The sequence below is a fragment of the Cupriavidus basilensis OR16 genome (assembly GCF_000243095.1).
Classification (GTDB): Bacteria; Pseudomonadota; Gammaproteobacteria; order Burkholderiales; family Burkholderiaceae; genus Cupriavidus; species Cupriavidus basilensis_D.
In genome coordinates this window covers 1-89,382 of the sequence record NZ_AHJE01000061.1, presented here as the reverse complement: position 1 = coordinate 89,382, position 89,382 = coordinate 1, and the positions used below count along the sequence as shown (strand labels likewise).

The following is an 89,382-nucleotide window of genomic DNA, read 5'->3' as shown; positions in this document are numbered from 1 at the left end:
GCCGGCGCGAAGATGGCTTGCCAGGATTCCAGCTCATAGCCGCTGACGCCGGCCTCGGCCATCGTCGGTACATTCGGCATGCTCTTGATGCGCTGGGCGGAAGTCACCGCCAGCGCCCGCAGCTTGCCCGAGTCGATATGCTGGGCCGCTACCACCGTGGTGTCGAACATCATCGGCACCTGCCCCGCCATCACGTCCTGGATCGCCGGACCGCTGCCCTTGTAGGGAATGTGCGTGATCTTGATGCCGGCCAGGCTCTTGAACAATTCGCCGGCCAGGTGCTGCGAGGTGCCGTTGCCCGCGGATGCGAAGGCGAGCGTATCCGGCTTGGCCTTGGCTTCGGTCACGATGTCCTTCACCGTCTTGAACGGGCTGCTGGCGCTGACCACCAGCACATTGGCATTGGTGCCGATCAGCGTGATGGGGGCGTAGTCGGAGCCGATATTGCCGCCGGCGCCGGGGCGGTTCTCCACCACCACGGTGGTGCCGAGCGCCTGGCCCAGGCGCTGGCCGATCAGCCGAGCCAGGGTATCGGTGGTGCCCCCGGGCGGGAACGGCACCACGTAGGTGATGGGCTTGCCGGGCCAGTTGGCCTGGGCGGATGCGCTCAGCGGGAGGGCGGCGGCAGCTACCGCCGTCGCGGCGGCCAGCAGCGCAAGGGCTTGGCGTTTCATGGGGTTGGGTCTCCTCGGGTCTGATTGGGATGGTGAAGCGATGGTCAAGCGTTAGTGGATCTCCGGCTCGCCGTCCTCCGGGGCATCGACAGGTTCCAGGAAGTCAAAGTCGCAGCCCTTGTCCGCCTGGCTGACATGGCGCAGGTAGAGCTTGCCGTAGCCGCGCTCGAACTTGGGCACGGGCGCGACCCAGGCTGCGCGGCGGCGCGCCATCTCTTCGGCGCCGATCAGCAGGTTGAGCTTGCGGGCAGGCACGTCCAGCTCGATCAGGTCGCCGTCGCGCACAAAGGCGAGCGGGCCGCCCACATACGATTCCGGCGCCACGTGCAGCACGCATGCACCGTAGCTGGTGCCGCTCATGCGCGCATCCGAGATGCGCACCATGTCGCGCACGCCTTGCTTGAGCAGCTTTTGCGGGATTGGCAACTGGCCCCATTCCGGCATGCCGGGCGCGCCTTGCGGGCCGGCGTTCTGCAACACGATCACGCAGCTGGCATCGATGTCCAGCCCCGGGTCGTCGATGCGCGCCGCCATGTCGTTGTAGTCGCGGAACACCACGGCGCGGCCGGTATGGCGCAACAGGTCCTGCTGCGCGGCGGGGGCTTGATCACCGCGCCGTCCGGGGCGAGGTTGCCGCGCAGCACGGCCAGGCCGTCGCGTGCCACCAGCGGCTTGTCGCGCGGGCGGATCACGTCGTCGTTGAAGACACGGGCGCCTGCCAGGTTCTCGCCCAGCGTACGGCCATCGACGGTGAGCGTGCTGGTATCGAGCAGGTCGCCCATCTGCGCGAGCATCGCGCGCAGGCCACCGGCGTAGTAGAAGTCTTCCATCAGGTACTGGCCCGACGGACGGATATTGGCCAGCACCGGCGTGCTGCGCGCCAGTTCGTCGTAGCGGTCCAGCGAAAGCGCATGGCCGGCGCGGCGCGCCAGCGCGATCAGGTGGACGATGGCGTTGGTGGAGCCGGACAGCGCCAGCGCGGTGCGCACGCCGTTGTCGATGGCGGCGGGCGTGACGATCTCCGAGGGCTTCAGGTCCTGCCACACCATCTCGACGATGCGCCGGCCCGACAGCGAGGCCATCTGCGCATGCCGCGAATCCGGCGCGGGAATCGACGAGGCGCCGGACAGGCACATGCCGATGGCCTCCACCACGGCCGTCATGGTCGATGCCGTGCCCATCGTCATGCAGTGCCCTGGCGAGCGCGCGATGCCGTCTTCGATGCCCTGCCAGTCCTGCTCGGTGATGTTGCCAGCGCGCAGCTCGGCCCAATATTTCCACGTATCCGAGCCGGAGCCCAGCGTAACGCCATTCCAGTTGCCGCGCAGCATCGGCCCGGCCGGCACGAAGAGCGTGGGCAGGTCCATCGCCAGCGCGCCCATCAGCAGGGCGGGCGTGGTCTTGTCGCAGCCGCCCAGCAGCACGCAGCCATCGGCGGGATAGGAGCGCAGCAGTTCCTCCGTCTCCATCGCCAGCAGATTGCGGTAGAGCATGGTGGTGGGCTTCTGGAACGGCTCGGACAGGCTCATCGCCGGCATTTCCACCGGGAAGCCGCCCGCTTGCCAGATGCCACGCTTGACCTCTTCGGCGCGCTGGCGAAAGTGGCTGTGGCAGGGGTTGATGTCGCTCCAGGTATTGATGATGGCGATCACCGGCTTGCCGGCGTAGTCGGCGCGGCTGTAGCCCATCTGCGCGGTGCGCGAGCGATGGCCGAAGGCGCGCAGGTCGTTGGCGCCGTACCAGCGATGGCTGCGCAGTGCCTCGGGCTGCTTGCGGGGATGATAGCGCTGTCATTTGGCGCCCACAACGCGTGCGTGCTCGGGGTTAACCCGTCGCGCGCGCCCGCATCGCAGCCCGCGGCGCGGCGCGGGCGCTATCATGGCGGCCGTGCCGACCCTGCGCTCAGCCGGTTTCCTTCGTTTCCATCGCTTCCTTCATCACATTCATGGCCTCATCCCGCAAGCCGACCGCTCCTCGCACCGCGCCCGCGCCAGCCCCCGCCGGCCGCGCCACCGGCAGCGTCACGCTGGCTGACGTGGCCAAGATCGCGGGCGTCTCGCCGATCACCGTGTCGCGCGTGGTCAACCAGCCCGGGCTGGTTTCGGCGGGCACCGTGGCGCGCGTGCAGGAGGCCATCCAGCGCACCGGCTATGTGCCCAACCTGCTGGCCGGCGGCCTGGCCTCGCGGCGCAGCCGGCTGATCGCGGCCATCGTGCCGACCATCGCCAACTCGATCTTCGCCGACACCATCCAGGCACTGACGGATCGCTTCTCGCAAGCGGGCTACCAGATGATGCTGGGCTTGTCCGGCTATGCCGCCACGCGCGAACAGGACCTGCTGGCCGCCATCCTTTCGCGCCGCCCCGACGGCATCGTGCTGACCGGCATCGCGCACACCGCCGACACGCGCCGGCGCCTGCTGGCCGCGCGCGTGCCGGTGGTGGAAACCTGGGACATCACGCCCACGCCAATCGATATGCTCGTGGGTTTTTCGCACGAGAAGGTGGGCCAGACGGTGGCTGAGTTCCTGCATGCGCGCGGTTATCGCAAGCCGGCCATCCTGTCGGCCAGCGACCAGCGCGCCGAGTCGCGCCGGCTCGGCTTTCTCGACGCCTTCGGCCGCCACGGCATCACGGAAGTGCCGAGCAGCATCGTGCCAGCGCCTTCCAGCCTGGGGCTCGGCCGTGAAGGGCTGGCGCGGCTGCTCGACGGCGGCGCGCGGCCGGACGTGGTGTTCTGCAGCTCGGACACGCTGGCGCAGGGCGCGCTGTCGGAGGCCCGCGCGCGCGGGCTGAAGGTGCCGGAGCAACTCGCGGTGATGGGCTTCGGCGATGGGCTTGGGTGCGGCCCTGCGGCGCGGTGCCGGACGCGCTATGATTGCGCTACCATCCAACGCTTTATTCTTTCCTCGCCTCGCATCCATGTCCCAAGCCACGCTTATCCAGATCGGCCCGCTCGCGCCGCAGATCAATTCCCGCCTGCGCGAGCAGTACCAGGCCGTTCCGCTTTGGGAGCAGGCCGAGCCGCTGGCGTGGCTGCGCGAGCACGCGCAGCAGGCGCGCGTGGCGGTCACATCCGCCCGTCACGGCATCACCGCCGAGGCCATCGCGGCCATGCCGAAGCTCACAGCCATCGTGAGCTTCGGCGTGGGCTATGACGCGATTGCGCTGGACGCGGCCCGCGCGCGCGGCATCCAGGTCAGCAACACGCCCGACGTGCTCAACGACTGTGTGGCCGACCTCGCCTTTGGCCTGCTGCTCGATGCCGCCCGCGGCATCGCCCATGGCGACCGCTTCGTGCGCGCCGGCAAGTGGGGCAAGGACAACTTCCCGCTGACCACCCGCGTCTCCGGCAAGAAGCTCGGCATCCTGGGCCTGGGCCGCATCGGCGAGAAAGTGGCGCAGCGCGCCACCGGCTTCGGCATGGACATCGCGTACCACAACCGCCGGGTGCGCGACGGCGCGCCGTGGCGCCACGAGCCTGACCTGAAGGCGCTGGCCGGCTGGGCGGATTTCCTGGCCGTGACCTGTGTGGGCGGCCCCGAGACCGAAGGGCTGGTGTCGGCCGAAATCATCGAGGCGCTGGGCCCCAAGGGCATCCTGGTCAATGTGTCGCGCGGCAGCGTGGTGGACGAAGACGCACTGGTGGCGGCCTTGCGCGATGGCCGCCTGGGCGGCGCCGGGCTGGACGTGTTCCGCGCCGAGCCGGAAGTGCCCGAGGCGCTGTTCGCGCTGGACAACGCGGTATTGGCCCCGCACGTAGCCAGCGGCACGCATGAAACCCGCGCGGCCATGGCCGCGCTGGTATTCGACAACCTCGATGCGTTCCTTGGCACCGGCAAGGTGATCACGCCGGTACTCTGACGCGCTGGCAGGTCCCCGCGCACGGCGCCGGTCCTATACTGGATCAGGCGCCCGCCGCCCCGGCGGCGCCATCTCACCCTCACGCTTCAGGAGGCCATGATGGGACGCAAATATATCGATTGCCGCGAGTTTCCGAGCGAGTCGAAGTGCACGGTGGCATTGAGCGCCGACACCGAAGACGAACTGCTCGAAGTCGCGGTCCAGCATGCCGTGCAGGTGCACCAGCACCAGGATGGCCCCGAACTGCGGCAGATGCTCAAGGGAGCATTCAAGGATGGCTCGCCGCCCGCGTGAGCACGGGTAGGCAGGAACGCAGGCCGCCGCCTGGCGAGGGCGGTGACCCGCGGTTCAGGCGGGCGCTGGGTTTGAGGTGCAAGCTGTAGCCATAACTTCAAACACATGGGCTATCCTCACCAGCGTCAACGTCCGCCACCCAGCCACGCTCAATGAAAACCATCTACCTCGCCGGCTTCGACGTATTCCGCAAAGACGCCATCGCCTACGGCGAGGCCCTCAAGGCCCGCTGCGCCCATTACGGCTTCCTCGGCCTCTATCCCCTGGACAAAGCCGCTCCGGCCGGGCTTTGTGGCCCCGACACCGCGCGCTGGATCTACGAAGCGAACCTCAACCTGCTGCGCCGCGCCGACATGGTGATGGCCAACCTTGACGATTTCCGCGGGCCGGGCGAGCCGGACTCGGGCACGGCATTCGAGGTGGGATTCGCGATTGCGCTGCAAAAGCCGGTATGGGGCTACAGCAGCGACAGCGGCACGTTGCTGGAGCGCGTGGCGGTTGCCACCGACGGAACCCACGGCAAGGGCGAGCGGCTCGATGCGCGCGGCTTCGTGGTGGAGGATTTCGGCCTGGGCAAGAACCTGATGCTGGCCTGCTCGGCCAAGCTGGTGGCGGGAGGTGCCGAGGCATGCCTGGCGGCCATGGCCGAGTCGGAGCGGCGGCGCAGTTGCCGGGGCGCGTCGGCGCCGGCGGAGGATTGATTGCGGGGCGGGCGGGACCTGCGTCCCGCCGCGCCGCTACTTCGCCGCGTCCCGGCGCAGTGATTCCACGCTGGCCGCGATGTCGTCGGCGGTGCTTGCCACGATCTGCCGGTAAGCCGCCACGACACCGTCCACCGCGCCCGGCGCGGGCAGCTCGGCCTGCGTGCGGCCGGCCTTGACCTTGCCGTCGGGCAGCCGGCGCACGGTCCAGTTGATGACGGCGCCGGCGCGCTGGCCCACGTCCGCGTCCAGCCGCACCACTTCGGTGGTGATGCGGAACACGGGCGCCGCTTCCGACAAGCCTTGCTGGTAGGTATCGATCGCGCCTAGCCTGGCCTGCAGTTGCTGGGACAGCGCGTCGCGCAGCTCATCCGGCAGCGGCGCGGACCAGCGCGACAGGTCCAGCAGCTTGAGTTCGTTGCCATCCTTGCCATCACGCACCACCAGCTGCGGCCGGTTGAGGCGTTCAGGCACGCGCACCGGCGCAACCTCGATCCACAGCGGTTGCGCCTGCGCGGCGGATTGTCCTTCGGCGCCGGTGGCGGCAGCGGGGCCCTGGGCCAGCGTGTAATAGCGCGGATCGGGCGAGGCGCAGCCCGCCAGTAGCGCGGCGGCGAGGGAGAGCGGCAGCAACAGGCGGTGGCGGGTCATCGCTATGCGGGTCATCATCATTTCTCCGGCTTGCCGCGCACCAGCGCTTCGGGGTGGCGTTCCAGGTATTCGGTCAGCGTGCGCAGCGACACCGCGGTGCGCGTGAGCTCCTGCATCATGCGGCGCGTGTCTTGCTGCAGCGGCGCATCCGAGGAGAGCGTGCCGTTGGCCGCACCCAAGGTCTTGCGCGCGTCCTGCAGCGCGGCCAGCACCTGGGGCGCCACGTCGCCGTTGAGCTGGGCGACCAGCTTGTCGGCGCTGGTCATCATGGTGTTGAGCGTGGCCATCGAAGTGCGCAGGTCCTGGCCGATCTGGTCGAACGGCACCTTGCCGATCTTGTTGACGATATCGCCCAGCTTGGCCTGCAGCTCGTCGAACGCGCCCGGCGTGGTGGCCAGTTCAGGCATGGCGCCATCCGTGTTGACGCTGGCCGGCGGCGCCTTGGGGAAGAAATCCAGCGCCACATAGAGCTGGCCGGTCAGCAGGTTGCCGGTGCGCAACTGCGCGCGCATGCCGCGCTTGATCAGCGTCTGGACGATATCGCGGGCACGATTGACGTCCTCCACGTCGCGCGCCCGGAAGCCCATGCGCGAGGGGTACAGTTCCACCACCACGGGCAGGCGGAAGGCCTTCTTCTCGCTCAGGTATTCGATGCCGATCGAGCGCACCTGACCCACGATCACGCCGCGGAAATCCACCGGCGCGCCGGGCGAGAGCCCGCGCACCGACTGGTCGAAGTTCAGCACGGCGAGCGAAGGCGCGAGTTCTTCCGGCTCCTTCATCGCCTCGGTCTGGTCGCTGGCCAGCAGGAACTGGGTGTTCTCGTTGGCGGCATCCGTTGCCTTGGAGTCATCCGGGGCCTGGAAGGCCACGCCGCCGAGCAGCACCGTCACCAGCGATTGCGTGTTGAGCTTGAAGCCGCCGGCATCGAGCTTGATGTCGACGCCGCTGGCGTGCCAGAAACGCGAGTCGGCCGTCACCAGCTTGTCGTAGGGCTTGTTGATGAACACGCGCAGCGACAGGTCGCGCCCGTTGGGCTCCAGCTGGTAAGCCACCACCTGGCCGACCTGCACGCGGCGGTAGTAGACCGGCGAGCCGATATCGAGCGAGCCGAGATCGGCGGCGCGCAGCACGAACTGCTTGCCGGAGGCATCGGTGGTGACGGCGGGCGGCACTTCCAGCCCGGTGAAGTCGCGCACGCGCTCATCCGACTTGCCGGCGTCAACGCCGATATAGGCGCCTGACAGCAGCGTGCTCAGCCCCGAGATGCCGCTGGTGGCAAAAAGCGCGGGCGCACCACCCAGAAGCGCGTGTCCTTGGTGGCGAAGCTGGCCGCGTCCTGGGTCAGGTCGATCTTGGCAATCACGTGCGAGTGGTCGCCGGCCAGCCGCACGGACTTGACCAGGCCGATGTCCACGTCCTTGTAGCGTACCGGCGTCTTGCCCGGGACCAGGCCCTCGGCGGTGCGGAACCTGACCGTGATCTCGGGGCCGCGCTCGGTGAGCGTGTGGATCAGCAGCGACAGGCCAACCACGGCCGCCACGATCGGGATCAGCCAGACCAGCGAGGGCAGCCAGCGCGCTCGGTGGCGGCGCTCGGGCGCCGGTGGCGGCGAGGAAGGAGAGGGCGGGGAATGGTCTAGGTCAGGCATCGTTTGCATCCATCGAATCCCACAGCAGGCGCGGGTCGAAACTGAGTGAAGCCAGCATGGTGAGCACCACCACGGAGCCGAACGCCATGGCGCCGGCACCCGGGATGATGGTGGCGAGTGCCCCGGCCCGCACCAGCGAAGCCAGCAGCGCCACCACGAAAATATCCAGCATCGACCAGCGGCCGATGAGTTCCACCAGCCCATACAGCTTGGTCTGCTGGCGAATCCGCCAGCGCGAGCGGAAGTGCACGGACAGCAGCAGCAGCGTGAGGATCATCATCTTCAGCAGCGGCACCACGATGCTGGCGATCAGCACCACGATGGCCAGCAGGTCGGAGCCGGACAGCCACAGGTAGACCACGCCGGAGAAGATGGTGTCGCGCTGCGTGCCCAGGATGGACTGCGTCACCATCACCGGCAGCAGGTTGGCGGGAATATAGAGGATGAGGGCGGACAGCAGGAACGCCCAGGTGCGGGTGAGGCTGTTCGGCTTGCGGCGATGCAGCGTGGCGCCGCAGCGCGGGCAGGGCTGGCCTTCCATCGTGCGCGGGCTGAGCGTATCGCAGGCGTGGCAGGACACCAGGCCCATCGAGGTGGCGGTGGGCACCTGTGGCAGCGGCTTGGTTTCGTCGTCGGTCAGTCCCGCCACCACATCGGCGGCCAGGCGCCGCGAGCGCGCCAGCGCGGCGGCGCCCGCCCGGGGCTTGGGGGTAGGGGCGCTCATCGGGGCGGCTCCTCGTCCAGGTGCTGCCAGAGATCGCGCGGATTGAACGACAGCATCGCGGCCAGCACGATCACCAGCGCGGCGAACGACCACAGCGCCACGCCCGGCAGTACCTGCGCCATGGTCGAGAGCTTGACCAGCGTGACCAGCACGCCAATCATGAAGACTTCGATCATGCCCCACGGCCGCGTTTGCTGGATGCCGCGCACGATGCGCTCGAAGCCCGGCGGCATCCGGTGGCGCGCCATCGGCACCAGCAGGTAAAGCATCATCAGCATCTCGGACAGGGGAAACAGGATGGTGGTGGCGAACACCAGCACGGCCACCAGCGTCATGTTGTCCGCGTAGAGCGCCTGCACCGCGCCCCAAAGCGTGGTTTCGGTGCGCACGCCCTTGAGATCCATCTCGACGATGGGATAGGCGTTGGACACCATGAACAGGATCAGTGCGGCAATGACCAACGGCAGCAGCCGGGCATAGGCCCGCGAGCTATCGCGGTAGAGCTGGCCGCCGCAGCGCAGGCACAGCGCGCGCTCGCCCTGCGCCAGCTCGGCGCGCTGGTAGATCGCATCGCAATACTCGCAGGCCACCAGCCCGGCCAGCCCAGCCTGGGCGGGCACGGGCGGTGCCACCGGCTGCGGTTCGTGATGGCTCGGTTCGCTCATGCCTTGCCGGAACCCGCCACGTCTTCGGCGGTGGTGATGGGCTTGCCTTGCGCCAGCGCGGGCGGCGGGTCGGCCAGGTGCTGCGAGCCGATGGTCCAGTCGCGCAGCAGCGCGTAGGCCACCGCCAGCAGGGTCGGGCCGATAAAGACACCGAGAAAGCCGAAGGCCAGCGCGCCGCCGAACACGCCCAGCATCACCCAGATCAGCGGCATGTCGGTGCCCTTGCTGATGAGGAGCGGCTTGATGACGTTGTCGGCCATGCTGACCACGCCCACGCCCCACACCACCATGAAGATGGCCCAGCCGAGCGAGCCTGTGTGGTAGAGCCAGAGCGCGGCGGGAATCCACACCAGCGGCGGGCCGACCGGAATCACCGACAGGAAGAAGGTGACGAAGCCGAGGATGGCGGCGCCGGGCACGCCAGCGATCCAGAAACCGATGCCGGCCAGCAAGGCCTGCACGAAGGCCGTGCCCAGCACGCCGTAGACCACGCCCTTGACGGTATTGCCGGCCAGCGCCAGCAGGTGGTCGGCGCGCTCGCCGGCAATGCGGCGCATGCCCGCACGCAGCCACGCCACCGCGAACTCGCCGCCGGTATAGAAGAAGAACGCCAGCACGATCGACAGCGCCAGCTGGCCCAGCCCGGCGCCGATCGAGAGCCCGGCGCCCAGCACCACATGGCCCACGGGCGCGATCAGCTTGCGCAGGCTGGCGACCATCTCCGAGTCGGCATGGATCACCTTGTCCCAGGAGCTTTGCAGGTAGCCGCCCACGTAGGGCAGGCCGGTCAGCCACGCGGGCAGCGCGGGCGCGCCGTGATCGAAGAACTGGTCGACCAGGCCGGACAGCTCGTCGATGTGCGCGGAGATGCTGGCGCCGGCATAGACAAAGGGGCCCAGCACGATGATCGCGGCCAGCAGCACGCAGATCAACGCCGCCAGGCTGCGCCGGTCGCCCATCCAGCGCGACAACACCGTATAGGGGTACCACGAGCTGAAGGCGAGGATGGCGCCCCACAACAACGCCGTGGTGAAAGGCGCGAGCACCAGCAGCGAGCCGCCGATCAGCACGATCAGTGCAAAGATGGCAGCGAGTTTTTCAATCAGTTGGCCGGAATTCATCGGGTGCATCTCCTGGACCGCCGATGTGACGTGAACGGCGACAATATATAGGAAAACCCGTAGCCCGCCGAAGGCGGGCCGCATCTGGAGCCCGGCTCGTCCAGCGTGACGAAGGCCACGTCCTCCCGCGGCGCGCCCGAAAGCGAGCGCGGCAGCGCGCTCACCCCCACGCCGGCGCCCACCAGGCTCAGCACCGTTTGCGGATCCACCGACTCGTGCAGCACGCGCGGGTGGAAGCCATTGCGCACGCAGGCGGCCAGCAAGCTGCGGATCACCGGACTTTGCGTATTCAGCAGCACAAATGGCTCCGCCGCCAGCGCCTTCAGCTGGATCCGGCCGCTGGCCGCCAAGGGATGGCCGGCCGGTAGCGCAGCCATCAGCGGCTGCGGATAGACCCGGATCGAGCGCAGTTCCTCCCGCCCGGTGGCGCTGGAGGCAAAGCCCACGTCGATCTGGCCACGCACCAGCGCCTCGCCCTGCTGGTCGGGCAGCATCTCGTGCAGGGTCCACTCCACCGCCGGGTTGCGCTCCTGGAATAGCCGCATGGTGCGTGGCAGGGGGCCATACATCACGGAGTTGATGATGCCGATGCGCAGGTAGCCCTCCAGCCCGTCGGCCACGCGCAGCACCATGTTCCGGGTCGAGTCCAGGTCGGCCACGATGTCGCGCGCCCGGGTCAGCAGCGCCTCGCCCGCCCGGGTCAGGCGCGCGCCAAGGCGGCCACGCTCGAACAGGATGACTCCGAGGGACGCCTCCAGCGACTTGATCTGCTGGCTCAGCGGTGGCTGGGAAATATGCAGGCGCTCGGCGGCACGGCTGAAATTGCCTTCTTCGGCAACGGCGATGAAATAGCGGAGTTGGCGGATATCCATATGATTTTCGTATGGAAAAGATTCTCAAATCATATTTCACATATGGATTTGGCGCAGCTAGTCTTTGCCTCAAGACGGCCCGCCGGGCCCCCAGGACACCCACAGACGGCGGAGCAAGGAGAACAAATGACCCCCATCAAAGTCAACGGCGCCTTGCGCGCCGTGCAAGCCCCCGGCGATACGCCCCTGTTGTGGGTGCTGCGCGACGAGCTCGATCTCACCGGCACCAAGTACGGCTGCGGCATGGGCTTGTGCGGCGCCTGCACGGTACATGTGGAGGGCGCCCCGGTGCGGGCCTGCCAGACGCCGGTATCCGCCGTGGCCGGCAAGCGGGTCACCACCATCGAAGGCCTGGGCCAGCCCGATGCGCTGCACGCGGTGCAGAAAGCCTGGCAAGCCGAGGACGTGCCGCAATGCGGCTACTGCCAGTCGGGCCAGCTGATGTCGGCCGCCGCGCTGCTGGCCGGCAAGCGCAACCCCACAGACAGCGATATCGACACCGCCATGGCCGGCAACATCTGCCGCTGCGGCACCTACGACCGCATCCGCCGCGCCATCCATCGCGCGGCCGCCGAACTGCGCGGAGGCCAGGCAGCATGACGCGCGAGCTCAACCTCATCGATGCCATCGGGCGCCGCCGCTTCCTGCAAGCCGGCGCCGCGCTCGCCGGCGGCTTGCTGCTGGAGATCGGCAGCGGCGGGCAGCTTATCCGCAACGCAGCCGCCGCGCCCATCACCGACAGCGCGGCCGGCAACTTCGCCCCCAATGCCTGGGTGCGCATCACCCCCGACAACCGCGTGCTGCTGGTGGTCCACAAGTACGACAGCGGCACCGGCGTGAAGAACGCGCTCGGCTTGATGCTGGCCGAGGAACTGGATGCCGATTGGGCCACCGTGCAGGTGATCCAGCCGGACGATCCCCTCGCCAAGGCCTACCTGCATCCGCTGTGGGGCATGCACGCGACCGGCGGCAGCACCAGCGTGCCGCTGGAGTGGAACACGCTGCGCCGCGCAGGCGCCACCGCACGCGCCATGCTGGTCGCGCAAGCGGCGCGGCACTGGGCGGTCGAGCCGGCGGCCTGCAGGACGGCCGCTGGCGCCGTGATCCACGTGGCCAGCGGACAGCGCCTCAGCTACGGCGAGCTGGCCGAAGGCGCGGCACGCCTGCCGGTGCCGGCCGAGGTCACACTCAAGCGGCCAGACGAGTTCGTGCTGATCGGCAAGGAGCGCAGCAGCTACCGCGTGGCCGACAAGCTCACAGGCCGCGCGCGCTACGCCAGCTGCGCGCCCCATCAACGGCGCCAGCCAGCCCGGCGTGGCCATCGTGGCCGACCATTTCTGGGCTGCGCAGCGGGCGCGCCAGGCGCTCAAGGTGGAGTGGGGCGACAGCGCGATGAAGGACTTCAGCGCCCAGGCCGCCATCCATGCCATGGCCGCGCGCGTGGACGAGCCGGGCAAGAAGTCCAAGGTCAAGGGCGATGCCGGCGCCGCCTTCCAGGATGCCGCCAAGGTGGTGGAGGCGGTCTACACCATGCCCTACAAGGCGCACGCGCAGATGGAGCCGCTCAGCATCGTGGCGTGGGTCAGGCCGGACGCGGTGGAGTACTGGGGCGGCGTGCAGGTGCCCTCGCGCTGCGCGCAGGCGGCCGAGACCATTGCCGGCATCCCCCGCGACAAGGTGAAGATCCATCTCACTGAAGCCGGCGGCAGCTTCGGCGCCCGCGAAGGGCTGCATATCATCCTGGAGGCCACCTACATCGCCAAGCGCATGGGCCGCCCCATCAAGCTGCTCTATAGCCGCGAAGACGACATGCAGGCGTTCTACTACCAGAGCGCCAGCGTGCACAAGGCGCGCGCCGCGCTGGACGCGCACGGCAATGTGCAGGCCTTCAGCCTGCGCGCCGTGGTGCCGTCGATCAAGGAGCCCGACGACCCCGGCTTCCTGGCCAAGGTGCCGGTGGACCCGAGCTGCACGGAAGGCATGCGCGACGATTTCTACTATCAGGTACCCGCGCTCGACCTGGCCTGGGTGCGCCACGAGCCGGGCTTGCCGGTGTGGTGGTGGCGCGCGGTGAGCTACGTGCCGAACATTTTCGCCATCGAGAGCCTGATCGACGAAGCCGCGCATGCCGGCGGGCAGGACCCGGTGGCGCTGCGCAGGAAGCTGCTGCAAGGCAAGCCCGAGCACATTGCGGTGCTCGATCGTGCCGCCACGCTCTCGGGTTGGAGGAGCCATCAGCGCGGCCACGGCCGCGGCCTCGGCGTGGCGACCTACGAGGGCTACAAGAGCTATATCGCCGTCGTGGCCGACGTCAGCGTCAAGGACAACGCAATCACCGTGCACAAGATCACCTGCGTGGTCGACTGCGGCCTCGCCGTCGATCCCAGCTCGGTGCGCCAGCAACTGGCCGGCGGCATCTACTGGGGCGTGTCCACCGCGCTGATGAACGCGGTGCATATCGAGAACGGCGGCGTGAAGCAAAGCAACTTCCACGACTACCCGGTGGTGCGCATGAGCGACGCGCCAGCGCTGGACATCGTGGTGATGCCACCCTCGGGCAGGCAGCCTGGCGGCGTTGGCGAATTGTCCAATCCACCGGTGGTGCCGGCGATCGGCAACGCCATCTTTGCGGCCACCGGCAAGCGCTTGCGCGCCACGCCCTTTGCGCTGGCGTAGGCCGGCCATCCGACCGGACAGCACACACGTAACAACCCGAACCCGACGAGAGGCTTCGCAATGACAACAACCACGATAGCGACGATGGCTACGATAGCGACGAAATGGCAATGCATGGTGTGCGGCTTTGAATACGACGAAGCGCTCGGCATGCCCGAACACGGGTTTCCCGCCGGCACGCGCTGGGAAGAAATTCCCGATGAATGGCTGTGCCCGGACTGCGGCGTGAGCAAGGCCGAGTTCGAGATGGAAGTGGTGGCCTGAGCCATGGCGAACGATGCGAACGATGCGAACGACGGGAACGACGCCATCACTGTTGAAACGCGGCCAGCGCTGCCGCTGGTCATCCTCGGCACCGGCCTGGCCGGCTACACGCTGGCGCGCGAGTTCCGCAAGCTCGACAGCGCGACGCCGCTGGTCATGGTCACGCGCGACGGCGGCGAGTCGTACTCCAAGCCGATGCTGTCCAATGCGCTGGCCGGCAACAAGGCGCCCGCCGCACTGGCTATCGCCAGCGCCCAGAAGATGGCCGCGCAGCTCAACGCACGCGTGATGACGCATGCCGATGCATCGGCCATCGATACGGCCGCCGGCACCGTGCTGGTCGACGGGCAAGCGCTGCGCTACGGCCAACTGGTACTGGCGCTGGGTGCGCAAGCGCGTGCACCGGGCTTGCAAGGCAATGGCGCCGATGCCGTGCAGACCGTCAACGACCTGGCCGACTACACGCGCTTCCATGCGTCGCTGCAAGGCAAGCGGCGCGTGGCCATCCTCGGCGCCGGCCTGATCGGCTGCGAGTTCGCCAACGACCTGCACGCGGGCGGCTTCGGCGTCGAGCTGGTCGATCCCGCCATCGCCGCGGCGGCGCGCTCGCGGTGCAGCTCGCCAGCGGCGCGCAGATCGCCGCCGACGTGGTGCTGTCCGCCACCGGGTTGCTGCCGCGCGTGGCGCTGGCGCAAGCCGCCGGCATTGCCACCGCGCGCGGCATCGTGGTGGACCGCCTGCTGCGCACCAGCGCGGCCTCGGTCTACGCGCTGGGCGATTGCGCGGAGGTCGATGGTCTGGTGTTGCCTTACGTGATGCCGCTGATGCAGGCCGCGCGCGCGCTGGCCCGCACGCTGGCCGGCGCGCCTACGCCGCTGCGCTATCCGGCCATGCCGGTGGTGGTGAAGACGCCCGTATTGCCCGCGGTGGTGTCGCCGGCGCTGGCCGGCGCCGGCAGCTGGGAGATCGAGTCCCAGGCGGCGGCCGAGGAGGCCGGCGCGGGCCTGCGCGCGTTGTTCCGCGATACGCAGGGCGGCCTGACCGGATTCGCGCTGCTGGGCAAGGCCGTGGCGGAGAAGGGCGCGCTTGCCAAACAGATTTGCGACTGGCTGCCGGCGCCCGCCGCGCCCGCCTGAAAGACCCACAACACGAGCTGCACTCCCGCACAACCCACACTCGACAATACGAGAGGAGACATTGCCAATGCTTGTCACTCAACAACCGGTCCTGCGGCGCTTCTGGTACGCGGTCATCCCTGAATCCATGCTCGACAACGGCCCGCAGCCGTTCACGCTGCTGGGCGAGGACATCGTCATCTGGCGCGGCGCCGATGGCACCCCCGCGGCCGTGCGCGACCGCTGCTGCCACCGTACCGCCAAGCTCTCCAAGGGCTATGTCGATTCGGACGGTCTGCTGTGCTGCGGTTATCACGGCTGGTCCTATGACTGCAGCGGCAAGTGCGTGCGCATTCCGCAGATGCCGCAGGGCATGATCCCCGCCAACGCACGCGTGGCGAACTACCACTGCAAGCTGCGCTACGGCTACGTGTGGGTGGCGCTGGAAGACCCGCTCACCGATATCCCGGACCTCCCCGAGGGCAGCGATCCTTCGTTGCGCCGCATCCCGCAGTTCTATGAGCGTTGGCAATGCAGCGGCCTGCGCTTCATGGAGAATTCGTTCGACAACGCGCACTTCAGCTTCGTGCACAAGAACACCTTCGGCAAGTTCACCAGCCCCAGGCCGGCAGACATCGAGATCATCGAGAACGAGTGGGGCTTCGAGTCGCGCCGCTCGGTGCCGATCATGAACCCGCCGGACAGCTGGCTGCTCACCGGCAGCAAGGAGCCGGAGACCATCCGCCACCTGCATGACAACTGGTACATGCCGTTCTCGCGCCGCTTCGGCTGCACCTATCCCAATGGCCTGGTGCATACCATCGTCAACTGCGCCACGCCCATCGACGACAAAAGCACGATGATGGTCCAGTGGCTGTACCGCAACGATACCGAGCAGCAGGCGCCGGCCGAGGAACTGGTCAAGTTCGATCATGCGGTCACGCGCGAGGACAAGGAGATCCTGGAAGCGACGGATTACGACGCGCCCATCGATACCACGCGGCGCATGGAGTTCCACATGCCGTCCGACAAGCCCGGGCTGGTGATGCGCAAGAAGCTGATGGCGCTGCTGCAGGCGCACGGCGAGAAGGAGGTGCACCTGTAACGCTGGCTTGATTTTGCCCCGGCGCCTGCTGGGCGCTAGCCAGGTGCCGGGGCTTTCTTATTCCCGTAGATGTCGCGTGAGCTCACGTAACGGCACAAGAGGAGACAACCCCATGAACACCCAAGACCTGACCGGCGACCGGCCGGCCGCAGTCGACCAGGTGCCCGCCCCCGGGCCGCTGGTGATGCTGGGCTTCCAGCACGTGCTGGTGATGTATGTCGGCGCCATCGCGGTGCCGATGATCATCGCCGGCGCGCTCAAGCTGCCGAAGGAGGCGGTGGCGGTGCTGATCAATGCCGATCTCTTCACCTGCGGCATCGCCACCATCCTGCAGGCCGCGGGCATCTGGCGCTTTGGCGTGCGCATGCCGGTGATGCAGGGCGTGGCCTTCAGCGCCATTCCGCCGATCCTCGTCATCGCCACCAACCCGGCGCTTGGCCTGCCGGCGGTGATCGGTGCGGTGATGGCGGGGGGCGTCATTACCATGCTGCTGGCGCCGGTGTTCGGCAAGCTGCTGCGCTTCTTTCCGCCCATCGTGGGCGGGTCCATCGTGATGGTGGTCGGGCTGTCGCTGTTTCCGGTCGGCGTGAACTGGGTCGGCGGCGGGCGCGGCGCGGCGGACTTCGGCGCGCCGCACAACCTGGCGCTGGCGGGTTTCGTGTTCGCGCTGATCCTGGTCATCAACAAGTGGCTCAAGGGTTTCTGGTCCAACGTCTCCGTGCTGCTGGCGCTGGCGGCCGGCATGCTGGTGGCGATCCCCTTTGGCATGGTGGATTTCCATGGCGTGGCCGAGGCGCCGCTGGTCGACGTGATCCATCCCTTCTATTTCGGCTGGCCGGTGTTCGACGTGGTGGCCACGCTGACGATCGTGGTGGTGATGATCATCATCATGATCGAGTCGATGGGTTTGTTCCTGGCGATTGGCGATGTCGTGAACAAGCCGCTGAGCGCGGGCGAGATGACGGATGGCTTGCGGGCCAACGGGCTGGCCAGCTTGATCGGCGGGGCGCTCAATGGCTTCCCCTACACCATCTACAGCCAGAACATCGGCCTGCTGGTGGTGACGGGCGTCAAGAGCCGCTGGGTCGTGGTGGCGGCGGGCGTGATCCTGTGCGCGCTGGGGCTGTTTCCCAAGCTGGCCACGGTCGTCGCCTCCATCCCTCTCCCGGCGCTCGGCGGGGCGGGGTTGTTCATGTTCGGGGTGGTGACCGCGGCGGGGGTGCGCACGCTGGCGCGGGTGGATTTCGAGGGCACGCGGCACAATGTGTACATCGTTGCCGCCACCCTGGCCATCTCGCTGCTGCCCACGTTCTCGGCCACGCTGTTCAATCAATTACCGGGCTGGCTGCAGCCCATCATGCACAGCAGCATCCTACTGGCGTGCGTGATGTCGGTGGCATTGAACCTGTTGTTCAATGGCATGGTGTGTGCCGATGCCCACGCCATGCCGGCGGCGGGCGGATGGCAGGCGAGCCGCTAGCGCCCGCGCGGGTCAGCCTGCCGGCTGCGCATCCGTTTCCACCTTTGCCGGCGGGCCCTGTGCGAGCAGCGCGGCGATCAGGTCCGATTGCGTGACGATGCCCAGCAGCCGCTGCTGGGCGTCCACCACCGGCACCTGATGCAGGCCGCCATCGGAAAACGCCCGCGCCAGTTCCACCATGGGTTGCTCAGCCCGGGCCGTAGCCATGCCGGTGTGCATCAGGTCCTTGGCGGTCCCGGCCCGGACCTGGCCCTCGGCGCCGCTCCGCGCGGCGAGAAGATCCGCCATGCCAAGCATGCCAAGCAACCGCCGCTGCCCATCCACCACCGGCAGCGCCTGGATCCCGTGCCTGAGCAACAGGGCGCGCGCCTCCAGGCCACTCTGCCCGGGCTGCGCCGTCACCACGTCCCGCGACATGATGTCCACGCACCGCACATCGCCAAAGTGCCGGCGATACGCCCGCAACTGCGCGGCCACCAGGATGTCTTCCAGGTCGTCTTCCTCGATGTCCAGGAACTCGCCGCGTGCCTTGAGCACTTCGTCCAGATCGCCGCGGTTGAATCCCACCCGCCCGCTCGGCAGAGGATCGGCGGTGCGGTGCGGGTTGGCGTGTTCGACGGGGCGGTGCGGATAGCGCCGGCGCATCAGGTTGTTGAACAGCAGCGCCACCAGCAGCAGCAACATCGAGTTGACCGCGACCGGCATCACCACGAAGCCAAAGCCAAGCTGGGTCACGGCGTGGCCGCCGAACACCGCGGTAATCGCCACCGCGCCGCTGGGCGGATGCACGCAGCGCAGCTGGAACATGGCGGCGATGGCCAGCGCCACGGCCACCGAGGCGGCCAGTCCAGGCTCGGGGATCCAGCGCGCGCAGGCCACGCCGATCAGCGCCGCGACCAGGTTGCCGCCGATGATGGACCACGGCTGCGCCAGCGGGCTCGCCGGCACGGCAAACAACAGCACCGCGGAGGCGCCCATCGGCGCGATGAACCAGGGGTTGAAGCCGCCCAGCAGGTGACGGCTGATCCATTCGGTGAGCAGCAGGCCGACCAGCGCGCCCAGGCAGCTCTTGATGCGCTCGCGGCGGCCGGCGGCGATCGGCGTGGGGGCAAACGCGCGCAGCCACGCTTGAGCCCGGCCTGGCGGGAAGTCGGCTACGGAGGGGGCCTGGGATGGCGGCATGGGTCTCGTTTTCTTGGGGTTGTGCGGGCGAATGCGCGTAATAGCGCACCTGGATCGCCTTGGCATCGTGCTCCGGAAATCCAGCGCGCAAATATATCATGGCGTGATACATTCCGCTTTCCGCGGACCGTGTTCCTCCTGTGCTCCGCGCCACGTCCTTCGCTTCATTCGCCAGAGCCTCACCATGCACTTTGAGAAACGCGACTACGCCGTCGACCGCCGCCTGCTTTTGCTGGCAGCCCTGGCGCCCCTCATCGGGGCGATCAGCACGGCGGCTGCCGTGCTGCTGCTGAACCTGATCCGGTTCTTCACCAATCTGTTTTTCTATCAGACGCTGTCGCTGGCGGAGCGCACGCCGGCGCAGCATGCGCTGGGGGCATGGGTCATCGCGGTGCCGGCAGTCGGTGGCCTGCTCGTGGGCCTGATGGCGCGCTACGGCAGCGACAAGATCCGTGGCCATGGCATCCCGGAAGCCATCGAGGCCGTGCTGTTCGGCAAGAGCAAGATGTCGCCCCGGGTGGCCGTGCTCAAGCCGCTGTCATCCGGCATCGTGATCGGCAGCGGCGGGCCGTTCGGCGCGGAAGGCCCGATCATCATGACTGGCGGCTCGATCGCCTCGCTGCTCGCGCAGTACCTGCATCTCACCGCGGCCGAGCGCAAGACGCTGCTGGTGGCGGGCGCCTGCGCCGGCATGACCGCGATCTTCGGCACGCCGGTGGCGGCGGTGCTGCTGGCCGTCGAGCTGCTGCTGTTCGAGCTGCGCCCGCGCAGCTTGCTGCCGGTGGCACTGGCTTGCGCGGTAGCCGGCTTCCTGCGCACGATGGTGTTTGAGCCGGGCCCCTTGTTTGCGCTGCATACCGCGTCGGCAACCACCGTGGCGCTGGGCTCGTGCATTGTTGCCGGGCTGCTTTGCGGCGTGCTGGGCGCCGCGCTGACGCTGGCGCTCTATCGCACCGAGGACCAGTTCTCCAAACTCAAGCTGCACTGGATGTGGTGGCCTGCGATCGGCGGGCTGGTGGTCGGCATCGGCGGCTATTTCGAGCCACGCGCGCTGGGCGTGGGCTATGACGTGATTGCCGACCTGCTGCACAACCGCATGGCGATTGGCGTGGTGGTGGCGCTGCTGACGGTCAAGGCCATCATCTGGGTGGCAGCGCTGGGCTCCGGCACGTCGGGCGGCGTGCTGGCGCCTCTGATGATGCTGGGCGCGGGCCTTGGCGTGGCACTGGCGCCGTGGCTGCCCGGCGGGCCTCGCCGCAGTTGTGGGCGCTGGTATGCATGGCGGGCGTGCTGGGCAGCGTGCTTGGCGCGCCGCTGACCGCCATCGTTTTTGCTTTTGGCCTGACGCATGACAGCAACGCATTGCTGCCGCTGCTGCTGACCGTCGCGGTGGCGCATGGCTTCACGGTGCTGACCATGAAGCGCTCGATCATGACCGAGAAGATCGCGCGCCGCGGCCTGCATATCTATCGCGAATATAGCGTGGATCCGCTTGAGCGCCAGCACGTGGCGGATTTGATGACCACGGCTGTGGTGAGCGTGGATGGCGAGCTGCCGGTCTGCACGCTATGGGCGCGGCATTTCGGCGAGCATGCGCCGCACCGCGGCTATCCCGTGGTGTGCGCGCAGCGCGTGGTCGGCATGCTGGAGCGCAATGCGCTGCGCGGGCGGGAGGCATCGATGGAGGCCGGCCGCGCGCTGATGGCGCCGTTGCAACCGCACCAGGTGCTGCTGCCGGCGCAGACCGCGCGCATCGCCGCGGGGCGCATGGCGGAGCTCGGCGTCAGCCGGCTGCCGGTGGTGGCAGACCTGGTTTCCATGCGCCTGGTCGGGGTGGTCTCGTTGCGCGACCTGCTGCGCCCCAGCGGCCAGGTGCTGCACGAGGAAACCCGGCGGGAACGGCTGCGCGGCGCTGCCGCGGCGTAGGCGCGCCGCGTGCCGACCTAAAGCTTGTAGCTCGACAGCAGGATGCTCGTTTCCGTGGCGGCAATGCCATCGATCAGGCGGATGCGGTCCAGCGTGCGGTCGAACGCCTCCAGCGAATCCGCGCGCAGCTCGGCAATGATGTCCCAGCGCCCGTTGGTGGTGTGCATGGCCTGCACATTGGGCTCGCCGCGCAGTGCCTGCAGCACGGCGCGGGCCTTGTTGCCTTCGACCGCGATGGTCATCCAGGCGCGGATGCGGTGCGCCTCGGCTTCCGGCTTCAGCCGCACCGTGTAGCCAACGATCAGTCCTTCCTTTTCCAGTTTGTCGATGCGGTTCTGCACGGTGGCGCGCGAGACGCGTAGCGCCTTGGCGAGGGCGGTGGCCGGCGTGCGCGCGTTGTCGCGCAGGAGGGCGAGCAGTTGACGGTCGGTGTCGTCCATGGCGGGTTGTGGAGGGGGGGCTGAGGATGGGCCTTTACCTGCATTTTCGATGCGGCTGGCGATTCGCTAATTCTAGCTGGCGTTTTGCAATAAGGCACAGGCAAATTGCGCAACTTGCTGTCTTTTAGTTAGCGCGGCATGGCACCAGAATGCAGGCATTCACTGACCTTCACAGACCGTCACTGACCCCCGCCACCCACCACCCAAAGGAGCCAGCGTGATCAACCAGCCCACCATCCTGCTTGTCGAGCCCACCCACTACGACGTGTCGTACAGCATCAACCCGTGGATGGACCCCGGCCTCTGGGCTAGCGACCCGCGCGGCATGCATCGCAATGCGGTGGCCTCCTTCGAATCCCTGCACGCGGCCCTGCGGGCGGCCGGCTTCGCGGTGGAAACGGCGCCCGGCGCACCCGGCCTGCCCGACATGGTGTTCCCCGCCAATGCCGCCGTGGTACTGGACGGCCACGCCGTGCTGGCGCGCTTTCGCTATCCCCAACGGGCCGGCGAGGAAGCGCCCTTTGCGCGGATCTTCGAGGGCCTGCGCGAGCGCGGCCTGATCGACTCCGTCAGCCTGCTGCCCGAAGGCTGCTACCAGGAAGGGGCAGGCGATTGCATCTGGGATGCGGTGCGCGGCCACTTCTGGGCCGGCTTCGGCCCGCGCTCCTCGCGTGCCGCGGCCGATGCCATGGCCAGCCATTTCGGCCGCGAGGTGGTGGCGCTGGAACTGGCCACCGAGCAGAGCTATCACCTCGACGTGTGCTTCTGCCCGCTGTCCGGCGGCGAGATCCTCTACTACCCGCCCGCCTTTACGCAGGACGCCCTGCGCACGCTGCGCGAGCGCGTGCCGGCCAGCCTGCGCATCGAGGCAAGCGAGGACGACCTGCGCCACTTCAGCGTCAATGCGGTCAACCTGCATGACCAGGTGGTGATGACACGCACCACACCGCATCTGCGCGCCGAACTGGGCCAGCGCGGCTACCAGTTGCGCGAGGTGGACCTGTCGCCGTACATGCTGTCCGGCGGCGGCGCCTACTGCATGACGCTGCGCCTGGACCGCAACAGCGGCCCGGCCCAGGCGATCGCCGCGGCCGAGGGCGCCGCCGTGGCGGCGTGAGCTGCGCGCGCAGGACAAAAAACTCAGGCCGAGCCAGGCAAAGCCAACCAGGGAGAACACCATGAAGGAGATCGCCATGACCCGCTTTCTGGATGCCGCCGATGTGGCGGCGCTGGTGCGCGCCACGGGCGTCGCCACCGCCATCACGCAGATGGCGCATCACATTCGCCAGGATTTTGCGCGCTGGGACGCGTTCGATAAATCCGCGCGGCTGGCTACGCACTCCATCGACGGCGTGATCGAGCTGATGCCGGTGAGCGACGGCGTGCAATACGCGTTCAAGTACGTCAACGGCCATCCGCGCAACGCGCAGAACGCCATGCCGACCGTGATGGCCTTTGGCGTGCTGGCGGAAGTGGCGAGCGGCTTCCCGTTGCTACTGTGCGACCTCACGCTCGCCACCGCGCTGCGCACCGCCGCCACGTCGGCGCTGGCCGCGCAGGCAATGGCGCGGCCCGGCGCCACCACGTTGGCGCTGATCGGCAACGGTGCGCAGGCGGAGTTCCAGGCGCTGGCCTTCCATGCCATGGTCGGCATCCGGGAGATCCGCGCCTATGACATCGATCCCGCCGCGACGGCGCGGCTCGCGCGCAACCTGGCAGGCGTGCAGGGGCTGAAGGTGGTGGCGGTGGATTCCGTGCGTGCAGCAGTGGAGGGTGCCGACATCATCAGCACCGTCACCGCCGACAAGACGCGGGCCACCATCCTCACGCCCGACCTGGTCCGGCCCGGCGTGCATATCAATGCGGTAGGCGGCGATTGTCCGGGCAAGACCGAACTGCACCCGCAGATCCTGCGCCAGGCGCGCATCGTGGTCGAGTACGCGCCGCAGACCCGCATCGAAGGCGAGATCCAGCAATTGCCGCCTGATACGCCAGTAACGGAGTTGTGGGAGATTTTTTCCGGCCGGGCGGCCGGGCGCACCGAAACGGGGCAAGTCACGGTGTTCGACTCGGTGGGGTTCGCGCTGGAAGATTATTCCGCGCTGCGCTGGCTCCATGCCGCGGCCCACGCGCAGCATCGCGGCAGCCACGTGGAACTGGTGGCGACGCCGCCGGACCCCCGCAATCTCTACGGCTGGATGATGGACGCTGGGGTGCCACAGCCAGTGCGCGAGCCGCTGGCGGCGCTGGCCTGAAGCGGCGGCTCATGCAACAACGCCGCAGTCGTGGAGTCACGAGACTGCGGCGTTGTGGTGTGCGGTTTATAGCGGGTGCCACGCCCACGGGTAACGGGCAAGGCAAGCCGGACGGCCGGGTAACGACCGGGCAGATAGCTGCCGGTGAAACTGCTTGATGTTCTGGATGTTGCCTTGGCGGCACGCGCCCGGATCAGCCCGCCGCGCCGCGGGTCATCATCAGTTGCGCGCGCAGGAAGCCTTTGACCTCTTCCAGCGAGGGCGTCTTCAGGAACACCATGATGCCCCATTGCTGCAGCGCATCGGCCACGCCGTCATAGGCCTGGCGGTTGGTGATCACGGCGAAGATGACGTTCTGGCGCGCAAAGAAGTTTTGCAGCTTCTCGATCGTGGCTGACTCGGCATCGGTGAGTTCTTCCACGTAGTACAGCACCACTCGCGGATGCGAGCTGACCGAAGTAATGATGGTATCCACCACGTCCTCCACCACCACGCTTTTCAGGGGCAAGCCCCATTTGCCCAGTTGCGCGTGAATGCGCTGGGCTTCCTGGTGGTTCGGGTGAAACACCACCAGGTCGAGTTCATGCACAGACGGAAGCTCCTGCCCCACACGCGTGGCCAGCAGGCGATGCACGGTCTCCTTATGTATGCGCCGGTGGCCGCCGTTGGTCTTCCAGGCCCCGAGTTCGCCACGCTCCACCATCTTCTGCACCGTGCCCAATGACACATTGAGCAGCTTCGCCGCGGTACGCGTGCTGTAGTAAGGCTTCTCAGCCAGTTCTGAATCCAGTTTCATCCGTTCACCCGTTAACTAAACACACCGCACTGCGAGAGAAACAGCAGTGACAGCGCGAGCCTTCCGCGCTGGTTTGGGCCCGGCAACACACGACAACGCGCGCAATGAAGACGGTTGCATGCTGGCACCGTTAAGCCTCTTGTACGACCTTCCCTCGCTTTATGGGGGCGCGAGAGCGAAGGTGCTCCCGTGGTCGTGCAACGGCGCGATCTATGTCACTGGTGCCTTCTTCTCCCAACAGAAGAATGCCAGCCTCGAATCATATGCGGTATCGAACATAAGCAACCAGACGGCGTGCCAAATATTTCGAAATCGAATCGAACCGTCCCACTTCTGGGTTTAAACGCACATTGCCTCGTTTTGGCAGACACGAGCGACCGCGAATTTGTAGCAAACAATGCAGACATCTGAAGCGTTTGTGCCGGACAGGCAGCCCCGTCGGAGCGTATGGCGCACATGGGGCGCACATGGCCGCGCGGCCACCCGCTGCGGGAATGACAAATATGACGTAGGCAGCAATTTCGCCACCGTCAAGGATTTCGTCTGCTTGCCGCCGCCACGGTTTGCCTGGCCGATGCGACTGGCATATTGCCGAATTCACTGTCGCCATCGGGTGTCAATCCCGGTATCGGGAGGGACGGGCGCACAGGCGCCGGCACGCTTTCGGGGCATACGGATGCCGGATCCGGCGCGGGCAGCGCCATGGACTGCTCCAGCTCGCGCGTCTTGATCACGATGAAATACTCATAGATCGACTGCAACACGGCGTAGGTGAGCCCCGCCCGTCCGTCGAGGAAGCCGCGTTTGCCCAGGTACAGGATCGCGAACTTGACGAGCGGGCGCATCGGCAGGCGGAAGAACAGTTCCTTCTGGTGCGCGCGGCGCTGGTGGAAATCCGTCGCAAACAGCGCTTCGGTCACGCTGAACGCTGCCTTGCCGCGCCGGTTCTCGATGATCTGCATCGCTTCCAGCCCGCTGTAATTGTTGTGGCGGCTGATCCAGTGGGTCACGCCTTTGCTGAACGGGTAGTGATCGAGGTAGCCCGTCAGTTCGCCGGCCGGGCCGTCAGGAATCGACACCGGATTGACCAGGCGCTCGTAGCGCATGTGGTTGGGGGGGGAACACGCGGGTGTAGAAGGGCGATGCCTGTACATGGCGCAGCCACGTGTCGAGGAAAAAATCGCGCCGCTGCACCCGGAACGCGACCTCGTCGCGCGCCGCGCGCACCGCGGCCCGGGCTTGCTCCACAAGCTCGGGCGTCATGCGCTCGTCGGCATCGATGTAGAACACCCAGGGATGGCGGAAGCCGATGTGCCGCAGGCCCCAGTTCTGGTGGCTGGCCCAGTTGTCGAACACACGCTGCGTGACGTGCGCGCCAAAGCGCTTCGCGATGGCCACCGTGGCGTCGCTGCTCATCGAGTCGTACACGTGGATGTCGTCGGACCACGCCACGCTTTGCAGGCAGCCCGGCAGGTCCTGCTCCTCGTTGCGGGTCAGGATCAGCACGGAGATGCCCGGCGCTTGCATGAGCTGGCTAGGCTGAGGACTTGGCATGTCTTACCCTCGTGCTGATGGCGCGGGCCGGGATGCCCGCGTAGACGGTCCATGGCGTGCGCAGGCTTTTGCTCACCACCGCGCGTGGCGCGATCACCGCGCCCTCGGCCAGCGTCACACCAGGCGAGACGAAGGCCTCGGCGCAGATCCACACGTGCGCCGCGAGCACGATGGGATGGGCTACCAGCTGGAAGTTGGCGCTGTTGTAGTCGTGCGTGCCGGTGCACAGGTGCGCGCCCTGCGAGACCACGCAGAAATCGCCGATCTCGATCGGCGCCATGTTGTACAGCGTGACCCCATTGGCCACGCCGACATGGCTGCCAACGCGCAGGTTCCACGGCGCCCAGATCTTCACGCCTGGGTAGATATGCACATGCTGGCCCAGCCGCGCCCCGAACAGCTTCAACAGCGCCGAGCGCCACACATGCAGCGGGCGCGGGCTGGGCCGGAACAGGCACAGCCAGACGCATTGCCAGAGCTGGCGCTGAATCCGGTTGCCCAGCGAAAACGAAGCCCCGGTAGTCGGGTCGTTTCCTTGAAGGATCATCGTCGGTCCGCTCCCACTTGTTGGCGGCTCGCTCATGCACGGCAGCGCCGGGCGGCAACGGTGCGACCGCTGTACGGGCCTGCACCACAGTCGCCGGTCCCGGTTGCAGGCCGGGCTTTGCCCCGCACCGGCCGCGCCAGGCACCGCAAGATGCAAAGCGCGCGGGAAGGGGTGAAGCCATAGTGGCGCGGCGTGCCCGCCGCTTCGGTGCGGCACCTCACACAACGAAAAGACGGACCGCAACGAAGGCGGAGGACGGAAGAGGGACGGAAGGGGAGGGACGAATGAGGGGAGCGCGCCGCCGCGGGAGGCGCGACGGCAGCCAGGTGGCCGCCGTTGAACAAGCGGCAGCCCGGGCCGCCACTAGGCGATTTTCAAAGCCGGTACTTCCTGACCTTATCGAACAATGTCGTCTTGGCAATCCCCAGCGCTTCGCTGGCCCGGCTGAGATTCCCCTCGTGCCTGCGCATGGCATCGGCAATCATGGCCCGCTCAAACTGCTCGACCGCCTGCGCCAGCGGCAAGGCTGCCGGTTCGGCCGTGCCTTGGCCCGGATTGCACCCCAGCCCCAGCACATGGCGCTCGGCCAGGTTGCGCAACTCGCGCACATTGCCCGGCCAGGGGTAGGCCATCAGCACGGCCAGCTCCGCCGGCGTGGCGGGCTGCGCCTCGCGCTCGAAGCGCAACGCCGCCTGCGCGACAAAATGCTCGAACAACGGTGGCACGTCGTCGCGCCGCTCGCGCAGCGGCGGCAGCTCCAGCGTGACCACATTGAGCCGGTAGTAGAGGTCGGCACGGAACTGGCCGGCCTGCGAGAGCGCCTTCAGGTCCGCCTTGGTGGCCGCCACCACGCGGGTGTTCACCGGCACCGGGGTATTCGAGCCAAGCCGCTCCACCACGCGTTCCTGCAGCACCCGCAGCAGCTTGATCTGCATCTGCATCGGCATGCTCTCGATCTCGTCGAGAAACAGCGTGCCGCCCTCGGCGTGCTCGATCTTGCCGATGCGCCGCCGTGCCGCGCCGGTGAACGAGCCGGCCTCGTGGCCGAAGATCTCGCTTTCAAACAGTTGCTCGGGCAGGCCGCCGCAGTTGATCGGCACGAAGTGCCGCGCGCGGCGCGAGCTGGCTTCGTGCAGGCAGCGGGCGACCAGTTCCTTGCCGGTGCCGGTTTCGCCGTGGATGAGCACGTTGGCGGCGGTGTCGGCCAGGTCGGCGATCAGCTTGCGCAGCCGTTCGATCGATGGTGAATGGCCGATCAGGCGCGCCTGCAAGGTGTCGCGCCCGGCCAGCTTCCTGCGCAGCTCGGCGACTTCCAGCACCAGCCGGCGCTTTTCCAGCGCGCGCTGCGTGACCTCGACCAGGCGCTCCGGCGAGAACGGTTTTTCCAGGAAGTGGTAGGCGCCGGCCTTCATGGCTTGCACCGCCAGGCTGACGTCGCCGTGGCCGGTGATCATCACCACCGGCAGCGCGTCGTCGCGGCCCCGCAGCTCATGCAGCAGCGCCATGCCGTCGATGCCGGGCAGGCGGATATCGCTGACCACCACGCCGGGGAAATGACTGCCGACTTCGCGCAGCGCGGCCTCGGCGCTGGCCACGGCGCGCGTGGCAATGCCTTCCAGCCGCAACGCCTGCTCGCAACCCAGGCGCACGTCGGGGTCGTCTTCGACGATCAGCACGGTTAGCCGCGCTGGGTCGATCGCGCCCAGGGAATCGTTCGGGTCAACTGCCATGACGGCTCTCCTGCTCCGGCCTTGCCAGTGGCAGCACCAGCGTGAAGCACGCGCCACCGTCCGGGTGGTTGCTGGCCTCCAGGCTGCCGCCGACCTCGCCCAGGATGCCGGCCGACAGCGTCAGGCCGAGGCCCAGTCCCTGTCCCGCCGGCTTGGTGGTGAAAAACGGCTCGAACAGCCGCGCGAAGGCTTCCTCGGACAGCCCGGGACCGTTGTCGCGGATGGTCAGGCGCAACTTGCTGCCCGCCAGGTGGCTGCGCAACTCCAGCCGGGGCGCGGGGCTGCCGGCCAGCGCGTCGAGCGCATTGCCGATCAGGTTGACCAGCACCTGCTCGAGCCGGTTGGGGTCGCATGTGACCATCAGCCCCGGCTCGATCTGCCGGGCCAGTTCCGGGCGTACGGCCTGCAGGCGCGTGTCGAGCAGGAACAGGGCGTTGTCGATGGCATCGTCCAGCGGCGCCAGGCGGCCGGCGAGGGCGCCATTGCCGGGCTTGCGCGCGAACGACTTGAGCGCGCCGGTGATGCGCCCCATGCGCTCCACCAGCCCGATGATGGTGCCCAGGTTGGCCTGCGCGGTGGCGTTGTCGCCGCGCTCGAGGAATTTCTGGGTATTGCCCGAGAGCGTGCGCAGGGCCGCCAGGGGCTGGTTGAGCTCGTGGGCGATGCCGGTGGACATCTGCCCCACCGCGGCCAGCTTGCCGGCCTGCAGCAGGCCATCCTGGGCCTGGCGCAGCGTGGCTTCCGCGCGGGTGCGTTCGGCGACTTCCGCCTGCAGGTGCTGATTGGCGGCGGACAGGTCGGCGGTGCGCTCCGCGACCTTGCGCTCCAGCTCGCCGTTGGCGGCCTCCAGCGCCGCGCGCGCGGCCATGCGTTCGCTGGCGATGCGCCGGCGCACGTTCCAGGCCGCCGCCAGCAGCAGCAGGAAGGCGGTCAGCACGCCGGCCAGGGCGGCGGTGCTGAGCGCGGCAACGCGGGCCTGCGAGGTGTTGGTGAGCAGCGTCAGGTGCCAGTCGGTGCCGACCAGCTCGGCCTCCTGCGCCAGCATGGGCGGGCCGCGCCGCAGGCGGACCAGGGCGTCGCTGTCGGACAGCTTGCGCACTGGCGTGAGCTCCAGCTGCGGCAGCGCGGCGCGGTTGTATTGCAGGTTGCGCTGCAGCCGCTCGCGCAGCTCGGGCGCGATTGGCTTGAGCGCGGCCAGTTTCAGGGACGGGTCGGAAGCCAGGATCACCACGCCGTTCTCGTCCGTCAGCAGCATCTGGGCATCGGCGCCCTGCCAGCGGTTCTCCAGGGGCTCCAGGCCGACCTTGACGACCGCCACGCCGCTTGGCTTGTGGCGATCGCCCAGCGGCGCGGAAAGATAATAGCCGGGCTCGCTGCGGGTGGTGCCCACCCCATAGAAGCGGCCCAGCTGGCCGTCGGCGGCATCGCTGAAGTAGGGGCGGAAGCTCAGGTCTTCGCCCAGGTAGCTGTCGGGGCGCTGCCAGTTGCTGGTGGCGAGCACGTGGCCGCGGGCATCGAGCACGAACACCACGCGGGTGCCGGCGCGGCCATTGACGGCGCCCAGATACTGGTTGGCGGCCTCAACGCGCGCCGGATCGTCCGGGTGCGCCAGGAGGGCGGCAATCTTGTCATCCAGCGAGAGCAGGCTGGGCACGTAGTCATAGCGCGCCAGCTCGCTTGACAGGGCCTGGCCATACAGGCGCAGCTGCACCTGGCCGCGCTCGCCCTGGCGCGCCAGCGCGTTGTCGTAGCTATACCGGTAGCCCACGGCGCCAGCCAGCCCGATCAGTGTCGCCAGTGCCAGCATGGCCACGAGGGGCACCCACGGGCGCAGGCGGCCGGCGCGAGCGGAGGTGCCGTGCGGGGCACCTTGCGGGGTTGCGTGTGATGGGAGCTGGCCGGTCATGGGGGCGGGCAAAATGCGCAAAGGGCGAAGGCGAAGGAACTCGGTCGCGGGCAGTGGGCCCGACTGGTTAAGACTGGGGGCGCGGGCAAAAGTGCATCGTGCGAAGGGGTAAGGGTGGGGGTCGGAGTGCCAATGCGCATATTGTGCGATGGCGGCGCCCGCAGCGAACCCGTCTTTTACCATATCGCGCAATGCGCGCCACCGGAAAGAAAAAAGGCCCGGCCACCTGATCGGTGGCCGGGCCTTGGCGCGCTGGCAGTGTTACTTGCCGGCCAGGACCTGAACGGGTGTCAGGCCGCGGTTGCCGTCGGCAGCGGGGTCATCCGCTTCTTCGGGCACCGGCGCGCCGATGGCGCCTTCGCTTTTGGCGACGACGGTTGTGGCAATGGCGTTGCCAAGCACATTGGTCACGGTACGGCCCATGTCGAGCACGTGGTCGATGCCCAGCACCAGCAGGATGCCCGCCTCGGGCAGGCCGAACATCGGCAGCACCGCGGCCACCACCACCAGCGAGGCACGCGGCACGCCGGCAATGCCCTTGCTGGTGACCAGCAGCACCAGCAGCATGGTGACCTGCTGCGAGAGCGACAGGTGGATGCCGTACACCTGCGCCACGAACAACGCGGCGAAGGACGTGTACATGATCGAGCCGTCCAGGTTGAACGAGTAGCCCAGCGGCAGCACGAAGCCGGTGATGCGTTCCTTGACGCCAAAGCGGCCGAGCTGCTCGATCACCTTGGGGTAGGCCGATTCGCTGCTGGCGGTGGCGAAACCGATCATCAGCGGCGCGCGCACCATCTTGAGCAGGCGGAACACGTCGCGGCCGAGGAAGAAGTAGCCACCGGCGATCAGCGCCACCCACAGCAGCGCCAGCGACAGGTAGACCGCGCCCAGCAGCTTTGCGTACACGACCAGCACGCCCAGGCCTTCGGCGGTGATCACCGCGGCGACTGCGCCGAACACGCCGACCGGCGCAAAGGCCATCACGTAGTTGGTGATCTTCAGCATCACGTGCGAGAGGCCCTCGATGCCAGCCAGCACGGGCTTGCCGATGCCGTCCTTGAGCGTGCCGAGGGCAAAGCCGAAGAATAGCGAGAACACCACGATCTGCAGGATCTCATTGGTGGCCATGGCCTCGACGAAGCTCTTGGGGAACATGTGCGCGATGAAGTCGCGCAGGTTCAATGCCCCGGTCTTCAGGTTCGAGGCCGCGTCCGCCGCCGGCAGCGCCAGGTTCATGCCTTCGCCCGGGCGCAGCAGGTTGGCCATCAGCAGGCCCAGCAGCAGCGAGGTAATGGACGCGGCGATGAACCATGCCATCGCCTTCATGCCGATGCGGCCGACGGCCTTGCCGTCGCCCATGCTGGCGATGCCGCTGACCAGGGTGGCGAACACCAGCGGCCCGATGATCATCTTGATCATGCGCAGGAACACGTCGGTCAGGATGGACAGGTGGTCGGCGATGGACTTGGCGGCGGCGGGGTCCGGCGCATAGTGGTGGGCTGCCGTGCCGGCCAGCACGCCAAGCAGCATCGCAATGAAAATCAGGGTGGGCAGTCGGTTCAGTTTCATCAGAAGTCGGGCCGATGCGCCCGGCCAGTGGCCGGACGGCTGTTTTGCGGGGGGCTGGCAGCCTTTTGGCGTGGCGCCGCGGTCTGGGGGACAGCGCCATGCGGCCTTAGCCGGAAATTTCAGTGCCTGGTCAGTGCCGAATCGAGGCCTGACGTGCGAGGCGCGGCATGCGCCCGGCGCCCACCGCAGTGGCGGGCAAGGTCGGCAAGGCGGGGTCAATCATTTGTTTCCTCCTTTGTTTTTTGGTCCGGGCCGGCGCGGGAGCCGACCGTCGACCTCTATAGCGGCTTGGAGCCGGCGCATACATTGCACGAGGCGTGCCAGGTCCGGGGTCATGCCGGAGCTGCCTAAGCCACTGAAAAACAAGGGGAAATTAATGTGCGCCCCCGGTCACGGTTCGGATTTCCGTGCAGCCGGGGCCGTGGGGCGTTCGGATTTCCGAACGGTCGGCGGGGGCGGAAGCGGCGCCGGCGCCCGGAGGGGCGCCAGCGAGTGATTTGGGGGACATTTTCGCGGCTGGCGCGTACCTGCCGCGCCGACGCTTGAGCCAGGTGGCTTAAACGTTATCCGCGGGCAGCGTCGGGCAGCTTTCCAGGAACTGTTCCAGTGGCATCGGCCGCCCGATCACATAGCCCTGGGCATAGTCCACGCCGAGCGAGCGCAAGGCCTGCAGCGTTTCCTCGTCCTCCACGGATTCGGCCACGGTCAGCATGCCCAGGCGATGGCCGATATCGTTGATCGAGCTAACGATCTCGCGGTCCACCGCGCTGCCGGCCAGGTGGCGGATGAAGCTCCCGTCGATCTTGAGATAGTCCACCGGGAACTGCTTGAGATAGGAGAACGACGACAATCCTGCCCCGAAATCGTCCAGCGCCACGGTGCAGCCAGCGCTGCGCATTTCGGTCACCAGGCGATTGGCCGCTGCCATGTTGTTGATCAGCGCGGTCTCGGTGATCTCCAGCTGGATGCGGCTGGCGGGCAGCACGGAATCGTGCAGTTCGGCGTGCAGGAACGGCAGCAGGAACGGCTCGCCCAGCGAGTTGGCCGACAGGTTGATGGCCACCGTCAGGTTGGGCATCGCCGTCAGGCGCGCGCCGAATTCGTGCAGCACGTGGTGGATCACCCAGCGGTCCACGTGGCCCATCAGGTCATAGCGCTCGGCAGCCGGGATGAACGCGCCCGGCATCACCAGCTTGCCTTGCTCGTCGACCATGCGCACCAGGATCTCGATATGGCGGCCGGCCTGGTTGTGCGCCTGCAGCGCGCGGATCTCCTGGGCGAACAGCCGGAAGCGGTTCGCATCCAGCGCCGAGTGGATGCCGGCGGCAACCTGCAGTTCCTGGTGGTGGCGCTGGGCGTCGCTTTCATCGCGCCGGTACACCGAGACGCGGCTGCGCCCGGCCGCCTTGGCGGCGTAGCAAGCGACATCGGCGCGGCTCATCAGCTCGCCCATCGGCGGCGTCTCGTGGTCGATGGCGGTAATGCCGATGCTCGCGCCCACATCGTAGACGCGCCCTTCCCACGGGAAGCGCTGGCCGCGGATGGCGTCGATGATCTTCTGGCACACGCGCTCGGCCTGGTCCACCGTGCAGTCCTTGAGCAGCAGCGCGAATTCGTCGCCGCCAAGGCGGGCGAGCAGGTCGTCCGGCCGCACGTGGTAGCGGATCACGTGGCCGAGTTCGCGCAGCAGTACGTCGCCCGCAGCATGTCCGGCCGTGTCGTTGACGATCTTGAAGCGGTCCAGGTCGATAAAGCACAGCGCGTGATGCTGCTGCTGCGCAGCCGCTTCTCGAACCAGATGCGGTTGGGCAGGCCGGTGAGCGCGTCGTGCGAAGCCGAGTGGGCCAGCTCGCGCTGCAGCGCGCGGGCGCTGGTGATGTCCTGGAACACCAGCACCGCGCCAATGACCTCGCCGGTGGCCGTGCGCACCGGCGCGGCGGAATCCTGCACGTCATGGCGGTCGCCGGTCAGGCTTTGCAGCACCGCGCCGTCCTGCAGGTAGACCGGGCGCAGGGTCTGCAGGCACTGTTCCACCGGGCTGGGGATCGGCGCGTCGGTATGCTCGTCGACGATGCGGAAGATGGATTCGAGCGGCTGGCCGGCGGCCGACTGCATGGTCCAGCCGGTGAGCTGCTCGGCGATCGGGTTCATGAAGGTCACGCCCATGGTGGCGTCGGTGCAGATCACCGCGTCGCCGATGGAGCGCAGCGTGATATGCAGGCGTTCCTTTTCCTCGAACAGCGCCTCGGTGAGGCGGCGCTGCTCCGTGATGTCCCAGTTGGTGCCGATCATGGACAGCGCGGTGCCATCGTCCTGGCGCAGCACCATCGCCATGGCGCGGATGTGGCGCACCTCGCCGCCGGGGCGCTGGATGCGGTATTCGGTATCGAAGGCGCGCATGCCGCGCACCGCCTCGCGCATCTCGCGCGACGCCTGCTCGACATCCTCGGGATGCACCATGGCCGTCCAGCGCTTGATGTCCGGCGTGCCCAGGGCGGGATCGACGCCGTGCAGCGCATGCATGCGCGCGTCCCATTCGATCGCGCCGCTGGCAATGTCCCACTCCCAGATGCCCACGCCGCCGGCTTCCACCGCCAGCTGGGTGCGGCGCGACAGCGCCTCGAGCTTTTCCAGCGCGGTCTTGCGCTCGTCGATGTCCTCCACCTGGGAGATGAAATGCAATGGCTTGCCCGTGTTCTCATCGTGCACCAGGGAGACGGCCAGCAAGGCCCAGCGATAGCTGCCGTCCTTGTGGCGGAAGCGCTTTTCTATCCGGTACGACTCGATCTCGCCAGCCAGCAGGCGTTCGACCTGGTGCAGGTCGGGGGCGAGATCGTCCGGGTGGGTGATGGTCGGGAAGGGCAGCGTCGCCAGCTCGGCGGCGTCATAGCCGAACAGGTCGCAGATGGCGCGGTTGACCTGTAGCCAGTTGCCATCCAGCCCCACCAGCGCCATGCCGATGGCCGAGTGCTCCATGGCCTGGCGAAAGCGCCGCTCGCTGGCGCGCAGTTCGCTGCGGTCGCGCCGGTTCTGCTCGAGCAGGAAGGCGATGCAGATCGGGAACACCATGATCAGCGCGGTCGACAACTGCACCGACTGCAGCAGGAACGGCTCGTTCGCGCCCAGGCCGAGCGATGCGGTGATCAGCCCCAGCGCCACCGTGCCGCAGATGGCCAGCAGCGTCAGCAGGGCAGTGGCAAAGGGGTTGGTCAGCAGCGCCGCCAGCACCAGCGGCAGCGCCATCACCACGAACGGCTCGTTGCTCTTGTATAGCGCCACGCCGCCCACCGCCAGGCTTAGCAAGAGCAGGCCGGCAAAACGGGGCAACTGCGCGCGCAGGAAGGTATCCGCGAAACGCTCGCGCGTGATTGATACCATCAGCGGCAGCAACATGACGATGCCCATCGAGTCCGCTGTCCACCAGGTCCACCAGACCGAGCTAAAGCCGCTGCGGTATGCCGTGCTGATGGTGGCCGCGCCGACGGTGGCGCCTACCGCCGGCCCCAGCGTGCTGGCCGCGCCCAGCGTCAGCGCGAAGCGCGCCAGCGGGCCCGGGCGGGAGAGCGTCGCGCCGCCGGTCATGACGCGCGCCAGCCACGCCGAGAAGGCAATCTCGGCGACGTTGCCCAGCGCCAGCGCCAATGCAATGGCGGGGCTATCGCCCATGGCCGCGTTGGCCGCCGCGCCTGCCACCAGCATCCCGGCCAGCTGCCACGGCGCGTCGCCGCGGCGCCGGTGTAGCAAGATGCCGAGGCCGAATGCATTAGCCAGCCAGAGCATGGCCACGTTGCCCGGGTAGCGCGACACGGCCAGCCCGGCCAGGGCCAGCAGGAAGAAGGCAAAGGCGGATAGCGACACGCGCTGCCAGCGCGGGTAGTTGATGGGCAAGGGGCGGACATCCAAATCTGGCGTCATGTGGCGTCGGCCTGAAGCTGCGTTTTCAAAATTGGGGCAATGGGCTTATGGGTTTACGAGCGGTTTACGAGCTTATGGGCTTATGGGCGGGCGTTGGGGCAAGTTGCACGCACGGCCCAGCCTAGTGGATCAATATAGCGACGATATGCCGGAAGCACGAGGCGATAAACCGCGGTGTGTTCCCGCTGTTCGGGCTGGCGCCGGACGCCGTTTTGGGGTAGGAGCGCGGCCGGCAGCAGCCCGGAACCGGCCCCGGCGGCCAGTCCGGGGCCATGGCGCGTGGCTTCCTGCCGTCCAGGGCTTACAGGCGTTTCAGGCTTTGCCCCGCTGAGGAGGGGTAACGGCGCAAATGCCGTCAAGGCCTTGGCCTTCGCCCGGCTTCTGGACGGGCGGTGACGACGCTGCGCGCGCCGATGATTTGGCCAGCTTGGCGGCAACCTGCGCTTTACCCGGGAACTGGCGCCTGCGGGCGCGGCAGCCGTAGTGGTCGGTACCGACTTCGCGACTGTGGCGGCGGACGGCCGGCCGCAATGCATGACGGGCTTTATCGACCGCGCGCCAGAAGGCGTGGCCTGATGCCACCCGGGCGCGGCGCGCTGCCACGCGCCTGCCCGCGGCCATGACCGGCGCCTCCACCCAGCGATGCAGCAGCATGGCGAGGCCAGGCGCCAAGTTCGCCGGTCTGGTGGTGCTGCACGCGACTGACCTTTTTGCTCTATGCTCAGAAGGTTTTACGGCGTGCGCACCGCAGCTGGGCTGCACGCCGCTGACCGGCCGCCGGCGGCGGCGCGGCGGATCGAACCGCTGCGCCATGCCGGAGGCGGACCAGGGCAAACAGACCCAAGGAGCTTCCCCCATGACCACGCTAGACATCAACGGCAAGCCGTTGCAGGTAGACGTTGATCCTTCCACGCCCCTGCTGTGGGCGTTACGCGACAGCCTTGGCATGACCGGCACCAAGTTCGGCTGCGGCATGGCCGCATGCGGCGCGTGCACCGTGCATGTGAACGGCCAGGCCACGCGAAGTTGCGTGACGCCGGTCTCGGCGGCGCAAGGCGCGCGCGTCACCACCATCGAAGGCGTCAATGGCGACAAGGTTGGCCGCGCGGTGCTCGACGCCTGGATCAAGCACGATGTGGCGCAGTGCGGCTATTGCCAGAACGGCCAGGTAATGAGCGCCGTCGGGCTGTTGCGCAGCAAGAAGCACCCAAGCGATGCCGACATCGACCAGGCCATGGCCGGCAATATCTGCCGCTGCGGCACCTACCAGCGCATCCGCGCGGCCATCAAGGACGCGGCGCGCGCGCTGGCTTAAGGGGACGACACCATGCGAATCAGATACCTCGAAGCGCTGGCCGGCGGCAACCACCGGCACGCGGACTCCGGCGTCGGCGCCGCCATGCTGGACCGCCGCGCTTTTCTCAAATTGACCGGCTTTGCCGGCGGCGGCCTGGCGCTCGGCATCCTGCCGGCACAGGCGGCGCTGGCGCAGGAAGGCGCGGCGCCCAAGGCCCCGCCTTCACCGCCGCAGGCATTCCTGCTGATCGCGCCGGACAACACCGTCACCGTAGCGGTCAACCGGCTCGAGTTTGGCCAGGGCGTGCATACGGCGCTGCCTATGGCGCTAGCGGAAGAGCTCGACGTGGACTGGCGCAACGTGCGCGCCACGCTCGCGCCCGCCGGCGACGCGTACAAGGATCCCGCCTTCGGCATGCAGATGACGGGAGGCTCCAGCGCGCTCAACCACTCTTTCCAGCAATACCGCGAGCTGGGCGCGCGCGCCCGCGCCATGCTGGTTTCCGCCGCGGCCACCCAGTGGTGGCAGGTCGATCCGTCGAGCTGCCAGGTGGCGCTGGGCGTGGTCACCTCCGGCAGCCATCGCGCCACTTTTGGCGAGCTGGCCCAGGCCGCCATGGCGTTGCCGGTGCCGCAGCAGGTAACGCTCAAGAACCCGGCGCAGTTCAAGCTCATCGGCAAGCCGACGCGCCGGCTGGACGCGCGCGGCAAGCTGGATGCCACCACCGCCTTCGGCATCGACGTGCGTCTCAATGACATGGTAGTGGCCGTGGTGGCACGCCCGCCGCGCTTTGGCGGCAAGGTGAAATCCTTTAACGCCGACAAGGCGCGCGCCATCAAGGGCGTGGCCGACGTGATGCTGGTCCCGGTCGATCGCGGCGGCACCGGCGTGGCGGTGGTGGCCGATGGCTACTGGCCGGCCAAGCAGGCGCGCGACGCGTTGGAGATCCAATGGGAAGACAGCGGCTCCAGCGTCTCCACCAAGGACCTGTTCGCGCAGTACAAGACGCTGGCCGCGCAACCCGGCACGGTCGCGGTGCAGGCCGACCTGGGCGCCATGTCCGCCGCTGCGCGCACCATTTCGGCGGACTACGAGTTCCCCTACCTGGCGCATGCGCCGATGGAGCCGCTGAACTGTACCTTGCAGGCCGAGGTGTCGGGCAAGGCGGTGCAGAGCGTGAAGGTATGGGTGGGCTCGCAGTTCCAGACCGTGGACCAGGCCGCCATCGGGCGCGTGCTTGGGCTGCCGCCGGCCAAGGTCACGCTCAATACCATGATGGCGGGCGGCGGGTTTGGCCGGCGCGCCGTGCCCACTTCCGACTACCTGGTCGAAGCGGCCAACGTGCTGCTGGCCTGGGTCAAGAACGGGCATGACCAGCCGCTCAAGGTGATGTGGAGCCGCGAGGACGATATCCGTGGCGGCTACTACCGGCCGCTGCATGTGCACGCGCGCGCATCGGCACCGATGCGAAGGGGCAGGTGCTTGGCTGGCAGCACACCGTCGTCGGGCAGTCCATCCTCTCCGGCACGCCGTTCGAGGCGTTCATGGTCAAGGGCGGCGTGGACTCGACCATGGTCGAAGGGATCGCCGAGAACGACTACGGCTTCCCGCTGCAACTATCGGTGCATCACCCAAAGGTAGATGTGCCGGTGTTGTGGTGGCGCTCGGTGGGCAACACGCACACCGCCTTCGTCAAGGAAACGCTGGTGGATGAAGTGGCCGCGAATGCCAGGCAGGATCCGGTGGCGTACCGACTTGCGCGGCTGGACGCGGGCAAGCACGCGCGCCATCGCGCCGCGCTGCAACTGGCGGTGGACAAGTCCGGCTACGGCAAGCGCAAGTTGCCCAAGGGCCAGGCCTGGGGCGTGGCGGTGCACGAGTCGTTCGGCACGGTGGTGGCCTATGTGGTGGAAGTGTCGCTGGTGAAAAACGAGCCACATGTGCATCGCGTGACGGCCGGGGTGCATGCCAACCGCGTGGTCAATCCCATGTCGGCCGAGGCGCAGGTGCAGGGTGCGTGCGTGTTCGGGCTGGCGATGACGCGGCCGGGCTTTGCCATCGAGATCGAGAACGGCGTGGTGAAGAACAGCAACTTTCCCGACTATCCGCCGCCGCGCATCACCGATGCGCCGGTGGTGGATGTGTTCTTCGTGCCCTCCGAGGATCCGCCCACCGGCCTGGGCGAGCCGGGCGTACCGGCCATTGCGCCGGCGGTGGCCAACGCGCTGTTCACGCTTACCGGCAAGCGCCAGCGGCAGTTGCCGTTTGTGCTGGCCTGAGCCCTGGGCTCAGGGCGCGCGGTTGTCGCCGGCCGCGCGCCAGGCCTGCGTGAAGCGCAGCAGGTCGTCGGCCGAGGCATCGGTGATGGCCGCGTAGCGCATGCCGTCCGACTCCCAGATCGCCAACTGGTAGCCTTGGCGCGCCTCGATCCGCGCTGGTGCCTGGCTGTGGCCGGGGCCGACGGCTGGCTTGCTGTCCGGCTCGTCGGCCGTGCGCGGTGGCAGCACGAACACATCGATGGGGTGCTGGTTGCGGCGGTAGACCAGCACCGCCACCAGTCGCCCATGCACATAGTCGAGCCGTCCCCCGACCAGCGGGAACCCTTGCGGCGCAAGTTCGCGTACCGACGGCGCGTAGTCGATCCGGCCATTGAACCAGGGTTTGACGGTGTGGCGGTCCGACGAGGCGACATCGATTGTGTGCCCCGAGAGCAGCGCGCGCACGTGGCTGCTTACCATCTCGCCTTCCACCGTCGGCCCGGAGCCATCGCTCAGCGCGTACTGGACCATGCCGACGCCCAGCGTCGCCACCGTCAGCGCTGCCATGGCGGCATTGGCGGCCGGGCCCCATTCGAAATAGCGCCGCATCCGCTGCCACCATGCGCCACCGCTGCCGGAAGGCGCCGCCGCCACGCCGAAGCCAGCCGCCTGCTGCGCCGGCGCGGCCTGGGCGGCATCCAGCGCTGTGATCAGCCGCGCGCGCAGGGCCGGGCCGGCGCGATGGTAGGGCGCATGCGCGCGCAATACGGTGCGCAGTTCGCGCAGGTGCGCGAGCTGCGCGGTACAGGCCGCGCATTGCGTCAGGTGCTGTTCAAGGCGCAAAGCGTCGCCCGCGCCGAGCTCGCCGTCAGCACTGGCCTGCAGCAACAGCCGGGCGTCATTGCAGTTCATGGCCTGTCTCCCCGGCAGGTTGTGGCGGCGTGGCGTGGATGGCGGTCGCCGCGGCGGCCCTGCTCGTTGCCGGTTCGGCGGATAGGGTGCCTGCCGCGCCGAGGTCGGCGCCGCCATGGGTGCTGGCGCCGCGCGTGCCCTCCGCGCGCAAGGCGAGCACCGCCGCCGCCAGCAGCTTGCGCGCGCGTGCCAGCCGCGACATCACGGTGCCCAGCGGGATCTGGGCGATGACAGCGATGTCGCGATAGGGCAGGTCTTCCAGCTCACGCAGCACCAGCACCTCCCGAAAGGCCAGCGGCAGGCGCTCCAGCGCCACATGCAGCAACCGGACATCCTCGGCACGCAACAGCCATTGCTCCGGGCTGTCGCCGTGGCCATCCTGCCAGCCTGGCAGCGTCTCGCCATCGAAATGTGCGTCGTCGTAGCCGGCGCTTTCGGCCTGGCCCGGCTGATGCCGCTTGCGCCAGGCGGTGAACCACGTGTTGCGCACGATCGCCAGCAGCCACGCGCGTGGCTGGTCGCCCCGGAAGCTGTCAAAAAAGCAGAAAGCCCGCAGGCAGGCTTCCTGCACCACGTCATCCGCCTCCACGGGGTTGCCCGACAGCCAGCGGGCCAGGTTGTAGGCGGCGTCGAGGTGCGGAAGCACCAGATCGTCGAAACGGCGGCGCTGGTCGGCAGCGTTCACGTCACTCCTTTGGCTCGGTGCCCGGGTTTGGCGCAGCGCGCGCCACTCCCGTTCATCCCGTCTCTGCCGCGTATACCGGAAATGCGTTGAGTTTATTCCCGAATCCCACCGCCACCACGTAAAAAAAATATCGCCGGCAACGGGAATAAACGCGGCGCCGCGCCGGTATGACAGGCAGGTTCCCAGCAACCTGATCGATCCGGTCGATCCGGTCGATGCGATCAACCAATGGAGCTCAATATGAAGCGAGCATGGAAGCGGCGCGATTTTCTCGGGCTCGCCGCCTGCGCCGGCGGTGCGGTGTTTGTGTCGGCTCTGCCCGGATGGGCCGCCGGGCGCGACGAAGCGTTCTACTTTGTCCAACTCTCTGACGCTCACTGGGGCTTCCAGGGCCCAGCCAATCCCGACGCGCGCGGCACCTTGCCCAAGGCGGTGGCGGCGGTCAACGCACTGGCCGAGCCGCCGGATTTCCTGATGTTCACCGGCGACCTGACGCAAACCACCGATGACCCCGCCGAGCGCCGCCGGCGCATGCGTGAGTTCCAGTCGATCATCGCCGCGCTCAAGGTGCCGGTCGTGCACCTGATGCCGGGCGAGCACGACGCCAGCCTGGACCAGGGCGCTGCCTATCGCGAACTGTTCGGTCCCACGCACTATGTGTTCGACCACAAGGGCGTGCACTTCATTGTGCTCCGGACGGGTGGGCGAAGCGCAGCTCGACTGGCTCGCCGCGGACCTTGCGCAGCAGCCGCAGTCGGCGCGCATCGTGGTGTTCACGCACCGTCCGCTGTTCGATCTCTATCCGCAGTGGGACTGGGCCACGCGAGACGGTGCGCAGGTCATCGAGCGCCTGATGCCGCATCCCAATGTGACGGTGTTCTACGGGCATATCCACCAGGAACATCACCACATGACCGGGCATATCGCGCACCACGCGGCGCGTTCGCTGATGTTCCCGTTGCCGGCGCCGGGGTCGCAGGCACAGCGCTTGCCGGTGCCGTGGGATCCCGCGCAGCCCTATCGGGGATTGGGCTGGAGGGAAGTGCAGGCGGGCAGGGCGTCGGGGGATTTCGGGATCGACGAGAAGCCTGTCAATGCTTGATTGAGCAGATCGTGCCGTGTCGCTTTGGACTCGCCGAACTCGCTGAACTCGCTATGAGGAGTTGGTCATGTCAGTAATCGGACGGGAAGGATTCAGCCGCAGGCGGGCGCTGTGCTGCCTGCTGGCGCTGGCGGGCGGGACGCCACTGTTGCAAAGCGCGGCCGCCGCGCCGCGGGTGATCAAGGTGCATGCGCGGAAGTTTGTCTTCACCCCGAACCGGATTGCGCTGCGGGTTGGGGAGCCGGTGGTGTTCGAGCTGACCGCGCAGGATGTGATCATGGGGTTTAGCGTGCCGGATCTCGGGATTCGGGAGGATTTGCCGCCCGGCAAGGTGGTGCGGGTTTCGGCCTTGCCAAAGGCGGCTGGCAGCTTTGCGTTCTTGTGCGATATTTTTTGTGGGTCCGGGCATGAGACGATGAACGGGGTGATTGAGGTTAGTTGAACCTTCAGTCTCCTTCTCCGGCAGCCAGCACGCGCCGGCTCTCGCGTTCGGCCTGCGTGCGGCGCGCGTGCTCGCGGCCTTCACGCCGTGCCTGCCGCCGTTCCTTGCGCTTCATATACCAATAGTGCGCGCGATCCAGGTAGAGATACACCACGGGCGTGGTGAACAGCGTCAGCGCTTGCGAGAGCACCAGTCCTCCCACCATCGCAAAGCCCAATGGCCGCCGCAGCTCCGAGCCAGCGCCGTGCCCGAGCATCAACGGCAATCCGGACAATAGCGCGCACATGGTGGTCATCATGATCGGCCGGAAGCGCAGCAGGCACGCCTGGTAGATCGCCTCTTCCGGTTTCATGCCGTGGTCGCGTTCGGCGGTGAGCGCGAAGTCGACCATCATGATGCCGTTTTTCTTGACGATGCCGATCAGCAGGATGATGCCGATCAGCGCGATCACGCTGAGGTCATAGCCACCGGCCAGCAGGATCAGCAGCGCGCCTACGCCGGCGGAGGGCAGGGTGGAGAGGATGGTGAGCGGGTGGATATAGCTTTCGTACAGCAGCCCCAGCACGATATACACGGCGACCAGCGCGGCGGCGATCAGGTAGGGCTGGGAGGCAAGCGAGGCGCCAAAGGCCTGTGCCGTGCCCTGGAAGGAGCCGGAGAGCGTTTGCGGGCGGCCCATGCCGGACAGGGTGCTGTTGATGGCCTTGACGGCATCGCCCAGCGCCACGCCCTTGGCCAGGTTGAATGAGATCGTGACAGCGGGGAATTGCCCCTGGTGGCTGATCGACAGATAGGCGGTGCTGTCGGTGTCGATCTTGACGAACGCGGACAACGGCACTTGCTCGCCGCTCAGCGGCGAGGTCACGTACAGCTTGCTGAACAAGCGCGGGTCGTCCTGCAGCGCGGGCGTGGCTTCCAGGATCACGTGGTAGCTGTTGATCTGGGTGAAGTACTGCGCGACCTGGCGCTGCCCGATCGCGTCGTACAGCGTGGCGTCGATCAGCGCGGGGGTGATGCCGAAGCTCGAGGCGCGCGCGCGGTCGATCGTCAGGCGCGCCGCGGCGGCGGCGTTCTGCTGGTCGGATGCCACGTCGGCGAGCTGGGGCAGGGCGCGCAGGCGCTCCAGGATGCGCGGCGCCCACTGGTTGAGCTCGTCCAGGTTGGGGTCCATCAGCGTGTACTGGTACTGCGTGCGCGACAGCCGCCCGCCCACGTTGATGTCCTGCCCGGCCTGCAGGAACAGGTTGGCGCCTTGCACCTGCGCCAGCTTGGGCCGCAGCCGGGCGATCACTTCGTCGGCGCTGGCGGTGCGGCCCTGGTCCTTGGGACGCAGGCTGATGAAGAAATTGCCGGTGTTGATGGTGTTCTGCCCGCCGGTCATGCCAATCGCGGCGACGTCGGGATCGGCGCGCACGATATCGGCAAGCTGCACCATGCGCGCGTTCATCGACTTGAACGACGCATCCTGCGCGGACTCCGCGATGCCGAACATAAAGCCGGTGTCCTGCTGCGGAAAGAAGCCCTTGGGTATGTAGATGAACAACGCCACCGTGGTGGCGACCGTGGCGATAAACACGCACAGGGTGAAGAACTGGTGACGCATCACCACGTCCAGCCCGCGCTTGTAGCCCGACAGCATGGTGTCAAAGCCATGTTCGAACCACTGGTAGATGCGGCCGTGATGATGGCCGCGCGGCGGGGTCAGGTAGCGCGAGCACAGCATCGGCGTCAGCGTCAGCGAGACCACTACCGAGACCACGATGGTGAGCGTGACGGTCACGGCGAACTCGCGGAACAACCGCCCCACGATGCCGCCCATCAGCAGCAGCGGGATAAAGACCGCCACCAGCGAGACCGAGATCGACACGATGGTGAAGCTGATTTCGGCGGCGCCCTTGAGCGCGGCTTCCATGGGCTCCATGCCGTCTTCCACGTGGCGATAGATGTTCTCGAGCATCACGATGGCATCGTCCACCACGAAGCCCACCGCAATGGTGAGCGCCATCAGCGACAGGTTGTCGCGGCTGTAGCCCAGCAGGTACATGCCGCCGGCGGTGCCCATCAGCGCCAGCGGCACGGTCACACTGGGTATCACCGTGGCCGCCACGTTGCGCAGGAACACGAAGATGATCATCACCACCAGCGCGATGGTGAGCACCAGCGTGAACTCCACGTCGGCCACCGAGGCGCGGATGGTCTGGGTGCGGTCGGCCAGCGTATTGACGTTGACGGTGGGCGGGATCGCGGCCTGCAGGCGCGGCAGCGCGGCGCGGATGCGATCCACCGTCTCGATCACGTTGGCGCCCGGCTGCTTGGTGATGGCCAGGATGATCGCGCGCCCGTTGTGGAAGGTGTTGTCCGCCGGCGCGGCGGCGCCGGCAAAGCCCCAGCCCGCCAGCTTGGCGTTCTCGGGCCCGTCGACCGCCGCGCCAACATCGCGCACGCGCACCGGCGCGCCGTTGCGGTAGGCCAGCACCATGTCGTTCCACACTGCCGCCTTGGTGATCTGGTCGTTGGTGTAGACGTTGAAGGCCTTGCTGGCGCCATCGGTGCTGCCGGTGGGCTGGTTGACGGTGGTGGCGGCGATCACGCCGCGCAGGTCTTCCAGGCTCATGCCCATGGCCGAGAGCTTCTGCGGATCCACCTGGATGCGCACCGAGGGCTTTTGCTGGCCGCCGATATTGACCAGCCCCACGCCGGAGATCTGCGAGATCTGCTGCGCCAGCACGTTGTCGGCGAAGTCGTTGACCTCGGTCAGCGGCAGCGTGTCGGACTGTACCGCCAGGACCAGGATCGGCGAGTCCGCAGGGTTGATCTTGCGGAAGGTCGGCGGCGTTGGCAGGCCGCTCGGCAATTGCCCGCTGGCGGCGTTGATGGCGGCCTGCACATCCACGGCGGCCGCGTCGATGCTGCGGTTGAGGTCGAACTGCAGCGTGATCTGGGCGTTGCCTTGCGCGCTGGTCGACGTCATCTGCGTGAGTCCGGCGATCAGTGAGAACTGGCGCTCCAGCGGCTGGGCCACGTTCGACGCCATGGTCTCCGGACTGGCACCGGGCAGATTCGCCGACACCTGGATGGTGGGGAAATCCACCTGCGGCAGCGGCGCGATAGGCAGCAGCGGCCACGCGGCCACGCCGACCAGCAGCAGGGCCAGCGCCAGCAGCGAGGTGCCGATCGGGCGCTTGATGAAGGTCGCCGAGATGCTCATGGCCGTGCGTTCCCGGCGCGGGGTGCCGGAGCGCCGGCGGCCGGCGCGGAAGCGTGCGCGGCACCGGCATCCGCCACGGTGGTGGTTGCGGTCGTCTCGTTCACGCGGGTGCCGGGCTTGAGTTTGTATTGCCCGTCCACCACTACCCGCTCGTTGGCCGCAAGCCCCTTGGCCACGACGGCCTTGGCGTCCTGGATTTCCGCCACCTCGATCGGCCGGGACGCAACCGTATGGTCCGCCTGCACCACATAGACATAGGTGCCGGTCTGGCCGCGTTGCACGGCGGCGGCGGGGATGGTCAGCGCCTGGTCGCGCGCGCCGAGCACCAGCCGCGCATTGACGTACTGGCCTGGCCACAGCGTATGCGAGGGATTGGGAAAGCGCCCTTTCAGCTGGATGGTGCCGGAGGTGGTGTCGATGGTGTTGTTGAGCAGGATCAGCTTGCCTTGTCCCAGCAACTGGCCGCTGGCGCGCTCGCTGGCCTCGACCGCGAGCGGGGTGCCGCTGGCCTGGATGGCCCGGTTGATGCGCTGGAATTCGCCGTCGGGCAGCGTGAACACCACGTCGATCGGGTCGACCTGGCGGATCACCACCAGGCCGTTGGCGTCGGCGGCGTGGACGATGTTGCCCGGATCCACCAGGCGCGCGCCAACGCGCCCGGACAGCGGCGCAGTGATGGTGGTGTAGTCGAGCTGCACGCGGGCGACGTTGACCAGGGCTTCATCGGTCTTCACCGCCGCGGCCAGCTGCGCCACCTGCGCGCGCTGGGTATCCAGCGTTTGCTGTGTAGTGGCGTTTTCCTTGATGAGGCCCTCGTAACGCTGCAGGTCAAGGCGCGCGTTGGCTAGCTGTGCTTCGTCGCGCGATTTTTGCGCCATGGCTTGCTGCAGTTGCGCCTGGAACGTGCGCGGGTCGATCTGCGCCAGCAATTGCCCGGCCTTGACGTCCTGGCCTTCGACAAAGCCGACGCGGTCGAGCTGGCCATCCACGCGCGGCTTGACCGTTACCGTGGCCATCGCCTGCACCGTGCCGACGCCAGCCAGGCCGATCGGCACGTCCTCGCGTTTCACCTGCGCGCTGGTCACGGAGACCGCCGGCGCCGGCGGCGCTGCGCTGCGCGGCGCCACCATGCGCTTGAGCGGGCCGATGGCGAACCACACCACGGCCGCCAGCACGAGCACGGCCAGGCCGATCAGGACAGGATTGCGGCGGGAGGACTGGGACGCCATGGATTGCCTTGGAAGTGGTCTGCCGATGTAGATAGGAGGATCAGGGGGTCGTCGGCTCAGGGTTGCGCCAGCGCATCGCTTTGCCAGCCGCCGCCGATCGCCTTGACCAGCGCCACGCTGGCTGCAAGCTCCCGGCCACGCAACTGGATCGCGGTCCGTTCGTTAGACAAGGAAAGGGCCTGTGCCGTTACCACCCCGAGGTAGGAAGCGGTGCCGGCACGGTATTGCGCCAGGCTCACGCGTTCCGCCACGCGGGCGGCATCTACCGCATGGTCCTGCACCGCCACTTCCTGGTCGAGCACGCGCAGCGCCGAGAGGCTGTCTTCCACCTCTTGCATGCCGCTTAGCACGGTTTGCCGGTACGCCGCGACAGCCCCGTCGTAGGCCGCCACGGCCTGGTCGTTCTGCGCGTTGCGCAGCCCACCGTCGAAGATGGTCCCGGCCAGCGCCGCACCCAGTGACCACACCCGGCCTGGCGGCCCGAACCAGTTGGCCAGGCTGCCGCTGCTGGCGCCGCCCACCGCCGAGAGCACCAGCGAGGGAAAGTATGCGGCGCGCGCCACGCCGATATTGGCATTGGCCGCCGCCATGCGGCGCTCGGCCGCCGAGATGTCGGGGCGGCGTTCCAGCAGTGCCGAGGGCAGCCCCGGCGGCACCGCCAGCGGGCGCATCGTGAACGCCTCGGGCGCCAGCGTGAACTCGGCGGGGGCGCGCCCCAGCAGCACGGCGATGGCATGCTCGAGCTGGTTGCGCTGCACGTCCAGGTCGATTGCCTGCGCTTGCGCCGAGTTCAGCGTGACCTGCGCCAGCGCCACGTCGCCCGCAGTGGCCACGCCTGCGCGGAACTGGCTCTGGGTCAGCTTGAGGGAGTCCTCGTAGGCGGCCAGCGTGCGCGCATAGAGCGTCTTGAGCACATCGGTGACGCGCAACTGGATATAGTCCTGCACCAGCTCGCCCTGGATCGTCAGGCGCGCGGCGGCGAGGTCGGCGGCGCTGGCCTGCGCGTTGTCGCGAGCCGCTTCGATGCTGCGCCGCACCTGGCCCCACAGGTCGATTTCCCAGCTGGCATCGAGGTTGGCCGAGTGGGTGTTGGACACCGTCTGGATGCCCAGCGCGTTGGTACGCGCGCGTCCCACCGCCACGCCGGCGCCGAGCGTGGGAAACAAGGCGGAGCGCGCCGCCTGCGCCAGCGCGCGGGATTGGCGGTACTGGGCCTCGGCCTGGCGCAGGCTCTGGTTGGCCGCGTTGGCCTGCACCACCAGATCATTCAGGCGGGCATCGTCAAAGCCCGCCCACCACGCCTGGGTCAAGTCCACCGGGCGGGGCTCGGCGACCTTCCATTGGTGATCGTCCGGCACGGCTTCGCGATATGTGGCGGGGGTCTCGACCGGGGGGCGCTGGTAGTCCGGCCCGACTGCGCAGCCGCCCATCCAGGCAGACGCCAGGACGATGCAGAACAGGCGCGGCGAGAGCAAGCGCGCGGCGTTCATGAATGCGGGATGCAAGCGATAGTCATGACGGACTTTCGTGAAGCGATGCTGATGGTTGTCGTTTCCTGCCCGGGCTGGCGGCTTGGTTTGCGCGCGTATGTCCACCGCCGGCGCGGCGTAGCGCAGGCTGGTCATATGGCAAGGATAGTGCGGCGCGGGAATGTGTGGAACGCGCTGCGCATTACCGAATATTTCACCGGCTTACGCCGATGTGCGGAGCGGCGCCACGGGTCGCGCCGGCAAGTGAAGCGCGAAATACATCCACGCATGCGGCACGCGGCGGGCGCGCGTGCCTGTCACGGAATCTTGCTGCGGTGGATGCCGGGTTGTGCGGCGCGGCGAAGGGCTAGCGAGCGCCTGCGCCGCAGGGGACGCCCCGGCACCGCGCGTGCAGCCAAGGGCGGGTCCCCGCACCCTGTTGTAATCTTGTGTAATTGTGCGCCAGCGAGCCCCGGCGGGTTGCATTCGCTGCGCCTGCCGCGTAGAAAGTAGGTGTCAGGCGGTCGCGGCGGGAGGGCTGCGGCAATCCGTACGGCCAGCCGACGCATATATAACGACACGACATCTGGACGACAAGCGGGAAAGCGTGGCCATGGAGACCGATCAAGAAAGCACACTGACGTACGCGCTGCTGACAGTGCCAGCGCGCGCCGCCATCTGCCGCGCGCTGCTGGAAGCGGGCGAAGCCGGCATGCCGGCGTTCGACCTGGCCGGCGTCGCCGGGCTGAGCCTGCCGCGCGCCAGCCACCATTTCAACGAACTGATGCAGGCCGATTTGCTGACCCTGGTCGTGCGCGACCGGCAGGTGATCTATGTGCTCAAGGCCCGCCGCGCGGTGAGCATTGCGCTGGAGTACCTGGACAGCAGCGGGTTGTAGGCCGGCAGGGCTGCCCGCCCGGCTGTTAAACTGTGCGCCCGCGCGCCAAGGGCCTCCTGTTGTCCAGGTGGCCCTTTTCGTTTTGACAATTGCCCAGCACCAAATCTTGCACCCATGTCAGCCCTGGAACGTTTGTTTGTTGCCCTGGAAGCGCAGGACTGGGCCGTCTCCGACGACCTCGTCGACACCACGCTGGCGGCGCGGCTGCATGCCGATAGCCGCGCGGCGTGGGAGGCCGGCCTGTTCCACCCGGCCCGCATCGGGCGGGGCGATGCCACCGCCCGCGACGCGGGCATTCGCGGCGATTCGATCCTGTGGCTCGATGACGCACCCGCCGGCGCGGCCAGGGCAGATTTCCAGGCCTGGGCGGCGGCTTTGCGCGCAGCGTTGAACGAGCGGTACTTCCTGGGCTTGAAGCGGGAGGAATTCCACTTTTCGCACTATCCGGTCGGCACCGCCTACAGGAAGCACGTGGACCAGCATCGCGCGACCCTGCATCGCAAGATCTCGCTGGTGCTCTATCTCAATCCCGAATGGTGCGAGCGAGATGGCGGCGAGCTCGCGCTCTACGGGCAGGACGACGGCGCCACCGAGTTGCACCGCGTGCTGCCGCAGCGCGCGCGGCTGGTGGTGTTTCGCAGCGACCTGGTCCCGCATGAGGTATTGCCCTGCCACAAGACCCGCTGGGCACTGACCGGCTGGTTCCGCACCGATCCGGCCTGAGCGGCATGACCAGCATAACCGGGGCAATGGCATGAGCACACAACCGCGGCCGCACGAAGATGACGCCGCCGCTGGACAGTTCTCGGCCGAGCTCGAAGCCCTGCTCCGGTCGCATGCCATGCGCAGGCAGCTGGCCAAGGGCGAGGTGCTGTTTACCTACGGCTCCAACCCGGACGCGCTTTTTTGCGTCGAGCGCGGCGCCATCAAGGTCAGCAGCACCGCGCAGAACGGGCGCGAGGCGGTGGTCAGCCTGCTGGAGCCCGGGCAATGGTTCGGCGAGGTCTCGCTCTTCATCGACGCGCATCGCGTGTACGACACGCGCGCCGCCGAGGCCAGCGAACTGCTGGTGCTCCCCGCCGCCAGGTTCCATGCGCTCATCGCGCGCGAGCCCCGCTGGCTGATGGAGTTCACGCAACTCATCTGCCGGCGCTACCGCAGCGCGCTGGAGTGGATCGACGAGGTGATCCTGATGCCGTTCCCGGTGCGGCTGGCGCGGCGCCTGCTTGCCGTCGAGCATGCGCACGCGCTGTCCAGCCAGGGCACGCCAGGTGTGCGGAAATCCGCCGCTCCCGCCGCGCTGAAGCTCTCCCAGGAAGACTTGGGCCATATGCTCGGCGTGTCCCGCCAGAGCGTCAACCGCCAGCTCCGGGACTGGGAGAAGCAGGGCGTGCTGCGCCTGGAATACGGCCGTCTCACGCTATCCGACAAGGCGGCGCTGCAGGCCATCGCCAGCGAGTCCGCGCCGGGCGCGTAGCGTCGCGCGAATGAAATAACTGGCGGCTAAGATCCTGGCGGGGCCGGCCGATACTTTTCCCTTCGCGGGGATGGCAGGTTTTTTGACGAAATCCGTGTCCGCCCGGCCCCGCCACGATTGCCGCCCATTGCCGCCTCTCTGCTCTCGCACGCCCGCAAAAATCCACGATATAAACGGTATATACTGTTTTGATACCAGTGGATCAGAACAGGAGGATGCATGGCAACGGCTTCAAATGGGCGTACGCTTACGCCCGCGCCCGCTGCGGCGCAGAAGAAGGCAGCCACCGTGGTGAAACGGCCGGTCACGCGCGCGAAGAAGGCGGAGACGGCAGTCAAGGCTGCCAAGGTCGAAGCGGCAAAGCCCGCGGCTAACGCACCGAAGGCCGAGAAGGTGCAGAAGCCCGCCAAGGCCAAGGTCGTGCGCGACAGCTTCACCATGCCGGAGTGGGACTATGCCAAGCTGGCGGAGCTCAAGCGGCGCTGCCTGAACGGCGGCGCGCACGTGAAGAAGAGTGAATTGCTGCGGGCCGGGCTCAAGATGCTGGAGTCGCTGCCGGAGCGGCAATTGCTGGCCGTCGTGGCCCAGGTCGAGACCGTCAAGACGGGCCGGCCCGCCAGGCGCAAGGCGCGCGGCGCCGCTTCGGGGCAATAGGCCGCGATGCACCTTGCATGTCGCCTGGACGCATCTTGTCCTGCGTGCGCGCCGTACTCTACGGGTTTCATGAATAGTTGATGACAGCCTCAACCATCTGCCGTTTTGGTCGTTAAGATGGGTAATGGCTTAAAAATCCTGAAGCCGGACCGGCACGCTGCCTGCACGCCGGTTCCATGCTTCGTGGAGCCTTCACCGTTTCTTGCCGGCGCCATCGTCAACCGCAGAATGAGTCTCTTCAGGCCGTCTTTCTGGTGCCCGTTTTCCGTGTTCGCCGTCCTCACGGTGCCGCTGGCCGAGCCACCGCGGGAACGGCTGCCGGGCGATACCCTCGCGCGCGCTGAAGCGAATCCGGATGCGCGGCGGGACCTCCTCACCGTGGCCGCGCTCGCTACCCGCTAGTCGGGCATTGCTGCGTGCTCCGACGATCGTTTCGCTGCATTGCAAGGCGATTCGTCACCAGTTATATGTCTGGCAAAGACGCGCAGAATGCCTATAATTTTGATGCATTGCATCAAAATTTCGCGTGCCGCCATCCATTAGCACCGGATCGCGTCCCCGCCTTCGATCAAACTATCAAACTATCAAGACGAGGTCAGTCAATGTTGCCGTGTGAGCGATGCAAGCGCCAGGCCGGCAGGCCAGGACACCTGCCGCCGCACAAGGACCTGGAAGCCGCGCGCGCCAATGCGCAGTCCCAGGACGGCGCCGCCTATGTCTACCATTGCCGCCAGTGCGGCCATACGATGGTGCTGCGCAGCCCCAGCCTGGAGGCGCCCGACTACTGGGTGCTGGAAGACCAGGCGTCCTCCGCTTGACGTTCACGGGATGGCGGCCCGCCCGCGCGCCGGCTATTGTTCCCGCCACACCGCCGTGCCATCATCGCGCAGCCGCCTGTGTGTTGCCTCGCCGCGCTGAGCCCGGCACCTTCCAAACTTAACGTCAGCACATGCCCCGGATGGATTGGAGCGATATCAAGGTCTTCCTGGCAATTGCCCGGGCCGGCACCCTGGGCGGAGCCGCGCGCGCGATCGGGCAGACCCAGCCGACCATGGGGCGCAGGCTCAAGGCGCTGGAGGATGCCGTTGGGCACGCCTTGTTCCAGCGCACCAGCGACGGCTACTTGCTGACCGATGAAGGCGCCGCCGTGCTCGCTCACGCGGAGCGTATCGAGGAGGCTGCGATCGCCTTCGAGCGCCAGCTCTCCGGCCAGGCGCGGGAACTGGACGGCATGCTGCGGATCTCGTCGTCCGACTGGTTTGGCGTGCACATGCTGACGCCGGTGATCGCGGACTTCATCCGCGCGCATCCGCGCGTCGCCGTGGAACTGGTCACCGATGCGCGCTTGTTTAGCCTGGCGCGCCGCGAGGCCGACCTGGTGTTTCGCATCCGCGCGTTCGACGAGGCCGATATCGTGCAGCGCAAGCTGATGCACATGGACTACGCGCTCTACGCCGCGCCCGGCGTGGCGCCGCCGCGCGCGGGCGACGGCGAAGGCCATGCGCTGCTGACGCTGGACGCGGGCTTCGCGGACCTGCCGGACGTGGCCTGGATGCGCAAGCTGCTGCCTAACGCCAAGGTGGCATTCGGCAGCAACAGCCGCGAGGCGCAGGCCAAGCTGTGCGCGGCCGGCGCGGGGCTGGCTGTCCTGCCCTGCGTGCTGGCCGAGCGCCTGGGCGGGCTGCAGGCCATCGACATGGGCGACGCGCCGCCGGGGCGCGATGTCTGGGTGGGCTATCACCGCGACCTGCGCCGCCTGGGACGGCTGCGCGCCTTCCTGGATGCCACCTTCGAGCGCCTGGGCCGCGCTGGCTAGTCCTTGGCGATCTCTACCACCAGCTTGCCCTTGGCCGTGCCGGTCTCGACGGCGCGGTGCGCATCGATGGCGTTATCGAGTCCGAAGTGCCGCGGATCGAGGCGCACGGAGAGCTTGCCCGCATCGGCCAGACGCGCCGCTTCGCGCAAGATCTCGCCGTGGTGCGCGCGGCCCTTGCCGGTGAGCATCGGCATCAGCGTGAACACGCCCGAATACGTGGCCGCGCGAAACGACAGCGGCGCCAGCGCGTGCGTGCCCCAGCCAAGGCAGCTCACCACATGGCCGCCATAGGTGCGCGCAGCCAGAAAAGAACGGTCCAGCACCGCGCCGCCCACGGTGTCATAGACCACGTCGAAGCCCTCGCCCCCCGCGTACTGGTCGACGTACTGCGCAACCGATGTCGTCGCGTGGTCGATCGCGGTGGCGCCATAGCCTTCGATGATCGCCTTCTGCGCGGCCGAGCCCGTGGCATACACTTGCGCCCCGAGCGCGCGGGCGATTTGCACCGCGATGTGCCCCACGCCGCCGGCGCCGCCATGCACCAGCACCTTCTGCCCGGGCTGCACGCGCGCCCGGTCGACCAGTCCTTCCCAGGCGGTGATGAATACCAGCGGCAAGGCGGCGGCTTCGCGCATCGACAGCGCGGCAGGCTTGCGCGCGACCAGGTCGGCATCGACCGCCGCGTACTGCGCGAGCGAGCCCTGCAGGCCGCCCACGCCGCCGGTCATGCCATAGACTTCGTCGCCGGGGGCCAAGGTCGTCACACCCGCGCCCACGGCTTCGACCACGCCGGCCAGGTCCAGGCCCAGCACGGCGGGGAAGGGGTGGCGGGCATGCTCAGCTTGGCCGGCGCGGATCTTGGTGTCGAGCGGGTTGACGCCGCTGGCCATGATGCGTACCAGCACCTGGCCGGGGCCGGCCACCGGCTTGGGAAGCCGGGCGGCGGTGAACGGCGCGCCCGCGGATTCGACTGTAAGGGCCTGCATGGTGGCTTGGGACATGATGTGCTCCGGATCGGTTGGCGATGGGTTGGTGTGACCATTCTTAGCCATGCCGGCGCGCCCGTAAATCAACGCTTCTGTACGCTTGCCATGCAGTTTTGAATGGGGGGCGTCGCCTCGTACTGGAAGAGGAAGAGGAAGAGTAAGAGTAAGAGTAAGAGGGAAAGGCCGACGGTTGCGTAGCCTGTTGCGGCTAATGCCCATGACCCGATTGCCCACGTATGTGCAGGTGGGCTATGGGTAACTTGCACTCCAGCGAAATCGAGCGAGGCGCGAATAAAGATTCCGCCATACGGCCAGCCGTCATCACTGTGGCGCGTCACTCAACGTTGAACCCGTCGCCCTTGTCCGGCCGGCGCGCCCGCCGCGCGTCGGCGTGTTCGCGGATCATGTCCATCAGCGCGCGCAGTCCGGCCGGCACGTGGCGGCGACCCGGATAGTACAGGCAGAGGCCGTCGAGAGGAGGCGTCCAATCTGCCAGCACACGAACCAGCGTGCCAGCTTCCAGATCCGCGGCGACGTTCCACTCGGTCAGATATGCAAGACCGATCCCGGCACGCGCCGCCGCCAGCATCAGGCCTGGCTCGTCGAGCGTCAGCGCGCCTTTGCCATCGATACGCAACGTTTCGCCGTGCCGCTCGAACTCCCACTGATAGATCGCGCCGCTCGGCATGCGCGAGCGGATGCAGCGGTGTGCGTTCAGATCGGCCGGCGTGCGCGGCGGCTTTTGCCGCGCAAAATAGGCTGGACTGCCGACCACGGCAAAGCGCTGCCTGTCCCCGAACGGCACCGCGATCATTTCCTGCGGCACCGTTTCAGTCAGCCGAATGCCAGCATCGAAGCCCTCGGCAACTATATCGATCAGGCGCCCTTCGGTGACCAGATCGAGTTTCATCTCCGGGTAGCGCTGCAGGAATTCGATGAAGAGCGGCATCACCTGCCTGGCCGCGCCGGTTGACGCATTGATACGCAGCGTGCCCGACGGCGTGTCACGGAAGCTGCCGGCCTGCTCGATCGCGACGCGGATCGTGGAGAGCGCAGGCGCAACGCTGTCGACGAACTGCGCGCCGGCTTCCGACAACGCCACGCTACGCGTCGTGCGGTTGAAGAGCCGTACGCCGATACGCGCTTCGAGTGCCGCCACGGCATGACTGAGCGCAGACGTCGACATGCCCAGATCCGTCGCGGCCGCGCGGAAGCTGCGGTGACGCGCGACAGCCAGCACCGCCTCTAGTTCGGCCAAGCCCGATGTCTTCATTATCCGATATTTTTCAATTATACATGCTGTATTGTATGGCTAGTCGGCGCAATGCATCGGGTCTATCTTTAGCGGTCTGGTACGTCTTCTGGGAGCAGCCATGCAGATCATCGACAAAATCTATATCGACGGCGCCTTCGTCACACCGCACGGCGACGAACTGTTCAACCTCTTCAATCCGGCGACCGAGCAGGTAATTGGACGCGTGCGTCTGGCCGATGCGCAAGACGCGCGCGATGCGATCGCCGCAGCAAAGCGCGCGTTTCCCGCGTTTTCCCGCACCAGCAAGAGCGAGCGCATCGACATGCTCAAGCGCATGCACCAAGCTGTTGTCGCCAAAGAGGACGAACTGTACGAGGCGATCACGGAGGAATATGGAGCACCCATATCGCGCGGCCGCTGGATGGCGCAGCATGCCAGCAACGTGCTGCTCGAAGCGGCGAAGGTGCTGCAGGACTATGCGTTCACGCGTCGCGCGGGTATTGCCGAGATCGTGATGCAGCCACTAGGTGTCGCCGGTCTGATCACGCCGTGGAACAGCAACGCGGGCTTCATCTGCGGCAAGCTCGCCACCGCGCTGGCCGCGGGCTGCACGGCCGTCATCAAGCCAAGCGAGATGAGCGCGATCCAGACGCGCATCGTCACCGAAGCGTTGCACGAAGCCGGCTTGCCGCCGGGCCTGTTCAACATCGTGACGGGACGCGGCGAAACGGTCGGCGCGCAGATCAGTTCGCATCCGGATGTCGCAAAGCTGTCGTTCACCGGTTCGACCGAGGTCGGCAAGACGATTCTGCGCGCGGGTGCGCAGACGTTGAAGCGCGTGACGCTCGAACTTGGCGGCAAGTCGCCGGTGCTCGTGCTCGACGACGCGAATTTCGACGAGGTGGTGCCGCTCGTGATTCAGGCCGGTTTCATGAATAGCGGCCAGGCGTGCATCGCGGGCACGCGCATTCTGGTGCCGCAGCAGCGGCTCGCGGAATTCGAAGCGCGGGTGCAGCAAGAAGTGGCGTGCACGCAAGCAGGAGAACCGCGCGATCCGCGGACGACTGTCGGCCCAATGGTCAGCCAGAAGCAGTGGGAACGCGTGCAGCGCTATATCCGGATTGGCATCGAGTCAGGCGCGCGTCTGATCGCGGGAGGCGAAGGCCGGCCAGATGGCATTGACGCAGGATGGTTCGTGCGTCCGACCGTCTTCAGCGATGTGGCCAACGAGATGGCGATTGCCCGCGAAGAGATCTTCGGTCCGGTGCTGTCGATTATCGCGTACCGCGATACTGAAGACGCGATCGCTATCGCCAACGACACCAATTACGGCCTGCAAGCATACGTGTTTTCGGCGGATGACCAGCGTGCGCGCGAGCTCGCACGGCGAATCGACGCGGGTCGAGTCCTAGTCAACACGCTGGCACACGAACCGGCCGCGCCATTCGGCGGCTTCAAGCAATCTGGTATCGGCCGTGAGTACGGCACGTTTGGGCTCGAGGCCTTTCTCGAGCCAAAGGCCATTCTCACTGTTTCGTGATCGCGCAACCCAAGCGCTCGTTGAAGCGACTCGCCGGGCTGCAAGGAGGGGAGGGCTCCCCGCGTTTATGAGTGCCGGAAGACGAAAGGCGGTTGTCTGGGCGGAGCTGTCGTTGGAATGGCTCTGCGCAACCATGGGCCAACCATCTGAAGATGGCCGGGAAGGGACCTCTGCCCGCCGCAACCTGGTCGGATTTTCCCGACCCATATCGGCCATACGGCGGCTGAGATTGCAAGCCCGCTAGCCGCCATTCGCAGCACCACCGCGACCGCGCTGCCACGAGGGCAAGCCTGTTGGAAAAGATCGCTGGACGACGTTGACGAGGCTGGCATGCGCGGCGATCATAGCGCATGGTCGCCAATGCCCGACCAGGCGGGGGACTCGTTGGCGTGGCTGGTCTAGGCGCCATTAAGAGCTGTCAAGGGGATATCATGACTGAGCGCGATAAGGTGTTTTCGGGCTCGATCCCGAAGTTCTACGACACGCTGATGGTCCCCCTGATCTTCGAGGCCTATGCCGCCGACCTGGCGGAGCTTGTCGCAGCCACATCGCCCGGTTCGGTGCTTGAAACGGCGGCCGGCAGCGGCGTGGTCATGCCGGCAGCGGCGTGGTCACGCGGGCGCTTGCGCCAAAACTCTGCGCTGGCGCGCGCTATGTGGTGACCGACCTCAACCAGCCCATGCTCGACTATGCCGCCGCTAGGCAGGGGGCCGATAGCCGTGTCGAGTGGAGGCAGGCGGACGCGCTCGACCTGCCGTTCGAAGATGCCTCGTTCGACGTCGTTTGCTGCCAGTTCGGCACGATGTTTTTTCCCAGCCGGGTCGTCGGCTACGCCGAGGCGCGTCGCATGCTGAGGCCTGGCGGGCGCTTTTTCTTCAATGTCTGGGATCGCATTGAAGAGAACGCCTTTGCCGACGATGTCACCAACGCCGTCGCCACCGTATTTCCGCATGACCCTCCGAGATTCCTCGCCCGCACGCCGCACGGCTATCACGATATCGCACTGATCCAAGAGGAGTTGAGCCGCGCAGGGTTCGCCGACATCGAGATCGAGACACGCGAGAAGGTGAGTTGCGCGGCCTCGGCACGCGACGTCGCCAGCGCCTATTGCCTGGGAACGCCACTGCGCAACGAAATCGAGGCGCGCGACGCCGGCTTGCTTCAGCTCGCCACGGAACGAGCGACGGAGGCGATTGCCAAGCGCCATGGCGCAGGCCCGGTGGCCGGCAAAATTCAGGCACATGTGATCGTGGCGGCGGGATAGTAACGTCTAGGCGCAAGGCTATTGCAAGCTCGGCGACTTCTTCGAGCGCCGTGGCCATTATTGGTTGGCTTGGGTGGCATTGTCGACTACGCCAAGGGCGTTTTGCCCCGCTGTCCGATGAACTTCGGGCGCAACCGGCTTGCCGTGCCGACCTCTTCGCGATGCCGTCGACTCGCGCCGGAGGCGCTGGCTTGGCCCTCGTGCAACGAGCGTCTACGTGGACGCAACCTGTTGATTTGTAACGGGTTGTCGGTCACATGCTCGTCGCCAATGCCCTGGCGGGTTCAACGTTGTGTGAGTCTCGACGGCCAGCCCCCATAACGATTTTCACAATTCCAGGGTAAACACGTATCAAGTCGTCGACTTGAAAACACCACACCCCGTCCCTATAATTAGCACTCGTTGGGCATGAGTGCTAACAGACCTCTCCCAGCGTACTAATTCTGCTGGCCGTCAGTGCTGGCGGTCATTTTTGTGAACCTAAAATCACTTTTTGTACCAAGGAGTCCGTATGAATCTGCGTCCTTTGCACGACCGCGTGATCGTGAAGCGTCTGGACAATGAAACCAAGACCGCTTCCGGCATCGTGATTCCCGACAACGCTGCCGAAAAGCCTGATCAAGGTGAAGTGCTCGCCGTGGGCCCCGGCAAGAAGGACGACAAGGGCGCTTCGATCGTCCTCGACGTCAAGGTGGGTGACCGCGTGCTGTTCGGCAAGTATGCCGGCCAGGCTGTGAAGGTGGATGGCCAGGAACTGCTGGTCATGCGCGAAGAAGACATCATGGCTGTGGTGAACAAGTAATCCACGCACCTCATTCGTACAGATTTAGGAGATTCAGAACATGGCAGCTAAAGACGTAGTATTCGGCGACGCCGCCCGTGCCAAGATGGTCGAAGGCGTGAACATTCTCGCCAACGCGGTCAAGGTTACCCTGGGCCCGAAGGGTCGTAACGTGGTGCTGGAGCGCAGCTTCGGCGGCCCGACCGTGACCAAGGACGGCGTGTCCGTGGCCAAGGAAATCGAGCTGAAGGACAAGCTGCAGAACATGGGCGCGCAAATGGTCAAGGAAGTGGCTTCCAAGACCAGCGACAACGCCGGTGACGGTACCACCACCGCAACCGTGCTGGCCCAGTCGATCGTGCGCGAAGGCATGAAGTACGTTGCCGCCGGTATGAACCCGATGGACCTGAAGCGCGGCATCGACAAGGCTGTGGTGAACGCGGTTGAAGAGCTGAAGAAGCTGACCAAGACCACCACCACCAGCAAGGAAATCGCGCAAGTTGGCTCGATCTCCGCCAACAGCGACGAAGTGATCGGCAAGCTGATCGCTGAAGCGATGGACAAGGTCGGCAAGGAAGGCGTGATCACCGTGGAAGACGGCAAGTCGCTGGCCGACGAGCTGGAAGTCGTGGAAGGCATGCAGTTCGACCGCGGCTACCTGTCGCCGTACTTCATCAACAACCCGGAAAAGCAAGTTGTCGCCCTCGACAACCCGTTCGTCCTGCTGTTCGACAAGAAGATCTCGAACATCCGTGACCTGCTGCCGGTGCTGGAACAAGTGGCAAAGTCGGGCCGCCCGCTGCTGATCATTGCTGAAGACGTCGAAGGCGAAGCCCTGGCGACCCTGGTGGTGAACAACATCCGTGGCATCCTGAAGACCGCTGCTGTCAAGGCTCCGGGCTTCGGCGACCGCCGCAAGGCCATGCTGGAAGACATCGCCATCCTGACCGGCGGTGCAGTGATCGCTGAAGAAATCGGCCTGACGCTGGAAAAGGCAACCCTGCAAGAACTGGGTCAAGCCAAGCGCATCGAGATCGGCAAGGAAAACACCATCATCATCGACGGCCACGGCGACGCAGCCTCGATCGAAGCACGCGTGAAGCAAATCCGTGCCCAGATCGAAGAAGCGACCTCGGACTACGACCGTGAAAAGCTGCAAGAACGCGTGGCCAAGCTGGCCGGCGGCGTTGCAGTGATCAAGGTTGGCGCCGCCACCGAAGTCGAAATGAAGGAAAAGAAGGCACGCGTGGAAGATGCACTGCACGCGACCCGTGCAGCCGTGGAAGAAGGCATTGTCCCCGGCGGCGGTGTGGCCCTGCTGCGCGCTCGCGCTGCCATCGCCAACCTGACCGGCGACAACGCTGACCAGAACGCCGGCATCAAGATCGTGCTGCGCGCCATGGAAGAGCCGCTGCGTCAGATCGTGCTGAACGCTGGCGAAGAAGCTTCGGTCGTCGTGGCCAAGGTCATCGAAGGCAAGGGCAACTACGGCTACAACGCCGCCACCGGCGAGTACGGTGACCTGGTGGAAATGGGCGTGCTGGACCCGACCAAGGTGACCCGCACCGCGCTGCAGAACGCTGCTTCGGTCGCGTCGCTGATGCTGACCACCGACTGCGCAGTTGCCGAAATGCCGAAGGATGACTCGGCTCCGGCAATGCCGGGCGGCATGGGCGGCATGGGCGGCATGGACGGCATGATGTAAATCTGCCGGCCTGCCAAACGGCGACCTGCTGTACCTGTAGTAGCAAAAACCCCCGCTGGCGCGAGCCGGCGGGGGTTTTTGCCTATGGGAAGTCCATGGGGCGGCAGTACCAGCCGAAGGCGCGCAGTCGCGGGAAAGGCTCAGATCTCCACCGTGTAGCACCAGTCGAAGGACGGGTTCTCCGGCTCGCCGGTCTTGCGGCGGATATAGCCGCGCGGGTTGCACACCACGCGGGTGGCGCCCAGTTGATAGTCGAAGCTGTCATGGGTGTGGCCATGCACCCAGAGGGCGGGCTGCCATGCCGAGATTTCCTGGCGCAGGTCGGAGACGAAGCTGGCGTTCAGGTGCGAGCCGGCGAACTTGGGGCTGATGCTCAGCGGTGACGGCGCGAAGTGCGTGATGACGACGGTCTGGCCGTCGTGGGGCGCGTGGAACCGCTCGGCCAGCCAGGCTACCGAATCCGCGAACAGCGCCTGCGACGTGGCGGGCGTGAAGCGCTCCTCGAAATCCGGTGCAACGCGGATGCGGGAGAAGTCGCGCATCAGCAACTGGGCATCTCGCAGGCCGTCTTCGCGCTGCTGCGGGGAGAGTAATCGAAACCGGTATGCGTATGGCCATGGACCCACAGGTCGGCCTGCGCGACCAGGTCCGGCCGGCGCGAGATAAAGCCGGCAGAGACCAGGTCGTGGGAGAAGCGCGGGTCCAGGCTGCCGAGATCCGGCGCATGGTGGGTTACCACCACCGTCTTGCCGGCAAAGGGCCTGGCGAGTTGCGCTGCCAGCCAGTTGCTGGCCACCTCGTGCCGCGCCAGGGCATCGGCCACGGTGAAGCGGCGGTGCTGGCCATTGCCATCGGCCACCTCGATCAATCGGTGGTCGACCATCACGCCGGCGCAGAGCTGCATCGACTCCTCGCGCCGGCCGGCGCCAAACAGCGCGTAGTCGGTCCACCAGGTGGTGCCGATCACGCGCAGCGGCTCGCCTGCCAGGTTGTCGAAACAAGCCACCTCGCCATTGAGCACGCGCACATGCGGCGCCGCCCCGGCGGCCTGCGCCATCTCCGCGTCCACCTGCTCGAAGGCGCTCTCGTAGTACTCGTGATTGCCCGGCACATAGACCACCGGCCCCGAAAAGGTGCGCGCGGCCCAGTCGACGCCGGCGCGGCCATTGGCGATATCGCCGGCCAGCACCACCAGGTCGGCGGCGCAGGCGGGTACCGCCGCCGGTGTGTCGTGTTCGAGGTGCAAATCGCTGAGGATGCGGAGCTTCATGGGGTCTCCATGCGAAATGCCGACGCGTCGACGGCAAGGGGCCTGCCCGTATTCTTCATGCGCGCGAAGAACAGGTCAAGCGCCATGGGCGCGTCGCGCCGCTCGCCCCTCACCGGCAGGCATGCTGGCTATGTGTGCCGCCAGCAAAAACGCCCGGACAAAGTCCGGGCAAGACTGGCTCCCTGGCGTTGCACCGGGAGACAATCGAGGGAGCGACGTCCAGTCAGGTGAGGCTAGCTAGCTCACTGGCCGGACATGGTCGGTAGCAAGACCCGGTAGATCTGGATGAATGCGGGGCCGAGCAATACCAGCAGCAGCGTGGGGAAGATCATGAAGATCAAGGGGAATAATAGCTTCAGTGCAATCTTCGCGGCCTGTTCCTCAGCACGCATGCGGCGCTTGGTTCGCAGCATGTCGGACAGTACCCGCACGCAGCGCGAGTTCGTCCGCCACGCGCATCAGCGCCGCATCGAGCCCGAGCCCGGCCTCCACGCAAACCGTGAGCAGATCTATCACGTCCGGAAACTCCTCGAACACCGCGCGTTTGCGGTTATCCACCTTGCGCGATAGCACGGCATTGGGCAGGTAGTAACCAATCGCGCCCAGTACCGCCAGGAGCGCGACGATCTGGTACTGCCCCTGGAACGCCTGCAGGCCGCTCACCGCCACCAACGCCAGCATGGGCAGGCCGATGGCCAGCACCGTTTTGGCGGCGAAGTAGAGATGCGGCGCAGCATTGCTGCGCCAGCCAGCGTTCATGAAGCGCACGCGCATTTGCGAGCCTTCCCAACCCTCCTTGGGCAACGACAGGCGGGACACGGGCTTGGCCCACCGCACCAGGTTGTCGATCCAGGCATTGTCCTGCCCTGTGCCCGCCCCCGTGGTCGTACCGACTATCTGCCCCATCCTCGCGCTGGCCCGGCTCGGCGCGAATGTCAGCAGCAGACCGAACACCGCGCCAAACGCCGCCACAAAAATGAGAACCAGCATCAGGATCTGCTCTGTATGGACACCTTGCATGATCGCCTCCGGAATCGAGAATTCTGCTTATTTCTGGGTCGCGCACATTCAGACCCGGATACGGATGATCCGGCGCATCCAGAAGACGCCGAGCGTCATTCCCCCCAGCGCCATCCCGACCATCTTGAGGCCCATCGGGTCTTGCCATAGCACGGTCATGAAATCCGGATTCACCACGAGAATCAGCGCCGCGGTGCCGAACGGGAGCAGGCCCAGTATCCACGCCGAGAGACGCCCCTCTGCCGACAGCACCTTGATCTTGTCGAACAGCTTCAGGCGTTCACGCACCAGGTTGCCGATCGTGTCGAGAATCTCGGCAAGGTTGCCGCCGCTCTCGCGCTGTATCAGTACCGCGATCACGAAGTAGCGCAAGTCGTTGATTGGCACTCGCATTGCCATGTTGGTCATTGCCTCGTCGAGAGCGACTCCGTAATTGATCTCCTCGAAGGTAGTCCTGAATTCGCGGCCCATCGGGTCCTTCACCTCCTGCCCCACCATCCCCAGCGCACCTGAGAAGGAGTGCCCCGCGCGTAGCGCGCGGCTGATCATGTCGACCGCATCGGGCAATTGCGTCTCCAGTTGCTTGAGGCGTTTATGCCGAAGTGCGATGACATGCCAGACTGGCAATGAGCCAACCAGCAAGGCGCCCAGGATCACCAGTCCCAGTGGCACGGGCAGCAGCGGCACGAGCGCCAGCGTGCACAGCGCGACCAGCCCGCAATAGCCGAGTAGCTGCGCAACCGACCACGTGCTCCCGGATTGCTCGAGCCATCGGTCGAGCCCGCCGACGCGAGGCAGCATCAGCAGCCAGCGCTGCAGCAACGGTGTGTTGCTTAACATGCGCCCCTTCAGGATCGACAGGGTCTGCGCGCTAACTTGCCCGCCGGCCGACAGCGACCGCAACCTGGCCTCGATCCGCTTCGCCGCCGGGCCGTGGTAATTGTTCCACCAGAGGTAGGCGCCTTCGATGCAAAGCACCACCGCAGCGAACAACAAGATGATGAAGGCATAAAATATGAAGCTCATTTTCTTCTCCCCGCATTCTCTGTGCCGATGGCCGATTCAGACGTCGAAGCGCTTTGCCGGGTCATAGGTTTCGTCGGGCAGGCCCACGCCGAACACGCGCAGTCGTTCAGCAAACTTCGGGTACACGCCTGTGGCGCGGAAGTGCCCGTTGACCGTGCCATCCTGGGCTACGCCGGTACGCTGGAAGGTAAAGATCTCCTGCATATTGATGATCTCGCCCTCCATGCCTGTGATCTCCTGGATGCTGACTATCTTCCTGCGCCCGTCAGTCAGCCGGGACGCCTGCACAATGACGGTGATTGCCGAGGATATCTGTTGCCGGATTGCCTTCGGTGGCAGGTTGAGGCCCGCCATGCTGACCATGTTCTCCAGGCGCGTAAGCGCATCGCGTGGCGTGTTGGCGTGGATGGTGGTCAACGACCCCTCATGGCCGGTATTCATCGCATTGAGCATGTCCAGCGCCTCGCCACCTCGCACCTCGCCCAGGATGATGCGGTCGGGCCGCATGCGCAGCGCGTTGCGCACCAGCGCGCGCTGCGTGATCTCACCCTTGCCTTCGATATTCGGTGGCCGCGTTTCCAGTCGCAGCACGTGCGGCTGGCGCAACTGGAGTTCCGCGGCATCCTCGATGGTGACCACGCGCTCGCTCTCCGGAATGAAACCGGACAGGATGTTCAGCAGCGTGGTCTTGCCGCTGCCGGTTCCGCCTGACACCAGCACGTTGACCTTGGCGTGCGCTAGCGCCTGCAGGAGTTGCGCCATCGGCGGCGTGAGGCTCTTGAGCTCGACCAGGTTGGCTACCTGCAGGGGATTGACGGCGAACCGGCGGATCGAGAGCAAGGGACCATCGATGGCGGAGGGCGGAATGATCGCATTGACGCGCGAACCGTCCGGCAGCCGTGCGTCCACCATCGGACTGGTTTCGTCAATGCGCCTGCCGACTCGCGAAACAATCTTCTCGATGACCTTCATCAGGTGCGCATCATCGTAGAACGTGACATCGGTGAGTTCCAGCTTGCCACGCCGCTCCACAAAGGTCTGTTTCGCCGTGTTGACCGGGGTAGCGCGCCAGCCGTTCCAGTTCCACGCGGTCCAGCACCGTCTCATGGATGGTCCGCTTGAACGAGCGGTAGTTCGCCGGGGTCGGGGGAAACTGGATCGCCCCATGGCCATTGGCGATGAAGGCAGGCTGGCTTGGGCTCGACAGCTGATCGCGGATTGACATGATGATCTCCGGTAAGGGAATCAGGAACTCGGTGGCTCAGGTTGCGCGCGTGCGCAGCATCAGCTTGCGCAACGGCGACACGGTTTCTTGTTGCGCGCGGCGCTCCGCCCCGGATGTGGCCACGAACAGCGTACCCAGCGCCAGGATCGCCTTGGCGATGGCGCTGCGCTTGTGGGATTTCGCGACCGGCTCTCCGTGGCTGATGGCCTCGTCGACCGCCGAGGACTCGTCGGGCAGCGCGTGGAAGATCTTCATGCCAAACACGTCGCCCAGGGCCGAGCGGGCCAGCGCATTGCGGCGGCCCGCGCGATTGAGCAAGATGTGGACCTTGTCGGCCGAGTAGTGCAGGGCGCGCAGGATATCAAGCAAGCGGCGTCCCGGGCGGGCAAAGGCGATGGTTGGTTCGACGACGACGCAGATGCGATCGCTGCGATCGAGCAGTCCGATGGACAGAGGGTCGACCGCCTGCCCGATGTCCACGATCACAAAGTCGTAGACCGGCTGGACCACCGAGAGTATCCACTCGAGTTTCTCTTTCTGAATCTGGCCTGCCTTGATCGGGTCGGTGGCACCGGCCAGGATGTCGAAATTGCTTTCGACATGCGTCAGGCACGCATCAAGGAGCGCTGCATCCATCCGCTCGATCTGACCGCAGATTTCCGGCAGCGTGGAGGGCGGCGTCCTGTCGCTGACGAGGTAGGTCAGGTCTCCGAATTGCCGGTTCAGGTCGATTACCAGGACGCGCTTTCCCAACTGGGCGCCAAGCGCATACCCGAGATTGCTGGCGAGGAAGCTGGTGCCCGCACCGCCCTTGCATGAGATGAACGAGATCACTTGCGCCATCTCGCGACTCTTGGGCACATGGCTGGCCTCCACCCGCCGCAGCGCTTCCGCCAGCTGCGCCCTTTCCAGCGGCCACGCCAGGACGTCGCGCACACCCGCGCGCAGGGCCTTGATCAGGCAGTCGGAGCTTGGGTTGAGCGTGACAAGAATGCAAGGCAGCTCGGGGTGCTGCTGGCGCAGGGCTTCGATGCCATGCATCTGCGAGGCCCCGACAATGGGTTGCTCGATGATGAGGAGGTCCGCCAACTGCATCTGGCTGCCATGGAATGGGAACCGCGCCGGTCCCTCCTGCAAGGACATGGTCTGGAAGTTCCCGATTCCCGCGCACAGGCGGGAAATCTCGTCAAGCTTTTGGGCATCTTCCGATGCGATCAGAATCTTCAACATGGTGCGTTCTCCAGTCTCGGGCAATCTAGCTGCAAACCGATCCGCCGCTTGACGAGTTCATGCTCTCTCGGGACAGCGTGGATGTGAAGGGTGGCATGGTCAGCGTGATCGGAAGCAAGGGGATGAACGTTCTTACCGAGACGTTGGATATGCTGACGGTTGCGCTCTGGCAGGTGCCGCGCGCGGTGACCGCATCGGAGTCGCATCCGGTTGGCAGATAGTTGAGCTGGATGTTGGCGGCGCTGAGCAGTGGCAACAGGGAGCGCATCTTGGTCTTGATGATCGCGTCGTCGGCGTCGCAGACGACCGCCATGCGCGCGCCGAGCCGTGTCGCCTCGGCTGCGGTGTTCCAGTAGAACAGCACGCGGGATATCTCCACGATGCCAATCAGCAGGGGGAAGAAGATGCCGGCTATCAAGGCGAACTCGACAGCAGTCGCGCCGCGCTGCCGCGCAGGCCGGAAGAAGGGGAGCCGCGTTTTCATAGCACTTGCCTCATGACGGTGGCGATGTCGGTGAAGGTCAATCCGCTTGCATTGATGAAGGTCTGGATGGGCGAGTACGTATATCCGGTGATCTTTACCGTGACGAGGTTGATCGTGCCGGCCGGCGTGCCCGTGCCCGCGCTGTTGTCGTAGGTGCTCACGTCGGCGAATGACATGCCGGGGCAGCCTGACGCATCGACCCGATCGCAGATCACCACCATCGAGGTAGTGAGACCGGTGGAGAGCGCGGAGCCCGAGCAGCTGGTATTGCCGTAGACGGCCAGGCATTTCGCCGGCCCGGTCGGATAACTGACATCCAGCGGAGAGAACTGCGACAAGTAGCGGGCGGCGGAGCGCGTGCCCTTGGTCAGGGTGTCGAACTGGTAGATGGCGCGCCCGAATTCGGCCACGCCACAGACCATCAGCAGCATGGGGACCAGGAGAATGCCGAACTCGACGGCTGCCACCCCGCGATGGCGCGCCAGGAGCATTTTTCTTGTCTTCATGATCTCCTCCTATTGCACGAGAACCGGCACTAGCGGTCCTACGCCAGTCGTTGCGCCGGGGATGCCTTGCGTCGCGCAGGGGCTACCGGGCGCGCTGGAGTCGCCCCGGTACTCGAGCCGAACGGAGTCGATGTTTCCGCCGGTTTGCATGGGCTCGATCATCAGCAGGCAGGCCCAGCTTTGTACTGGCGCGCTATGGTTACCGGGGTTGGCGAAGCCGGAGCAGTCCACAATCGGCGCGAGCACGAGGCGACGGTCCGCGCCGCTCTGGTACGAAGCGGTGGGGGCGGCATTGCCCTGTGTGCTCAGTCCGGTAACGGAGTCGCCCTGATAGGCGCGATAGGCCTTGCGTGCGGCGAGGAAGTTCGGTTGCGTATTGCCCGATGTATCCACGGAGCTGCCGTCGTAAGCGCTGTTCTTTGCGGTCCAGGTCTTGTCGTTGTATGTGAATCCCGTAAAGTCGGTCACGCCTAGCACTTTCGAGCCTTTGACGATGCCAAAGCGGCTGTTCCAGTCATCCGCCAGCGATGCCTTGTTGCCGGCAGATCCAATCAATGTCCCTTGGGCAGGCAGGTTGCACTGTCCCGCGCCGTCCAGTTGTTTCGCAATCTGGCTGGCGCTGTTGCCTCCGCCCAGGTCGGCCCGCCCCGTAGGTGCCGTTGTTGCTGGCGTCGAGCTTGGTCACCAGCCACTGCCCGACGGTGTAGGCGGGCTGCGGCGGGCTGATCGTGCTGGGTTTGCAGACGAAGACTGGGATGGCGCAGGTCGTCTGTGCCGAGCCGGTGGTCGCCACCGCGAACGAGGCGACGGTTGCGGGCCCGATACTGGCACCCGGCAGGAAGTTGAGCACCTGGGCGAACCAGTTGGCAATGCCGGCGCGGCTGACCGAGCATTTGACGTATTTGATGGTGGGCAGCGGATAACTGACGCTGTTCTTGTCCAGGAAGGGGTCGGCCAATGCGTCGCTGTATGTCACGCTTTGGTCGGCGACCAGCTGTACCGACTCGCTCTGGAACAATGCCATGTTACGTAAGCCGGCGGTGATGCCCGCCGCTTCCGAGACGGTGAGCGGCGTCGCTCCCGTCAGGTCGCGAGCGGCAGCCAGCGCGCAGGCATCCGCGCCGTTCTGCAGCTCGCTCTTGGCGACATAGAGCTTGCCCAGGTCGAGTGCCAGGCCGAGGAAGCCGACCAGCATGACCAGCGCGATCGCAACGATGATCGCTACCGCCCCGCGCTGCCGGGCGCGATGGCTCGGCAGCGCGGTCCTGCGAAGCGTTGATTTGGACATGATGATTCTCCCCAAGCAGACCGATTTCAGCGCGTGCCCGCGCCGCCCGCCATGCCGATGCCGCCGTAGCCGCCGGCGCCGAAATCCATGCCACCTGCAGCACCTGTGCCGGCGGGGCGCAGGCGAATCAGCGAGCGCTCGTAGTTGGTCATCGCGGCCACGGCGGTCTTGCCATCGGTGCCGCTCACCGATGGCAGTCCCGCGGGCGCGTCGGGGTTGATGATCTGGGACCGCGTCACGGTGGTAACGGCCTCGCCAAAATGCTTGTCCCAGTTTGGCGTCGATGTCATGCAGGCAGACAGGGTCAGATTGCCAAGCACTGCCAGCGTGACGGCGGCGCGGCGCGCGTACTTCAGGTTCTTGTTCATGGTGGTTCTCCTCGTGGACGGACGCTTCGGCAGCTCAGTTGGCACTCGGTGTTTCGGCCGAGCGGGCTTTGTCCGGCGCCAGGCCGGTGGGGCTGGCGCCGGTAGCGGCGCGCGCCTGCGCCAGCCGTGCCGCGGTGGCTTCGATGCGCGCGATGCGCATGGCGGCCGCGTCTGCCGGCGGAACACCCGCGGCTCTCGCCAGGGGCGTGGGCGGGGAGATGACGGGTGCGTCATCCAGCGGCTTGGCTGCCGGAACCATGCTCAGCGGAGCCTTTGGTGCCTGCTGGGCGGGCGCAGCCGGGACCGCTGCCGGCGCGGGCGCTGCCGGGACAGGTTGCGAGGGCGTCGGGCTCGGTGCGTCAGTCTTCTTGCCGGAGCCTTCCATATTGCCCATCAGGTAGAGCGCTAGCGGGTTCGGTGTCGAGAAGCTGTCGGTTGGCAGCGGATAGGATGCGCTCTGCATGGGTTGGACCAGGTGCGGGGTGATGATGAACACCAGTTCGGTCAGGTCCTGCTGGAAAGACGTGCTGCGAAACAGCGTGCCCAGCACGGGAACTTCGCCAGCGCCCGGCAATGCCTTCAGCGAGCCACGCGCGCTGTTTTGCAGCAGGCCGCCAATGGCAAAGCTCTCTCCGTCCCGCATCTGCACGGTGGTGGAAGCGCGGCGGGTGGTGATCAAAGGCAGGATGGTCTGGCCTGTCAGGCTGCTCCCGCTGACCGTGGCGCCGGTGGGCGAGAGTTCGGAGACCTCGGGGGCCACCCTGAGATTGATGCGCCCGTTTGCCAGTACGGTCGGCGTGAACTTCAGGCCAACGCCAAACTCCTCCTGTTGCAGGGTGATCGTGGATGCACCACCGAGGGCATTGCTTTGCGCCACCGGAATATAGATCTTGCCGCCAGCGAGGAAGCTCGCTTCCTGGCCGCTGATGGTGACCAGGTTCGGCTCGGCCAGGATCTTCACCAGACTGTCATTCTTCTGCGCATCGACGGACACGTTGAAGGGCCGGTTGTTCGCCTTGTTGGCGAAGATGGCTCCCGACGCGCCGCTCAGCAGCGAGGTCACCAGGCCACCGCTCCAAGAGCCGAAGCCGCCCTGGAGGTTGACCGCCGAACCGAGTTGGTTCAGCAAGGTCTTCGATACTTCGGCCACCTTGACCTCAAGCATGACCTGCTGCGGCGTGTCAACAGACAGCATGTTGAGGACGCCGCCTTTCTTGTTGCCCTCGCCCTGCGCCGCCGCCGCGTACGCATAGGCGATCTCCATGGCCTGTTGCGCGGCCTGTGCGTTCGAGACGCTGCCGGAGAGCACCAGGTTGTCAGCGGCCGTCAGCACGCGAATCTGTGATTCGCCGGGCATCAGTTGCGTCAGCGAGGTCTGGAGCCCGCCGGCATCTGCGTTGACCACCACGTTGATGATGCTGCAGCCGCCACTGCGACCTTGCACGATCATGTTGGTGGTGCCGACGCTGCGTCCGAGCACATACAGGGTTTGCGGCGACACCATGGTGGCCTGGACCACATTGGGGTTGCCGAGCGTGCGGTTGCGTACCGGCTCCGGCAGGGGAATCAGCGAGGACTTGCCGACCGGCACGATGATATTGCTCTCGTTGCGGATCGCGCCAGTGCAATTCGGCCCACGACTGTCCGCGGGGACAGCGGCAGCAGGCGCGGGCGCCATGCTGATGGTCATCTGCACCGGGCCGCCGGCAGGCGCGCCCATGGCCGCCTTGGCTGGCGCCGCAGTGGTCGATTTGGCGATGGCGCCGGCTTCGACCGCCACCTGGGCAGCCGCACCCAACGGTACGCACAGGATTGCACCCGCGACGCTTGCGAGCGCAATAGCTCGGGCGCCACTCAGGACTTCCGTATTGACGTTGTTCATTTCGTATCTCCCCCCGGAGAGGCTGTACATCACGCCTGGAGTTGCCAAATAGAATCTTGCTGGGTGGCCACCCTGGCCATCAGAAACACTCAACACTGCCCTGGACACCGGCCAGCACACCGATGCAATGGCCCGGCCTGGCCGGTGTCACTGCGAGCGGACGCGGTCTTGCTGGCGCGCGCGGGGCATTGACCGTGACCACCTTGACGGGCTGTTCCGTCGGTGGCGTGCCGAGCAATGTGATTTTGGTGGCGCCGCCGGTGCTGACCGCGGCCACGTCGACCTGGTTGCGCAGGACGAGCGACAGGGTGCCCACGCTGCGGGCGACGTCGAGCTTCTCCGCCTGTTCGGGCGTGACCTCGAGCGTGACGGCATTGACGACTTTCGGTTGGGTGTCGTCGCGGCTGACTTGCTGGGCTACCGCCAGCACCAGGATCTTTTCCAGCACGATCTTGGAGATGCTGCCGTTGCCCGCGCCCTTGGCCTCGGTCTCGTTGGTGTTGACAATCACGTCGACGTGATTGCCTGGCAGGGCAAAGCCCGCCACCCCGACCACATCATTGACGCGCACGGTGATGGCGCGCCTGCCCTGGCCAATCACGGCCGAGAGTCCTCCTTTGGTGCCCAGCGGAGCGAGCTTCGCGTCGAGAATCGGCTCTCCGCGTTGGACACTGGTGCGAACCACGCGCCCCTCCAGGGCTTTGAGATCCTCAAATGCGCCAGGCGGCACGCTTCCCGCTGGCCAACTCACCATGCTCAGCTGCGCATTGGTCAGCGGTTGTCCGAGATTCAGGTCGCTGGTTGCTACCACGACCTGTTTGAGAGAGCTGGAAGATTGCTGCACCAGCCATCGCGAGGCGGAGACGACTGCCGCGACCCCCGCGACCAGGGCGATGAACAGCATCAGCATTGCTCGAGCGTTTTTCATGATGACTCCCCTTAGCGTTGTTCGTTAGACAGCATGCCGGCACTCAGCTGGCGGCCTGAAGCGCGGCCTGCCATGCGACCCCCGTGCCGGAGGGACGCGTGGATTCGGGTACCGCATGCGCACCGAAGTAGCATCTCCAGGCGCCACGCAGCGCGTCCGGCGTCACCTGTGGCGGACCGCGGTGGTAGAGCACGCTGGACGCCACCAGCACAAGCAGGTCACGTGGAATGCAGGCCAGGAGTGGTGTCCTGCTGGGGAAGTGCAACCCCTCCAGCAGGAAGTCGAATGCCGCTTCCGTGCTTTCCAGCCCGACGTCGCTGGTGGCGCGCAGGTACACCTCGCGGTAATCGTCGCTCGACAAGGGGCCGATGAAGAGCTTGCTGCCGAGCCGCCGCAGGAATGCCTCATCGCCCAGTTGCTGGGGATCCAGGTTGGTCGAGAACACCGGCCACACATCGAACGGCACGGCGAATCGCACACCGGTCTGCAGCGAGAACATGTCGACGCCGCGGTCCAGGGGCACAATCCAGCGGTTGAGCAATTCGCTCACGCCTACCAGTTGGCGCCCAAGGTCATCGACGATGTAGATGCCATTGTTGGCTTTCATATGCGGTGGCGCCTGGTAGAAGCCCGCCATGGCGTCGTAGCGCAGGTCCAGCATGGACAGGGTCAACTCGCCGCCCGACAAGACGGCGGGGCGGTGGCAGATCGTCCAGCGGCGATCCGCCGAGCGCTGCTGCAGCGGCGCATCGGAGGCATCGAACGGGACATGCACGAGCGGGTCGAAGACCTGGATGATCTCGCCGGCGACAGTAATCGCGTGCGGTACCGGCACCGCACCTGGCAGGAGCTTGCCAAGGCGCTGTGCCAGGTAAGTCTTGCCGCTGCCGGCGGGGCCATACAGCATCAGCGCCCGGCCGGTATTGACCGCCATGCCCACCTCGTCGAGCAGCTGCGCGGGGATGACCAGGTCGCCGAAGGCAGCAGTCATATCTTCCCTGGATACCGATGCCTGGCGCACGGAGTGACGCTGCACGGCGGCGAGATACGCGTCGAGGGTGACCGGTGCCGCGCCGACATAGCTGCTGCGCGCAACCAGTTCGGCGGCCCTGGCATACCCCGCATCGGTCAGGCGGAAGCGTACGTCAAGGTCGCTTGCGCCGCGGTGCGCCACCTCCAGCATGCGCTCTCGCACCGCGATGCTGGCGATCTCGTTGGTCACCGTGGCGGGCAACTTGAGGGTATCGGCCAGCTGGGTGAGCATGGCGCTGCGATGCAGGTAGGCCGCCTTCATCAATAGTCCCACCAGCAGTGTGACGTCGATGCCGGTGTCGGCGACCGTCCTGGGCGCGGGATGCCACGGATGCACCTGCTCGCGCCCGGCATCGTCCGGGTTGTCGGCAGCCAAGCCTGGCGTGGGCGCCCGCTGGGCAGTTCCCGATGTATTGTGTTCGATCATTGCTCCCCCCGTTTATTGGCTGGTGCAGCCTTGCAAGTCCAATTTCAGTGTCTGGTCCGGTTTCTTGTTCGGATGACGCATGGCAAATGGCTGTCGTCACACGGAGGCGAACAGCACCCCGAGCGTGCCGGCGGCAATGGCCACGCCGTAGGGCAGCGACCCAACCGACCATGACGGTTCGGTGCTGGCGCCGCCGTCCTGGCTGAGCGCAGGCCTGACCCGACCGAACGACGTCAGCATCAATGCAAGGTTGCGGCGCAGCTGACCAAGGCGTCCACGCCACAATGTCAGTGCCAGTGCCCACACCCCACCGGCCACGAAGGTAGCCAGCGCGATCTCGAGCGCCATCGGCGCGCCCAGCCAGGCACCCACGGCGGCCATCAACTTGACGTCGCCGGCAGCCATGCCGCGCAGAAGGTAGAGGGGCAGGAACAGGGCGAACCCGGTGAGCCAGCCACTTGCCCAGGCCAGCGCTCCGGCGCCCCAGCCGTGCAGGATGATCTGCACAGGCAGCGCGAGCAGCCACGCACCGAAGGTCAGCCAGTTGGGTATGCGACGATGCTGCGCATCGATGGCTGCTGCGGTCAGCACCAGCACGATCACCAATGGACCGACGCATTGCGGTAGGACGGACTGGGCTAGCATGATGTTCCCTCTACGTTCTTGTTATGTCTGTGCCGGCCCGTTATTCGGGCCTGGCGTTCCTGCTCAAGCCGTGATCGCGGAAGCGATCGTTTGGTAAAGCTCCAACACACTGCTGCCAACTGCCTGGACCGAGATGAGGATGGCAACGGCGATCAGAATTCCCAGCAACGCGTACTCGATGGAAGTGACCCCGGATTGCTCAAGATGCAGGTCCCTGAACATACGTATCAGCTTTGGCATGATGTCCGCCGTGTCGTCATGGATCATTGGATTGGGCAGGATGCTCGTGTTGTGAGGCCATCTTTCCCACCGTATGCCATCGTGAATTCCGCATTGGCCGAACCGGGGCGCGGACGGGCCGGAGGGCCCGTCCGCGGCGCTTTAGCCGTTGGCCGACGAGAGCGAATTGCCGATCTTGTTGAAGGTGGTGGCGAGCTGCGTGCCGACGAGCGTGACCGCAGTAATGATCACGACGGCGATCAGCGCTGCGATCAGGCCGTACTCAATGGCGGTGACGCCATCTTCATCGTTGGCGAAGCGCTTGATGTTGTTGATCAGGGCATTCATGACAATCTCCTTCGGTGTTGGGAAAAAACTTGATGCAATGAAAATCAACTACGGGCGAGGGTTGTTCGTTGCGCAGGGGGGCCGCAGATTGCGAAGGCGTGGAATGGCCACTGGCCACCCTTGTGTTCGCGACAAAGCCGAGAGATGGCGGCGCTAAGCGTGGCCGCAATCCGGATCCCGTCCAGCATGCCCTTCACTAGCGTATGCGAGGGCAGTCCTGGCAGGCGATTCGGTGTGCCGTCCATCCAGATAGTCCTTGCGGCCTCCAGATGGACAGCGGGCACGGCGTGTTGTCGGTCAGCGGTCATGGCGTATGTTCATTTAGCTGATTCGTCTTCGGGCTTCGGCGCCTTTGCTGCTTGCCTCTGCTTCTTCGGCATCCAGCTTGGAGCTGTCCTGGAGCCGCATGCCAAACCATAGGCAAAAGCTGGGCCCTGGCTCCAGGTGGCATGTTTCCGGCGAGAAACGTCAAATGGCAGCCCGTCTTGGGGAGATCTGGCGCGTCCTCGGCGCCAGGCCTGGCTCTGGCAGCTATTCGCTCGTGATTCAAGGCTGAAACGTTGGACTTTTATTGCCCTGGAAAGCCGTAAAACGCGGTGTTTTCGGGCAGCGGGCGCGCTTGTTTAATCTTGGAATTCAGACAAGACTAAAACCACGGCACCCGAAGAGAAACTGAGAGCGCGTGCCAGGAAGCAGCTAAAGATGCTCGGCAAATAGCGCGTCGAAGCCAGAGGCAAACCAGCATCGCGTAGCGCCTTTTTCAACGCACGAGAAAAGCGCCAAGGCGAGGGCAAGAACAGGAGCGAATTGTGAGGGCCAGAACGCGCGAAGGCAAGGAATCCCCGCGGTCCGGCGCGCTCGGCCTCGACCGGGTTCGCTTCTACAGCATTGTCGTGCTGGTGTTCTTCGGTCTATTGGTCGTTGCTTGGGGATGGGCCAGCAACGGCTTCATGAGCGGCCGTGCGGCGCGTCCCGGGGTGGATTTTTCCGTATTCTGGAGCGCTTCCTATCTAGCGCTGCAAGGGGCTGCGCAGGATGCCTATGTGTTTAAGTCGCTGGCGCCGGTGATGGCGGCGTTCGGCTCGCAGGGCTCGGGCGGCGATTTCTTTATGCCCTGGCTCTATCCGCCGACATTCCTGCTGGCTGTACTGCCATTGGCGCTGCTGCCATTCCCGGTCAGCTATTTCCTCTTCTCAGCCGGCACTACGTATCTCTATGTAACGTCCCTGCTAAGGTTGCTTGGTTCCGCAACGAGCTGGAGGTCTGGGAATTGGCTGCCGATCGTCGCGTTTCCTGGGGTTTTGCTGACCCTCTTGCTGGGGCAGAATTCCATGCTGACAGCCAGCTTAGCGGCACTCTCGATGTGCTGGCTGCAGAGGCGCCCGGTGCTCGCCGGCATTTGTATTGGCCTGCTCTGTATCAAGCCGCAGCTCGGCCTCTTGTTCCCCATTGCCTTGATCGCGGCACAGGCATGGAAGGCCCTCGCCGCTGCGGTCGTGACCGCACTCGCGTTGCTTGGCGCCAGCGTGGTGGCGTTTGGCTGGGAGACCATCCCGGCCTTCCTTGGCGCTGCCGAACTGGCGCGGGTGCAGCTGATCGAGCATAGCCCGCAGGGGTGGCTCATTTCGCCGACAGCGTTTGCGGCGGTGCGTCTGTCCGGGGGCAGCATTGCCCAGGCTTATCTCGCCCAGGGCCTGGTTGCCTTGTTTTCGATATGTGGCCTGCTCTATGTCTGGTTGCGGCAGACTCCCGCAGGACTTCGCGTCGCCATACTCGCCACGGCCACCATGCTGACGACCCCATATCTTCATGGCTATGAACTGACCTGGATGGGGCTTGCCATTGTTGGCATGGTGAGCGACTGCCTCAGGCGCGGATGGCTGCGCGGCGAGCAGCAACTGCTGGTAGTCGTGTGGTTCTTGCCCTTGTACGAACTTCTCAATCCCTTCATGAAGCTCCCGCAGATCGGTCCCGTGATCCTGGTCCTGGTGGCCGGCGCGATCCTGCGGCGGGTGGGAATCCAGGTGGCAGGGAGCGTGACATGCGCATGATGAGAGCCGCTGCTGCAGTCGATGGCGAGCAGGAGCCGCGCGAGCATTGGCTGAACTCCGAGCGGGTGCGCCTGTATTCTGCCGTGGCGCTCCTCGCCTACGCTATCTTCTTCTCCATCTGGATCTGGCGTGCCTGTCTGTCGAGCCAAGGCCATGCGAGCTTGTTCGGCGGTGACTTCGTCGCCTTCTGGAGCGCCGCACAGCTTGCCATGAACGGCAACCCTACGGGTGCCTACGATGATGCCACCTTGCGGCTGGTAGAGATCGCTGCGATGCCGGCCCTTGCCTCCGCCGGGGGCACGCTTCCGTGGCTATACCCGCCTAGCTTCCTGCTGCTGGTTAGCCCGCTGGCGCTGCTTTCATTTGGCGCTGCATATGGGGCCTTTCTCGGGACGACCGGCGCGCTCTACCTGTGGGCAGGGAGCCGCATTGCTTCATGGCGCGGCGCATGGCTGCCAGGCATGGCCTTCCCCGGTATCGCCGTGGTGTGCGCGACGGGGCAAAATGCCTTGCTCACCGCCGGTCTGGCTGCGCTCTCGCTGACGATGGTGCGGCGTCACCCGGTTGCTGCCGGGCTGGTCATGGGAATCCTGACCATCAAGCCGCACCTGGCGTTGCTGTTCCCGCTTGCACTGGTTTGTGCCCGCGCCTGGAAGGCGCTGGCAGCCATGATGGTTTCTTCGGTCACGCTGCTGGCTTTGAGCGTTTTGGTGTTCGGCACGGAGTACCTTTTTTCATTCCTCGGCAATGCGGATATGGCGCGCCTCGCGGTGGAGGGCGGCGAGGCCAAGCTCGTCCGGATGCTGACCGCGTTTGCCTTGGTGAGATTGCTCGGCGGCAATCTCGCGCTCTCCTATGGCGTTCACGCCATCGTGGCGGGCATTGCCGCCGGTGTCGTGATCTATGCCTGGTGCAGGCCGGCCAGTTTCCCGCTGCGGGCGAGCGCCTTGATGGCGGCCACGCTGATGCTGAGTCCTTATCTCTACGACTACGACCTGGCATTTCTCGGTTTCGTGATCCTCTGGCTTGCTGGCTATGCCATTGAGCGCGGGTGGGTGCGCTGGGAGAAGGAGTTGCTACTCGTCCTTTGGCTCACGCCACTGCTCGGGTTGCTTGTTGTCCAGGAGATCGGATTCCAGTTCATGCCGCTTTCGATCCTGGCAACGCTGTTTCATGTAGTCCGTCGAATCCGCACGGAACGAGCGCAGAACGCGGAACCGTGCCACAACAAAGAAACACGGGTGGGGGGAGGTGGGTCATGATCGATCAAAACAATAGCAAGCAGATCTCTCTGGTGGTGCCGTTTTTTAACGAGCGCGATGCGATTCCAGGGTTCTTCAAATCCGTTGTGCCAGTGCTCGAATCGATCGAGGCGGCCTCGTTCGAGATCGTCTGCGTCAATGATGGCAGCAACGACGGCACGCTGGAAAAGCTGCTCGAGATCGCGCAGCGGGATGCGCGCGTGCGGGTGATCGACCTGACGCGGAATTTTGGCAAGGAAGCCGCGCTTACCGCGGGGATCGACGAGGCGCTTGGCGATGCGGTCATTCCGATCGATGCGGACCTGCAGGATCCGCCAAGCCTGATTCCCGTCCTGGTTGCGCGCTGGCGCGAGGGGGCCGAGGTGGTCCTCGCACAACGCGCAAGTCGCTCGTGTGATTCGTTCATCAAGCGCACGGCGGCGCTGGCCTACTACCGGGTGCATAACTATTTGTCGGAGCTGAAGCTGCCGGAGAACGTCGGCGATTTCCGGCTGATGGACCGCGTGGTCGTCAATGCGCTCAAGCAGTTGCCGGAGCGCAGGAGATTCATGAAGGGCTTGTTCGCCTGGGTCGGCTATCGGACCGTGATCGTGCCCTACGAGCGTGAGGCGCGCAATGCCGGGCATTCCAAGTTCTCCGGCTGGCGTTTGTGGAATCTCGCCCTGGAGGGCATCACCAGCTTCAGCACGCTGCCGTTGCGGGTATGGACGTATCTGGGATTCCTGATTGCCACCATCGCTTTCTGGTACGGCATCTTCATCATCGCGCGCACGATTGTGCTTGGTGTGGAGGTACCCGGCTATGCTTCACTGCTTTCGGTGCTGCTGTTCTTTGGCGGGGTTCTCAAACGCGCGAGGTTCTTGCGGTGCAACCGGCTCGAGAAGCTCCATAGTGTATTGAGCAGGTAGGAGCAGCCCGTTGCCGTGATGAAGGCAACACCGTTGGCCAGCATGGGTGAGGCTAAGTCCCAGGCGATGAGTGTCGAGGCCGTTGTCACGTGCAGCAGGGTCGCTGCGACACCCGACAAGGCGAAGCGCATGAGCCGGGTTGTGCCGGCGCGAGCGATTCGTGCGCTCACGGCAGCCGGGCAACGGCCAGCAGGGAGATGCCGAAGGGCAGGGGGGACTTCGAGAGCCAGTGCCGTTCCGCTGAGAATATCCGGTGCAGCAGGGCATTGAGCGGGGCTGCGGGCACCGCGCTGCCCGTCGAGGCCGGGCTGCCGCTGAGCCGGTCCTTGAGCCGTGCGGCAATGGCGAACGGGCACAGCAGCGCGTTGAAGTGCGATATCCGCTCGAGCTCCAGGCCCGCTGCGCCGACGGTTGCGCGCAACGCCTGCTGGCTGTAACGCCGCTGGTGGTGCAGGAATTCGTCGTGTTTGCTCCAGAGCCACGGATAGGCTGGCACGGTGATCAGCACTGCGCCGCCCGGCTTCAGAATGCGCCGTGCGCTCACAAGCGAGGCCGTATCCTCGGCGATATGCTCGAGGCAATCCAGAAAACAGACGAGGTCGAAGCCCGGCGCGGAAAATGGGATATCGTCAGGCCACCTGCCGCCGCGGATATCGAATTGGCCTGCCGTCTTCAGTTCGGCGATTCGCCGCGCGGTGGCATCCATTTCGACCGCGCTCACCTTGCCAAAACGGGCAAGCATGGCGAGATTGCCGCCCGTGCCGGCCCCCACTTCCAGGATGGACGCATCGGTCGGCAAACGCAGGCGCTTGATCGTGGCCGCGACGATATCCCGGCGGCCGCGGAACCACCAGTGAGCGGCTTCGGTTTGCGCCATTTCAAGATAGGCATTGGGCGACATGGTTCTACTCCTGTACTGACGCGCTTCCTGGCGTTGGACTAGCCTTGCAGGCAAACCATGCCCAACCCGCCTTTTCTCACCTGAAGCCTGTGCTCGCGCATCATCCGGAACAGTGTGACTCGCGAGATCCCTAGCTCCGCGGCCACGTCGATGAGCCGTTCGTGGTGCCGCTGCAAGGCCTCCTTGACGGCATTCAGCTCCGCCGCCTCGCGCACTTCCGCCAGTGTCAGGGGGCGGGTTTCGGGCGGTGGTTGCAGGTCCAGGTCGCACGGTGTGATGACACCGTTCTCGCACATGGCTGCCGCATGCCGGGTACGGTTGATCAGCTCGCGGACGTTCCCTGGCCAGTCGTGCGCACTGAGAGCGCGCAGCGCTGCTGGCGAGAAGCCCTTGATATGGTCCGGGGAATGCGAGCGGAGATTGTTCAGGATATGCTCGGCCAGCAGCGTGATATCGCCATCCCGTTCGCGCAACGGCGGCTGCTTGATGCGCAGCACGCACAGGCGGTGATAGAGATCGCCGCGGAAGCGTTCTGCCGCAACTGCCGCGTCGAGATCGACGTGCGTGGCGGACACAATGCGCGCATCGACCGTGATCGACTCGGTGCTGCCCAGCCTTTCTATGCAGCCGGTTTCCAGGAAGCGCAGCAGGCTGGCCTGGCTTTCGAGCGGCATATCTCCGATCTCGTCGAGGAAGAGGGTGCCCCCGTGCGCCATCTCGATGCGCCCGGGCTTGCGCTTGAGGGCGCCGGTGAAGGCGCCGCGCTCGTAGCCGAACAGTTCTGACATGAGCAGCGTGGGGGGAATGGCCGCACAGTTAACCGCCACGAAGGGCTGCCCGGCGCGCCGGGAGGCGCGGTGGATCGCCTGGGCGGCCAGCTCCTTGCCCGTGCCCGATTCGCCTGCGATGAGCACTGGCGTATCCCATCTGGAGACTTTCTCTATGCCGCGGAACAGGCTTTGCATGGCAGCACAACTGCCGATCATGCCGTCGATGCCGCTCGCCGGGGGCGGTGGATGCGAGGCCTCCTGGCGCAACTGCACCATGCCGACCGCGTGACGAAGTGCAGCCCGAGCAAACGGCGGGCTGAATTCGAGAGCGCTTCCTTGCTCGTGACAGTGGCGACCCAACTCATGTTCGGCTGAGCGAGCCAAGGCTCGAACGACTCGAGTTCGGCGTCGCTGAAGCCACTGTGTATATCGAGGAGCCCGCTGATGGGCTGCGTGTCCTGGGCGAGTGCATCGAGCTCTCGCTGGTTTGACGCGAAGATCAGCTTCCAGCCTTGTTGTGCCAGGAACCTGCAACGCATGGCGTCGTGATGCTGCGACAGATACAGCAGCGGACGATTGACGTACGCGGTCATATAACCCTCCCCCGATCTCTTCTTCTTGTTGCGAGCTAGTGTCCGTTCCGGACTTGTTCTAATTCGCGGTCTTCTTGAAGGGCGATGCCCGATCCAGGCACATCGCGGCTTCAGGAATGGAGGGTCTTCAGTTTGCCGGTTGCATGGCGCGCGAGACCCGGGCCACATTGGGCCTGGCTCGATCACCGCACATGGCTAAGCACGAATGCCAGCTTGTCACGAACGAGGGTGAAAATCGAACGTCGGCACAATGCCGACAAGCTCCCCGGACCCGACCCGCATGGCGGACCTCCCATCCCCACCTGACTTCAGGAACCCTACCGACGGGCAATGCCAGCCGGAGCACCCGCATCCGGCGCGTCACGGACTGTGGATCGCGCCTTGCGCAGGTGCCGCGGGTCGATCCTGACCATTTACGGATCGACCCGCGCCTGAAATGACTGCAACTGCCTATCATCGGGCAAGCAAGCTTTCGCATGCCTGTCCTGCCTGGGCCGTGTAGTTATCTGGCGCGGCCCTGCGCCTGAGCCCCTCCCCTGATCCCGCCTGGGCTTGCGGGTTCCTTATCATCTTGTCGTCGGACTTTGCGCTTGCAAGACGGTGCCGGTTGTTGTGGTCTGGCTTGCGGCTTTAGTCCGATCACATGTTCTGCGAAGCATAATCGCGACGAACGTGCCAGGGCTGCTAAGTCATTGATTTCGCTAGCAGGGACAGTGATGAGCGCGTTGCTTGCCGACGCAAGTGTGTAACAGAATGTTTCTTCCCTGTTACTGCGCGTCGTCCTGCGAATTTTGTGCTTCAGTATGTCCTCGCTCGCGAAATGCGAAGTTCTAGAGCCTTGCGCTTGTCCAGTGAGGTGTATGCGGCATATTTCCGAGCCAGCGCTGCCGTCCCGGATGTGCGCTTTCCCGTTGCGGGCATACGGTTTGCGGTAGCGCTATCCCGGCGGCAGGGGGGCAAATGGTTTCATCTCTGAAAATGCGTATCTCCGGCAGTACTTGGTGCGGGGGGGAGGTAGAACCAGCAGTGGCATGTTTCGATGAGAACGAAAGTGCGAGGGATTCTCAATAACGGCGAAAGTCGTAGTCCAAAGGATGGACAAGATAGCGCGTGGCGTACTTTTCACGAGCCAGAACGCGGGCCCGACTCATCAGGATGGATGAGTTGCGTATGCCTTACACAGATCGCCGACATCGCGCGAATCGGTTGCATTTGTGAAAACGGGCCCGGAGCTGCGAAGGCATGGCGCCTCGGCGGTGTTGCCCCAGATCGCCGACAGTCAGGGTGCGGTACTTGGGCGCCTAGTACTTTGGTAGTCCCACGTAGAGTCGATGCCGGAGGCACCCCGACTAAGCTATCTTGCATCCAGTACTTCGCCAAAGACGAGTGAGCGGGGCGCGCAGCTGGATGCATCCAGGGAGGGGCTGCAAAATGAGAATAGACAACAGGGTCTTCACGCGCGGCGATGCCATCAGATGGATGCTCGTGCTCGGGTTTCTGGTTCTGGATTCGGTCTGGCTCGCGGCAAGCGGGCGCTCCGTGGCCCATGCCAGCGTCGTCGCCATCGGCACGGCTGTAGCGATGCTTGCCGCCATCGCGCTGATTCTCAGCTTGATCGCAGGCATGCCGCGCGTGACAGCAACTTCGCGCGGATTGCACTATCGGCGGCTGGCGCTAGTGGCGCAATGCGGCGCTCTGCTGGTGGCCTTCACCAATGTCATGAGCGTGCTGTCCTATTTGATGATCACATTGGCCCCGCCTCTGGTGGATGCCAGGCTGGCCGAGCTGGATAAGCTGTTGGGTTTTGACTGGCCGCAGGTCTACAACTGGGTCAGGGCGCGGCCCGCAGTGACTCTTTTTCTGCAGTTGGCTTACGCCAGCGGCTTGGCTCAGTTGCTCCTGGTTCCCATGCTGACCGGTTTGGCGGGGCGGGCCGAATATTTGCGGGAGTTCATGTCCAACATGATGCTCTCGTGCACGCTGCTGTTGCTGATCGCGGCCCCTTGGCCAGCCGCCGGGGCCTACGTCTCGTTCGGCGTAGCAAGCGCCGCCGAGATGGCCAGCGTTTCACACTTCAGCGTATTACGCGCCGGCGCGATGCCGGTATTCGATCTCGCTCACGTGCAGGGGCTGGTGTCTATTCCGTCCTATCACACCGCCATGGCGCTGATCTTTGTGCAAACGATGCGCTGGACCCGCACCGGGTTCGTGGTCGCATGCCTGCTGAACCTGGCCATGATTCTGTCGACGCCAACGGAGGGGGGGCACTACCTGGTGGATGTCGTGGCTGGTGTGGGATTGTGGGCTCTGACGATAGGCTTGCTGCGCGCATGCAGAGCGGCCAAGCCACAAATGTTCGACCGGCACGTCGCCCAGCCGCAGCCTTTCTGAACTTCCGAAGCCGCGAGATAGTGCGGCGGGCCGGTTCCGCCATCCCGTTGGAACCAGGCCCGCGCCTGAAAGTACTGCGAAGGGGGTTTAGATCTCCGCACCGGCGCGTTGCTGTTACCGTGTGCGGCGTGGGCCATGGATTCTGAAAACTGCGCTGGCCCGGCGCTCAACCTCCCCGCGAAGCAAGCCCTGTCACGGCTACGGCTCCACTCCCCGTTCAAGTCTGATTATCGTGATGCCGCGGCTGGTGGTTTTGCACCGCCTTGTCGCTGGCATCCGTGGCGTACCGTATTTGTTGTTGACTTCGGCTATCTTTTCGGTCGCTCTGCTCTTTGTAACGAAGACAAGAGCGACGAACGTGCCATGGGTTCTAAGCTACTGATTTTATTAAGAATGCACTTTGCCAACTTGTTACATTTTGCGTTTATTGTAACAAGGTGTTTCCTCGTCGTTACTGCTTTCGGCGCGGCTGAGTGCGCCGCAGCATAGCAGGCGCGGCGAAAAGTGATGCGTTATCTTCTCCCCGATCATCATAAGCGGCGAAAGGGGTGTGAAAAATGTCCTTTGCTCCCTTTTGCTACCTTTTCCTGGATCCTTCCAAAGGGTATCCGCGAGGACGTATTCGGGTGGTGGAGCAGTCGCCGCACGACCGTTCGAATGGTTGCAGCGGTGATACTTCCCAGGGCAAACAGCTTGTGCGTCCTGGCACGCACGGTCCTGGCGACGAGAGGTGCGGCAGGGCTACGCGTGCACCGAAAGCGTGCGCCGGCGCCAAAAGACGTAGCCGGCAAGGGGGGTGAATGCTGCCGGACTCACATTGGCCCGGGTTCTTTCTCGCCCAGTTGGATGAGGTGGGAACTTCTTACATTGCCCAGCGAATACGATAGATTTGGTTGCATTCCTGATACATTGCTGGCCGCTATGCCGGGATAAGAGATATCGTCGCGCGGCGTGCGGGCACCGCGGTTAGCCGGCGCATCGCCAATTTGCACAATTCACGGGAGAAAGCAGGATGCAGCCAGACAACAACGCGTTCCACGCGCCGGCATACGACCAGCCGGCCGCCACGGTGCGTCCTCTGCGGTTCGAGTTCATCGGCTCGGGCTCCGAGTTTTTCCGCATCTGGATCGTCAATACCTTGCTGACCATTGTCACGCTGGGCATTTACTCGGCCTGGGCCAAGGTTCGCACGATGCAGTACTTCTACCGCAACACGCGGCTGGACGGCGCGAGCTTCGATTACCACGGCCGTGCCTCCGCCATCCTCAAGGGCCGCGCCATCGTGTTTGGCCTGGCGATGGTGTTCCAGCTGGCCAGCCATGTTTCCCTGTTCCTGGCATTGGCGCTGGGCCTGGCACTGGCGGTGGTGTTTCCGCTGCTGCTGGTGCGTTCCCTGCGCTTTCGCATGGCGAACTCCAGCTACCGCGGCCTGCGCTTCGCCTTCACCGGGGGCGATGCCCAGGCCTACAAGGTGTTCCTGCTCTGGCCGGTGCTCACGGTGCTCACCCTCTATGCGCTGGCGCCGCTCGCGCATCAGCGCTTCAAGCAGTACCAGCATGACAACACCCGCTTTGGCACGGCGGCATGCTGGGCAAAGGCATCGGCGCCGGGATCGGCGCTGGCATGGGGGCGGGCATGGGCGCGCCGGTGGTGGCGGCGATCATGGCCGTCATCGGTTTTTTTGTGGCGATGACGGCCGTCGGTCCCTTCTTCATGGCGCGGCTGCAGAACCTGGTGTGGAACCACACCACGCTGGCGCCGCACGCGTTTCGCAGCGAGGTCAAGGCAAGCCGCCTGTTCTTTATCTTCGTCACCAACATGATCGCCAACGCGCTTACGCTGGGCCTGTTCCTGCCGTTCGCGCGGGTGCGTTCGATGCGCTACCGAATCGAGAGCATGACCATGCTCGCGGCGGGGCCGCTGGATGCCTTCGTGGCTGGCGAGACGCAGCAGGTGGGCGCGCTAGGCGACGCCGCGGTGGACTGGTACGACATCGACATCGCGCTGTGACCACAGCCATCGCCGTGCAAGCTTCGTTGACTTCGACTTCAAGGCCCTGATGCAGGATTTCCCAGACGCCACGGCCCCCGCCCCGGTAGCCGCCACTTACTTCGACGGCCGCTCTTCGCGCGCCCATCTCGTGATGTTGTCCATCGAAGGGCGCGATGCGACGCTGCGCGATGCCCATGGCACGGTGCTGCGCCGCGCGCCGCTGGCAGCGCTGCGTGTCTCCGAACGGGTCAAGCGCGCGCCGCGCCTGGTCACGTTTGCCGACGGCGCTTTCTGCGAGGTCACCGACCACGCCGGCTTTGCCGCGCTGCTGGGCGCGAGTGGCTACCGCGAGGGCTGGGTGGTGCGCGCGCAGAATAGCTGGCGGCTGGCATTGCTGTCCGTGCTGGGCCTGGCCGCGGCGCTGCTGCTGGGGTACTTCTATGTCTTGCCCTGGGGCGCCGGCATGGTGGCGCACAGCGTGCCGCCGGCGCTGGAAGCCCGCCTCGGCGAGGCCACGCTCACCAGCATCGATCATGGCCTGCTCATGCCATCAGCCCTGCCGCAGGCGGAGCAGCAACGGATTCGCGCCGACTTCGCCGCGCTGGTGCGCCCGCCCGATCCGGGCCACGAGTACAAGATCCTGTTCCGCCACGGTGGCAGGCTTGGGCCTAACGCGCTGGCCCTGCCGGGCGGCACCATCGTGGTGACCGATGAACTCGTCAAGCTGACCGGCACGGGCCCGGGCCTGCTGGGCGTGCTGGCCCACGAGGCCGGGCACGTGGCCGAGCGCCATGGCCTGCAGCAGATTCTCCAGGCCTCGGCGGTGGGTGCGCTGGCGGCCTACTTCTTCGGCGACTATTCGACGGTGCTGGCGGGCGTGCCCGCCGCGATCCTGACCCTGCGCTACTCGCGCGACCATGAGCGCGCGGCGGATGCGTATGCGGTGGAGGTCATGCAGCGCAACCACTTGCCGGTGTCGGCCTTTGCCGACGTCTTGCAGGCGCTGGAAGACGCCCACACCCGGCAGGTGGAGGTTCAAGCGGCCAAGGCCGACGGCGAGACCGCGGCCAGCGCGCCAGCCGCCACCGGCGAGCGCGAGACCAAGCGCGAGCGCCGTAGCCGCCGCGCCGCGGAGGAGGGCGGCAACAACGACGATGGCGACAGTTTCTTCTCGACCCATCCGCTCACGCGCGAGCGCATCGAGGCGCTGCGGGCGGCCGGCCGCTAGGGCTCAGGCGCCCGAGGGCTGTGCATCAAGCGGCGCGCGCAGGGCGGCGGGCGCCACCTGGCCTTGCAGCCAGCCATGGAACCGCAGGATGGCCTTCTCGCGCGGATTGCCTTCGCGCCAGGTCACCCAGTAGTGCAGGCTGGACGGGATGCGGGTGGTGCCGATCTGCACCAGTTCGCCGCTGGCAAGGTAGTCGCTGGCGAGTTGCAGGCGCGCGGTGGCCACGCCGAGCCCCGCCACCGCGGATTGCAGCATCATGCCCGCATCCTGGAAGATCGGCCCGCGCTCGGGCTCCGTGCCGGGCAGGCCCGCGCTTTCCAGCCAGTCGCGCCACGGCCGCAGGGCGAAGCGCAGCATCGGCAGGCGCGGCAGGTCCGCCAGCGTGAAGCCAGGGTAGCGCGCCAGCAGCGCGGGGCTGGCGACCGCGATCACATGGTCCTCGATCAGGTTGTGGCAGGCAAAGCCGGGCAGGTCGACGCGCTGGTGCCAGATGCCCACATCCACGGAATACGGATCGGGCGGCGTGATCTCGGCGTGCAGCCGCAGGTGCAGGTCCAGTCCCGGCAGGGCCGCGTGCAGGCTCGGCAGGCGGCGGATCAGCCACGCGTTGGCCAGGTCGGCCATGACGCTGACTTCCAGCCGCACCACCTGCGGGGCGCCACCGTTGCTGGCCTCCCGCAGGCCATCTTCCAGTTCAGCCAGCCCGTCGCGAATCCGTTCGGCCAGCCGCGCGCCCACATTGGTGGGCATCATCAGGTGGCCGGTGCGCTGGAACAGCTTGGTGCCCAGCTTGTCCTCCAGCGCGCGCAGATGGTGGCTGATCGCGCTATGGGTCAGGGCCAGCTCCTCCGCCGCGCGCGAGAAGCTGCGGTGGCGCACGGCGGCCTCCAGGGCGCGCAGCGCCTGTAGCGCGGGCAGGTGAGGCGCGCGCTGGGAGCGCGGTGGCTCGGGCGGCGGGGCGGGTTCAGCCGGCCCGGCGGGCAAGCTGGGCTGGCCGGCCAAGCCGGGCTTGACGGTTTTAGGGTGTCGGGAGGTCATTACCGTCAAATTCTACTCACAATTGCGGCGGGTATCTTTCGTTGGTGTTGCGCGCGGCGACTGACGACAATGCAGCCATGACTTCCGCCAATGTATCCACACGCGCCGCTCCGGCGCCGTCTCCTGCCTCACGGGCTGGCGATCCCGCCCCGGCCGCCGCGCGCTGGCGCGTGCTTTGCATCTTTTCGCTTGGTTTCCTGGTTTCCTATATCTTCCGGGGCGTCAACCTGGGCTTCGCACCGCATTTGATCCGCGAGATGGGGCTTGGCGCTGCTGACCTGGGTTTGCTGACCAGCTTCTACTTCCTTGGCTTTGCTTGCGCCCAGCTGCCGGCCGGCCTGCTGCTCGACCGCTTTGGCCCGCGCCGCACCGAGGCGGCGTTGCTGCTGGTGGCGGTGGCTGGCGCCCTGGTGTTCGCCTCGGCGACCAGCATGGCCGCGCTGGCGGCAGGGCGCCTGATGATCGGCGTGGGCGTGTCGGTTTGCCTGGGCGCCGCCATCCAGGCCCTGTCGATCTGGTTCCCGCTGTCGCGCATGCCCTTGCTCAACGGGGTGGTGATGGCGATCGGCGGGATGGGCGCCGTCCTGGTGGGCGCGCCGCTGGGCTGGGTGCTGTCGTGGACCGACTGGCGCACCGTCAGCTACGGGCTGGCCGGGTTGACGCTGGCCATGGCGGCGTTGCTGTGGCTCGGCGCCCCCGACACCAGCCGCGCCGGCAAGCAGCGCCTTGCCGAGCAACTGCGCGGCACGTGGCAGGTCTTTCGCAATGCGCGCTTCTTGCGCGTGGTGCCGCTGGCACTGCTGAACCAAGGTGTTTTCCTGGCGGTGCAGACGCTATGGGTCGGGGCCTTCCTGCGCGACGTGGCCGGCTATGCGCCGGAGCAGGGCGCTCGCCTGGTGTCCGTGATCGGCTTCGCCATGATGGGCGGCTGCGTATGCGCAGGCTGGGCAGCGCGCCACCTGGAGCGTGCCGGCGTGAGCCTCTACACCTTCGCGGGCGTTGGCATGAGCGGTTTCGTCGTGATCCAGTGCCTGATCATGGCGGGCGTGCCACTGCCGCCGACGCTGCTGTGGGCAGCCTACGGCGTGTTCGGCTCCAGCGGCATCCTGGCCTACGCGGTGCTGGCGCGCAGCTTCCCCGACGCGTTGATCGGGCGCGCCACCACCGCGCTGACCTTGACGGTGTTCCTGTCCACCTTTGCCTGCCAGGTCGGCATCGGGCTGGCGCTGGATCTCTGGCCCGCCGATGCTGGCCGCTATCCCAAGGCGGCGCACCTGACCGTGTGGGGCGGGCTGGTGGCGCTACAGGTGCTGGCCGCGCTGTGGTACATGCTGGGGGCGCGTCGCACAGCCAGCGCTACAGCATGACTGGCCGGTCATCGAGTTCGTTCGGATTGGGCCGGTCGCCCGAGGGGAAATGCTGCGCCAGTTGATGGTGGATCTTCTCCACCGCCGCCAGCACGGGCTTGACCGACAGCTCCTGGGCCAGCCCGCTAGCGAGTTCGTTGCAGATGGCGCGCCAGGTTTCCTGGGCGACGCGGGCGTCGATGCCGCGGTCTGCCAGCAGCTCCACCGCGTGATCCGCCAGGTTGATATATAGCAGCACCCCGGTGTGGCCTTCGGTATTCCATACCTCCAGCGCGCCGAACAAGGCACGGGCACGGGCGCGCGGGCTGGTGCCGGAGAAGGCGAGC

General features: G+C 66.2%; 70 protein-coding genes and 15 pseudogenes. 38 read left to right on the top strand and 47 right to left on the bottom strand.

Features of this window, described 5'->3' with window-relative positions; all coding sequences use genetic code 11:
- A partial coding sequence (locus OR16_RS22695; protein WP_006160280.1) for a tripartite tricarboxylate transporter substrate-binding protein occupies nucleotides 1–674 on the bottom strand: 674 nt, incomplete at its 3' end.
- A gap of 51 nt (nucleotides 675–725) precedes the next feature.
- A pseudogene (gene araD / locus OR16_RS22690) lies at nucleotides 726–2,431 on the bottom strand (L-arabinonate dehydratase).
- 188 nt (nucleotides 2,432–2,619) lie between these two features.
- Between araD and OR16_RS41660 the strand changes: the two are divergent.
- The 4 genes and pseudogenes from OR16_RS41660 to OR16_RS22670 all read left to right on the top strand — a co-directional run.
- A pseudogene (locus OR16_RS41660) lies at nucleotides 2,620–3,495 on the top strand (LacI family DNA-binding transcriptional regulator); the annotation flags it as partial.
- Nucleotides 3,496–3,595: 100 nt separating this feature from the next.
- Nucleotides 3,596–4,537: a 2-hydroxyacid dehydrogenase gene (locus OR16_RS22680; protein ID WP_043420678.1), complete on the top strand. Its 942-nt coding sequence runs from the start codon at nucleotides 3,596–3,598 to the stop codon at nucleotides 4,535–4,537.
- 99 nt (nucleotides 4,538–4,636) lie between these two features.
- The gene (locus OR16_RS22675; protein ID WP_006160277.1) at nucleotides 4,637–4,831 is read left to right on the top strand and encodes a DUF1059 domain-containing protein; all 195 of its coding nucleotides are present in this window, start codon (nucleotides 4,637–4,639) and stop codon (nucleotides 4,829–4,831) included.
- 152 nt (nucleotides 4,832–4,983) lie between these two features.
- A complete protein-coding gene (locus tag OR16_RS22670; protein ID WP_006160276.1) occupies nucleotides 4,984–5,532 on the top strand; it encodes a nucleoside 2-deoxyribosyltransferase in 549 nt (182 codons plus the stop codon).
- Between the two features lie 36 nt (nucleotides 5,533–5,568).
- Here the strand turns inward: OR16_RS22670 and OR16_RS22665 are convergent, their stop codons facing one another.
- From OR16_RS22665 to OR16_RS22640, 6 genes and pseudogenes are all read right to left on the bottom strand, one after another.
- Nucleotides 5,569–6,201 carry a PqiC family protein gene (locus OR16_RS22665; protein ID WP_006160275.1) on the bottom strand — a complete coding sequence of 211 codons (633 nt, stop codon included), beginning with the start codon at nucleotides 6,199–6,201 and terminating at the stop codon, nucleotides 5,569–5,571.
- Nucleotides 6,201–7,834: pseudogene (locus tag OR16_RS22660) on the bottom strand (intermembrane transport protein PqiB). The gene OR16_RS22665 and the pseudogene OR16_RS22660 overlap by 1 nt, the downstream one beginning before the upstream one ends.
- Entirely contained in the window at nucleotides 7,827–8,558 is a 732-nt protein-coding gene (locus OR16_RS22655) for a paraquat-inducible protein A (RefSeq protein ID WP_006160274.1), read from the bottom strand. Before OR16_RS22655 ends, OR16_RS22660 begins: the two are co-directional and overlap by 8 nt.
- Nucleotides 8,555–9,223 carry a paraquat-inducible protein A gene (locus OR16_RS22650; RefSeq protein ID WP_006160273.1) on the bottom strand — a complete coding sequence of 223 codons (669 nt, stop codon included), beginning with the start codon at nucleotides 9,221–9,223 and terminating at the stop codon, nucleotides 8,555–8,557. Before OR16_RS22650 ends, OR16_RS22655 begins: the two co-directional genes overlap by 4 nt.
- On the bottom strand, nucleotides 9,220–10,344 hold the full coding sequence (locus OR16_RS22645; RefSeq protein ID WP_006160272.1) for an AI-2E family transporter: 1,125 nt from the start codon (nucleotides 10,342–10,344) through the stop codon (nucleotides 9,220–9,222). Before OR16_RS22645 ends, OR16_RS22650 begins: the two co-directional genes overlap by 4 nt.
- Nucleotides 10,341–11,216, bottom strand: coding sequence for a LysR substrate-binding domain-containing protein (locus OR16_RS22640; protein WP_006160271.1), 876 nt, complete (start codon nucleotides 11,214–11,216; stop codon nucleotides 10,341–10,343). The genes OR16_RS22645 and OR16_RS22640 overlap by 4 nt, the downstream gene beginning before the upstream one ends.
- A gap of 126 nt (nucleotides 11,217–11,342) precedes the next feature.
- Here OR16_RS22640 and OR16_RS22635 point away from each other — a divergent pair, with 126 nt between their 5' ends.
- From OR16_RS22635 to OR16_RS22610, 8 genes and pseudogenes are all read left to right on the top strand, one after another.
- The gene (locus tag OR16_RS22635; protein ID WP_006160270.1) at nucleotides 11,343–11,816 is read left to right on the top strand and encodes a (2Fe-2S)-binding protein; all 474 of its coding nucleotides are present in this window, start codon (nucleotides 11,343–11,345) and stop codon (nucleotides 11,814–11,816) included.
- Nucleotides 11,813–12,385 (top strand): annotated as a pseudogene (locus OR16_RS46235) (molybdopterin cofactor-binding domain-containing protein); the annotation flags it as partial. The gene OR16_RS22635 and the pseudogene OR16_RS46235, both read left to right, overlap by 4 nt.
- A 223-nt stretch (nucleotides 12,386–12,608) precedes the next feature.
- The gene (locus OR16_RS41650; protein WP_050983070.1) at nucleotides 12,609–13,892 is read left to right on the top strand and encodes a molybdopterin cofactor-binding domain-containing protein; all 1,284 of its coding nucleotides are present in this window, start codon (nucleotides 12,609–12,611) and stop codon (nucleotides 13,890–13,892) included.
- 84 nt (nucleotides 13,893–13,976) lie between these two features.
- Nucleotides 13,977–14,156 (top strand): rubredoxin, encoded by a 180-nt coding sequence (locus OR16_RS22625; protein ID WP_043420675.1) that lies wholly within the window; start codon nucleotides 13,977–13,979, stop codon nucleotides 14,154–14,156.
- Nucleotides 14,157–14,159: 3 nt separating this feature from the next.
- Nucleotides 14,160–14,678 (top strand): annotated as a pseudogene (locus OR16_RS46230) (FAD-dependent oxidoreductase); the annotation flags it as partial.
- An 89-nt stretch (nucleotides 14,679–14,767) separates the two neighbouring features.
- The gene (locus OR16_RS47385; protein ID WP_202801099.1) at nucleotides 14,768–15,292 is read left to right on the top strand and encodes an FAD-dependent oxidoreductase; all 525 of its coding nucleotides are present in this window, start codon (nucleotides 14,768–14,770) and stop codon (nucleotides 15,290–15,292) included.
- A 67-nt stretch (nucleotides 15,293–15,359) separates the two neighbouring features.
- Entirely contained in the window at nucleotides 15,360–16,376 is a 1,017-nt protein-coding gene (locus OR16_RS22615; protein ID WP_006160266.1) for an aromatic ring-hydroxylating oxygenase subunit alpha, read from the top strand.
- A 112-nt stretch (nucleotides 16,377–16,488) separates the two neighbouring features.
- On the top strand, nucleotides 16,489–17,856 hold the full coding sequence (locus tag OR16_RS22610; protein WP_006160265.1) for a nucleobase:cation symporter-2 family protein: 1,368 nt from the start codon (nucleotides 16,489–16,491) through the stop codon (nucleotides 17,854–17,856).
- Nucleotides 17,857–17,868: 12 nt separating this feature from the next.
- Here OR16_RS22610 and OR16_RS22605 read toward each other — a convergent pair whose 3' ends face one another.
- Complete coding sequence (locus OR16_RS22605; RefSeq protein WP_006160264.1) at nucleotides 17,869–19,038, bottom strand: HPP family protein; 1,170 nt, start codon at nucleotides 19,036–19,038, stop codon at nucleotides 17,869–17,871.
- Between the two features lie 184 nt (nucleotides 19,039–19,222).
- Here OR16_RS22605 and OR16_RS22600 point away from each other — a divergent pair.
- Nucleotides 19,223–20,964 (top strand): annotated as a pseudogene (locus OR16_RS22600) (chloride channel protein).
- A 17-nt stretch (nucleotides 20,965–20,981) separates the two neighbouring features.
- On the opposite strand, the gene OR16_RS22595 reads toward OR16_RS22600, so the two are convergent.
- Nucleotides 20,982–21,404, bottom strand: coding sequence for an Lrp/AsnC family transcriptional regulator (locus OR16_RS22595; RefSeq protein WP_006160263.1), 423 nt, complete (start codon nucleotides 21,402–21,404; stop codon nucleotides 20,982–20,984).
- A gap of 217 nt (nucleotides 21,405–21,621) precedes the next feature.
- Between OR16_RS22595 and OR16_RS22590 the strand changes: the two genes are divergently transcribed.
- Together OR16_RS22590 and OR16_RS22585 are read left to right on the top strand one after the other, a co-directional pair.
- Nucleotides 21,622–22,521 (top strand): dimethylarginine dimethylaminohydrolase family protein, encoded by a 900-nt coding sequence (locus OR16_RS22590; protein ID WP_006160262.1) that lies wholly within the window; start codon nucleotides 21,622–21,624, stop codon nucleotides 22,519–22,521.
- A 61-nt stretch (nucleotides 22,522–22,582) separates the two neighbouring features.
- Nucleotides 22,583–23,659 (top strand): ornithine cyclodeaminase, encoded by a 1,077-nt coding sequence (locus OR16_RS22585; RefSeq protein WP_006160261.1) that lies wholly within the window; start codon nucleotides 22,583–22,585, stop codon nucleotides 23,657–23,659.
- A gap of 193 nt (nucleotides 23,660–23,852) precedes the next feature.
- Here OR16_RS22585 and OR16_RS22580 read toward each other — a convergent pair whose 3' ends face one another.
- The 9 genes and pseudogenes from OR16_RS22580 to OR16_RS44140 form a co-directional block, all read right to left on the bottom strand.
- Nucleotides 23,853–24,455 carry a helix-turn-helix domain-containing protein gene (locus OR16_RS22580; protein WP_006160260.1) on the bottom strand — a complete coding sequence of 201 codons (603 nt, stop codon included), beginning with the start codon at nucleotides 24,453–24,455 and terminating at the stop codon, nucleotides 23,853–23,855.
- Nucleotides 24,456–24,985: 530 nt separating this feature from the next.
- A complete protein-coding gene (locus tag OR16_RS46220) occupies nucleotides 24,986–25,561 on the bottom strand; it encodes a hypothetical protein (protein ID WP_237717178.1) in 576 nt (191 codons plus the stop codon).
- On the bottom strand, nucleotides 25,521–26,009 hold the full coding sequence (locus OR16_RS46215; RefSeq protein WP_237717177.1) for a glycosyltransferase family 2 protein: 489 nt from the start codon (nucleotides 26,007–26,009) through the stop codon (nucleotides 25,521–25,523). Before OR16_RS46215 ends, OR16_RS46220 begins: the two co-directional genes overlap by 41 nt.
- The gene (locus OR16_RS22570; RefSeq protein ID WP_006160258.1) at nucleotides 25,990–26,556 is read right to left on the bottom strand and encodes an acetyltransferase; all 567 of its coding nucleotides are present in this window, start codon (nucleotides 26,554–26,556) and stop codon (nucleotides 25,990–25,992) included. The genes OR16_RS46215 and OR16_RS22570 overlap by 20 nt, the downstream gene beginning before the upstream one ends.
- 374 nt (nucleotides 26,557–26,930) lie before the next feature.
- On the bottom strand, nucleotides 26,931–28,286 hold the full coding sequence (locus tag OR16_RS22565; RefSeq protein ID WP_006160257.1) for a sigma-54-dependent transcriptional regulator: 1,356 nt from the start codon (nucleotides 28,284–28,286) through the stop codon (nucleotides 26,931–26,933).
- Entirely contained in the window at nucleotides 28,276–30,192 is a 1,917-nt protein-coding gene (locus OR16_RS22560) for a sensor histidine kinase (protein WP_043420674.1), read from the bottom strand. The genes OR16_RS22565 and OR16_RS22560 overlap by 11 nt, the downstream gene beginning before the upstream one ends.
- 261 nt (nucleotides 30,193–30,453) lie before the next feature.
- Nucleotides 30,454–31,764 (bottom strand): dicarboxylate/amino acid:cation symporter, encoded by a 1,311-nt coding sequence (locus OR16_RS22555; RefSeq protein WP_006160255.1) that lies wholly within the window; start codon nucleotides 31,762–31,764, stop codon nucleotides 30,454–30,456.
- Nucleotides 31,765–32,320: 556 nt separating this feature from the next.
- Nucleotides 32,321–35,679 (bottom strand): annotated as a pseudogene (locus tag OR16_RS22550) (diguanylate cyclase).
- A gap of 312 nt (nucleotides 35,680–35,991) precedes the next feature.
- Complete coding sequence (locus tag OR16_RS44140; protein WP_006160254.1) at nucleotides 35,992–36,333, bottom strand: hypothetical protein; 342 nt, start codon at nucleotides 36,331–36,333, stop codon at nucleotides 35,992–35,994.
- A 202-nt stretch (nucleotides 36,334–36,535) separates the two neighbouring features.
- Here OR16_RS44140 and OR16_RS22540 point away from each other — a divergent pair, with 202 nt between their 5' ends.
- Together OR16_RS22540 and OR16_RS22535 are read left to right on the top strand one after the other, a co-directional pair.
- Nucleotides 36,536–36,994, top strand: coding sequence for a (2Fe-2S)-binding protein (locus OR16_RS22540; RefSeq protein WP_006160253.1), 459 nt, complete (start codon nucleotides 36,536–36,538; stop codon nucleotides 36,992–36,994).
- Nucleotides 36,995–37,006: 12 nt separating this feature from the next.
- Nucleotides 37,007–39,255 (top strand): annotated as a pseudogene (locus OR16_RS22535) (molybdopterin cofactor-binding domain-containing protein).
- A 9-nt stretch (nucleotides 39,256–39,264) separates the two neighbouring features.
- Here the strand turns inward: OR16_RS22535 and OR16_RS22530 are convergent.
- Nucleotides 39,265–40,146, bottom strand: a complete 882-nt coding sequence (locus OR16_RS22530) for an anti-sigma factor family protein (RefSeq protein WP_006160252.1) — start codon at nucleotides 40,144–40,146, stop codon at nucleotides 39,265–39,267.
- Nucleotides 40,133–40,831, bottom strand: coding sequence for an RNA polymerase sigma factor (locus OR16_RS22525; protein ID WP_006160251.1), 699 nt, complete (start codon nucleotides 40,829–40,831; stop codon nucleotides 40,133–40,135). The genes OR16_RS22530 and OR16_RS22525 overlap by 14 nt, the downstream gene beginning before the upstream one ends.
- Before the next feature lie 240 nt (nucleotides 40,832–41,071).
- Here OR16_RS22525 and OR16_RS22520 point away from each other — a divergent pair.
- Together OR16_RS22520 and OR16_RS22515 are read left to right on the top strand one after the other, a co-directional pair.
- Nucleotides 41,072–41,933, top strand: a pseudogene (locus OR16_RS22520) (metallophosphoesterase family protein).
- A 67-nt stretch (nucleotides 41,934–42,000) separates the two neighbouring features.
- Entirely contained in the window at nucleotides 42,001–42,375 is a 375-nt protein-coding gene (locus OR16_RS22515; protein ID WP_006160249.1) for a cupredoxin domain-containing protein, read from the top strand.
- Between the two features lie 4 nt (nucleotides 42,376–42,379).
- Here the strand turns inward: OR16_RS22515 and OR16_RS22510 are convergent, their stop codons facing one another.
- Genes OR16_RS22510 through OR16_RS22500 form a run of 3 tightly spaced genes read right to left on the bottom strand, consistent with a single transcriptional unit; the run spans nucleotide 42,380 to nucleotide 48,302 of the window.
- Entirely contained in the window at nucleotides 42,380–45,583 is a 3,204-nt protein-coding gene (locus tag OR16_RS22510; protein ID WP_006160248.1) for an efflux RND transporter permease subunit, read from the bottom strand.
- Nucleotides 45,580–46,812, bottom strand: a complete 1,233-nt coding sequence (locus OR16_RS22505; protein WP_006160247.1) for an efflux RND transporter periplasmic adaptor subunit — start codon at nucleotides 46,810–46,812, stop codon at nucleotides 45,580–45,582. Before OR16_RS22505 ends, OR16_RS22510 begins: the two co-directional genes overlap by 4 nt.
- 56 nt (nucleotides 46,813–46,868) lie before the next feature.
- On the bottom strand, nucleotides 46,869–48,302 hold the full coding sequence (locus tag OR16_RS22500; RefSeq protein WP_043420700.1) for an efflux transporter outer membrane subunit: 1,434 nt from the start codon (nucleotides 48,300–48,302) through the stop codon (nucleotides 46,869–46,871).
- A 592-nt stretch (nucleotides 48,303–48,894) separates the two neighbouring features.
- On the opposite strand from OR16_RS22500, the gene OR16_RS22495 reads away from it, so the two are divergent.
- The 7 genes from OR16_RS22495 (at nucleotide 48,895) to OR16_RS22470 (ending at nucleotide 53,126) form a co-directional block, all read left to right on the top strand.
- Nucleotides 48,895–49,179 (top strand): ArsR/SmtB family transcription factor, encoded by a 285-nt coding sequence (locus tag OR16_RS22495; protein WP_006160245.1) that lies wholly within the window; start codon nucleotides 48,895–48,897, stop codon nucleotides 49,177–49,179.
- 114 nt (nucleotides 49,180–49,293) lie between these two features.
- Nucleotides 49,294–49,902 (top strand): 2OG-Fe(II) oxygenase, encoded by a 609-nt coding sequence (locus OR16_RS22490; protein ID WP_006160244.1) that lies wholly within the window; start codon nucleotides 49,294–49,296, stop codon nucleotides 49,900–49,902.
- 31 nt (nucleotides 49,903–49,933) lie between these two features.
- The gene (locus OR16_RS22485) at nucleotides 49,934–50,656 is read left to right on the top strand and encodes a Crp/Fnr family transcriptional regulator (RefSeq protein WP_006160243.1); all 723 of its coding nucleotides are present in this window, start codon (nucleotides 49,934–49,936) and stop codon (nucleotides 50,654–50,656) included.
- Nucleotides 50,657–50,875: 219 nt separating this feature from the next.
- Nucleotides 50,876–51,310 carry a hypothetical protein gene (locus OR16_RS22480; RefSeq protein WP_006160242.1) on the top strand — a complete coding sequence of 145 codons (435 nt, stop codon included), beginning with the start codon at nucleotides 50,876–50,878 and terminating at the stop codon, nucleotides 51,308–51,310.
- Nucleotides 51,311–51,427: 117 nt separating this feature from the next.
- Nucleotides 51,428–51,712, top strand: coding sequence for a hypothetical protein (locus tag OR16_RS43620; RefSeq protein ID WP_141639902.1), 285 nt, complete (start codon nucleotides 51,428–51,430; stop codon nucleotides 51,710–51,712).
- A gap of 200 nt (nucleotides 51,713–51,912) precedes the next feature.
- Nucleotides 51,913–52,128, top strand: coding sequence for a hypothetical protein (locus OR16_RS22475; RefSeq protein ID WP_006160241.1), 216 nt, complete (start codon nucleotides 51,913–51,915; stop codon nucleotides 52,126–52,128).
- Between the two features lie 140 nt (nucleotides 52,129–52,268).
- On the top strand, nucleotides 52,269–53,126 hold the full coding sequence (locus OR16_RS22470; protein ID WP_006160240.1) for a LysR family transcriptional regulator: 858 nt from the start codon (nucleotides 52,269–52,271) through the stop codon (nucleotides 53,124–53,126).
- On the opposite strand, the gene OR16_RS22465 is transcribed toward OR16_RS22470, so the two are convergent.
- Together OR16_RS22465 and OR16_RS22460 are read right to left on the bottom strand one after the other, a co-directional pair.
- On the bottom strand, nucleotides 53,123–54,127 hold the full coding sequence (locus OR16_RS22465; RefSeq protein ID WP_006160239.1) for a zinc-dependent alcohol dehydrogenase family protein: 1,005 nt from the start codon (nucleotides 54,125–54,127) through the stop codon (nucleotides 53,123–53,125). The genes OR16_RS22470 and OR16_RS22465 overlap by 4 nt on opposite strands.
- Before the next feature lie 319 nt (nucleotides 54,128–54,446).
- A complete protein-coding gene (locus OR16_RS22460) occupies nucleotides 54,447–55,385 on the bottom strand; it encodes a LysR family transcriptional regulator (protein WP_006160238.1) in 939 nt (312 codons plus the stop codon).
- Nucleotides 55,386–55,485: 100 nt separating this feature from the next.
- On the opposite strand from OR16_RS22460, the gene OR16_RS22455 reads away from it, so the two are divergent.
- The 4 genes and pseudogenes from OR16_RS22455 to groL all read left to right on the top strand — a co-directional run bounded on the left by OR16_RS22455 (nucleotide 55,486) and on the right by groL (nucleotide 60,657).
- On the top strand, nucleotides 55,486–56,907 hold the full coding sequence (locus tag OR16_RS22455) for an aldehyde dehydrogenase family protein (RefSeq protein WP_006160237.1): 1,422 nt from the start codon (nucleotides 55,486–55,488) through the stop codon (nucleotides 56,905–56,907).
- A gap of 431 nt (nucleotides 56,908–57,338) precedes the next feature.
- Nucleotides 57,339–58,171 (top strand): annotated as a pseudogene (locus OR16_RS22450) (class I SAM-dependent methyltransferase).
- A 511-nt stretch (nucleotides 58,172–58,682) separates the two neighbouring features.
- The gene (gene groES / locus OR16_RS22445) at nucleotides 58,683–58,973 is read left to right on the top strand and encodes a co-chaperone GroES (protein WP_006160236.1); all 291 of its coding nucleotides are present in this window, start codon (nucleotides 58,683–58,685) and stop codon (nucleotides 58,971–58,973) included.
- Between the two features lie 40 nt (nucleotides 58,974–59,013).
- On the top strand, nucleotides 59,014–60,657 hold the full coding sequence (gene groL, locus OR16_RS22440) for a chaperonin GroEL (RefSeq protein ID WP_006160235.1): 1,644 nt from the start codon (nucleotides 59,014–59,016) through the stop codon (nucleotides 60,655–60,657).
- Between the two features lie 140 nt (nucleotides 60,658–60,797).
- Here groL and OR16_RS22435 read toward each other — a convergent pair whose 3' ends face one another.
- The 16 genes and pseudogenes from OR16_RS22435 to OR16_RS22360 all read right to left on the bottom strand — a co-directional run bounded on the left by OR16_RS22435 (nucleotide 60,798) and on the right by OR16_RS22360 (nucleotide 74,555).
- Nucleotides 60,798–61,199 carry a hypothetical protein gene (locus OR16_RS22435; RefSeq protein WP_192816451.1) on the bottom strand — a complete coding sequence of 134 codons (402 nt, stop codon included), beginning with the start codon at nucleotides 61,197–61,199 and terminating at the stop codon, nucleotides 60,798–60,800.
- Complete coding sequence (locus OR16_RS22430) at nucleotides 61,199–61,927, bottom strand: metallophosphoesterase (RefSeq protein WP_006160233.1); 729 nt, start codon at nucleotides 61,925–61,927, stop codon at nucleotides 61,199–61,201. Before OR16_RS22430 ends, OR16_RS22435 begins: the two co-directional genes overlap by 1 nt.
- A gap of 242 nt (nucleotides 61,928–62,169) precedes the next feature.
- Nucleotides 62,170–62,947, bottom strand: a pseudogene (locus tag OR16_RS22425) (type II secretion system F family protein).
- Nucleotides 62,948–62,995: 48 nt separating this feature from the next.
- On the bottom strand, nucleotides 62,996–63,973 hold the full coding sequence (locus OR16_RS22420; protein WP_006160232.1) for a type II secretion system F family protein: 978 nt from the start codon (nucleotides 63,971–63,973) through the stop codon (nucleotides 62,996–62,998).
- A 36-nt stretch (nucleotides 63,974–64,009) separates the two neighbouring features.
- A pseudogene (locus tag OR16_RS22415) lies at nucleotides 64,010–65,198 on the bottom strand (CpaF family protein).
- A gap of 36 nt (nucleotides 65,199–65,234) precedes the next feature.
- Complete coding sequence (locus OR16_RS22410; protein ID WP_006160230.1) at nucleotides 65,235–66,428, bottom strand: AAA family ATPase; 1,194 nt, start codon at nucleotides 66,426–66,428, stop codon at nucleotides 65,235–65,237.
- A 25-nt stretch (nucleotides 66,429–66,453) separates the two neighbouring features.
- Nucleotides 66,454–66,912: a TadE family protein gene (locus tag OR16_RS22405; protein ID WP_006160229.1), complete on the bottom strand. Its 459-nt coding sequence runs from the start codon at nucleotides 66,910–66,912 to the stop codon at nucleotides 66,454–66,456.
- A complete protein-coding gene (locus OR16_RS22400; protein ID WP_043420670.1) occupies nucleotides 66,909–67,418 on the bottom strand; it encodes a TadE/TadG family type IV pilus assembly protein in 510 nt (169 codons plus the stop codon). Before OR16_RS22400 ends, OR16_RS22405 begins: the two co-directional genes overlap by 4 nt.
- Before the next feature lie 9 nt (nucleotides 67,419–67,427).
- Nucleotides 67,428–68,706: pseudogene (locus tag OR16_RS22395) on the bottom strand (pilus assembly protein TadG-related protein).
- 26 nt (nucleotides 68,707–68,732) lie between these two features.
- A complete protein-coding gene (locus OR16_RS22390; protein WP_006160225.1) occupies nucleotides 68,733–69,074 on the bottom strand; it encodes a hypothetical protein in 342 nt (113 codons plus the stop codon).
- 34 nt (nucleotides 69,075–69,108) lie between these two features.
- Nucleotides 69,109–70,956 (bottom strand): type II and III secretion system protein family protein, encoded by a 1,848-nt coding sequence (locus tag OR16_RS22385; RefSeq protein WP_006160224.1) that lies wholly within the window; start codon nucleotides 70,954–70,956, stop codon nucleotides 69,109–69,111.
- Nucleotides 70,957–71,035: 79 nt separating this feature from the next.
- Nucleotides 71,036–71,884, bottom strand: coding sequence for a Flp pilus assembly protein CpaB (cpaB, locus tag OR16_RS22380; protein ID WP_006160223.1), 849 nt, complete (start codon nucleotides 71,882–71,884; stop codon nucleotides 71,036–71,038).
- 43 nt (nucleotides 71,885–71,927) lie between these two features.
- Nucleotides 71,928–73,343, bottom strand: a complete 1,416-nt coding sequence (locus OR16_RS22375; protein ID WP_043420668.1) for an ATP-binding protein — start codon at nucleotides 73,341–73,343, stop codon at nucleotides 71,928–71,930.
- Between the two features lie 96 nt (nucleotides 73,344–73,439).
- Nucleotides 73,440–73,988 (bottom strand): A24 family peptidase, encoded by a 549-nt coding sequence (locus OR16_RS22370; RefSeq protein WP_043420666.1) that lies wholly within the window; start codon nucleotides 73,986–73,988, stop codon nucleotides 73,440–73,442.
- A gap of 63 nt (nucleotides 73,989–74,051) precedes the next feature.
- Nucleotides 74,052–74,255 (bottom strand): Flp family type IVb pilin, encoded by a 204-nt coding sequence (locus tag OR16_RS22365; protein ID WP_006160220.1) that lies wholly within the window; start codon nucleotides 74,253–74,255, stop codon nucleotides 74,052–74,054.
- A 114-nt stretch (nucleotides 74,256–74,369) separates the two neighbouring features.
- Nucleotides 74,370–74,555, bottom strand: coding sequence for a Flp family type IVb pilin (locus tag OR16_RS22360; RefSeq protein WP_006160219.1), 186 nt, complete (start codon nucleotides 74,553–74,555; stop codon nucleotides 74,370–74,372).
- An 809-nt stretch (nucleotides 74,556–75,364) separates the two neighbouring features.
- Between OR16_RS22360 and OR16_RS22355 the strand changes: the two genes are divergently transcribed.
- From OR16_RS22355 to OR16_RS22345, 3 genes are read left to right on the top strand one after another with little or no spacing between them, the layout of a single operon-like run.
- A complete protein-coding gene (locus OR16_RS22355) occupies nucleotides 75,365–76,606 on the top strand; it encodes a glycosyltransferase family 87 protein (RefSeq protein WP_006160218.1) in 1,242 nt (413 codons plus the stop codon).
- A complete protein-coding gene (locus OR16_RS22350; protein WP_006160217.1) occupies nucleotides 76,597–77,868 on the top strand; it encodes a glycosyltransferase family 87 protein in 1,272 nt (423 codons plus the stop codon). Before OR16_RS22355 ends, OR16_RS22350 begins: the two co-directional genes overlap by 10 nt.
- Entirely contained in the window at nucleotides 77,865–78,776 is a 912-nt protein-coding gene (locus OR16_RS22345) for a glycosyltransferase family 2 protein (protein WP_006160216.1), read from the top strand. Before OR16_RS22350 ends, OR16_RS22345 begins: the two co-directional genes overlap by 4 nt.
- On the opposite strand, the gene OR16_RS41640 is transcribed toward OR16_RS22345, so the two are convergent.
- From OR16_RS41640 to OR16_RS22335, 3 genes and pseudogenes are all read right to left on the bottom strand, one after another.
- On the bottom strand, nucleotides 78,668–78,907 hold the full coding sequence (locus OR16_RS41640; protein ID WP_081488852.1) for a GtrA family protein: 240 nt from the start codon (nucleotides 78,905–78,907) through the stop codon (nucleotides 78,668–78,670). The two genes, OR16_RS22345 and OR16_RS41640, sit on opposite strands and share 109 nt — an antisense overlap.
- Nucleotides 78,908–78,942: 35 nt before the next feature.
- Entirely contained in the window at nucleotides 78,943–79,677 is a 735-nt protein-coding gene (locus OR16_RS22340) for a class I SAM-dependent methyltransferase (RefSeq protein ID WP_006160215.1), read from the bottom strand.
- 38 nt (nucleotides 79,678–79,715) lie between these two features.
- A pseudogene (locus OR16_RS22335) lies at nucleotides 79,716–81,040 on the bottom strand (sigma-54 interaction domain-containing protein).
- Between the two features lie 1,431 nt (nucleotides 81,041–82,471).
- Between OR16_RS22335 and OR16_RS22330 the strand changes: the two are divergent.
- The 4 genes and pseudogenes from OR16_RS22330 (at nucleotide 82,472) to OR16_RS22320 (ending at nucleotide 86,651) form a co-directional block, all read left to right on the top strand.
- The gene (locus OR16_RS22330) at nucleotides 82,472–83,431 is read left to right on the top strand and encodes a phosphatase PAP2 family protein (RefSeq protein ID WP_006160214.1); all 960 of its coding nucleotides are present in this window, start codon (nucleotides 82,472–82,474) and stop codon (nucleotides 83,429–83,431) included.
- 135 nt (nucleotides 83,432–83,566) lie between these two features.
- A complete protein-coding gene (locus OR16_RS43615) occupies nucleotides 83,567–83,920 on the top strand; it encodes a hypothetical protein (RefSeq protein WP_141639901.1) in 354 nt (117 codons plus the stop codon).
- Nucleotides 83,921–84,443: 523 nt separating this feature from the next.
- Nucleotides 84,444–85,441: pseudogene (locus OR16_RS22325) on the top strand (YjgN family protein).
- A gap of 49 nt (nucleotides 85,442–85,490) precedes the next feature.
- Nucleotides 85,491–86,651 (top strand): M48 family metallopeptidase, encoded by a 1,161-nt coding sequence (locus OR16_RS22320; RefSeq protein ID WP_006160213.1) that lies wholly within the window; start codon nucleotides 85,491–85,493, stop codon nucleotides 86,649–86,651.
- 3 nt (nucleotides 86,652–86,654) lie between these two features.
- Here OR16_RS22320 and OR16_RS22315 read toward each other — a convergent pair whose 3' ends face one another.
- Nucleotides 86,655–87,689: a LysR substrate-binding domain-containing protein gene (locus tag OR16_RS22315; protein ID WP_081488851.1), complete on the bottom strand. Its 1,035-nt coding sequence runs from the start codon at nucleotides 87,687–87,689 to the stop codon at nucleotides 86,655–86,657.
- 77 nt (nucleotides 87,690–87,766) lie between these two features.
- Between OR16_RS22315 and OR16_RS22310 the strand changes: the two genes are divergently transcribed.
- Nucleotides 87,767–89,056 (top strand): MFS transporter, encoded by a 1,290-nt coding sequence (locus OR16_RS22310; RefSeq protein ID WP_043420662.1) that lies wholly within the window; start codon nucleotides 87,767–87,769, stop codon nucleotides 89,054–89,056.
- On the opposite strand, the gene OR16_RS22305 is transcribed toward OR16_RS22310, so the two are convergent.
- Nucleotides 89,046–89,382, bottom strand: a 337-nt coding sequence (locus tag OR16_RS22305) for a TPM domain-containing protein (RefSeq protein WP_006160210.1), incomplete at its 5' end; no start/stop codon positions are given. The genes OR16_RS22310 and OR16_RS22305 overlap by 11 nt on opposite strands.

Bases quoted from the DNA above. Each gene is read 5' to 3' on its own strand.
- OR16_RS22400 (WP_043420670.1), bottom strand. From the start codon at position 67,418: ATGAAGACAAGAAAAATGCTCCTGGCGCGCCATCGCGGGGTGGCAGCC.
- OR16_RS22665 (WP_006160275.1), bottom strand. From the start codon at position 6,201: ATGATGACCCGCATAGCGATGACCCGCCACCGCCTGTTGCTGCCGCTC.
- OR16_RS22340 (WP_006160215.1), bottom strand. From the start codon at position 79,677: ATGTCGCCCAATGCCTATCTTGAAATGGCGCAAACCGAAGCCGCTCAC.
- OR16_RS22680 (WP_043420678.1), top strand. From the start codon at position 3,596: ATGTCCCAAGCCACGCTTATCCAGATCGGCCCGCTCGCGCCGCAGATC.
- OR16_RS22635 (WP_006160270.1), top strand. From the start codon at position 11,343: ATGACCCCCATCAAAGTCAACGGCGCCTTGCGCGCCGTGCAAGCCCCC.
- OR16_RS22410 (WP_006160230.1), bottom strand. From the start codon at position 66,428: ATGTTGAAGATTCTGATCGCATCGGAAGATGCCCAAAAGCTTGACGAG.
- OR16_RS43615 (WP_141639901.1), top strand. From the start codon at position 83,567: ATGGATTCTGAAAACTGCGCTGGCCCGGCGCTCAACCTCCCCGCGAAG.
- OR16_RS22420 (WP_006160232.1), bottom strand. From the start codon at position 63,973: ATGAGCTTCATATTTTATGCCTTCATCATCTTGTTGTTCGCTGCGGTG.
- OR16_RS22565 (WP_006160257.1), bottom strand. From the start codon at position 28,286: ATGGCAGTTGACCCGAACGATTCCCTGGGCGCGATCGACCCAGCGCGG.
- OR16_RS22645 (WP_006160272.1), bottom strand. From the start codon at position 10,344: ATGAATTCCGGCCAACTGATTGAAAAACTCGCTGCCATCTTTGCACTG.
- OR16_RS43620 (WP_141639902.1), top strand. From the start codon at position 51,428: ATGGGTAATGGCTTAAAAATCCTGAAGCCGGACCGGCACGCTGCCTGC.
- OR16_RS22560 (WP_043420674.1), bottom strand. From the start codon at position 30,192: ATGACCGGCCAGCTCCCATCACACGCAACCCCGCAAGGTGCCCCGCAC.
- groL (WP_006160235.1), top strand. From the start codon at position 59,014: ATGGCAGCTAAAGACGTAGTATTCGGCGACGCCGCCCGTGCCAAGATG.
- OR16_RS22510 (WP_006160248.1), bottom strand. From the start codon at position 45,583: ATGAGCATCTCGGCGACCTTCATCAAGCGCCCGATCGGCACCTCGCTG.
- OR16_RS22430 (WP_006160233.1), bottom strand. From the start codon at position 61,927: ATGAAGCTCCGCATCCTCAGCGATTTGCACCTCGAACACGACACACCG.
- OR16_RS22605 (WP_006160264.1), bottom strand. From the start codon at position 19,038: ATGCCGCCATCCCAGGCCCCCTCCGTAGCCGACTTCCCGCCAGGCCGG.
- OR16_RS22405 (WP_006160229.1), bottom strand. From the start codon at position 66,912: ATGAAAACGCGGCTCCCCTTCTTCCGGCCTGCGCGGCAGCGCGGCGCG.
- OR16_RS22495 (WP_006160245.1), top strand. From the start codon at position 48,895: ATGGAGACCGATCAAGAAAGCACACTGACGTACGCGCTGCTGACAGTG.
- OR16_RS22365 (WP_006160220.1), bottom strand. From the start codon at position 74,255: ATGATCCATGACGACACGGCGGACATCATGCCAAAGCTGATACGTATG.
- OR16_RS22595 (WP_006160263.1), bottom strand. From the start codon at position 21,404: ATGGACGACACCGACCGTCAACTGCTCGCCCTCCTGCGCGACAACGCG.
- OR16_RS22615 (WP_006160266.1), top strand. From the start codon at position 15,360: ATGCTTGTCACTCAACAACCGGTCCTGCGGCGCTTCTGGTACGCGGTC.
- OR16_RS22320 (WP_006160213.1), top strand. From the start codon at position 85,491: ATGCAGGATTTCCCAGACGCCACGGCCCCCGCCCCGGTAGCCGCCACT.
- OR16_RS22435 (WP_192816451.1), bottom strand. From the start codon at position 61,199: ATGCGCGACTTCTCCCGCATCCGCGTTGCACCGGATTTCGAGGAGCGC.
- OR16_RS22385 (WP_006160224.1), bottom strand. From the start codon at position 70,956: ATGAACAACGTCAATACGGAAGTCCTGAGTGGCGCCCGAGCTATTGCG.
- OR16_RS46215 (WP_237717177.1), bottom strand. From the start codon at position 26,009: ATGCCAAGTCCTCAGCCTAGCCAGCTCATGCAAGCGCCGGGCATCTCC.
- OR16_RS22480 (WP_006160242.1), top strand. From the start codon at position 50,876: ATGGCAACGGCTTCAAATGGGCGTACGCTTACGCCCGCGCCCGCTGCG.
- OR16_RS22330 (WP_006160214.1), top strand. From the start codon at position 82,472: ATGAGAATAGACAACAGGGTCTTCACGCGCGGCGATGCCATCAGATGG.
- OR16_RS22350 (WP_006160217.1), top strand. From the start codon at position 76,597: ATGCGCATGATGAGAGCCGCTGCTGCAGTCGATGGCGAGCAGGAGCCG.
- OR16_RS41640 (WP_081488852.1), bottom strand. From the start codon at position 78,907: ATGCGCTTCGCCTTGTCGGGTGTCGCAGCGACCCTGCTGCACGTGACA.
- OR16_RS22585 (WP_006160261.1), top strand. From the start codon at position 22,583: ATGAAGGAGATCGCCATGACCCGCTTTCTGGATGCCGCCGATGTGGCG.
- OR16_RS22475 (WP_006160241.1), top strand. From the start codon at position 51,913: ATGTTGCCGTGTGAGCGATGCAAGCGCCAGGCCGGCAGGCCAGGACAC.
- OR16_RS22455 (WP_006160237.1), top strand. From the start codon at position 55,486: ATGCAGATCATCGACAAAATCTATATCGACGGCGCCTTCGTCACACCG.
- OR16_RS22390 (WP_006160225.1), bottom strand. From the start codon at position 69,074: ATGAACAAGAACCTGAAGTACGCGCGCCGCGCCGCCGTCACGCTGGCA.
- OR16_RS22580 (WP_006160260.1), bottom strand. From the start codon at position 24,455: ATGAAACTGGATTCAGAACTGGCTGAGAAGCCTTACTACAGCACGCGT.
- OR16_RS22490 (WP_006160244.1), top strand. From the start codon at position 49,294: ATGTCAGCCCTGGAACGTTTGTTTGTTGCCCTGGAAGCGCAGGACTGG.
- OR16_RS22465 (WP_006160239.1), bottom strand. From the start codon at position 54,127: ATGTCCCAAGCCACCATGCAGGCCCTTACAGTCGAATCCGCGGGCGCG.
- OR16_RS22515 (WP_006160249.1), top strand. From the start codon at position 42,001: ATGTCAGTAATCGGACGGGAAGGATTCAGCCGCAGGCGGGCGCTGTGC.
- OR16_RS22530 (WP_006160252.1), bottom strand. From the start codon at position 40,146: ATGAACTGCAATGACGCCCGGCTGTTGCTGCAGGCCAGTGCTGACGGC.
- OR16_RS22570 (WP_006160258.1), bottom strand. From the start codon at position 26,556: ATGATCCTTCAAGGAAACGACCCGACTACCGGGGCTTCGTTTTCGCTG.
- OR16_RS22470 (WP_006160240.1), top strand. From the start codon at position 52,269: ATGGATTGGAGCGATATCAAGGTCTTCCTGGCAATTGCCCGGGCCGGC.
- OR16_RS22640 (WP_006160271.1), bottom strand. From the start codon at position 11,216: ATGGATATCCGCCAACTCCGCTATTTCATCGCCGTTGCCGAAGAAGGC.
- OR16_RS22655 (WP_006160274.1), bottom strand. From the start codon at position 8,558: ATGAGCGCCCCTACCCCCAAGCCCCGGGCGGGCGCCGCCGCGCTGGCG.
- OR16_RS22505 (WP_006160247.1), bottom strand. From the start codon at position 46,812: ATGGCGTCCCAGTCCTCCCGCCGCAATCCTGTCCTGATCGGCCTGGCC.
- cpaB (WP_006160223.1), bottom strand. From the start codon at position 71,884: ATGAAAAACGCTCGAGCAATGCTGATGCTGTTCATCGCCCTGGTCGCG.
- OR16_RS22375 (WP_043420668.1), bottom strand. From the start codon at position 73,343: ATGATCGAACACAATACATCGGGAACTGCCCAGCGGGCGCCCACGCCA.
- OR16_RS22485 (WP_006160243.1), top strand. From the start codon at position 49,934: ATGAGCACACAACCGCGGCCGCACGAAGATGACGCCGCCGCTGGACAG.
- OR16_RS41650 (WP_050983070.1), top strand. From the start codon at position 12,609: ATGAAGGACTTCAGCGCCCAGGCCGCCATCCATGCCATGGCCGCGCGC.
- OR16_RS22370 (WP_043420666.1), bottom strand. From the start codon at position 73,988: ATGCTAGCCCAGTCCGTCCTACCGCAATGCGTCGGTCCATTGGTGATC.
- OR16_RS22500 (WP_043420700.1), bottom strand. From the start codon at position 48,302: ATGAACGCCGCGCGCTTGCTCTCGCCGCGCCTGTTCTGCATCGTCCTG.
- OR16_RS22610 (WP_006160265.1), top strand. From the start codon at position 16,489: ATGAACACCCAAGACCTGACCGGCGACCGGCCGGCCGCAGTCGACCAG.
- OR16_RS22625 (WP_043420675.1), top strand. From the start codon at position 13,977: ATGGCTACGATAGCGACGAAATGGCAATGCATGGTGTGCGGCTTTGAA.
- OR16_RS22670 (WP_006160276.1), top strand. From the start codon at position 4,984: ATGAAAACCATCTACCTCGCCGGCTTCGACGTATTCCGCAAAGACGCC.
- OR16_RS22650 (WP_006160273.1), bottom strand. From the start codon at position 9,223: ATGAGCGAACCGAGCCATCACGAACCGCAGCCGGTGGCACCGCCCGTG.
- OR16_RS22540 (WP_006160253.1), top strand. From the start codon at position 36,536: ATGACCACGCTAGACATCAACGGCAAGCCGTTGCAGGTAGACGTTGAT.
- OR16_RS22460 (WP_006160238.1), bottom strand. From the start codon at position 55,385: ATGAAGACATCGGGCTTGGCCGAACTAGAGGCGGTGCTGGCTGTCGCG.
- OR16_RS22555 (WP_006160255.1), bottom strand. From the start codon at position 31,764: ATGAAACTGAACCGACTGCCCACCCTGATTTTCATTGCGATGCTGCTT.
- OR16_RS46220 (WP_237717178.1), bottom strand. From the start codon at position 25,561: ATGCGCTACGAGCGCCTGGTCAATCCGGTGTCGATTCCTGACGGCCCG.
- OR16_RS22675 (WP_006160277.1), top strand. From the start codon at position 4,637: ATGGGACGCAAATATATCGATTGCCGCGAGTTTCCGAGCGAGTCGAAG.
- OR16_RS22310 (WP_043420662.1), top strand. From the start codon at position 87,767: ATGACTTCCGCCAATGTATCCACACGCGCCGCTCCGGCGCCGTCTCCT.
- OR16_RS44140 (WP_006160254.1), bottom strand. From the start codon at position 36,333: ATGCTGCTGCATCGCTGGGTGGAGGCGCCGGTCATGGCCGCGGGCAGG.
- OR16_RS22345 (WP_006160216.1), top strand. From the start codon at position 77,865: ATGATCGATCAAAACAATAGCAAGCAGATCTCTCTGGTGGTGCCGTTT.
- groES (WP_006160236.1), top strand. From the start codon at position 58,683: ATGAATCTGCGTCCTTTGCACGACCGCGTGATCGTGAAGCGTCTGGAC.
- OR16_RS22315 (WP_081488851.1), bottom strand. From the start codon at position 87,689: ATGACCTCCCGACACCCTAAAACCGTCAAGCCCGGCTTGGCCGGCCAG.
- OR16_RS22360 (WP_006160219.1), bottom strand. From the start codon at position 74,555: ATGAATGCCCTGATCAACAACATCAAGCGCTTCGCCAACGATGAAGAT.